The sequence below is a fragment of the Thiomicrorhabdus sp. zzn3 genome, from assembly GCF_029767755.1.
GTDB lineage: Bacteria > Pseudomonadota > Gammaproteobacteria > Thiomicrospirales > Thiomicrospiraceae > Thiomicrorhabdus.
In genome coordinates this window covers 57,672-172,279 of record NZ_JARUQS010000002.1, presented here as the reverse complement: position 1 = coordinate 172,279, position 114,608 = coordinate 57,672, and the positions used below count along the sequence as shown (strand labels likewise).

At 49.4% G+C, this 114,608-nt stretch carries 109 protein-coding genes, 3 tRNA genes and 1 pseudogene (2 of these 113 cut by a window edge); 52 read left to right on the top strand and 61 right to left on the bottom strand.

The features are described 5' to 3' along the window. The 7 genes from yidC to QCB44_RS08440 all read left to right on the top strand — a co-directional run. Window positions 1–76, top strand: partial view of a membrane protein insertase YidC gene (gene yidC, locus QCB44_RS08470; protein WP_279409421.1) — the 3' portion only. The gene continues 1,583 nt to the left of window position 1, outside the view; the window shows 76 of its 1,659 coding nt (coding positions 1,584–1,659); its start codon lies beyond the left edge, outside the window; it ends in the stop codon at window positions 74–76. 68 nt (window positions 77–144) lie between these two features. Continuing rightward, on the top strand, window positions 145–480 hold the full coding sequence (locus QCB44_RS08465; protein ID WP_279409420.1) for a hypothetical protein: 336 nt from the start codon (window positions 145–147) through the stop codon (window positions 478–480). 106 nt (window positions 481–586) lie between these two features. Then, window positions 587–1,942 (top strand): tRNA uridine-5-carboxymethylaminomethyl(34) synthesis GTPase MnmE, encoded by a 1,356-nt coding sequence (mnmE, locus tag QCB44_RS08460; protein ID WP_279409418.1) that lies wholly within the window; start codon window positions 587–589, stop codon window positions 1,940–1,942. A gap of 37 nt (window positions 1,943–1,979) precedes the next feature. Beyond that, window positions 1,980–2,957: a cation diffusion facilitator family transporter gene (locus tag QCB44_RS08455; RefSeq protein ID WP_279409416.1), complete on the top strand. Its 978-nt coding sequence runs from the start codon at window positions 1,980–1,982 to the stop codon at window positions 2,955–2,957. Window positions 2,958–2,968: 11 nt separating this feature from the next. After that, a complete protein-coding gene (locus tag QCB44_RS08450; RefSeq protein WP_279409415.1) occupies window positions 2,969–3,562 on the top strand; it encodes a YigZ family protein in 594 nt (197 codons plus the stop codon). A gap of 129 nt (window positions 3,563–3,691) precedes the next feature. Next, complete coding sequence (locus tag QCB44_RS08445; RefSeq protein ID WP_279409413.1) at window positions 3,692–4,609, top strand: CHAD domain-containing protein; 918 nt, start codon at window positions 3,692–3,694, stop codon at window positions 4,607–4,609. A gap of 184 nt (window positions 4,610–4,793) precedes the next feature. After that, a complete protein-coding gene (locus QCB44_RS08440; protein ID WP_279409411.1) occupies window positions 4,794–5,150 on the top strand; it encodes a hypothetical protein in 357 nt (118 codons plus the stop codon). 68 nt (window positions 5,151–5,218) lie between these two features. On the opposite strand, the gene QCB44_RS08435 is transcribed toward QCB44_RS08440, so the two are convergent. The 4 genes from QCB44_RS08435 to QCB44_RS08420 form a co-directional block, all read right to left on the bottom strand. Then, the gene (locus tag QCB44_RS08435; protein WP_279409409.1) at window positions 5,219–6,598 is read right to left on the bottom strand and encodes a 4Fe-4S binding protein; all 1,380 of its coding nucleotides are present in this window, start codon (window positions 6,596–6,598) and stop codon (window positions 5,219–5,221) included. Window positions 6,599–6,609: 11 nt separating this feature from the next. After that, window positions 6,610–8,709, bottom strand: coding sequence for a TonB-dependent receptor (locus QCB44_RS08430; RefSeq protein ID WP_279409408.1), 2,100 nt, complete (start codon window positions 8,707–8,709; stop codon window positions 6,610–6,612). Between the two features lie 149 nt (window positions 8,710–8,858). After that, entirely contained in the window at window positions 8,859–9,059 is a 201-nt protein-coding gene (locus QCB44_RS08425; protein ID WP_279409407.1) for a hypothetical protein, read from the bottom strand. A gap of 99 nt (window positions 9,060–9,158) precedes the next feature. Then, window positions 9,159–10,757: a Na/Pi symporter gene (locus QCB44_RS08420; RefSeq protein ID WP_279409406.1), complete on the bottom strand. Its 1,599-nt coding sequence runs from the start codon at window positions 10,755–10,757 to the stop codon at window positions 9,159–9,161. Window positions 10,758–10,973: 216 nt separating this feature from the next. Between QCB44_RS08420 and QCB44_RS08415 the strand changes: the two genes are divergently transcribed. Genes QCB44_RS08415 through QCB44_RS08390 form a run of 6 tightly spaced genes read left to right on the top strand, consistent with a single transcriptional unit; the run spans window position 10,974 to window position 13,819 of the window. Then, entirely contained in the window at window positions 10,974–11,516 is a 543-nt protein-coding gene (locus QCB44_RS08415) for a hypothetical protein (protein ID WP_279409405.1), read from the top strand. Between the two features lie 25 nt (window positions 11,517–11,541). Then, entirely contained in the window at window positions 11,542–11,943 is a 402-nt protein-coding gene (locus QCB44_RS08410) for a hypothetical protein (protein WP_279409404.1), read from the top strand. Between the two features lie 17 nt (window positions 11,944–11,960). Beyond that, the gene (gene queF / locus QCB44_RS08405; protein ID WP_279409402.1) at window positions 11,961–12,803 is read left to right on the top strand and encodes an NADPH-dependent 7-cyano-7-deazaguanine reductase QueF; all 843 of its coding nucleotides are present in this window, start codon (window positions 11,961–11,963) and stop codon (window positions 12,801–12,803) included. Between the two features lie 14 nt (window positions 12,804–12,817). After that, complete coding sequence (locus QCB44_RS08400) at window positions 12,818–13,009, top strand: hypothetical protein (RefSeq protein ID WP_279409401.1); 192 nt, start codon at window positions 12,818–12,820, stop codon at window positions 13,007–13,009. Window positions 13,010–13,042: 33 nt separating this feature from the next. Next, the gene (locus QCB44_RS08395; protein ID WP_279409400.1) at window positions 13,043–13,345 is read left to right on the top strand and encodes a hypothetical protein; all 303 of its coding nucleotides are present in this window, start codon (window positions 13,043–13,045) and stop codon (window positions 13,343–13,345) included. A gap of 21 nt (window positions 13,346–13,366) precedes the next feature. Further along, window positions 13,367–13,819: a group II truncated hemoglobin gene (locus QCB44_RS08390; protein WP_279409398.1), complete on the top strand. Its 453-nt coding sequence runs from the start codon at window positions 13,367–13,369 to the stop codon at window positions 13,817–13,819. A gap of 4 nt (window positions 13,820–13,823) precedes the next feature. Here the strand turns inward: QCB44_RS08390 and QCB44_RS08385 are convergent, their stop codons facing one another. Both QCB44_RS08385 and QCB44_RS08380 read right to left on the bottom strand, forming a co-directional pair. Then, entirely contained in the window at window positions 13,824–16,157 is a 2,334-nt protein-coding gene (locus QCB44_RS08385; protein ID WP_279409397.1) for a methyl-accepting chemotaxis protein, read from the bottom strand. 116 nt (window positions 16,158–16,273) lie between these two features. Beyond that, window positions 16,274–16,867: a hypothetical protein gene (locus QCB44_RS08380; RefSeq protein WP_279409396.1), complete on the bottom strand. Its 594-nt coding sequence runs from the start codon at window positions 16,865–16,867 to the stop codon at window positions 16,274–16,276. A gap of 279 nt (window positions 16,868–17,146) precedes the next feature. Between QCB44_RS08380 and mnmG the strand changes: the two genes are divergently transcribed. The 17 genes from mnmG to ubiA all read left to right on the top strand — a co-directional run bounded on the left by mnmG (window position 17,147) and on the right by ubiA (window position 31,628). Further along, the gene (gene mnmG / locus QCB44_RS08375) at window positions 17,147–19,045 is read left to right on the top strand and encodes a tRNA uridine-5-carboxymethylaminomethyl(34) synthesis enzyme MnmG (protein WP_279409394.1); all 1,899 of its coding nucleotides are present in this window, start codon (window positions 17,147–17,149) and stop codon (window positions 19,043–19,045) included. 9 nt (window positions 19,046–19,054) lie between these two features. After that, window positions 19,055–19,696 carry a 16S rRNA (guanine(527)-N(7))-methyltransferase RsmG gene (gene rsmG / locus QCB44_RS08370; protein ID WP_279409393.1) on the top strand — a complete coding sequence of 214 codons (642 nt, stop codon included), beginning with the start codon at window positions 19,055–19,057 and terminating at the stop codon, window positions 19,694–19,696. A 61-nt stretch (window positions 19,697–19,757) separates the two neighbouring features. Then, window positions 19,758–20,525 carry an AAA family ATPase gene (locus QCB44_RS08365; RefSeq protein WP_279409392.1) on the top strand — a complete coding sequence of 256 codons (768 nt, stop codon included), beginning with the start codon at window positions 19,758–19,760 and terminating at the stop codon, window positions 20,523–20,525. Window positions 20,526–20,582: 57 nt separating this feature from the next. Further along, entirely contained in the window at window positions 20,583–21,452 is an 870-nt protein-coding gene (locus QCB44_RS08360) for a ParB/RepB/Spo0J family partition protein (protein WP_279409391.1), read from the top strand. Window positions 21,453–21,688: 236 nt separating this feature from the next. Next, the gene (locus tag QCB44_RS08355; RefSeq protein WP_279409389.1) at window positions 21,689–21,973 is read left to right on the top strand and encodes an AtpZ/AtpI family protein; all 285 of its coding nucleotides are present in this window, start codon (window positions 21,689–21,691) and stop codon (window positions 21,971–21,973) included. After that, complete coding sequence (locus QCB44_RS08350) at window positions 21,957–22,319, top strand: ATP synthase subunit I (protein WP_279409388.1); 363 nt, start codon at window positions 21,957–21,959, stop codon at window positions 22,317–22,319. The genes QCB44_RS08355 and QCB44_RS08350 overlap by 17 nt, the downstream gene beginning before the upstream one ends. A gap of 11 nt (window positions 22,320–22,330) precedes the next feature. After that, the gene (atpB, locus tag QCB44_RS08345; protein WP_279409385.1) at window positions 22,331–23,146 is read left to right on the top strand and encodes a F0F1 ATP synthase subunit A; all 816 of its coding nucleotides are present in this window, start codon (window positions 22,331–22,333) and stop codon (window positions 23,144–23,146) included. Window positions 23,147–23,316: 170 nt separating this feature from the next. Beyond that, complete coding sequence (gene atpE, locus QCB44_RS08340) at window positions 23,317–23,607, top strand: F0F1 ATP synthase subunit C (protein WP_028485619.1); 291 nt, start codon at window positions 23,317–23,319, stop codon at window positions 23,605–23,607. A 58-nt stretch (window positions 23,608–23,665) separates the two neighbouring features. After that, entirely contained in the window at window positions 23,666–24,136 is a 471-nt protein-coding gene (locus QCB44_RS08335; RefSeq protein ID WP_279409382.1) for a F0F1 ATP synthase subunit B, read from the top strand. 10 nt (window positions 24,137–24,146) lie between these two features. Next, window positions 24,147–24,683, top strand: coding sequence for a F0F1 ATP synthase subunit delta (locus QCB44_RS08330; RefSeq protein ID WP_279409381.1), 537 nt, complete (start codon window positions 24,147–24,149; stop codon window positions 24,681–24,683). Between the two features lie 15 nt (window positions 24,684–24,698). Beyond that, on the top strand, window positions 24,699–26,240 hold the full coding sequence (atpA, locus tag QCB44_RS08325) for a F0F1 ATP synthase subunit alpha (RefSeq protein WP_279409380.1): 1,542 nt from the start codon (window positions 24,699–24,701) through the stop codon (window positions 26,238–26,240). A 14-nt stretch (window positions 26,241–26,254) separates the two neighbouring features. Next, window positions 26,255–27,115, top strand: a complete 861-nt coding sequence (atpG, locus tag QCB44_RS08320) for a F0F1 ATP synthase subunit gamma (RefSeq protein WP_279409379.1) — start codon at window positions 26,255–26,257, stop codon at window positions 27,113–27,115. A gap of 29 nt (window positions 27,116–27,144) precedes the next feature. Continuing rightward, window positions 27,145–28,527, top strand: coding sequence for a F0F1 ATP synthase subunit beta (atpD, locus tag QCB44_RS08315; protein WP_279409787.1), 1,383 nt, complete (start codon window positions 27,145–27,147; stop codon window positions 28,525–28,527). A 6-nt stretch (window positions 28,528–28,533) separates the two neighbouring features. Further along, complete coding sequence (locus QCB44_RS08310; protein ID WP_279409378.1) at window positions 28,534–28,968, top strand: F0F1 ATP synthase subunit epsilon; 435 nt, start codon at window positions 28,534–28,536, stop codon at window positions 28,966–28,968. Between the two features lie 129 nt (window positions 28,969–29,097). Continuing rightward, complete coding sequence (glmU, locus tag QCB44_RS08305) at window positions 29,098–30,462, top strand: bifunctional UDP-N-acetylglucosamine diphosphorylase/glucosamine-1-phosphate N-acetyltransferase GlmU (protein ID WP_279409377.1); 1,365 nt, start codon at window positions 29,098–29,100, stop codon at window positions 30,460–30,462. Window positions 30,463–30,480: 18 nt separating this feature from the next. Beyond that, the gene (locus tag QCB44_RS08300) at window positions 30,481–30,756 is read left to right on the top strand and encodes a hypothetical protein (protein ID WP_279409376.1); all 276 of its coding nucleotides are present in this window, start codon (window positions 30,481–30,483) and stop codon (window positions 30,754–30,756) included. After that, window positions 30,753–31,628: a 4-hydroxybenzoate octaprenyltransferase gene (gene ubiA, locus QCB44_RS08295; protein WP_279409375.1), complete on the top strand. Its 876-nt coding sequence runs from the start codon at window positions 30,753–30,755 to the stop codon at window positions 31,626–31,628. Before QCB44_RS08300 ends, ubiA begins: the two co-directional genes overlap by 4 nt. A gap of 27 nt (window positions 31,629–31,655) precedes the next feature. Here the strand turns inward: ubiA and QCB44_RS08290 are convergent, their stop codons facing one another. Further along, window positions 31,656–32,156: a hypothetical protein gene (locus QCB44_RS08290; RefSeq protein ID WP_279409374.1), complete on the bottom strand. Its 501-nt coding sequence runs from the start codon at window positions 32,154–32,156 to the stop codon at window positions 31,656–31,658. Window positions 32,157–32,359: 203 nt separating this feature from the next. Here QCB44_RS08290 and QCB44_RS08285 point away from each other — a divergent pair, with 203 nt between their 5' ends. Then, a complete protein-coding gene (locus QCB44_RS08285) occupies window positions 32,360–33,298 on the top strand; it encodes a hypothetical protein (RefSeq protein ID WP_279409372.1) in 939 nt (312 codons plus the stop codon). Window position 33,299: 1 nt separating this feature from the next. Here the strand turns inward: QCB44_RS08285 and QCB44_RS08280 are convergent, their stop codons facing one another. Together QCB44_RS08280 and QCB44_RS08275 are read right to left on the bottom strand one after the other, a co-directional pair. After that, on the bottom strand, window positions 33,300–33,857 hold the full coding sequence (locus tag QCB44_RS08280; RefSeq protein WP_279409371.1) for a chorismate lyase: 558 nt from the start codon (window positions 33,855–33,857) through the stop codon (window positions 33,300–33,302). A gap of 26 nt (window positions 33,858–33,883) precedes the next feature. Then, complete coding sequence (locus QCB44_RS08275) at window positions 33,884–36,163, bottom strand: ATP-dependent DNA helicase RecG (protein WP_279409370.1); 2,280 nt, start codon at window positions 36,161–36,163, stop codon at window positions 33,884–33,886. A 224-nt stretch (window positions 36,164–36,387) separates the two neighbouring features. Here QCB44_RS08275 and QCB44_RS08270 point away from each other — a divergent pair, with 224 nt between their 5' ends. Then, window positions 36,388–37,776 (top strand): sensor domain-containing diguanylate cyclase, encoded by a 1,389-nt coding sequence (locus QCB44_RS08270; protein ID WP_279409369.1) that lies wholly within the window; start codon window positions 36,388–36,390, stop codon window positions 37,774–37,776. A gap of 750 nt (window positions 37,777–38,526) precedes the next feature. Then, entirely contained in the window at window positions 38,527–39,639 is a 1,113-nt protein-coding gene (locus QCB44_RS08265) for a methyl-accepting chemotaxis protein (protein ID WP_279409368.1), read from the top strand. A 58-nt stretch (window positions 39,640–39,697) separates the two neighbouring features. Here the strand turns inward: QCB44_RS08265 and QCB44_RS08260 are convergent, their stop codons facing one another. The 12 genes and pseudogenes from QCB44_RS08260 to QCB44_RS08205 form a co-directional block, all read right to left on the bottom strand. Then, complete coding sequence (locus QCB44_RS08260) at window positions 39,698–40,084, bottom strand: RidA family protein (protein ID WP_279409367.1); 387 nt, start codon at window positions 40,082–40,084, stop codon at window positions 39,698–39,700. 88 nt (window positions 40,085–40,172) lie between these two features. Further along, a complete protein-coding gene (locus QCB44_RS08255) occupies window positions 40,173–42,314 on the bottom strand; it encodes a bifunctional (p)ppGpp synthetase/guanosine-3',5'-bis(diphosphate) 3'-pyrophosphohydrolase (RefSeq protein WP_279409366.1) in 2,142 nt (713 codons plus the stop codon). 53 nt (window positions 42,315–42,367) lie between these two features. Further along, window positions 42,368–42,556, bottom strand: a pseudogene (gene rpoZ, locus QCB44_RS08250) (DNA-directed RNA polymerase subunit omega); the annotation flags it as partial. A 128-nt stretch (window positions 42,557–42,684) separates the two neighbouring features. After that, entirely contained in the window at window positions 42,685–43,920 is a 1,236-nt protein-coding gene (locus tag QCB44_RS08245) for a 3-deoxy-D-manno-octulosonic acid transferase (protein ID WP_279409364.1), read from the bottom strand. Between the two features lie 38 nt (window positions 43,921–43,958). Continuing rightward, entirely contained in the window at window positions 43,959–44,720 is a 762-nt protein-coding gene (gene kdsB / locus QCB44_RS08240) for a 3-deoxy-manno-octulosonate cytidylyltransferase (protein WP_279409363.1), read from the bottom strand. A gap of 291 nt (window positions 44,721–45,011) precedes the next feature. After that, on the bottom strand, window positions 45,012–46,085 hold the full coding sequence (locus QCB44_RS08235; RefSeq protein ID WP_279409362.1) for an iron-containing alcohol dehydrogenase family protein: 1,074 nt from the start codon (window positions 46,083–46,085) through the stop codon (window positions 45,012–45,014). A 10-nt stretch (window positions 46,086–46,095) separates the two neighbouring features. After that, window positions 46,096–47,283 carry a DegT/DnrJ/EryC1/StrS family aminotransferase gene (locus tag QCB44_RS08230; RefSeq protein WP_279409360.1) on the bottom strand — a complete coding sequence of 396 codons (1,188 nt, stop codon included), beginning with the start codon at window positions 47,281–47,283 and terminating at the stop codon, window positions 46,096–46,098. Between the two features lie 40 nt (window positions 47,284–47,323). Then, window positions 47,324–47,941: a guanylate kinase gene (gene gmk, locus QCB44_RS08225; RefSeq protein ID WP_279409359.1), complete on the bottom strand. Its 618-nt coding sequence runs from the start codon at window positions 47,939–47,941 to the stop codon at window positions 47,324–47,326. A gap of 141 nt (window positions 47,942–48,082) precedes the next feature. Further along, a complete protein-coding gene (locus QCB44_RS08220; RefSeq protein WP_279409358.1) occupies window positions 48,083–49,441 on the bottom strand; it encodes a hypothetical protein in 1,359 nt (452 codons plus the stop codon). 17 nt (window positions 49,442–49,458) lie between these two features. After that, window positions 49,459–50,205 carry an outer membrane lipoprotein-sorting protein gene (locus QCB44_RS08215; protein ID WP_279409357.1) on the bottom strand — a complete coding sequence of 249 codons (747 nt, stop codon included), beginning with the start codon at window positions 50,203–50,205 and terminating at the stop codon, window positions 49,459–49,461. Between the two features lie 47 nt (window positions 50,206–50,252). Further along, on the bottom strand, window positions 50,253–51,506 hold the full coding sequence (locus QCB44_RS08210) for an ABC transporter permease (protein ID WP_279409356.1): 1,254 nt from the start codon (window positions 51,504–51,506) through the stop codon (window positions 50,253–50,255). Next, on the bottom strand, window positions 51,503–52,213 hold the full coding sequence (locus tag QCB44_RS08205; protein WP_279409355.1) for an ABC transporter ATP-binding protein: 711 nt from the start codon (window positions 52,211–52,213) through the stop codon (window positions 51,503–51,505). Before QCB44_RS08205 ends, QCB44_RS08210 begins: the two co-directional genes overlap by 4 nt. Before the next feature lie 203 nt (window positions 52,214–52,416). On the opposite strand from QCB44_RS08205, the gene aroK reads away from it, so the two are divergent. From aroK to QCB44_RS08190, 3 genes are all read left to right on the top strand, one after another. Beyond that, window positions 52,417–52,941: a shikimate kinase AroK gene (gene aroK / locus QCB44_RS08200; RefSeq protein ID WP_279409353.1), complete on the top strand. Its 525-nt coding sequence runs from the start codon at window positions 52,417–52,419 to the stop codon at window positions 52,939–52,941. A gap of 44 nt (window positions 52,942–52,985) precedes the next feature. Then, a complete protein-coding gene (gene aroB, locus QCB44_RS08195) occupies window positions 52,986–54,071 on the top strand; it encodes a 3-dehydroquinate synthase (RefSeq protein ID WP_279409352.1) in 1,086 nt (361 codons plus the stop codon). A gap of 125 nt (window positions 54,072–54,196) precedes the next feature. Continuing rightward, window positions 54,197–55,117, top strand: a complete 921-nt coding sequence (locus QCB44_RS08190) for a D-hexose-6-phosphate mutarotase (protein ID WP_279409351.1) — start codon at window positions 54,197–54,199, stop codon at window positions 55,115–55,117. 13 nt (window positions 55,118–55,130) lie between these two features. Here QCB44_RS08190 and QCB44_RS08185 read toward each other — a convergent pair whose 3' ends face one another. Together QCB44_RS08185 and QCB44_RS08180 are read right to left on the bottom strand one after the other, a co-directional pair. Beyond that, window positions 55,131–56,174 (bottom strand): NADP(H)-dependent aldo-keto reductase, encoded by a 1,044-nt coding sequence (locus tag QCB44_RS08185; protein ID WP_279409350.1) that lies wholly within the window; start codon window positions 56,172–56,174, stop codon window positions 55,131–55,133. A gap of 39 nt (window positions 56,175–56,213) precedes the next feature. After that, on the bottom strand, window positions 56,214–56,402 hold the full coding sequence (locus QCB44_RS08180) for a CPXCG motif-containing cysteine-rich protein (protein ID WP_279409349.1): 189 nt from the start codon (window positions 56,400–56,402) through the stop codon (window positions 56,214–56,216). A 55-nt stretch (window positions 56,403–56,457) separates the two neighbouring features. Here QCB44_RS08180 and QCB44_RS08175 point away from each other — a divergent pair, with 55 nt between their 5' ends. Together QCB44_RS08175 and QCB44_RS08170 are read left to right on the top strand one after the other, a co-directional pair. After that, entirely contained in the window at window positions 56,458–57,078 is a 621-nt protein-coding gene (locus QCB44_RS08175) for a LysE family translocator (RefSeq protein WP_279409348.1), read from the top strand. A gap of 56 nt (window positions 57,079–57,134) precedes the next feature. Then, window positions 57,135–57,209, top strand: a tRNA-Arg gene (locus QCB44_RS08170). Window positions 57,210–57,269: 60 nt separating this feature from the next. On the opposite strand, the gene QCB44_RS08165 is transcribed toward QCB44_RS08170, so the two are convergent. From QCB44_RS08165 to purT, 6 genes are all read right to left on the bottom strand, one after another. Then, window positions 57,270–58,454 (bottom strand): PatB family C-S lyase, encoded by a 1,185-nt coding sequence (locus QCB44_RS08165; RefSeq protein ID WP_279409347.1) that lies wholly within the window; start codon window positions 58,452–58,454, stop codon window positions 57,270–57,272. A gap of 30 nt (window positions 58,455–58,484) precedes the next feature. After that, the gene (ovoA, locus tag QCB44_RS08160) at window positions 58,485–60,701 is read right to left on the bottom strand and encodes a 5-histidylcysteine sulfoxide synthase (protein WP_279409346.1); all 2,217 of its coding nucleotides are present in this window, start codon (window positions 60,699–60,701) and stop codon (window positions 58,485–58,487) included. Window positions 60,702–60,821: 120 nt separating this feature from the next. Beyond that, window positions 60,822–61,574, bottom strand: coding sequence for a YoaK family protein (locus tag QCB44_RS08155; protein ID WP_279409345.1), 753 nt, complete (start codon window positions 61,572–61,574; stop codon window positions 60,822–60,824). Window positions 61,575–61,679: 105 nt separating this feature from the next. Further along, on the bottom strand, window positions 61,680–62,576 hold the full coding sequence (rpoH, locus tag QCB44_RS08150; protein ID WP_279409344.1) for an RNA polymerase sigma factor RpoH: 897 nt from the start codon (window positions 62,574–62,576) through the stop codon (window positions 61,680–61,682). 275 nt (window positions 62,577–62,851) lie between these two features. Then, window positions 62,852–63,283 carry a flagellar protein FliS gene (locus tag QCB44_RS08145; RefSeq protein ID WP_279409342.1) on the bottom strand — a complete coding sequence of 144 codons (432 nt, stop codon included), beginning with the start codon at window positions 63,281–63,283 and terminating at the stop codon, window positions 62,852–62,854. Window positions 63,284–63,577: 294 nt separating this feature from the next. After that, window positions 63,578–64,759, bottom strand: a complete 1,182-nt coding sequence (purT, locus tag QCB44_RS08140) for a formate-dependent phosphoribosylglycinamide formyltransferase (protein WP_279409341.1) — start codon at window positions 64,757–64,759, stop codon at window positions 63,578–63,580. Window positions 64,760–64,925: 166 nt separating this feature from the next. Between purT and QCB44_RS08135 the strand changes: the two genes are divergently transcribed. After that, the gene (locus QCB44_RS08135) at window positions 64,926–66,461 is read left to right on the top strand and encodes a diguanylate cyclase (RefSeq protein WP_279409340.1); all 1,536 of its coding nucleotides are present in this window, start codon (window positions 64,926–64,928) and stop codon (window positions 66,459–66,461) included. A 106-nt stretch (window positions 66,462–66,567) separates the two neighbouring features. Here QCB44_RS08135 and mtnN read toward each other — a convergent pair whose 3' ends face one another. From mtnN to QCB44_RS08095, 8 genes are all read right to left on the bottom strand, one after another. Further along, entirely contained in the window at window positions 66,568–67,272 is a 705-nt protein-coding gene (gene mtnN / locus QCB44_RS08130) for a 5'-methylthioadenosine/S-adenosylhomocysteine nucleosidase (RefSeq protein ID WP_279409339.1), read from the bottom strand. A 21-nt stretch (window positions 67,273–67,293) separates the two neighbouring features. Further along, the gene (gene luxS / locus QCB44_RS08125; RefSeq protein ID WP_279409338.1) at window positions 67,294–67,815 is read right to left on the bottom strand and encodes an S-ribosylhomocysteine lyase; all 522 of its coding nucleotides are present in this window, start codon (window positions 67,813–67,815) and stop codon (window positions 67,294–67,296) included. A 93-nt stretch (window positions 67,816–67,908) separates the two neighbouring features. After that, on the bottom strand, window positions 67,909–68,370 hold the full coding sequence (locus QCB44_RS08120; RefSeq protein WP_279409337.1) for a hypothetical protein: 462 nt from the start codon (window positions 68,368–68,370) through the stop codon (window positions 67,909–67,911). Between the two features lie 192 nt (window positions 68,371–68,562). Further along, window positions 68,563–70,398: an ammonium transporter gene (gene amt / locus QCB44_RS08115; protein ID WP_279409336.1), complete on the bottom strand. Its 1,836-nt coding sequence runs from the start codon at window positions 70,396–70,398 to the stop codon at window positions 68,563–68,565. Window positions 70,399–70,566: 168 nt separating this feature from the next. After that, window positions 70,567–73,020: a methyl-accepting chemotaxis protein gene (locus QCB44_RS08110; protein ID WP_279409335.1), complete on the bottom strand. Its 2,454-nt coding sequence runs from the start codon at window positions 73,018–73,020 to the stop codon at window positions 70,567–70,569. A 10-nt stretch (window positions 73,021–73,030) separates the two neighbouring features. Then, entirely contained in the window at window positions 73,031–73,921 is an 891-nt protein-coding gene (locus QCB44_RS08105) for a hypothetical protein (RefSeq protein WP_279409334.1), read from the bottom strand. A gap of 431 nt (window positions 73,922–74,352) precedes the next feature. Beyond that, window positions 74,353–74,436, bottom strand: a tRNA-Leu gene (locus tag QCB44_RS08100). Between the two features lie 6 nt (window positions 74,437–74,442). Continuing rightward, window positions 74,443–74,518 (bottom strand) — tRNA-Phe (locus QCB44_RS08095). 256 nt (window positions 74,519–74,774) lie between these two features. Here QCB44_RS08095 and moaA point away from each other — a divergent pair. From moaA to QCB44_RS08065, 6 genes are all read left to right on the top strand, one after another. Further along, complete coding sequence (moaA, locus tag QCB44_RS08090; protein WP_279409332.1) at window positions 74,775–75,776, top strand: GTP 3',8-cyclase MoaA; 1,002 nt, start codon at window positions 74,775–74,777, stop codon at window positions 75,774–75,776. A gap of 96 nt (window positions 75,777–75,872) precedes the next feature. After that, on the top strand, window positions 75,873–76,121 hold the full coding sequence (moaD, locus tag QCB44_RS08085) for a molybdopterin converting factor subunit 1 (protein WP_279409331.1): 249 nt from the start codon (window positions 75,873–75,875) through the stop codon (window positions 76,119–76,121). A 7-nt stretch (window positions 76,122–76,128) separates the two neighbouring features. Continuing rightward, window positions 76,129–76,614: a molybdopterin synthase catalytic subunit MoaE gene (gene moaE, locus QCB44_RS08080; RefSeq protein WP_279409330.1), complete on the top strand. Its 486-nt coding sequence runs from the start codon at window positions 76,129–76,131 to the stop codon at window positions 76,612–76,614. 164 nt (window positions 76,615–76,778) lie between these two features. Then, window positions 76,779–77,984 (top strand): gephyrin-like molybdotransferase Glp, encoded by a 1,206-nt coding sequence (glp, locus tag QCB44_RS08075; RefSeq protein WP_279409328.1) that lies wholly within the window; start codon window positions 76,779–76,781, stop codon window positions 77,982–77,984. A gap of 31 nt (window positions 77,985–78,015) precedes the next feature. After that, window positions 78,016–78,507 carry a cyclic pyranopterin monophosphate synthase MoaC gene (gene moaC / locus QCB44_RS08070; RefSeq protein ID WP_279409786.1) on the top strand — a complete coding sequence of 164 codons (492 nt, stop codon included), beginning with the start codon at window positions 78,016–78,018 and terminating at the stop codon, window positions 78,505–78,507. 154 nt (window positions 78,508–78,661) lie between these two features. Further along, the gene (locus QCB44_RS08065) at window positions 78,662–78,964 is read left to right on the top strand and encodes a GIY-YIG nuclease family protein (protein ID WP_279409327.1); all 303 of its coding nucleotides are present in this window, start codon (window positions 78,662–78,664) and stop codon (window positions 78,962–78,964) included. Window positions 78,965–78,989: 25 nt separating this feature from the next. Here the strand turns inward: QCB44_RS08065 and QCB44_RS08060 are convergent, their stop codons facing one another. The 17 genes from QCB44_RS08060 to QCB44_RS07980 form a co-directional block, all read right to left on the bottom strand. Beyond that, entirely contained in the window at window positions 78,990–79,310 is a 321-nt protein-coding gene (locus QCB44_RS08060) for a hypothetical protein (protein ID WP_279409326.1), read from the bottom strand. 88 nt (window positions 79,311–79,398) lie between these two features. Next, window positions 79,399–80,817, bottom strand: coding sequence for a type II secretion system protein (locus QCB44_RS08055; protein WP_279409325.1), 1,419 nt, complete (start codon window positions 80,815–80,817; stop codon window positions 79,399–79,401). Next, window positions 80,814–82,316 (bottom strand): prepilin-type N-terminal cleavage/methylation domain-containing protein, encoded by a 1,503-nt coding sequence (locus QCB44_RS08050; RefSeq protein ID WP_279409324.1) that lies wholly within the window; start codon window positions 82,314–82,316, stop codon window positions 80,814–80,816. Before QCB44_RS08050 ends, QCB44_RS08055 begins: the two co-directional genes overlap by 4 nt. Window positions 82,317–82,328: 12 nt before the next feature. Beyond that, a complete protein-coding gene (locus QCB44_RS08045; protein ID WP_279409323.1) occupies window positions 82,329–83,102 on the bottom strand; it encodes a type II secretion system protein in 774 nt (257 codons plus the stop codon). Window positions 83,103–83,113: 11 nt separating this feature from the next. Beyond that, window positions 83,114–84,022 (bottom strand): hypothetical protein, encoded by a 909-nt coding sequence (locus QCB44_RS08040; protein ID WP_279409322.1) that lies wholly within the window; start codon window positions 84,020–84,022, stop codon window positions 83,114–83,116. A gap of 283 nt (window positions 84,023–84,305) precedes the next feature. Continuing rightward, a complete protein-coding gene (locus QCB44_RS08035) occupies window positions 84,306–86,045 on the bottom strand; it encodes a DEAD/DEAH box helicase (protein WP_279409320.1) in 1,740 nt (579 codons plus the stop codon). A 454-nt stretch (window positions 86,046–86,499) separates the two neighbouring features. After that, window positions 86,500–87,408 carry a diguanylate cyclase gene (locus QCB44_RS08030; protein WP_279409318.1) on the bottom strand — a complete coding sequence of 303 codons (909 nt, stop codon included), beginning with the start codon at window positions 87,406–87,408 and terminating at the stop codon, window positions 86,500–86,502. 4 nt (window positions 87,409–87,412) lie between these two features. Beyond that, complete coding sequence (locus QCB44_RS08025; protein ID WP_279409316.1) at window positions 87,413–89,560, bottom strand: EAL domain-containing protein; 2,148 nt, start codon at window positions 89,558–89,560, stop codon at window positions 87,413–87,415. Window positions 89,561–89,701: 141 nt separating this feature from the next. Continuing rightward, on the bottom strand, window positions 89,702–91,846 hold the full coding sequence (locus tag QCB44_RS08020) for an EAL domain-containing protein (protein ID WP_279409315.1): 2,145 nt from the start codon (window positions 91,844–91,846) through the stop codon (window positions 89,702–89,704). Window positions 91,847–91,978: 132 nt separating this feature from the next. Next, window positions 91,979–93,346, bottom strand: a complete 1,368-nt coding sequence (locus tag QCB44_RS08015; protein WP_279409314.1) for a TRAP transporter large permease subunit — start codon at window positions 93,344–93,346, stop codon at window positions 91,979–91,981. Further along, window positions 93,346–93,906, bottom strand: coding sequence for a TRAP transporter small permease subunit (locus tag QCB44_RS08010; protein ID WP_279409312.1), 561 nt, complete (start codon window positions 93,904–93,906; stop codon window positions 93,346–93,348). The genes QCB44_RS08015 and QCB44_RS08010 overlap by 1 nt, the downstream gene beginning before the upstream one ends. A 185-nt stretch (window positions 93,907–94,091) precedes the next feature. Next, on the bottom strand, window positions 94,092–94,376 hold the full coding sequence (locus QCB44_RS08005) for a hypothetical protein (protein WP_279409311.1): 285 nt from the start codon (window positions 94,374–94,376) through the stop codon (window positions 94,092–94,094). A gap of 337 nt (window positions 94,377–94,713) precedes the next feature. Further along, entirely contained in the window at window positions 94,714–95,361 is a 648-nt protein-coding gene (gene adk / locus QCB44_RS08000) for an adenylate kinase (protein ID WP_279409310.1), read from the bottom strand. Window positions 95,362–95,688: 327 nt separating this feature from the next. Next, entirely contained in the window at window positions 95,689–96,585 is an 897-nt protein-coding gene (locus QCB44_RS07995; RefSeq protein WP_279409309.1) for a fructosamine kinase family protein, read from the bottom strand. 63 nt (window positions 96,586–96,648) lie between these two features. Then, complete coding sequence (locus QCB44_RS07990) at window positions 96,649–99,072, bottom strand: penicillin-binding protein 1A (protein WP_279409307.1); 2,424 nt, start codon at window positions 99,070–99,072, stop codon at window positions 96,649–96,651. 172 nt (window positions 99,073–99,244) lie between these two features. Continuing rightward, complete coding sequence (locus QCB44_RS07985) at window positions 99,245–99,460, bottom strand: hypothetical protein (RefSeq protein WP_279409306.1); 216 nt, start codon at window positions 99,458–99,460, stop codon at window positions 99,245–99,247. Between the two features lie 241 nt (window positions 99,461–99,701). Next, entirely contained in the window at window positions 99,702–100,559 is an 858-nt protein-coding gene (locus QCB44_RS07980; protein WP_279409785.1) for a YicC/YloC family endoribonuclease, read from the bottom strand. Between the two features lie 116 nt (window positions 100,560–100,675). On the opposite strand from QCB44_RS07980, the gene rph reads away from it, so the two are divergent. Both rph and rdgB read left to right on the top strand, forming a co-directional pair. Then, the gene (gene rph / locus QCB44_RS07975; RefSeq protein WP_279409784.1) at window positions 100,676–101,395 is read left to right on the top strand and encodes a ribonuclease PH; all 720 of its coding nucleotides are present in this window, start codon (window positions 100,676–100,678) and stop codon (window positions 101,393–101,395) included. Window positions 101,396–101,415: 20 nt separating this feature from the next. Further along, window positions 101,416–102,021 carry an RdgB/HAM1 family non-canonical purine NTP pyrophosphatase gene (gene rdgB / locus QCB44_RS07970; protein WP_279409304.1) on the top strand — a complete coding sequence of 202 codons (606 nt, stop codon included), beginning with the start codon at window positions 101,416–101,418 and terminating at the stop codon, window positions 102,019–102,021. A gap of 67 nt (window positions 102,022–102,088) precedes the next feature. Here rdgB and QCB44_RS07965 read toward each other — a convergent pair whose 3' ends face one another. Together QCB44_RS07965 and QCB44_RS07960 are read right to left on the bottom strand one after the other, a co-directional pair. Further along, a complete protein-coding gene (locus QCB44_RS07965) occupies window positions 102,089–103,501 on the bottom strand; it encodes an MBL fold metallo-hydrolase (RefSeq protein WP_279409303.1) in 1,413 nt (470 codons plus the stop codon). Window positions 103,502–103,604: 103 nt separating this feature from the next. Continuing rightward, entirely contained in the window at window positions 103,605–104,024 is a 420-nt protein-coding gene (locus QCB44_RS07960; protein ID WP_279409301.1) for a hypothetical protein, read from the bottom strand. Between the two features lie 278 nt (window positions 104,025–104,302). Here QCB44_RS07960 and hemW point away from each other — a divergent pair, with 278 nt between their 5' ends. Both hemW and QCB44_RS07950 read left to right on the top strand, forming a co-directional pair. Then, the gene (hemW, locus tag QCB44_RS07955) at window positions 104,303–105,451 is read left to right on the top strand and encodes a radical SAM family heme chaperone HemW (protein ID WP_279409300.1); all 1,149 of its coding nucleotides are present in this window, start codon (window positions 104,303–104,305) and stop codon (window positions 105,449–105,451) included. A 43-nt stretch (window positions 105,452–105,494) separates the two neighbouring features. Next, window positions 105,495–107,738, top strand: a complete 2,244-nt coding sequence (locus QCB44_RS07950) for an AsmA family protein (RefSeq protein ID WP_279409299.1) — start codon at window positions 105,495–105,497, stop codon at window positions 107,736–107,738. A gap of 57 nt (window positions 107,739–107,795) precedes the next feature. Here the strand turns inward: QCB44_RS07950 and trmB are convergent, their stop codons facing one another. Next, window positions 107,796–108,515, bottom strand: a complete 720-nt coding sequence (gene trmB / locus QCB44_RS07945) for a tRNA (guanosine(46)-N7)-methyltransferase TrmB (RefSeq protein ID WP_279409298.1) — start codon at window positions 108,513–108,515, stop codon at window positions 107,796–107,798. A 115-nt stretch (window positions 108,516–108,630) separates the two neighbouring features. Here trmB and mutY point away from each other — a divergent pair, with 115 nt between their 5' ends. The 3 genes from mutY to QCB44_RS07930 are packed head-to-tail and all read left to right on the top strand — an operon-like array spanning window position 108,631 to window position 111,176. Then, window positions 108,631–109,695, top strand: coding sequence for an A/G-specific adenine glycosylase (mutY, locus tag QCB44_RS07940; RefSeq protein WP_279409297.1), 1,065 nt, complete (start codon window positions 108,631–108,633; stop codon window positions 109,693–109,695). Further along, window positions 109,679–109,948: an oxidative damage protection protein gene (locus tag QCB44_RS07935; protein WP_279409296.1), complete on the top strand. Its 270-nt coding sequence runs from the start codon at window positions 109,679–109,681 to the stop codon at window positions 109,946–109,948. The genes mutY and QCB44_RS07935 overlap by 17 nt, the downstream gene beginning before the upstream one ends. A 22-nt stretch (window positions 109,949–109,970) precedes the next feature. Then, window positions 109,971–111,176, top strand: a complete 1,206-nt coding sequence (locus QCB44_RS07930; protein ID WP_279409294.1) for an EAL domain-containing protein — start codon at window positions 109,971–109,973, stop codon at window positions 111,174–111,176. Window positions 111,177–111,235: 59 nt separating this feature from the next. On the opposite strand, the gene hemE is transcribed toward QCB44_RS07930, so the two are convergent. From hemE to rho, 4 genes are all read right to left on the bottom strand, one after another. Beyond that, window positions 111,236–112,300, bottom strand: a complete 1,065-nt coding sequence (hemE, locus tag QCB44_RS07925) for a uroporphyrinogen decarboxylase (protein ID WP_279409293.1) — start codon at window positions 112,298–112,300, stop codon at window positions 111,236–111,238. A 172-nt stretch (window positions 112,301–112,472) separates the two neighbouring features. Beyond that, window positions 112,473–113,276 carry a thermonuclease family protein gene (locus QCB44_RS07920; RefSeq protein ID WP_279409292.1) on the bottom strand — a complete coding sequence of 268 codons (804 nt, stop codon included), beginning with the start codon at window positions 113,274–113,276 and terminating at the stop codon, window positions 112,473–112,475. A 174-nt stretch (window positions 113,277–113,450) separates the two neighbouring features. Beyond that, window positions 113,451–113,699 carry a type B 50S ribosomal protein L31 gene (locus QCB44_RS07915; RefSeq protein WP_279409290.1) on the bottom strand — a complete coding sequence of 83 codons (249 nt, stop codon included), beginning with the start codon at window positions 113,697–113,699 and terminating at the stop codon, window positions 113,451–113,453. A 165-nt stretch (window positions 113,700–113,864) separates the two neighbouring features. Next, window positions 113,865–114,608: the 3' portion of a transcription termination factor Rho gene (rho, locus tag QCB44_RS07910; RefSeq protein WP_279409289.1), read on the bottom strand. Its footprint extends 513 nt past the window's final position; the window shows 744 of its 1,257 coding nt (coding positions 514–1,257); its start codon lies off the right edge, out of view; the stop codon is at window positions 113,865–113,867.

Here is a 114,608-nt window from a genome sequence, read left to right as displayed (position 1 = left end):
GGTGGTCAATAACATTCTGTCGGTGGCGCAGCAGTGGTACATCACCAAGAAAATCGAAGCCGGTGAAGACAAATAAATGCATTTTGACGCCAATTGGCGTCAACTTAACGATAAAAGCGTAAAAAGAGATTAAAGGTAGAGAAAATGCAATTATCTTATCAAAAGCTCGGAAACGATCACCCGATGTACGGTAAGGTGGAATTTCTAGTAGCCGACGGCATGACGCCAATCTGCTATAAAACCAAAGACGGCTATATGCCGTTGGAAGAAGGTGCTTCTGCGGCTCAGGTACAAACTCAGCAGGCCTCTTCTGCCGAGGTGGAAACCAAGCCGCTGTATGTGCTGTCGTTCAAAATCAACGGTGAAGCCGAAGAGATGACCTTTACTTCCAAGAAAAAACTCGACAAAACCGTCGAGGAGTTTTCCCAAAAAGGATTCATCACCGATCTGAAAACCACGGTTTATCAAACGGTGGCGTAATGAGCAATGGCTGTTGAAGCCATAAGCTGATTGAGAAACGCCCGTGAGGGCGTTTTTTGTTTGGGATAAAGCGACCCCTTGTAACTTAAACTGCCGAGTAAGCCCTATGGAATTTGAAAATCACGATACGATTGCTGCCATTGCGACTGCGCCCGGACGCGGGGGCGTGGGAATTGTGCGTGTGTCCGGTCCCTTGGCGGGTCCGATTGCGCAACAGATGCTCGGTAAAATGCCTCAACCTCGCTATGCTCACTACGGTCCTTTTTATGGCGAGGATAATCGTGTATTGGATCACGGCATCGCGCTTTATTTTCCCGGTCCAAACTCATTTACTGGTGAAGACGTATTCGAGCTCCAGGGGCACGGTGGCCCGGTGGTGTTGCAATGGTTGCTGAACCGAGTGGTAACACTCGGCGCACGTCTGGCTGAGCCGGGAGAGTTTTCCAAACAGGCCTTTATGAATGACAAGCTCGATTTGGCCCAGGCCGAAGCGATTGCCGACCTGATTGACGCTTCATCTGATCAAGCGGCGCGATCGGCTTTGCGTTCCCTGCAGGGCGATTTTTCCGCACAGATCAACGAACTGGTCGAAGAGTTGATCCAACTGCGACTTTATGTGGAAGCGGCGATCGACTTTCCCGAAGAAGAGATTGATTTTCTTTCCGATGGCAAGGTGGCCGGTCAGCTTCAGCACATTCTGGATCGTCTGCATGGTGTATCGGCTTCGGCACAGCAAGGGGTGTTGTTGCGCGAAGGGATGTCGGTGGTGATTTTGGGGCGGCCGAATGCCGGAAAATCGAGCTTGCTCAATGCGCTATCCGGCCGGGAAAGTGCGATTGTGACCGACATTGCCGGTACCACGCGCGATATCGTTAGGGAAGAGATTAATATTGACGGCATGCCGTTGCATATTCTCGATACCGCAGGGGTGCGTGAAGCGACGGATCAGGTGGAGCGTATCGGTATCGAACGCGCCTGGCAGGCTTTGGACAGTGCCGATCGCGTGTTGGTGATGCTGCAGGCGGGGGAGGCGATTCACCCCGAAGATCAAGCCATTCTCGATAAGCTGCCCGCGCATATTCCGGTCACCCTGATTCGCAATAAGATCGATCTGATTGATCATCCACCAGGAGTGGAACAAGAGGGCGAGCGTACGGTGATTTGGCTGTCCGCTAAACAGAAACAGGGCTTGGAGCTGCTGCGCGACCACCTGAAAACCGTGATGGGGTATGAACAGACTTCGGAAGGGGTATTTATGGCACGTAAACGCCATTTGGACGCCTTGCAGACGGCTTTGCAATGGACCGAAAACGGCCTGCATCAATTGCAGGAGTTTGCCGCCGGCGAATTGCTGGCGGAAGATCTGCGTCTGGCACAAGAGGCGCTGGCGGAAATCACCGGTCGTTTCACGTCGGACGATCTATTGGGAAGAATTTTCACCTCCTTCTGTATCGGAAAATAAGAAAGAACCAGGCCTGTTGGGGATTTTAGGAAATCGCATGCAAGTTTCGTCGGACAAAGTCTTAGAGCAAAAAGTACAGACCGAAAGGAAAGCGATCAAGTGGGTCATGATTGGTGACGTACTGTTTGCCGTATTGGGGATTGGCTTTTTTTATCTGACCCATTCCCAGGCGATTTTGATGGACGGCGTTTATCCGGTCATTGACCTGTTGGCTGCGTTGGTGACCCTGCGTGTAGTTACCCTGATCACCCAGCAGGCGAGTGAGAGTCAGCCGTTCGGTTATGCGATTTTTGAACCGGTATTGAATTTCATTAAGGGGATTCTGATTCTACTGGTGATTCTGGTGGCGCTGTATGCGGCGATCGCCGCCATGCTGCATGGTGGACGAGAGATCAACGCCGACATTGCTGTATTCTATTCCATCCTCGCTTCGCTATTGGGGTTTGCGATGTCCTATGGTTTGCACCGCATGAACCGTAAGGCGCAGTCGCCACTGATTGAAGTGGATATTAAAGGCTGGCTCATTGGTTCCATTCTCAGTGTGGCGGTGGGCCTGTCATTCGGCGTCGCTATCTGGATGGAGCACGCCGGTTTTGAACGCTGGGTGCCCTACGTGGATCCAACGGTGATTCTAATCCTGATTTTGCTCATGTTGCCCATGCCGTTTCAGATTCTGAAACACAACGCGTTTCAGATTATTGGCCGCAGCGGCAATAATGAGCAGACCCAACGCCTACAGAAAGAGGTGGAAGCGGTATTTGCCACGGTGAATTACCAGGATATCAAGGTGCGTTACCTGCAAGCAGGGCGCATGATGTATGTTCAGGTTTATGTGCAGATGGATGCGGCTTCGGATTTTGGTCTTGGGAGGCAGGACCGTTACCGAGATGCGTTGTTCCAACACTTGAAGCAGCATTATGACTACCTTTCCTTGGATGTGATCTATACCACTCACCCGATCTGGGTGGCGCGCAGTGTCGGGGCAGACGTCGCTGGGCATTCGGATTCGATTTAAGGTTTCTGTCGATGTCTTATCCGATTCCTTGTGAACAGGCGGCGGCCGAAATTGAAATTAAAAAAAGCCGGTTTATCGCCTATGCACGCCATATTGCTTCACGTGAAGCAGGCATGGCGTGGCTGGAAGAGATTAAAGCGCAATATCCGGATGCACGTCACCACTGCTGGGCCTATCTGATCGGTAATCCGCACTGCGCCAGCAATGCCGGCATGGGCGACGACGGTGAACCTTCCGGCACCGCTGGCAAGCCGATTCTCAATGTGCTGCAGCATAAAGGCGTAGGGGATGTGATGATCATCGTGGTGCGCTATTTCGGCGGTATTAAGCTAGGCGCGGGCGGTTTGACGAGGGCTTACGGTCAGGCGGCTCAGGCGGTGATGGAAATTCTGCCGCTCCAGCAGCGGGTGCCCATGCAGGATGTCGCTCTGGAATGCGACTTTGCTCAGGAGCAGCAGGTTCGTCACTGGCTCCAGCAGGTAGAGGGGCAATTAATAGATGTCGGTTACCAGCAGCAAGTCAGCATGCGGGTCAGTGTTCCGCAATCGAATGTCGCCGAGTTTTGTGAAATCCTCAGCGCCCATCGCTGTCATTACCAAACCTAAGACCAGACCTGTTCAGTTCGCAACCCACGATAAAGCGCTGAAAAGGTCACAAACTTGTCAAAATTAAGCGCTCTCTAAGTTGTTAAGATTCAACCATCCGTTAACTGCATTTGCTTCGAGGGTGAGTTGATGAGCTCCTCTATTCCTAAGCCATATTTTATTCATACAGACAAGCCCGTTTTCAGTACCGTGCCTGAACAGCTGCGACTCTATATCATTGAGCAACTTGATCAGGCGTTGGCTGTGTCGCATTCCGAGCAGAGAGAGTCGATCGAATCCATTCATGACCTGCGCGTGCTGTGCAAACGGCTGCGTGCTTATTGGCGGTTGCTTCGAGAATGTGTGCCATCTGATACCTACCATGCGGCCGAAACCCGTTTGTGCCTCACCGCTAAAAAATTGGCAGGGGCAAGAGATCAGGCGGTGTTAATGGCTTCGCTGCAACAGCTAAGTTTAAAGGTGGCGCCGTCTGTTAGGTTGTTGGTTGCGGAATGGATTCAGGGGTTAAAGGAGGAAGCCAAAAAAGAACAGGAGGCATGGCCGATTGATTGGGCTTTGGTCATTGCTGAACTGGAACAGGAAAAGTCAACGTGGCGCGCATTGGATTGCGGCTCAGGTGATGAACAGAGCGGATATTCATCTCCCAACACCTCCAAAAAAGTGGCTAAGGGATTAAAGCGTACTTCCAAACGGAGCTTTAAATTAGCGCAAAAATCGTTGGATAAGAAAAAAGCGATTCGCCAGCGGCATCAATGGAGAAAGTGGGTGAAATACCAGTTTTATCAATGGAAGTGGTTATGGCAGCACCATGTGATTGACACCAAGGAGCACAAAAAAGCGGTTAAGCAGCTGGATGCTCTGGGCGAGTTGTTGGGCCAAGAACATGATTTTGAGTTACAACAAAGTTTTCTGGCGCTTAAAGAGACGGCATTTCCTCAATACCAGGATGAAATTGAGGAGCTCAAATTGGCCAATCGACAGCGGTTAAAAACGCTCAAAAAACAGATTAAACAGCAGTACCAAAAACTGCTCAAACACCTTGACTGAATCTCAAACCTGAAAACCTTGTGTCAGCAGTCATTACGGCATTATCAGTACATTTTATCTTGCTGGATCGAAAATAGAATTTTTTCATTATCTTCTCAGGTTTATAGGGCTTACGATGCCTATAAGTCGGAAGCACAGTCTCTAAGTGGCCCGAGCGGATCTATTCATTGTCAAGGAGGTCGAAATGTTAGGATCTAAGTTATTAAAAAACGGTATTTTGAGTTTAATGTTGGTTTTACCGGCTGCGGTGCTGGCCGATGAGGCTCCCCCTATTTATGGGCAGCAACTCATGACTCAGCAAGAGATTCAAGCACATCGTGACAAAATGCGTTCGGCAAAAACGCTGGAAGAGCGTGAACGCATTCGTTATGAACATCACCAGCAGATGAAAATTCGTGCCCAGCAAAAGGGGATTGCACTTCCGGATGAACCACCTGCAGAGCGTGGCCGTCTGAATCAACAATATAATCAGGGCAGTCGCCCTGGAAGTGGCATGGGCAACGGTATGGGGAATGGCATGGGCTCAGGTAAACAGCGTTAACAATCGCTCTTTCCCCTAACCGGATTCCATCCGGGGTGGGGAAAAAGATTAATGGCGGTTATTGAGACTTAATGGCCATGCGGAATCATCGCTCTGAAGACCACTAGAAGCAGGTAAAACCAGACAATTCCACCGCTGATGATCCAGATCTGTACGCGTTTCCAACCATTCAAATTCAATAGACTGAGTCGTTTATAGAGTACGAACAGGGCCCAAATTACAGCAATGTAATTGAACAATCCAAACAAGTGTATCCAGCCATCCCGAAAGGTAGCCAAAGGTGAAACGGTTATGGATGATCCGATCAGCCAATACCACGCATTCATTAAATCGGATGCATAGTGTAAGAAGAAAAAGCTTCCAATATGGCTCAAAGCGCCAATTAACATTAACGGAGCCATAAATTGGCCTACAGACTGAAAGAAATCACTAAAGGACATATTAAGCAATTTCGCACTGATGGTAAAACTGCCCCAAACGATGGCAAAGGTAGAGAGAACAGCCATAGACAAGGCCATCACCCCCACCCAATCTAAGAGGGGGACTGAAACCAGTGATTCTAGCCATTGTCCAGCCTGAACCCAAGGCAGTTGCTCTTTAATCGATGAGTGTCCGAGAGAGTGATGAAAACGCATCGTGATTGATATGACGGCCAGTAGCCAAACGTAGACCCAGACATTCATTGGCTCTTTGGCGCTGCTGGGTTTCCAGAGTTGAGTCGACGGCGAGGTCAGTTTCAACTCAACCGCATTGCACGCTTGTGAGCAATCCATACACAAGGTACAGTCGCCCATCGAATTTTTCTTCTCGAAAAAATAAGGTCTCAAATTCCATTCACATGCTTTGGTGCAGTCAAAACTGCGGCAGCTCTGGCAGTGGTTCTGATCGGTTTTAAGTTGGACAAATCCGACCTTACTGAAGGCACTGGTAACGGTTCCAATCGGGCAAATGGAACTGCAATAAGCCATGTTGCGATAGAGATAAAATAGACTCCAGGCGACTAAGGTTAATACCAAAAAGAACAAGGCACTGACCCAAGGGGTTTTTAGGACATCCGGAAAAATGTAAATAGGTATCCAGTACGCCAGCAGCAGTAACCCGAATCCAATCCAGCGGTTTTTTAACCAGGCCGGCAAGGGTTTTTTCGGTCCGATTCGATTCAGATATTTACCGACAAAGCTGTGCGGACAAACGCCACAGAATACCGTTCCCAGTGTGGCCATGCTGAGAATCAGGAAAAATGGCCAGAAAAGAGACCAGAACAGGGCGCCGGTATACGGGTTGATCTCTTCTGTCGGATAAACCAATCCAAAATAGATGGCGGTAATCAGCATGGTTAGAACCAGAAGGCGTGCGGCCATCATGAGCTTACTGTTACTGAAAAACCATCCTATCACTGGCCAGCCAAGTAAATCCGAAGCCGAGCGTGTTTTCTCAACTTGTTTCATTCGTTTGACTCCTAGTATTTGTATTGGTAACTCAGTTTAAGGGTTCTTGGCGCGCCCGGTGTGTAGTAGTAGCTGTCTGGCCCCCAGCTACTGGCGGTTTTGGATACTTCACTGGCATAACGTTGGTCGCCAATATTGTGAACGCTCAAGGCGAGCTGATGGCCATTGCGTGCGTATCCCATGGTAAGATTTGTCACCCCGGCATAGCCGCTGTATTTTTCGCTATTGGCATCATCCATGTAATATTCACCCACGCCGATCGTCTCAAGTCGAGCACGGTAAGCTCCTTTATGCCAATCAGCAAACAGGCTGTATTGGTATTCAGGTGAAAAACGCAGCAGGTTTCCCGAATAGTCACTGTCTCCACTGAGGTAATCCACATAGCGGTATTCGGTCTTAGATCCGCTGAAGCCGACTCCCCACTGCGAATTTAGTTGGTAAGCGGCAGTCAGTTCAATGCCTTTCTTGTCGGTTTCCCCGGCATTTTCATAGTAATCGGCATAGCCGTTTTCCACCTTGACGATTTCATCGTGCAGTTTGGTGAAGTAGACAGCCAAATCGGCTGACCAAGCTTTACTTCGGTGTTTAAGCCCGATTTCGAAGTTGGTGGCTGTTGACGCATTTAGGTCCACTTCTGGCGCGTTGTCACGGGTGGCCTGCATTTCGCTCTCGGTTGGCGCCTGGTTAGAAGAAGCGATCAACCCATAGACGTTTAGGCTATCGTTTAATGCGTAAGTCAAGCCGATCTTCGGAGAAAACAGGTGATAGGTTTCATCATAGCTGTAATCGCCTGACCCTGGAATGTAGCTGCCGCTGCCCCAGTTGTAGGCGAGGATTTGCGTGCCATCAATAGACATGTCTACTTGGTCATAGCGCAAGCCCATATCGATCAGTAGGTTTTCAGAAGGAGAAAAGCTGTCCTGAATATAGGCACCTAAGATCGTGCTTTGGCTGTCTTCTGTCTGTGCCAAGTCCCCTTTATCATCAGACAAGACGACTCCTGTGTCCGGATCCATATCTTCATAGGTATATTTTTTACCGTTTTCACGAATGTCGGTACGGGCCGTCAAGCCAAAAAGAAATTCAGCACTGTTGCCAAACAGAGTGTGTTTGCGGTTCCAGGCGAGATCGGTGCCAATGACCTTATTGTCTTGAGCGTCATTAATCATCCCGGTTACCGGGTGAAAGTGGCCCCATTGAGTAAAATAGACCTGAGGTTTGAAGGTATAGGCGCCTAAAGTCGTTTCATAACGGCTATTCATAAACAACATCGTGGAATAGCGACCGCTTTTCTGCCAATCCCCATTGGTATTGGTGGTTTCCCCCGAGTTTTTATAGGCCTCAAATTCATCGGCACTCAAAGACTGCGGGAGTTGCAAGTTGGCTTCGGTGTAGGCAATTTCGGTTTCCAGAACGGAATCATCTTCAAAGAAGTGTCCATGTTTTAAGCTGAATTGAGTGGTATCGAATTCATTCCAGTCTCGCCAATCGTTATTCGACTGACGGCGGGAAAGATTGATGGCAAAACTATCGTTCTCGCCGGCATTCAGGGATTTTTTGGCGTTGAAGCTGAGGCTGTTAAAGGAACCGATACCCAGTTTAATGCGGTCTTGCTGGTCATCAAATACGGATTTCGACTTGATAAATACCACACCACCGGTTGCATTGCTGGCGTAGATCGAACCGGGGCCTTTGTAGATTTCAACGCCTTCCATGTCATCAATATCAATCATATCGAACCGGGTAAAGCTGTCCGGATCGGTCATCGGAACACCGTCACGGATGACCATGATTTCCCGCACCCCATATGGAGCTTTTAAACCGGCGCCCCGGATAATGAGTCTAGAGTCGTAACCGTTGTTTTTAGAAATGGCCTGAACTCCGGGAATGGCGTCAATCACGTCGTTAATATTGATTGGGTTTTCTCGCTCAATATCGGCTTCGTCCACCACGGACACGCTTTGCGGAACCGATTTACTTTCCCGCTCTAGCTTTGTGGCGGTGATACTGATGCTGTCAAGCGTTGAAGTGTTGCTTTCTTCAGCAAACGATGAACCGGATTGGATGAAGAGTGCGACCAGAATGGCAGCCGACCGTTTTTGGCGTTGCATGGTATTCCCCTGATAAAAAATGGGGAAATTATAGGGGGCCCTGTGAGAGGGTTTATTGAGAAGGCTTTAAGAAACTATTGAGAAAGCGTTAATTGCCCAGATTGGTTTTATATGGCATAGATAAAAGTAATGGGCTGACTGGTTTTTTGTTAAATCGCCATTAAGGTAATGGTGACCACCACGCCAATGAAATAGATCAGCAGGGTCAGTTGCAGCATACGTTTATTGGCATTGCGGGTATTCAGTGCTTGGCTGAATGTCGGGCGTTTTTGTAACACCTTGAAGCCGCCCCACAAGAGCCCCAGAGCTAGAGCGGTTACAATCATTCCGTAAATCAGAGTTGTTAGCATCGTGTTTCCTACCTTTTCGGCTATTATACTTTACACAGGTCCGTTGAGCGTGACGCTTGCAAGACATTAACTTTGAGCAAACACCTTATTGACCGTGTTTTATTTGCCACTAGCAAGCAGCATTTTCTCCATATGGTAACTGATGCGATACAGGTGTTTGCTGACCCGTTGCATCCAGCGAATGGCCTCTAATGCATCCCGCCACTGTTCTGCATCCAACTTACCTTCCCCCATCTGTTGAACCAATTTATGCCGATAACCCTCTGAATCCTGTTGGAGAAAGTGATGAAGTGTCCGCGCCAATTTGACGGCTTCATGCCATTTATTTTCGCGGATAGCTTGTTGCAGGGCTTCGAGATCGCTGGTTAGGCGCAGCGTGAATTTACTCAAAATCGGAAAGCGCTTTGACGCTTCGGCACGGTCGCCTTCTTCCTCACAGCGTTCATGCAGGCGTTGCAGGTGATCCAGGGTGTGAATCATGGAAATCAAACGCTTCCATTGTTGGGTGGAGGAGTGGATGAGGTGGATATGATCGATATAGTTCCGGGTTTCATCCAATTCCTGTTGAAGCTGCGGCAATTGACGCCCGAAGGTTGGGGCGGTGGGTTGCTGCATGAGCTGACGCAGTTCTTTGAGCAATGCATTATGTAAATCCATTAAGGTGCTCTGAATCGCATTCAGTGCCAGTTCCGGTTCGGCCAGCAGGCCGGTTTCTAAACGTCGGGTATGAGCACTGCGTGTTTCCGGGATCAGTCTTTTAATCAAGCGCGCGAATTGTTCGGTAAACGGCAGAATCAGGATGACGCCAAGCAAGTTAAACAGGCTGTGGAAGCCAACCAGGGCGATTTCCGCATTGTCCGTCAGGGCCGAAGGAGACAGCGCGTTGACCGCCTGAGTATAGGGGGTGATCAGCAGCAGTGCGAATACGGCGGTGATCAGATTGTAAACGACGTGCGACAGGCCGGTTCGTCTTGCCCCGACGTTGCCGCCAATCACCGCCATGAGCGATTTGATCGTAGTGCCGACATCCATGCCAATCACCAGTGCGGCGGCTTGCTCAAATTCGATTAAGCCGTTAAACAGCGCGGTCAGCGTCAAGGCGACCCCGGCGCTGGACGACTGGGTGATGGTAGTAAACACCAGACCGATCAACATTAATTTGAGCAGGCCTGTTAGATTGTTGGCGGGCAATTGGCTGAAGTTGACCACATCGACCAATCCTGCCATTGCAGTTTGCAACGTATCGATGCCGACAAACAGCAAGCCGAATCCGGCAAGGGCCATACCGGTTTGACTCCATGGGTAGCGGGCAAACAGTTTAAGCAAAATGCCGCCAAGTACCAGCAAGGAAGCGATGGAACCGATCGAAAATTTAAATCCAAGCAGGGCCACCATCCAGCCGGTAATGGTGGTGCCGATATTGGCGCCGAAAATAATCCCCAGGGCATTGCTAAAACTCATCAAACCCGCCCCGACAAAGCCGACTGCAGCAAGCGTGGTGGCGCTGGAGGATTGCACCACGGCGGTGGCCAGGGCTCCGCTCAGCGCGCCGGTAGAGGGAGTTTTGGTAAATTCAAACAGCACGCTGCGCAAACGGTCGCCTGCTAGTTTTTTCAGACTATCGGTCATCAGCACCATGCCGAGCAGGAAAAGCCCTAAGCCTCCTGCGCCAAGCATTAGCGCGTTGAATTCGTTCATGTCGGCTTCCGTTCGATGAAATGGATAGAGTCAGTGTCGTTGTGTGATTTGATTATAGCGAATTTGCGTTTCAGGTGAATCAAGCTCGCGACGAATGATTTGCGAGCTCACCAAGATGCATCCTGTCACCGGTTTACGGTATGATGAATTTAAATAGCGTGGCGCTACGGTGTGTATTGGTCACATCGGAAGCCTAAAACTGAAGGAAAGCAGTCAATGAAAACGGCTAAGAATGTGCGCCCAGGTTGGATGGATTTCATCTTGACAGGCCTGGTCAAAAGCGGCGCTTTAATCGGTTTGATGTTGTGGTTAATGGCTGTGCCGGTGCGTGCTGAAATGCCCAGGGTGGAGAATTTTCAGGACGTCGGACAACAAGCCAAAGCGCAGAATTTACCAGTTGTGATCTATTTCAGTCGGCTGCGCTGCGGGCCCTGTCAGCGTTTTGAAGAGAACGCCCTATTGCCGCTTGTCGGTAACGATCTGACCGATGGGTTTATTCGCATTGTCGAACTCCAGGCCGACAGTAAAGAGACGGTGCTTGATTTTGAGGGTCAAAGCGTCCCGCCACAGGAAATGGCGGCACTGTATAATGTCACTACCTTTCCCAAGCTGGTTTTTGTCGACCATGAAGGCGAACCCATGGGAATTCGTATGGAAAATTCTGGTGCTTATGACTATTTTCCATATTATTTTAAACAACGTATTAATCAGGCGTTAGAACAGTTAGGCAACCCATTGCGGGTCACCAACGAATTTTAATCGCAGACGCTATCAGGAGAAAATTATGGGCTCTAATGTTTCTGTCTCTTCATCCTCCACCCTATCGACTTTGGGAAAACTGCCTTGGATGCTGTTTATTGTGCTGTTTCTGATTGCCGCAGAGTATTTTCAGCTCAATCTTGAAGGCTCGGCCGGTTATGTTTTCATCGGGGTGGCGTTTGCCATTCTGTTTATTGAGATGTTTAAGTCAGGTGATGTCAGTGCCGCGGCCTTTCTGTTGGATCAGTTCTGGGCGGTGCTGACGGTCATTTTAGCCACAGGCCTGCTCAGTTATTTGTGGTTTGTAGAAGGTCAACAGCCTAACTTTTACCATTGGATCGGTTACGCGATTATCATTGCCGATGCGTTGTTAAACCCGTTTAACGCTTTTAGAACGGCTTTGCGCAACTTTGATGTTGCGGGTTAATGGAGATGGGGGACAGCTTGAAAACCAAAACCACAGCGTCTACCGCTGAGAAAAGCCTGCTCGGACAGAGCACGCCGTACTGCGCCTCCTATGATCCGAGTATTCTGTTTCCGGTTCCACGCCAGGAAAAGCGCGATGAACTCGGTTTTGATCAGAGCAGTTTGCCGTTTCAGGGACTGGATATTTGGACCGCTTTTGAGGTTTCCTGGCTGAATGCCAAAGGCAAGCCAGTGGTGGCAATTGCCGAATTTGCCTTTCCTGCCGATTCGCCGAATTTGATCGAATCTAAATCGTTTAAGCTCTATCTGAATTCGTTTAACGGCACCCGTTTTGAATCGCAGCAACAGGTGGAAGAAACTTGGATGCGTGACCTTTCCAGGGCCTGCGGGGGCGAGGTTGCCGTAGAGTTGCGCTCATTGGATGAAGATGAAACCCTCATTGGCCGATTGCCGGGGATCAATCTGGATGATTTGGACATTGAGGTCAGTGATTATCAGGTCACTCCCGAATTATTGCGCAATGAAGAAGAAGCCGAGGTGGTGGAAGAAACCCTGAACAGCCATTTGCTGAAGTCCAACTGTTTAGTCACCGGTCAACCCGACTGGGGATCGGTGGTGATCCATTACCGGGGGCCAAAAATTGACCGTGAAGCGCTGTTGCGGTATCTGATTTCGTTCCGCGAACACAATGAATTTCACGAGCAGTGTGTTGAGCGCATCTTTACCGATTTGATGAAGCATTGCCAGACCGTTAACCTGACCGTGTATGCGCGCTATGTCCGTCGTGGTGGTTTGGACATCAACCCTTACCGCTCGAATTTCGAGGACGAATTTGATATTTCCCGCACCGTGCGCCAGTAACCGGAGCGTGATGGATGATTCGTCTACTTAATCTGGTGTTTGGTTGGTTTGGTTATGAATGGATCAGGGATGAGCAAACCAACAGGCCTGCTGAAAAGGAGAGTGACGCTTCGATAAGTAGCATGGACGAGGACGAAGGCTGGGATCATCTGTACCAGCATACCCCCAGTTACCGCTTGAGAAAGAAGCAAACCATTAGGCGTTAAGCCTAATCATAATAAGACGGAGGGTGAATCCGCATGGAACATGAAATCATCAATATTAAATATACCCTCAAGGCTCGCCAGCTTTTGGAGTGCTTTGACCGAAATTTGCAGCGTTTGCAAGACCAGGGCCCGGATCCTGATGAGAGTGAAGCGGGCACCATTGATCTGCTGTCGGAGTGCTTGGAAGAAGCGATTGAAAACGGCACCGATCCTGCCGATTTGCAGTCCAGAGCTCAGCAGCTTGCGCAATTTGCGTTTGATCGAGGTTATTCTCAGCATGAAGTGGAAGAGCTTTTGACCATGCGCCCCAACCCAAATGGTAAACGTCCGACTTAACCTCTCAGACAGGAGTTGATTGTGGCCGATCATTCAGCCGATACTTTATCCTATGGCATTGGGGATGCCACTTATCAGGCCGTAGGAGGATATGACGGTTTAGTCAGATTGGTAGACGCCTTTTATGAGGCCATGTCGATGCTTCCACAGGCCAAGCGAATTCGCGAGATGCATCCGGCGGATTTGACCCGTTCCAAAGATAAGTTGGTGCATTTTTTATCGGGCTGGATGAACGGACCGACAATTTATGCCGAAAAATATGGCTCAATCAATATACCGATGGCGCATGCACATCTTGAAATTGATGAAGCGGAGCGTGATGCTTGGCTGTTATGTATGGAATTTGCCTTACGACAATTGAATTACCCTCAGGCTCTCCAAAATTACCTTTTGCATCAACTCAGCCGTCCCGCAGAATGGATCCGTGAAATGAGTGCTTCTGGTAAGGAGCAGGGGGCGGCCGATTCGGTTTAAGATTTTAGGCCTGTGTCAGTTTTTTCGAGATGATAAAGCTATTAACCAATTGTTTTAGGTACTCCGCATCTTGTTTAAGTTCAACAGAATTATTTGCTGAATTTTCAACCATCTCGGCATTTTGTTGGGCAATGACTTCCATGCTGCTCATTGCCTGATTTACTTCTTGGATGCCTTTTGCCTGCTCGCTACTGGATATCGAAATCTCCTCGACAATTTCAACGACCTTATCGATGGATTCGGTAATGACGCCAAATGCCCTGCCTGACTGTTCGGCGAGCTCTGACCCCTTGTGAACCTTGAAGGTGACTTCTTCAATCAGGAGTTTGATGTCTTGAGCGGCTTCGGAAGATTTACTTGCCAACGACCTGACTTCACCGGCAACAACAGCAAATCCCCGCCCTTGCTCACCAGCACGGGCCGCTTCTACGGCAGCGTTTAGCGCTAAGAGGTTGGTTTGAAAAGCAATGCTGTCGATTAGGGTGACGATCTCTTCAATCTTATTGCTGGAGTCTTGAATCTCTTGCATTGACTCAATTGTTGAGTGCATTACGGTTTCGCCTTTTCTTGCTTCTTGTTTGGCGCTATTACTCAGTAGATTGGCCTGTTTTGCATTTTCGGATGCCTGAGTGACGCTACTGGTCATCTCTTCAATTGCTGCGGCCGTTTGTTCCAGAGAAGACCCTTCTTGTTGAGTGCGTTTAGATAGATCTCGGCTGGTTTTAGACACCAGAATCGCTCCTTCTTCTACAGCGATTGCCGTGGCATTTACCTTGGATATGGTTGTGGAAAGAGTGTTTAATGCATGATTAAGATCATTTTGAACCTTTTGGACGGTTCCCTGAAATTCGCCTTGGATGGCATGAGTCAGGTCATTAGAAGCAATTGAATCAGCGTACTGGCTGATCTGACTAAATGCCATATCCACTTCGTTTACAGAATGGTTAATTGTGTTTTTAAGGTCCTCAAGATCCCCTGGAAGTTCACTTTGGATACGTTTATCGAATTCCCCTTGCGAAACATGTTTCATGACCAACTGAATTTCTTCATGAGCGGATTCTAGAAATTGCATGGAGTGGTCAACCTTGGCTTTTAACGAACCTTTAACCTTTGGGTTCATGCGTACATTGAATTGACCGTTTTCCAGTGCATTCATAATTTCTTCTAGCGCATTCATCGTATGGTCAACACTGGAAACCGCCTGGTTTAAGTTGAGACAAAGTTTTTCAAAGTCTCCAGTGTATTGCTGAGTGATACGTTGCTTGAATTCACCTTGCGCAATGGCATTGATGATGTGGTTTATGTGATTCATTTCATTGGAAATCTTACCGAGTAAACCATTGTATGTATTGGCAATTTCTCCAAATTCATCTTTGAGAGTATGTTGGATTGTATGGTTAAAATCACCGGTTTCCTGAGTGTGTTTTATTCCCTTGGTTAGCAGCGATACCCCCTTCAAAACTTTAAAGGTGGTTTGCAGCAAGATTAAAATCATTGCTAAAACCGCCAAAGCAGCAATGCTCCATAATGTAAACCCAATGCTTTTATGTTGTTTTTCGAGAAAAGAGTTTATTTGCTCCTGCAAGGCTTTGAGCGGTTCGTCTGTGGCATGAATAGCGGAACGCATTTGGCCTCGCAATCCCATGGTTTCATCCAGCCCTTTTTGGTATTCGGCTTCATATAAAGCAAGGAAATCATGTTTATATTTTTCCATCGCTGCTTTTACAGCCTTTTGTTGCGGGTCGTTCAAATTGCTTTGGGCGAGGTTTTGTTCAAATTTAATATAGTTTTTAAGGAATTTGTCGCGGTATTTTTCTGCGAAACGCAGCATAAAGTCTTTTTCGTTGCGGCGTAACATGAGCATGTCTGCGGTCAGGTGAATTTGATGGCTGTCTTTTAAAAGAGCCTCCGCACGATGTACTGAATTTCGTAAGCTGCCATAAAGCCCGTCCTTAGGGGTTAACCCTATAGTTTTTTGTAAATCAGCAAGAGCGATAAAGCGTTGTTGATATTGTGCCAATGCCGAAGTCAATGACGTGACTTGGACAGTATTTTGGTTGATTGCGGTTAAACTCGCTGAGAGTTGTTCGATGCGTTTTTGTGCTTCGGCAAAGATCGCATTGAACTGATCGATGTATTTGCTTTCTTTACGGATGAGAAAATCTTTTTCCTCTTTGCGTAATTCCAGAAGGTGATTATGGATTTGCTGGGAGAGCGTTGAGGTGTTTTCGAGCTGTTGTATTTTTTCTAAAGCAGAATTGATGGCGAACATTAAGCTGCCCAAGCTTAAGACAACAACAGTTAGGACAAGGGAAAAACGGGATTTAAGCGAATGCATGCTCTCTCCTCGACAGCTGATTTTTATATCAAAATCAGTCTATTACAATTTAGAGAGAGCGTTCAGCGATTATATTTATTAATCAGTAAGAGATACTTATTTCATCTAATGCTTATCTAATTGGCACGTATATTGCCAATTCTTCCAAGAATTTGATTGATTTTCTTCCTTTGTGGTCGATAGCTTCTTGGTGCATCCATCAAGTTGCCATCACTCAATGCCCCAGCACACGTCAGGCGATAGACATTAGGTTGGCTTTCCGATTTCAGATACATATGAACCAGATCCATGGTTTCTGGACGCTGTTGGTCATAAGCTAAAACCAGTTGATTGTTTGGGTAGCTGCCATATTCATTGGCGGCTAACTGAACGCTTTGACGGTTCAGTGCGATCTCCTCTTCCCCAAGCTGCACTCGAGAAATGGCGAATTTTTGCGGTCGAATGACCGTGTCGTGTGCTTTCATTTGGTACATCTCAATGCGACAATGCGGCTCACTATGATCAAAGTGGCTGCCGCTGAGTTCACCAAATTGAATGAATTGTCGTGTCTTGCCAGTCGGAATAGTAATAGGTTGATTTAGGTAAAAATGTTCCCCCGGTTGCACATCCATCAGGTGCTTAGGCGCACTGAGTGCACAACCGCCTAACACACCCATCAAGCCGGTTAGGAGTATTGGTAAGGATTTGTTTTTTAACATAAATCGAATCATGGCGATCTCCTTGTTGATTGATATCGAAGTAGGATCTTCTCTTCGACAGGGTTGCCATTGAGGTGGTAACGGATAACTGGTTGAATCGATTTGCATTGTGCTAAAATATACCGCTATTTTAGAACCTTTTTAACGACAAAACAGCCCGATCAGGCAGAAAGAGTTTTGAGAAAGTCTGAAGGTTTGTTTGTAAGATGTGGCCAAACGCTGGACGAGTTTTCTTACAGTGCGGAATAAAGCCACCCAACCTTTTCTGAGTTTTACCCTGAGGAAGATCGCATGGATGCTCAAGTTTCAAATTATGACGTGATTGTTGTCGGTGGCGGCCATGCGGGAACCGAAGCAGCGTTAGCGTCTGCGCGTATGGGGCTGAAAACCCTGTTGTTGACACACAATATCGATAGCTTGGGGCAGATGTCTTGCAACCCTGCGATCGGCGGGATTGGAAAAGGGCATTTGGTTAAAGAGGTGGACGCGCTTGGCGGCGCTATGGCCTTGGCGATTGATGAAGCCGGAATTCAGTTTCGTACTTTGAATGCCTCCAAAGGCCCTGCAGTACGAGCTACTCGTGCACAGGCGGACCGTGTGCTTTACCGTCAGGCGATCCGTACCCGATTGGAAAACCAGGTGAATCTGTCGATTTTTCAACAACCGGTTGAAGATTTGATTCTGGAAGGCGATCAGGTGCGCGGTGTAGAAACCCGTATGGGGTTGAAGTTTTACGCCAATCAGGTGGTTTTGACGGTCGGTACCTTTTTGGCCGGACGCATTCATATCGGCTTGCAGAACTATGAGGGGGGGCGTGCCGGAGACGCCCCGGCGAACCGTCTTGCGGCCCGTTTGCGGGAGCTGGACTTGCCGGTCGGCCGTCTAAAAACCGGAACCCCGCCGCGGATTGATGCACGTACGGTGGATTTTGAGGCCATGCAAATCCAGCCGGGAGACGATCCGGCGCCGGTCTTCTCGTTTATGGGCAAGCGCAGCATGCACCCAAAACAGATTCCCTGTTACATCACCTACACTAACGCCCAGACCCACGAAGCAATTATGGCGTCACTTGATCAGTCGCCGATGTATTCCGACCAGGGAGAGATCGACAGCGTTGGGCCGCGCTACTGTCCGTCGATTGAAGACAAGGTGATGCGTTTTGCCGACAAAGACCGCCACCAAGTGTTTATCGAACCGGAAGGGCTGACCAGTAACGAACTCTATCCGAATGGTATTTCCACCAGCTTGCCGTTTGAAACCCAGATGCAGATTGTGCGCTCAATGAAAGGCTTGGAAAACGCGCAGATCATGCGTCCTGGCTATGCGATTGAATACGATTATTTTGATCCGCGCGGCTTGAAGCCGACACTGGAAACGCAACATATTCACGGCCTGTATTTTGCCGGTCAGATTAACGGCACCACCGGTTACGAAGAGGCAGCTGCACAAGGGCTGTTGGCGGGGATGAATGCCGCACGCCGGGCGCAGCTGAAAGAGCAGTGGTATCCACGCCGTGACGAGGCGTACATCGGCGTTTTGGTGGACGATCTGATCACTTTGGGCACCAATGAACCTTACCGCATGTTCACTTCGCGGGCCGAATACCGTTTGATGTTGCGTGAAGACAATGCCGATCAGCGTTTGACGCCGATCGCGCGTGAATTCGGCTTGATTGACGATGCACGTTGGCTTACCTATGAAACCAAAATGGAAGCTCTGGAAAAAGAGCTTCAGCGTTTGAAACAGACCTGGATTTACCCGGCGCATGCGGAAGCGAAAAAAGCCGAAGCGTTAATGGAATTGCCGTTGAGCAAGGAACAGAGCCTTTTTGATCTCTTGAAGCGCCCCAATGTTCGCTATAACGCTTTGGCGGAGTTGGAGGCGTTTGGTGATGGTGTGCAGGCCGAAGAGGTGGTTGATCAGATCGAAATCGAAGCCAAATATGCCGGTTACATCGAGCGTCAGAAGGTGGAAATCGACAAGCTCAAGCGTTCCGAAGCGGTGAAAATTCCGGAGGATTTGGATCTGGACGCGATTTCCGGACTTTCCAACGAAGTGAAGCAGAAACTGCGGGATCATAAGCCGGCCACGTTAGGGATGGCGAGTCGTATTTCCGGCATTACCCCGGCGGCCATTTCGATTTTGCTGATTTCCATTAAAAAACACCGCTCCGGCAATCGTGTCGCTTAAGAGGTAAAGATGGATCGAATTGCATTGCGTACCCAGCTGCAGAGCGGATTAAACCAGATTGCTTTGGATCTTTCCGAGGAGCAGGTGGATAAACTGCTGGATTATCTGGCTCTGCTGCATAAATGGAACAAGGTTTATAACCTGACGGCCATTCGTGATCCTCGGGAAATGCTGGTTAAGCATCTGCTCGACAGTTTGGCGGTAGTGCCGCACATTAGCAGCGATCGTCTCATTGATGTGGGCACTGGGGGAGGCCTGCCTGGAATTCCCCTCGCAATTTGCTATCCGGATCGCAAGATAGACCTGTTGGACAGCAACAGTAAAAAGACCCGTTTTTTGATTCAAGCGAAAGCCGAGCTTGGATTAATCCATACCGAAGTTCTGCATCAACGCGTAGAAGAGTATCAGCCGAGCACGTTGTATGATGGCGTGGTGTCGCGCGCGTTTGCTTCGATGCAAGATATGTTGCATTGGACAGAGCATCTATTAAAATCAGATGGTCACTGGTGGGCGATGAAAGCACAAAAAGAGTTTGAGGATTACTCAAACCTGCCAGGCCTGGTTAAAATCGATGAGATTATTGATCTGCAGGTGCCGGGTTTGGATGCGCAGCGCATTCTGGTCAAAGCCAGTAAAGAGACAGACTCCTAATTGAAAATTCAATTACATAACAAGCAAACAGTAACAAACAGTAAGGGCTAGGTGGCATTTCGTGGGCAGAGTGATTGCATTGGCGAATCAAAAAGGAGGCGTGGGCAAGACCACGACCAGTGTCAATTTGGCGGCCGCTCTGGCCCGCTTGGGAAAAAACGTGCTGCTGATCGATTTGGACCCTCAAGGGAATGCCACTGTCGCCATTGGCGTGGATAAAGATCAATTGGATAATTCCATTTTTGAAGTCCTGGTTGGCGAATCAAAGCCCAAAAACGCGATTCAGAATGTCGAGCAGGCCAGTTTGGACCTGTTGCCGGCCAATGGTGATCTAACTGCAGCGGAAGTGGCGCTGTTAGAAGAGGATATGGGACCAAAGCGCCTGCGCAAGGTATTGAAAAAGGTACGCACCCAGTATGATGCGGTGCTGATTGATTGCCCTCCGACACTGAATATGTTGACTCTGAATGCACTGACTGCGGCCGATGGCATCGTGGTTCCGGTGCAGTGTGAGTATTTTGCTCTGGAAGGATTGTCTGCACTGATGGACACCATTGAAACGGTCAAAGAGCAGCTCAACCCCTCCTTGCATATCGATGGTCTTTTAAGAACCATGCATGACCGCCGCAACAATCTGGCGAATGACGTTTCCAATGAATTGGTCGCCCACTTTGGGATGAAAGTGCTTCAGACCATTATTCCGCGAAACGTGCGCCTTGCGGAAGCGCCAAGTTATGGTGAATCGATTTTGGATTATGACCCGTCGTCAAATGGTGCCATTGCCTATCTGGCGTTGGCAAATGAACTGATTCGGAAAACACAAATTTAATCAAACTGGTACGAAGGGCGCCGCTCTTTGGTAATGGCTGAAAAAGGTAAATAGCTCGTGGCAAAAAAACGTTCTGGAATGGGAAATCGTGGCATCCACGCCATGATCGGTGCAAAACAGAAATCTGATAATAGCAGTACAGATTTGCGTGTTGAAAAGCTTTCGGTAACACAGCTTAAGCCGGGCAGTTATCAGCCACGTCAGCAATTTGATGAGGAGGCACTTCAGGAGTTGGCAAGTTCGATCCGTGTCCAAGGGGTGGTGCAGCCGATTGTGGTGAAACCTCTGGAAGGTGACAGCTTTGAAATTATTGCTGGAGAGCGTCGCTGGCGTGCAGCCCAGTTGGCGGGGCTGGACAAGGTGCCGGTTGTGGTGCGTCAAGCGGATAACCAGGCCACCCTGGCGATGGCGTTAATCGAGAATCTCCAGCGCGAAGATTTGAACCCGATTGAAACGGCAGTAGGGCTTAAGCGTCTAATGGAAGAGTTTGAATTGACCCAGCAAGCCGTTGCCGATGCGGTAGGGCGTTCTCGTGCTGCTGTTTCAAACTTGTTGCGCTTATTGAAACTGCCGGACAGTATTCAGCAAGCTTTGCATGATGGCGAAATTAGCATGGGGCATGCTCGAGCGATTATTTCTCTACCGGAAGAGTTGCAGTTGGAACTGGTGGAGAAAGCCGTGCAGAAAGGTTGGTCGGTCCGTGAAATGGAAGAGGCCGTGCAGCAGGTACTGGTGCCTAAAAAAATCATTAAGGCGGCCAAAGAAAAGAGATTGCCACAACTGGCTGAGATTCAGCATAAACAGCAGGCGCTAGCGGAAAAGATTTCAGCCAAAGTGAAAATCAACCACCGCCAAAATGGAAAAGGCAGACTGGAGATCAGTTATGACACCCCAGAAGAGTTAGAACGTTTATTAAATCTTTTTTAGTTGCCGAAAACTAATAGGAAATCTCAATCAAAAGCCTTTTACGGCTGGATTTAATATATCTAGTGGCTATAAAAAAAATTAATACACTATCTAGTGAGGTGGAAAAAAGCCTGAAGAAAAAACTGTAAAAAACAAACATCTAAGCTGGCTTTTAGGCGCATAAAGCTATATTATGTGCGACCGTTTAGGTTGAAGAAGTTTCAGCTAAAAAGTATCATTATAGAGTTTGTCATTAGATGACTGAGTTAGGTTCAGAGGCAAGGAAAAAGAGTGAACAAGCAAAGCCTAAGCCGGCTTTGAATTTCCTGCTGTTAAGTGCGGGTTCAATGTTCACCTCGATGATTGTAGCCGGTTTTTTGGTAGGCTACGCTTTGGACCAACTGTTTGATACGACACCGATTTTCTTGCTTGGTTGTGCCGTTTTAGGGTTTATTGGCGGCATACAGAAAGTTCACAGACTGACCAGCAGAATAGATCTACCGGCGGAAACAAAAGAAGAAAAAGATGAACAAAAATCTTAGCCAGCCGTTGGTGATTCAAGGGGCGATCGGAATTGTCGCCATTGTTGTGTTTGCTGTATTGGGACAAGGGCCTTCAGCGGCTTATGGATTCTTTGTCGGCATAATGAACGTGCTGATGTTGAGCCTGACATTTAAGAAAGCCGATAGCACGGCAAAAGAAGACCCGAAAAGGGGCATACTGGTTTTATATTTGAGTGCAGTCATCCGATTTGTTCTGTTGGCTGTGTTGTTTGTTTTAGGGCTGGCGCTCTTTAAATTTGAACCGATGGCGGTTGTATTGACGTTTGTCGTAATGCAATTGGGCCAGATGTTTAATCTTAAAGGCAAGCGTCGTTTGACTGACTAAGGAGAAGACCCTTGAGTGCTGAAAAAATGGGAACTGTCGAGTATATTCAACACCACTTGACAAATAATAGCATCGGCGAAGGTTTCTGGACTTTTAACATGGATACCATCGTCGTGAGTTTGTTGCTGGGCGCACTAATTGTGTTTGCTGCAGCCCGTCTAGGAAAACAGTTGGAGTCAGGCACTCCGGGTGGATTCCAGAACTTTGTGGAATCTATTCTGGACTTCGTTTCCACTAACGTACGTGATGCCTTCCCTGGTCATAACCCTTTGATTGCGCCATTAGCATTGACTATTTTCCTATGGGTTTGGTTGATGAACTTCATGGATTTGATTCCGGTTGATTTGCTGCCGTATCTGTATCAGTTGATTACTGGCGACTCTCACGCTTATCTGAAAGTTGTGCCAACGACTGACTTGAACACCACCCTGGCAATGGCGTTCACTGTTTTTGCACTGATTATCTTCTATAACATCAAAATTAAGGGTGTTGGCGGGTTCATTAAGATGTTCCTGTTCCATCCATTTGGTAAGTTCTTTGTACCAGTCAACATTGTGATGACTTTGATCGAAGAAGTTTCTAAACCGCTTTCTCTTGCTCTGCGTTTGTTCGGTAACATGTTCGCGGGTGAGTTGGTATTCCTGCTGATCGCTTTGATCGGTGGAACTTTGGCAGTGGGTGCCGCTGCCTTATTCTGGGCACCTCTTCAGGTTCTGTTGGATTTAGGTTGGTTGATTTTCCACTTGTTGGTGATCACCTTACAGGCCTTTATCTTTATGGTGCTTACGATTGTTTATCTAGGAATGGCTCACGACGAAGGTCACTAAGCTTTAGATAGCAATAAAAAGAATAGGAGGCCTGTTCAGTTTTGACTGGGCTTCCAAAAAGGTTTAAGCGCACCTGCTTTAAGGTTTCTCAAAAGAGATCGGAAGGTAAAAAGCTTTTTTTAACTTTTGTTTTTTTAACTTTAAACTTGTAAAACTTTAGGAGAAAGTCGATGGAAGTAACTGCTACTATGATTGCTGATATCTACTCTGCAACTGCTATTGGTGTAGGTGTAATTTTGGCTGCTGCTGGTCTGGGTTCAGCTATTGGTTGGGGTCTGATCTGTTCTAAAACTCTAGAAGGTATCGCTCGTCAGCCTGAGATGCGTCCTGCTCTTATGACTAACATGTTCATCTTCGCTGGTCTGATGGAATCTTTCCCATTCATCATCCTAGCTTTCGCTATGTGGTTCTTGTTTGCTAACCCATTCGTCGGTGCTATGACTGCTGCTCTAGGTGCTTAATCTAGACGTTTGATTAGACCGAATATTAATTTAATTAACGAATGGCGAGGTAACCACCGTGAGTATTAATGCAACGCTTCTCATCCAGATCATTGCTTTTGTGCTGTTGGTCTGGTTTGTGAACAAAGTGCTGTGGGGGCCGCTGTCTAAGCTAATGGAAGAACGTCAGAAGAAAATTGCTGACGGTCTTTCTGCTGCTGAGAAAGGTAAGCATGAGCTTGAACTAGCTGAACAAAAAGCCAAAGAAGTGCTTAAAGAAGCTAAAGCTCAAGCTCAGAACATCCTGAGTCAAGCTGAAAAGCGTAGCTCTGAAATCGTAGAAGATGCGAAAGTAAAAGCGAACGAAGAAGCTGACCGTATTAAAGCTGCTGCCCAAGCCGAAATTGAGCAAGAAGTGAGTCGTGCAAGAGAAGACCTTCGTAAAGAAGTGGCAACTCTAGTTGTATCGGGTGCTGAAAAAATTCTTCGTAAAGAAGTGGATGCATCTGCACACAATGACATGCTTGAAACCCTAGTTAAATCAATCTAAGGGTACTTCTATGGCAGAATTAATGACAATTGCTAGACCGTATGCTGAAGCGGCTTTTGCTTTCGCAAAAGATAAGAATCAGCTGACAGAGTGGTCGGATCAGCTTGCTAATCTTGCATTGATCGCTTCAGATGAAGCCATGCAAGCAATGTTGGACAACCCCGCTTATACTGAAGAAAACGTGATTACCGTTTTTGAAGGTGTGATGGGTGACAAGCTGTCTGCAGAAGGTAGAAACCTTCTAACTCTGATGGCAGAAAATAAACGTTTGGCTGCGCTACCTCAGGTTTCTCAAACTTTTGAAGTTTTGAGAGACGCTGAAGAAAAACGCGTTCGTGCCACCGTTATTTCAGCTCAAGAAGCTACGGATGAGCAGAAGACAAAATTAAGTGCTGCTTTAAATGCCAAGTTTGATGCCGAAGTAGAGGTCACATATGAAGTGGACCCTGAATTGATCGGCGGTATCAAGATCAAAGTAGGTGACTGGGCTGTTGACGGCTCAGCGGTTTCACAACTAAACAAACTTGGCGCAGCAATCGCCCAATAATGGAGAGGAACAAACATGCAATTGAATGCCTCTGAAATCAGTAGCCTAATTAAAGACCGTATCGCCGGTTTTGAAGGTGCTGCAGAGTCTGGCAGTGAAGGGACAGTCGTTAGTATTGCTGACGGTATTGCTCTGATTCACGGTTTGTCAGACGTAATGTACAGTGAGATGGTTCAATTTGATGAAAACACCTTCGGTATGGCTCTTAACCTAGAGCAAGATTCTGTAGGTGTGGTAATCCTTGGTGAGTATGAACATATCTCAGAAGGTGACAAAGTAACCTGTACTGGTAAGATTCTTGAAGTACCAGTAGGCCCAGAAATGATGGGTCGCGTTGTTGACGCTTTGGGTCGTCCAATCGATGGAAAAGGTCCAATTGATGCGAAAACAACTTCACCGATTGAGCGTATCGCTCCTGGTGTAATCGACCGTAAATCGGTTGATCAGCCAATGATGACCGGTATCAAGTCTATCGACTCTATGATTCCTGTTGGTCGTGGTCAGCGTGAGTTGATCATCGGTGACCGTCAGACGGGTAAGACTGCGATTGCAATCGATGCGATCATTTCACAAAAGAACACTGGCGTGAAATGTGTCTACGTTGCAATGGGTCAGAAAGCTTCGACTGTAAACAACGTACGTCGTAAGCTTGAAGAGTTCGGTGCAATGGAGAACACGGTTATCGTTGCAGCTAACGCTTCAGATCCAGCGGCGCTACAGTATATGGCAGCTTATGCTGGTTGTGCGATGGGTGAATACTATCGTGACCGCGGTGAAGATGCTTTGATCATCTATGATGACTTGACTAAGCAAGCACAAGCCTACCGTCAAATTTCATTGTTGCTACGTCGTCCTCCTGGACGTGAAGCTTTCCCTGGTGACGTTTTCTACCTACACTCTCGTCTTCTTGAGCGTGCCGCTCGTGTAAACGAAGATTATGTAGAGCGTTTTACTAACGGTGAAGTAAAAGGTAAGACCGGTTCTTTGACAGCACTGCCTATCATTGAAACCCAAGCAGGTGACGTATCTGCATTCGTACCAACTAACGTAATCTCGATCACAGATGGTCAGATCTTCCTTGAAACAGGTTTGTTTGCTCAAGGTATCCGTCCTGCGGTTAACGCGGGTCTGTCTGTATCTCGTGTTGGTGGTGCAGCTCAAACTAAAGCAATCAAGAAACTGGGTGGTGGTATCCGTCTAGACTTGGCTCAATACCGTGAATTGGCGGCATTCGCTCAATTCGCTTCTGATCTAGATGCGGCGACTAAAGCTCAGCTAGAACGTGGTAAGCGAGTAACTGAGTTAATGAAGCAGAAGCAGTATTCGCCTTTGACTATTGCTGAGATGGCTACGTCTCTGTACGCTGCAAACGAAGGTTACCTAGACGACGTTGAAGTTGAAAAGGTACTGGACTTTGAAGCTGCATTGCATGCTTACCTAAACTCTGAACACGCTGATCTAGCCGCTAAAATTAATGAAAAAGGCGACTGGAATGATGAAATCGTTGCAGGTGTAAAAGCTTGTATCGAAGCATTCAAATCAAACGGCGTTTACTAAGAAAGGGGTAAGCCATGGCAGGCGGTAGTAAAGAAATACGGGCAAAAATTGCTTCCGTAACAAATACCAAAAAGATCACCAAAGCCATGGAAATGGTGGCAGCTTCCAAGATGCGTAAGGCGCAAGCCCGCATGGAAGCTACCAAACCGTATGTTGAGAAAGTGAAGAGAGTGATCTCTCATGTTGCCGGCGCGCATCCTGAATATAAGCATCCTTATACTCAGGAGCGTGACAGTGTAAAACGTGTTGGATTGGTTGTGATCTCTTCAGACCGCGGTCTTTGTGGTGGTTTAAACTCAAACTTATTCCGTAAAATTCTGCCAATGCTTAAGCAATGGCAGGAAGCTAAGGTAGAGGTTGAACTTGCCCTGGTTGGTAATAAAGCAAAAAGTTTTTTCCGTAGTTATGGCGGTAACGTTGTTGCTACGGTATCTGACCTAGGTGATACACCTCATATTGAGGACCTGGTAGGGACAGTCAAAGTCCTGCTAGACAAATTTGATGCCGGCGATATTGATGAAATTTATATCGCTTCAAACGAATTTGTGAACACTATGGCGCAAACGCCAACTGTTCAAAAAATGGTTCCTCTAGAAGCTGAAGCGGAAGCTGAAACGCATTGGGATTATTTGTATGAGCCTGATGCTAAAACAGCACTGGATCTGTTAATGCGTCGATATATCGAAAGTCTGGTATTCGGTGCCGTTGTTGAAAATGCAGCCTGTGAACAGGGTGCACGAATGATGGCCATGAAGAATGCTACTGACAACGCAGGCCAGATGATTAATGACCTGAAGCTGGCGTATAACAAAGCACGTCAGGCAGCGATCACTCAGGAACTTTCTGAGATTGTTGCAGGTTCATCAGCTGTTTAAGTTTGAAGTATTTCAATAAAAGGTTAAAGATTATGAGTGGAAAAATAGTACAAGTTATCGGCCCGGTTATCGACGTCGAGTTTAAAGGTGCTGATTTACCAAAAATCTATGACGCTCTGAAAGTTGATGAACTTGGTTTAACTCTTGAAGTTCAGCAACAAGTTGGTGATAACGTCGTACGTGCAATCGCGATGGGTTCTTCCGACGGTCTTAAGCGTGGCATGGAAGTTAAGAACACAGGTGAAGCGATCTCTGTTCCGGTTGGTAAGGCAACTTTGGGTCGTATCTTCGATGTACTGGGTAATGCAATTGATAATGCAGGTCCAGTTGAAACTGAAGAACGCAACACAATTCACCGCGCAGCACCTGCGTTTGATGAACTAGCAGCGTCTCAGGAGCTTCTAGAAACTGGTGTTAAGGTCATCGACTTGATCTGTCCTTTCGCTAAGGGTGGTAAAGTTGGTCTGTTCGGTGGTGCCGGTGTTGGTAAAACCGTTAACATGATGGAGTTGATCCGTAATATCGCGATCGAGCACTCGGGTTACTCAGTATTTGCTGGTGTAGGTGAGCGTACTCGTGAAGGTAACGACTTCTACTATGAAATGGAAGAGTCCGGGGTACTTGATAAAGTTGCTCTGGTTTACGGTCAGATGAATGAGCCACCAGGTAACCGTCTGCGTGTTGCTTTGACTGGTTTGACTATGGCTGAGTACTTCCGTGACGAAGGTCGTGATATCCTGTTCTTCGTAGATAACATCTACCGTTATACTTTGGCTGGTACTGAGGTATCTGCATTGTTGGGTCGTATGCCTTCTGCGGTAGGTTATCAGCCTAACTTGGCTCAAGAAATGGGTCAGGTTCAGGAGCGTATCACTTCTACTAAAGTGGGTTCGATCACCTCTATCCAGGCCGTTTACGTTCCTGCGGATGACTTGACGGATCCAGCTCCAGCGACAACGTTTGCTCACTTGGATGCGACAGTTGTATTGAACCGTGCCATCGCGGAAACGGGTATTTACCCAGCGATCGATCCTTTGGACTCAACTTCACGTCAGCTTGACCCTCAAGTAGTTGGTCAGGAGCATTACGAAGTGGCACGTGGTGTACAGCAAACTCTACAGCGTTACAAAGAGTTGAAAGACATCATCGCGATCCTAGGTATGGATGAACTGTCTGAAGAAGACCGTGCTACGGTTGCACGTGCTCGTAAGATGCAGCGTTTCTTCTCTCAGCCATACTTCGTAGCGAAAGTGTTCACTGGTGAAGACGGTCGTTATGTGCCTTTGAAAGAAACTATTCGTGGATTTAAGATGATCCTGAATGGTGAATTGGATCACATTCCTGAGCAAGCATTCATGTACGCTGGGGATGTTGACGAAGTTCTGGAAAAAGCGAAAAAATACGAAGGTTAATGAATTATGGCAGTCTCAATGCAAGTAGATATTGTTAGTGCAGAGGGGTCTTTGTTTTCTGGTAAGGCAGAGATGTTGTTTGCACAGGCTGCCGACGGTGAGGTTGGTATTATGCCTCACCACACCCAGTTCATCAGTAGTTTAAAGCCTGGACAAGTTCGTGTGGTAAGTGGTGACGAAGAAGATTTCTTCTACGTTAACAGTGGTATTATTGAAGTACAACCTAGTGTTGTGACTATACTAGCTGATACTGCAATCCGTGCGGAGGATCTTGATCAAGCGGCTGCTGAGGAAGCTAAACGTCGTGCTGAGGAAGCTATGGACCAAGCAAAATCGGATACTGATATTGCTCGCGCTCAAGTGGAATTAGCGGAAGCCGTTGCGCAAATTCAAACTATCACCAAGTTGCGTGATCGTTTACATAAAACTGGGTTGGCGTAATCGTTAATCTAAGTCATAAAAGCGCCTTTTAGGCGCTTTTTTTTTCTGAAAAAAACACTAAAAGAAAGTTTAATCTAATGACTAAGCTTTCTTTTAAAGTTATTTTTTGAGTGGTTCGGAGTATCCAACGTGTCTTTAAGCGTTCTCATTCTGGCAGCGGGTAAAGGTACCCGCATGAAATCCAATCTTCCCAAGGTATTGCAGCCTTTAGGCGGCAAGCCACTATTAGCCCATGTTATCCATACGGCACAGTCTCTTTATTGTGATCAAATTGTGACGGTTGTCGGACATCAGGCTGATCTGGTCAAGCAGTGTTTTGCATCAGAAGAAATCGAATGGGTTGAACAAACTGAACAGCTCGGAACGGGCCATGCCGTTGCGGTTGCGGATCAGCTAATTAAAGAGGATCATACGGTACTGATTTTATATGGTGATGTGCCATTGATTGCTCCGGCGACACTCAAAGATTTGATCGGTTTGGTTGATGAATACCATCCTTTAGCGCTGTTAACGCTCAATTTGGATGATTCGACGGGCTATGGCCGTATCGTCCGCGACCATCACCATGAAGTGACTGCGATTGTCGAACAGAAAGACGCTACGACGGAACAGTTGGCGATCAATGAAGTGAACACAGGCATTATGGCGGTCAGCGGAAAACACCTTAAACGCTGGTTAGGTCAGTTAGATAATAACAATGCGCAGGGCGAGTATTATTTGACGGATATTATTGCCATGTGTGTCGCCGATGGGTTTACTGTGCAAACCTCTCAGCCTGCTGATGAGGTGGAAGTGCTAGGGGTTAACGATAAGCTTCAGCTGCAGAATTTAGAGCGTCGCTATCAACGCTTGTTAGCCGATCAACTGATGTGCGATGGCGTGACACTTGCAGACGCCAATCGTATTGATATTCGTGGTCCGATAGACGCTGGCCGTGATGTCTTTATTGATGCGAATGTACTGTTTGAAGGACATAACCGTATTGCCGATGAGGTGACGATCGGGGCGAACTGCTATCTGAAGAATGTCACTATTGAGGCTGGTTGTGTGATCCACCCATTCAGTCATCTTGAAGAGTGCCATATCGGCCGCGATTGTAATATTGGCCCCTACGCCCGCTTAAGACCGGGGAGCGAACTGGCGGATGAGGTGCGCATTGGTAATTTCGTTGAAACCAAAAAAGCCCGAATTGGCAAAGGTTCGAAAGTGAATCACTTGAGTTATATCGGTGACACGGTCATGGGCAGAGACGTAAATATTGGTGCCGGTACGATTACCTGCAATTACGACGGCGTCAACAAACATCTGACTGAGATCGGTGACCGTGTGTTTGTCGGTTCTGATACCCAACTGGTGGCTCCCGTCAAAGTGAATGACGATGCGACGATCGGTGCCGGCTCGACCATTACCAAAGAGGCTCCTCAGGGTGAATTGACTCTAAGCCGGAGCAAGCAGGTCACCATTAAAGGGTGGACAAAGCCGGCCAAAAACTGATCAGGCCTGTTGAATTTTATGCGTTATCTTCCTGTCAATCCCAAATTGATTGAGGCTCTTAAGACTCAGCTACAGCTCAAAGGTTGGCTATTGAAAGGTCAGGATGCCGGGCAGGCGCATCTCGTGGGCTGGGGCTATGTTCTGAAATGGCAGAAAGCGATCGATAACGAATCTACAAGTTCACTGTGGCTACACTATAAAGAAGTCCAAGGTAAAGCTGAAGCGCAGTTGGAAATGACCCCCGAAGCCTACACAGAAATCAGCGAAATGGTTAACCGTCTGGAAGAGCAATGATGAGTAAATGGCAGGCTTATATTGCCTTAACCCGTATCAATCGGCCGGTAGGTATTTATCTCGTGTTATGGCCTGCTTTATGGGCCTTATGGCTGGCGGCCGGAGGTATGCCGCCACTGTGGGTTCTAGTCGTTTTTATTCTTGGAGCGGTTTTAATGCGTTCTGCCGGCTGTGTCATTAACGATTATGCCGATCGAAACTTTGACGGTAATGTCCGTCGTACCTGTCAACGTCCTCTCGCCACAGGAGCGATATCAGTCAAAGAAGCGTTAGGGTTCTTTGTCGTGCTCTGTGTGATCGCTTTTCTTCTCGTTTTAACACTGAATACCCTCACCATCCTGCTTTCATTCGGCGCCGTGGTGTTGGCGGCAGTCTATCCGTTTATGAAACGTCATACCTATTGGCCTCAGGCGTTTCTTGGCGCGGCCTTTGCCTGGGCTATTCCAATGGCGTTTGCCGCCGTTCAAGATCGTGTTCCTTGGCAGGCCTGGCCTCTTTTTGTTGCCACCCTGGTCTGGTCATTGATTTACGATACGGCTTATGCCGTGGCCGATAAAGAAGATGATTTAAAAGTCGGCATCAAATCCACGGCCATTTTATTTGATAAGAACTTGGTTCCAATGATCGCGTTCTTTCAAATGATTATGCTTGGTTTGCTGATTTGGACAGGCCTGCTGTTTTCACTCGGTCTTTTCTATTATCTGGGTTTATTCATCGTAGCCGGTTTGTTCTTTTGGCACTCATGGCGTTTACTTACGAATGACCCGCATATTGCCTTTCAAGTCTTCTTACAGAATCACTGGATTGGCGTCATTATCCTGCTGGGATTGATCGCCGATTCGATTTGGTTGATTCCTTTAGGCGACAGATAGACACAGAAAGATTTCAAATGTGTTTGCCTATTGCAATCGTGTTTGAGGCGGCAGTTGGAGAATAGGTTCTAACTCTAACTGCCAGTCGGCAGCCTGAAGAGCATGACTGAAAATTTTTAATAAAATCGACAAGATTTGTGGCTGTAAGGGCAAGCCGATTCCAGGCCCGCTTTCAGGTTCTAAATTAAGTTGAGGGAAGTCGCTGCCCAAGCCTTTGAAAGTGATTTTGCTGAGTAGGATGGGTTCTTTGCCTAGCGGATAGTCAGCCTGTTCCGATTCTTGGTAGTTCTGTCCAAAATCGCTGTCTAATGGTGTTTCTTGAGTGGGCGTTTCTGTGGTTTGTTCATTTGAAAATAGGGTTTCACCGGTTTGCGGATGCTGCCCTTGCAGTGCTGGAATTAACAGCGTCAGGTAGCGGCGGGTAATCCAGGCAGAATATACCTGTTCATTGTGTGTTTTTATTTTTAAGAGTATTCTATCTTCAATGGTCTGGTAAGAAGCTTGTATTTGTGAGATGACATCAGACATGGTTTTAAATCAGTTTCAAGAGACTGGATCCGTTTTAATAAGGCGTTGAGGGCGTTCCATTGCAGATTGGAATACGGAACACTATTATAAACTCCTTAGTCCTGCTCGGGCTAATATTCTCGTTCGGCCAGGTGTATGCCGAAGAAACGGAACCAGCCTTAAAGCCATCCCCGCCAGCCTCCTCCTCTGATTCTGTTGAAGTCATGGATAAGACCGCTCCATCGGCTAAAGAATATCTGTTGCAAGATCTCGATTCCGGCCTCATTTATGAAGGCTTGCAAAAAATGGAAAACTTTCAAGTCTGGTTGGGAGGGCATGTTCAGGAAACCAGTGAGCTCATTGATGACTATTTTGGCACTCAGGAGTCGTTTGAATATGCGCGAGGTAGCCGGTTAGATGTCATGACACCGGTCATTTTTCATGATTCTGGCCAAGTGGAAATGTCCTTGAGAATGAGAGCAAAACTGGCTTTTCCCAAGATAGCGAAACGTTGGCACTTGTTGATCACCTCCGAAGACACCAGTGTTAAAGGACAGGTCAACAGTGACTTGGCACGGGATGTAACCGAAGAAGAAGGTACAGCGTCCTTGGGGTTTCAGGTCATGCTCGAGGAGTATGACAAACTGGCCACCCTGTTGGATTTTGGTTTGAACTTCCAAAACATTATTGATCCCGACCCTTATGTGCGCCTGAAAAAGCGCTATGAGTGGCAGCTTAAAAATGATTGGACAAGTCGCATGAGTCAAAATCTATTTTGGGAGCGAGTCGCTGGACCAGGATTGGAATCCAAGCTGGTATTTGACCATGAATTGGACGAGGTCTATCTGTTTCGTAGCCAAACAGATGGCGTTTGGTGGCATGATGATGGGTATTACGATTTAATTGAACGGTTTCTACTGTATCAAAGAGTCAATCCGCACCGTTTGCTGACCTATCAGCTCCGGTTTGATTGGGACACGCAAGGCCCGGGGTTTCACAATACAGATTATGGCGTGGCCGTCAATTGGCGAGAAAAGGCCTATAAAAACTGGCTGTATTTCGAGATCGAACCCGGTGTGCGTTTTACGGAAGAAAATGACTTTGCCCAGGCGGATTTAACGTTGATGTTGATGTTGGAGATGCGTTTCTATAGCCGTATTTAAATTACGAGTCTTTGCTTGCGTGGTTGAGGATGAGATCGGGTAGAAACACTTCAGTTAGGAGTAAAGGCGAATATTGGCGAGTGAATAAGGAGCGTCGCGCATAACTGGTTTCTGTGAATGCCAGCGGCATGGATTTTGTCAGGGCCTGCTCTATCAGTGGCCAAGCTTGCAAAGGGTTGCGCGACCATTCAAACGGCGATCTTTGCAAGTTTTTTAGTTCAAACAGCACTTCCCCCAAAGGTTGACTGCCCAATTTTTGCAGTGAAAACCAAGGGCTTCCAGGCCGCATATCAGGTATCACGGTGCGGGCATAAACCCAACTCTGTTGTTGACATTTAAGAAGGACGCAACGGATCCAGGCTTTTCGGCAATCGGGAAGTCCAAGGCGTTGTGCTTCGCTGGCCAGTGGAATTTGCCATCCTTCAGAGAGGATTTGAACCTGCATTTCCGGGCAGGCCTGTCGAATTCGTTGCGTCAGCGAGCCCGGAGTACTCATCCAGGAGTTGATTTCCGGAGAAGCACCGAGGCGTTTAAGTAAGTGAGTGGGTTTCCAGTGCATTGATACCTGTTTAAATCTAGCCATGATCAGGCGTGTTGGTATTCGATGTTATCGCCAATCCAGCGCGCCTGAAGCTTTTCAACCTGCTGCGGGTAAGTTGTAACCAATTCGGCCGAACATTGCTGTGCTGCCGGAATCCATTCGGCGTCGCGGCGCAGATCAGCGATTCTAAATTGTAACCCGCCCGTTTGCCGGGTACCTAAAATTTCTCCTGGTCCGCGGATTTTTAAATCCTCTTCTGCGATACGGAAGCCGTCATTGGTTTCGCGCATAATTTGTAAACGTGCTTTTCCTGTTTCTGAAAGCGGAGGCTGATAAAGCAAAACGCAGTGGCTTTTCAAGCTGCCGCGCCCCACGCGTCCTCGGAGCTGGTGCAGTTGCGCCAAGCCAAGGCGTTCGGCATTTTCAATAATCATCAGACTGGCATTGGGGACATTGACGCCCACTTCGATCACGGTGGTCGCCACCAGCAGATCGAGTTCGTGGTTTTTGAATGCGCGCATGACCAAGGTTTTTTGTTCGCCTTTTAAACGCCCGTGAATTAAACCTACACGCAGCTCAGGCCAGCGCTCGCTAAACTGGTTGGCGGTGACTTCAGCGGCTTGGGCATGCAGCAATTCAGATTCTTCAATTAACGGGCAAACCCAGTAGGCCTGTATGCCTTGATGGCATTTTTCAGCGAGATGACTCATGACCTCTGTACGCTTTTCATTGCTGATCACCGCGGTATCAATCGTTTGCCGGCCGGGTGGAAGTTCGTCAATCACAGACAGGTCGAGATCGCCGTAGGCTGTCATGGCCAGCGTCCTAGGAATCGGCGTGGCGGTCATAATCAATTGATGGGGATGCACCTGCGTGGGTCTAATTTGTCGTAGCTCTTTGTTAGCTGAGGTGCTGCGCTGCTCATGTACACTCTGAGTACACTCCGCTAATCGCGTCTCGGCGGCCGCGATCTTCGACCAATTATCTCCCTCTGATACTGGGTTATCTTCGTGCTTCCGATGCTCATTGGTACTGTGAGCTAACTGCGCTACGCTTTCCTCATCACCGCCTTCCAGGACGATCTTTTGGCCTTTCTGTTGTAGTGACAGACGTTGATGGACGCCAAAACGGTGCTGCTCATCGATAATCACCAAGCCTAGTTGGTCGAAATTAACCGCCTCCTGAAACAGGGCGTGAGTGCCAATCACCACTTTAGCGATTCCGGATTCAATCTGTTGGAGGACATAGCGTTTTTCCGCCGCTTTCATTTTTCCGCTGAGCCAGGCAACTTCAATACCGAGCGGCTGCAGCCATTCGTCAAAGGCGTTGCGATGCTGTTCGGCAAGAATCTCTGTCGGAGCCATAATGGCCACCTGAAACCCGGCTTCAGCGGCCTGAATCGCGGCTAAGGCGGCGACGATCGTTTTACCGGAGCCGACATCCCCTTGCACCAGACGTTGCATTGGATGTTCTTTGCTCAGGTCTTTTTGAATTTCTTGCAATACGCGTTGCTGAGCGCTTGTCAGCGTAAAGGGCAGTGAGGCGATGAGTTCATTAGCCATTTGGCTTGCCGGCAAGGGAGGGGATTGGCGCTGTTTTTCAAGCTGACGCAGTTGTTGCAAACCAACTTGGTGACTGGTGAGTTCTTCTAGAATCAAGCGTTGTTGCGCTGGATGCGTAAAACGTTTCATCGCCGCCAAGTCATCTTCTGGCTGTGGTTGATGCAGGGTGCGGATCGCGTGATTTAAGTCAGGCAGCTGATAGGTTTTAAGCAGGCCTGCTGGCAGCAGCTCTTCAAGAGGGTGCTGTTGTAAAAGCACCAGTGCCTGTTTAATCAATTTTAGAATGCTCGCCTGCCCAAAACCTTCGGTTGTCGGGTAGGTTGGCGTTAACGTTCGTTCAAGAGGAGGGGGATCGTTGATGTCGATAAATTGATACAGTGGGTGAACCATTTCCAATCCATTTGGACCGACTCGAACGTCACCGAAAGCTCTTAATGTTTTACCGCGGACAAACTGCTGTGCCTGGCGAAAATGAAAATGAAAGAAACGCAGGGTTAAGAAGCCTCCGCCAGGCGACTGGATTTTAACCAGCAAACTATTACGACGTCCCCGGGTCAGGTGTTGCGAGAAAATTTCGCCCTCTACCAGCGCTTCTTGTCCGACAAATAGGTTTTCTATGGCGGTAAGGCGGGTTTTATCCTGATAACGTAAGGGCAGATGAAACAACAGATCTTGGACCGTATGCAGGCCTAGACGGTGCAGTTTTTCCTGCTGTTTCGGACCGACGCCTTTTAGATTGGTAATAGGATAATTGGATAGCATGGGTTGTGAACAAGATAAGTGCTTTGCGAAAATTTTAACAGATATTAGGGATGGTTAATGGTTAACCGATTGTATAGGTAACCAGGTAAAATAGTAAGAAATGGCTAGGGAAGGTGTTTTTAAGCATTTCAATAGCCTATTCCTCATTTCCTGCGGATGACGTTGAAGTGAAGTTCGCTTTCAAGGTCATATGATGCCGGGTGGCAGAAGAGGGGGGATCAAGCATGCGCCGTTCAAAAGCAATTTTTTTGATGATGATGGCGTCGTTATTTGTATTGGTAACGTCGCTTATGTGGTGGCGTGTGGATTCCGAGCTCCGGCAGTTTAGCCGGTATCAACAAGAGTTGATGACAAAGCAGGCTCACCTCTCGGCTAACAGCATTAATAGCGTTATCTCTTCCCTGCGTAAACGCATGATAGCGGTTTCCCTCGACGAATTTTGGCTTAAGGATCTGGAACACTATAAAACCGTCGATAAAATGCAGGATGCGCTGAAAGCGCGCTTTAAACTCTATTTTCCAGAAATGTATGCGTTTACGATTGCAAATGAATTAGGTGAACCCCTGTGGGGGGATTTGGACCTGTTTGTTAGCGAAGCGTGCCGGGAAGATATCGAAAAAACCGCTGGGATGATTGGACGCAACACACCTTATTTTGACTATCAGCCTCAAATCCATGCCAAGCCGGATGCCTATCATTTCGATATGATGTTTCCGGTTTTTTGGAATCAGCAAAAACTGGTGTTCTTCATGAGCTTTAAAACCGATTCTTTGGTGGAGGCGCTCAAAGAAAATCAGCTATCCAATCACACCACTTACCTGCTTCGTGTCGACAAACCGGGACTCATTGAAGCGACCGCACAAGGCAGTCGTGACAAGTTGTCGAGAGAGTTCTTTCTGCAACCTCAAGAGCTTCAGCGTATCGGTGCACGCGAACGTGTTGCACATACTTTGTGGGAAGCGGTTGTCGTTGAAAATCCTGAGGTAAAGAGCGCTTTTGTGGCCAAGGTGGCAAAAATAGCCACGCTCTCTTTGGCGCTGTTCTTTTTATTATGGGTGAGCTTATTATGGTTTGGTGTTCATTATGAACGTAAACGGGGGTATCTGTTTAATAAGCTCAATCATCTGTCTCTTCATGATGAACTGACGGGGTTGGCAAATCGTCGCAAGCTTCTGAAGTTCTTAGGTGACGTGATTGAAGAGGCTCAAAAGCATGGCGACTATTCGGGGTTGCTTTATATGGATTTGGATGGTTTTAAAATGGTGAATGATCACTACGGCCACGATGTGGGTGATGCCTTACTGGTTGCTTTCGGTGATCGTCTTCAAGCGTCGGTGCGTAAAGAAGACTTGGCGGCGCGGATGGGCGGCGATGAGTTTGTTGTTTTGTTGAATAAGATCGGACAGAATCCGGAAGAGGCCAGCCGAACATTGGAGGAGACCAAAGAGCGTTTTTATGAGTCGTTGTCAGAACCTTACCTTATTCTCGGACATCGAATCATTACGCCGCCGAGTATTGGTGCGGTGTTAATCGACCTGCAACCGCATAGTGTCGAATTTCTGCTTAAACAAGCGGACGCCGCGATGTATCGGCATAAAATGCAGAGGCGCTAACGGTTTATCTCGCTGCCAAACAGCCTCCTTCTTCATGTTTTGGTCCGAGTCTTTTTGGCATGTACCTAGAGTGTATTTAATCCTGGTTTTTTGAATTTTGACTGGCAAAGTGTACGGTTTTTAACGCGCTGTTTGGGCAGGCCTGTCCATTTTCACACTGTATCGCGTGAAGGAAATCTTCTTCAAGGGCTTGATATTGCTTTATCAAGCGCTGAATTTCTTTTTGAGCATTAATTAATTCCTTTCTCAGGTAGTGATTTTCTTGAATCAGTAAAAAATGCGTTTGTCCGAACGAGGAACAGTGGGTAAAGGGAGGCTGAAATGGCATGTTTTGCATAATTAAGCGTCCTTTGAGATGTCACATATCTTGGTAATGGCGGTTAAAAAGGCGGTATAAAGCCGCCTAAAAATAGAAAACTCAGGGGAACTGAGTGTGTTGTATCAAGACTTCAAGGAGGAAGAATACGAACAAGCCCTCTGAAGAGGGCTTAAAAGTATATTTTTAATATTAATGCAAATAAAAACAATTATCAAATAGTTTTTTGTAAAAAATCATGATATCCGAAGCGAACCCTTTCTTTTACGGCAAAATTTGCTTTAATAAGCGCTTGGTTTTATCTACGTGATTATGATTATTTTATGTTGAATTGTGGCATGCATGATGCTTTAAAGATTCAGGTGTCATGAAAAGGTTTTATTTAAATGTTTAACTGGAACAAAACAAAAAAATTGCAAACAGAGGTTGAGCGTTTGACTCAACAAGTTGAATCTCTGCTGGAAGAAAAGCAGGAGTATCAACTACAAATTGAACAGCTACGAAGTGAGTTGGATAATCATTTGCAGATGAATATGGAGTCCACGACAGAGGGCATACCACCTTCATTGCAACGTCTATTTGAGTCCTTAGGGGCATATGCGGATGGTGTCAAGGTGTTTCAGGGGAGTATGAACACCTTGGGTGACAGTTTGGCGCATGGTCGCCAGGATGTAGTCGGCTCGCTTAAAATTTCGCAGTCAGCGCAAAATGACCTGTCTAAAATCACCTCCGGCATCATGCAACTCAATGAGGTGGCGATGGATACCTCTAAGTCGGTCACTTCGCTTGAGGAGCGTGCGCAAGAAATTGGCGGTATTGTCTCATTGATCGAAGACATCTCTGAACAGACCAATCTGCTGGCGTTAAACGCCGCGATTGAAGCCGCGCGTGCCGGAGAAGCAGGACGTGGTTTTGCTGTGGTAGCCGATGAGGTGCGTGTACTGAGTTCGAAAACGGCCAAAGCAACGTCGGAAATTGCCGGTTTGGTGGGGCTGATTCAGAATGAGGTGAAAAAATCTCAGAATCAGATTATGGATCTTTCCTCGCAAACGACGCAATTGAGTTCTAAAGGAGAGAGCGCGAATCAAAGCATTTCTGAGCTCATTGCGTCTAACCGAAGTATGGAAGGAATCATTTCGGCAGGGGCATTACGTAGTTTCGTGAGTGCGGCTAAGGTAGACCATAATGTCTTTAAAATGGAAATTTACAAAGTGTTTATGGGTCTGTCGAATCTGAAGTCTGATGAGCTTGTCGATCATAATAATTGTCGACTAGGCGAGTGGTATTACCGAGGTGAAGGCGTGAATTGTTACTCGCAATTGCCGGGGTATCCGGATTTAGAGCGACCTCACATTGAGGTGCATACCCTAGGTCAGAAGGCTTTGGAGGCTTATGAGCTCGGCGATATGGATGTCGCGTATGACTATTTAGAGAAAATGGAGCAGGCGAGTCATCTGGTTTCGGAGGCTTTGGAGGCCATCGCCGCGGCAGGTGAAAGGGATAACCGTTTACTTTGTACGGACGAAGAGTTGCTGCAGAGCGCTTAACATCAAAATGGGAGCGCAAGGCTCCCAGTTAGCTCAGTGCAAAACTTTATGGTCAAGCTTAGTAGCTCGATAACGCCATGACGCCATCCATTTCCACATCCGTGCCTTTAGGCAGTTCTTTGACAGCAACCGCAGCACGCGCTGGGTAAGGTTGCTGGAAATACTGCGCCATAATGTCATTAACCGTTGCGAAATGGCTCATATCGGTCAGGAAGATATTCAGTTTAACGATATCCTGAAGGGAACCTCCCGCGGCCTCACAGACGGCCGATAAGTTTTTAAAAACCTGGTGGATACGCACATCAATGTCTCCTTCAGCCAATTCCATGGTTTCCGGAATAAGGCCGATCTGTCCAGAAAGGTAGACAGTATTACCGAAACGTACCGCTTGGGAGTAGGTTCCGATGGCCTGAGGTGCCTTTTCGGTTGCAATCACTTCGCGCATGGTTTTTCCTTTTCTAAATCGTGATGTCAAAAATAGGGTTGTCAAATTGAACAGGCCTGGTCAAACCTGGCCCATTACATTGCATAAACTAGATGCGTTGAATTTTTTCGACGATCGGAATCCGCTTTAGAAAGCGCATGACTTGAGCCAGATGGACGCGGTCGCGTACCGCAATCACAAAGTTCATTTGGCTGTAGGTCTCATCCTTGTCTTCCGAGCGTACGCGTTCGATATCGGTTTTATTTTTGGCAATTTCATTCGCAATAGTGGCTAAGGCACCGCGTTGATTTTGCACTTCAAGCTGAATTTCCGCCAGATAAGTGGCGTTCTGCTCTTTTTCCCAGTTCACATCCAGCAGTTTTTCGGTTTGCGATTTCACTTTTTTAACGTTGTGACAGTCCGAACGGTGAATGACTAAGCCTTTCTCGGTACTCATAAAGCCAACGATTTCGTCGCCAGGAATCGGGTGACAGCAGTTGGCAAAATGAATCACCATCCCTTCTGTACCGGAGATCGCCAAAGGGGCATCCGGGTTGACGTTTTTCGCTGGGAGATGGTCTTCGGTTCCCAGTAATAGATCATGAATCTGCTTGGCAACCAGGCCGGCCATACGGTTGCCTAGGCCGATTTCACTGAGCAGATCTTCCCAGTTCTCCAGTTTCAGTGCACTGGCGATTTCCCGGCGAATCAGTTCGGTCAGACCTTCATACGCCATATTGTGGTTACGCAGCGCTTTGCTCAGTAGTTTTTGTCCTAAGCTGATCGAGGCCCCGGAAGTTTGATTTTTCAGGAAGTGGCGGATCTGTGAACGCGCTTTGGCCGTAGTGACAAAGTTAAGCCATGCCGGGTTAGGCTGGGCGTCTTTCCCTTTGATGATGTGAATGGTTTTCCCGCTTTCCAAGGGCGTTCTCAGCGGAACCAGTTGTTTATCGATGCGGCAAGCCACTGTTGAGTGGCCGATATTGGTGTGTACTGCATAGGCAAAATCGACCGGTGTCGCCCCTTTAGGCAGAGTGATAATATCGCCTTTGGGGGTAAATACATAGATCACGTCGGGGAACAGGTCAATTTTGACGTTTTCCAGGAAGTCGAGCGAGTTACCGGCACTTTGTTGAATTTCCAGAAGATTTTTTACCCACTCTTGTGCACGCACCTCAACGGCACTGAGTGCGTGTTCCGGATTTTCTTCCCCATCCTTATACTGCCAATGGGCGGCAATACCGTGCTCCGACACTTCATGCATGGTTTCGGTACGAATTTGTACTTCCAAATGCACGCCGTAGGGTCCAAACAGGGTGGTGTGCAAAGATTGATAACCATTGGACTTTGGAATGGCAATGTAATCTTTGAAGCGGTTGGGCAGGGGTTTGTAGAGCGAATGCACGGCTCCGAGCGTCCGGTAGCATTCATCCGCGGTCTGTACGATGATGCGGAAGGCAAAAATATCCAGAATATCGCTAAAGCTTTGACGCTTATTTTTCATCTTTTTGTACAGACTGTACAAGTGTTTTTCACGCCCCAGGACGCGTGCCGGAATGCCTTCCTGTTCCAAGCGGTTTTGCAGCGTTTCGGTGATATGCTCGATGACTTCGTTACGGTTGCCGCGCGCTTTTTTGACGGCGCTTTCCAGTACTGCAAATCTCAGAGGGTGCATTGCTTTGAAGCCAAGATCCTCGAGCTCGATCCGGATGGCGTTAATACCCAAACGGGCGGCGATCGGTGCAAAAATGTCCAGAGTCTCGCGGGCAATGCGGCGCTGTTTCTCCGGACGCATTACGCCTAGGGTGCGCATGTTGTGCAGACGATCGGCCAGTTTAATGAGGATGACGCGAATATCGCGTGCCATGGCCAGAATCATTTTGCGGAAGTTTTCTGCTTGGGCTTCTTGAGGATTTTCAAACTGGAGCTTACCCAGCTTGGTGACGCCGTCGACAATTTCGGCGACGTTTTCACCAAAACGCTCAATAATGTCTTGCTTGGTATAGGGGGTGTCTTCAACGACATCGTGGAGAATGGCAGCGATCAGGCTTTCCTGATCAAGCTGCATTTCCGCTAGGATTTCAGCAACCGCAACCGGGTGCCAAATGTAATCACCGCCCGCTTTGCGGGTCTGTCCCTGATGGGCCAGTGCGCCAAATTCAAAGGCGTCTTTGATTTTGTCCACGCTCTCGTCGCTTAGATAAAGCGACGCTTTTTCAACTAGACGATCCAGAGAGTTGGGTGTCGGCATAGAGCGCTAAAATGGGATTAGCTGAAGTAAGGAGGTGTATCAGGATCTGACATAACAACATCACGGTTAACGGTATTTTCTGCTAATTCACGCAGAGCCATGACGGTTGGTTTATCATTGTCCCATTCCAAAGTCGGTTCTGCCCCGTTTGACAATTGACGAGCGCGCTTGGCACCCACAATGACCAATTCAAAACGGTTTTCAACCTGAGTTAAGCAATCTTCAACGGTTACGCGAGCCATAATATCAATCCATATAATTTTTACAGTAAAGGATTATTTTACCTTAAATTACAGGGATTTTAAGTGGATTTTGAAAGCTAATTTGATTTGCAGTGACGGAAGACCAAAAGGATCAGGCCTGTTTGCTTTCAAATGAACGGAGAGTGTTTTAGATGGGTTAAATAAGTTTCGATGATGCCGGTTTGATTTTCGATCACACGACGGGCATTTTCACCTATCTGCTGGCGTTTAACTGGATCTTCCAACAATTCGGTGAGGGCGGTAGCCAGTTGGTCGGTCGATTCGATTTGTATAATGGCATCGTGAGCTTTGAGCAGCGCCATCTCGTCCAAAAAATCCGACATATCTGCTCCGGTAATCACCGCTTTGCCATAGGCGGCCGGTTCCAGAATATTGTGGCCGCCTCTTGGGGTGAAGGCGCCGCCCATGATCACCACTTCAGCATGCTGAAAATAGGCCATGAGGACGCCAAACCGGTCGTCCACATAAATTCGGGTTTTGTCATCAGACGTTTCGCCGAGACTGCGCACGGCAATGCAGTCGCGATACTTGGCAAGCGCACTTAAAATCTCGTCGCGTCGTTGCGGATGGCGCGGGACAATCACCAGCAGTTCCGAACGGTTCAAGCTTAACCAGGCTTCCGTCACCGGCAGTTCTTCGCGATCTCGGCTGGAGGCAAACAGCACATAGGGGCGTGACAGCGGCTTGGGCGAATCCGCTAACGCCTTTAAATTGGCAAATTTGAGATTGCCGATTACCTTGATTTTCTCTGACGGGGCTCCCAATGTATGATAGCGGTCGGCATCGAGTTGCGAACGCGCCAGAATTTGTTGAACATGGCCCAGTGCTTTACGGAAAGCCGCTTTTAGCCACTTAGGCGCTTTAAGACTTTTTTCGGTTAAACGGCCATTTACAATCGTCAGGATTAAGCCTTTTCGGTCGGCAATATGATACAAATTGGGCCACAGTTCTGTCTCCATAATCCACAGGGATGAAGGGCCGTGGCGGCGGATAAAGTGGCGAATTGCATAGGGCCAGTCCAACGGCAGGTAGCGGTAAGTCACCCTGTCCGCAAATAACTGCTGGGCCAATTGTTGTCCGCTCGGTGTGCTGGTGGTGATCAGAATTGAAACCGGGCTGTTCTTCGCAAGCACCGCTCTGATCAGCGCTTCGGCGGCACGCACTTCGCCGACCGACGCGCAGTGAATCCAAATCGGCGAGTCGCATTGCGGACAGGCTGGGTAATATAAGCCAAGGCGTTGCAGAATAAACGACCAACCGCCCTGGCGCTTGATCGCATCCACGATGATCATTGCGACAATCAAGGGGCTCAGTAAACGAATCAGCAGTTGATAAATCAGCATGGGTCGTGTCGTATCCGCGAAAAACCGAGCAGGCCTGCTCAGTTAGGCTGGGCCAGACTTTCAGCCGTGAGCAGGGCTTCCATGACCGCAATATCACCCGGCAGATCCACTTCCGGCGAATCCCACTGGCTTTCCACTACCTTGATTTTGTGGCCGTACTCCAGCGCGCGCAGCTGCTCGAGCTTTTCAATGTCTTCCAGGCGGCCCATCGGCAGCGCATTAAAGCTGTCCACAAAGCGTTTGGTGTAGGCATACACGCCCAAGTGTTTGAAACTGTCGTGATCCCAGTAGTCGCGGCCGTGTGGAATGGTGGCGCGCGAGAAGTAAAGCGCAAAACCGTTGACGTCGGTCACCAGTTTGACGTCTTTCGGGTTGGTGATTTCCGCCTCGTTGACGATTTTGAACGACAGGGTGCTCATTTCAAAAGAACCGTCGTAATCGTCGGCAAAAAAAGGCGCGATCACATCTTCAATCGATTCGTGATGGACCAGCGGCTGGTCGCCCTGTACATTGACGATCAGGTCATCGTCTTTGAGACCGACGGCATTCGCCGCGGCGGCAATACGGTCGGTGCCGGACGCCGCTTCCGCCGGGGTCATCACCACCTTGCCGCCAAAGCCTTCGACGACTTCGCGAATACGCTCGTCATCGGTTGCCACGTACACGCCCGCCAATCCTTTGGCCTTGGCAATGCGCTCATAGACGTGCTGAATCATCGGCTTGCCGTTGATCAGTTTCAGAGGTTTTCCTGGTAAACGGGAAGAGCCGTAACGGGCGGGGATAAAGACATAAGTATTCATGATTGGTGTTTACTCTTAAAAGAGGTTAAGCAGCATTAATGCGATTCGCAGTGATAAGAACCTGGGTGTTTCCAGCTGTGTTCTTGTTACTTTTTTGCGTGGCCAAAAAAGTAACCAAAAAAGGCCACCCTGCTAAAAAGTTCTATGACGCTAGGCTTGTGAGCGGAAGGTTGCGAACTCGCTTTGCTCAAACAACGCAACATTTTCCCACTCCCTGCGCTAAACGTCAGAACGAACTTTTTTGAAAGGGAGTGAATTCAACCCGGCTGTCATCCGAATTGACTGGCCAAATTACATTTTATTGTATAAAGAACGAAGCAGCTCAGGTGTTACGTGTGTCTGCCAATCCGGACCGTACACGTTCTCCCACAGGGGAGCCAAACCGGACGCGACTTTGATCATCTTATCCATGTCTGCCTCAGACATGTCTTTGGTAATCCCTTTAGGCAGAGTGATATTGTGTTTGGCCATCATCTCACGGAAGATTTTGACGCCTTCCGGATAGAAGTCGTCCAGCACGTCAAAGGCGATACAGTTGCCGATACCGTGGTGGTAACCCAATACATAAGATAAACCGTAAGACAATGCATGGCACGCGCCAACCTGGCTGTAGGCAATCGATTGGCCCCCCATGTAGGAAGCCATCATCAGTTTTTCGTCTGCTTCTGGATGATCGTTAAGGAACACTTCGTAGCACAGATCCAATGATTTTTCGCCAAATGCGCGGGCAAATTCGTTGATGTAAGTACCGTTCAAAGCTTCGATATTATGAATATAGCAATCCATGCCGGTATAGAACCACTGTTCTTTTGGCACGCCGGCAATCAGGTCCGGATCCATAATGATCTGGTCGAAGACGGTGTAATCGGAGTTCATGCCCAATTTTTTGTCGGGACCGGTCAATACGGTAGTGCGCGACGCTTCGGCACCGGTACCCGAAAGTGTCGGAATCCCTACATGGTGTACCGCAGGGTTTTTAATCAGATCCCAACCCTGGTATTTGGCAGAGCCCCCTTCATTGGTCAGCATCAACGAGATCGCCTTGGCCATGTCCAGGGTCGAACCGCCGCCCAGGCCAACCACACTCACCGGGTTTTTGCCTTTGCCGAAGGCTTTGACTTCTTCCGTTAACTGGTCCACATAGGTGGTTTTCGGTTCATCGGTGGTGTCCACCCAGATGATCATATCCTGAGGCTGCGCGGGAATGCGCTCTTTCAGTGGCAGGTTTTGGTGGACGTGGTCTACGGCAAACACCACGAAATCGTCAGCCTGTTTACGTTCTGCGGCCAAGACATCGTCAAGTTGGTCGAAGGAACCGCGACCGAAAATCATTTTAGGGACGGTTTTAAAGTTACGGAATTTCATTGGATAAACCTTATTTTTTAAATACTTTTGCAAAGGCGTCGATACGCTGCTGAATGTCCGCTTCGGTCCAGCTGAGTTGAATCAGCATAGACAGGGTTCGGCTCATAATTGCATCCGATTTCGGAGTGTGAACCTGGGTGTAGTCAGGGCGGTCCGCAATCAGCTCAATCGGCAATTTGGCCGGACCTTGCATGGCCTGAATGTGTTTCCAGTTTTTGAAATAGTGCCAGTTATTGGCGTACCAGTAAAACACGGCGGGCACCTGCTGTTCCGCCAGGGCCGAGACCACTTCACGCGCACGCTCTTCGCTTGGCAGGAAGAAACTCAAGAAGCCGGCATTGTCGCCGGATTCATCGGGAATTTCGCGGAAAGACACTTCCGGATACTGCGCCAATGCCTCTTTCAGCGCTTTTTTATTGCGGCGCTGAATCTCCAGAATACGATCGAGCTTTTTCCACTGGGCGACACCGACCGCGGCATTCATTTCTGAGATACGGTAGTTGGTCCCCATGATCGGGTGACCTTCTGCACCCCGGTCCATACCAATGTGATCGTGACCGTGGTCGGAATACATGTGCGCGTTATTATAAATGGCTTCGTCATTGGTCAAGACGGCGCCGCCTTCTCCGCAGGAAATGGTTTTGACCGAGTCAAATGAGAGGGTACCGACCTGGCCGATGGTGCCCAGGGCTTGACCTTTATAGGTTCCCCCCGTGGCCTGACAGGCGTCTTCCAGCAGAATCAGTCCGTGCTGATCACAGATCGCTTTGATTTCGTCCATTTTTCCCATGGAACCGCACATATGCACGAAGTTGACCGCTTTGGTACGTGGCGTAATCGCCGCCGCAATGCCTTCCGGCGACAGTGTCAGCGTCTCGTCGATTTCTGCGAAGACCGGAATCGCTCCGGCAAGCACAATCGCTTCCACGCTGGCGACAAAGGTAAACGGCGGCACAATCACTTCATCGCCGGCACCGATACCTGCCGAGGCTAAGGCGGTAGACAGGGCCGCCGTTCCGCTGGAGACCAGATGAGCATGTTTTACCTTCAGGGTGTCGCAGATCATGCCTTCCAGTTCGCGTGCTTTCCAGACGTCATTGCGCATGCCGTCGAAGTTGTAGCGGAAGGTGAAGCCTTGTTCCATGACTTCGTTGATTTGCTGTTTTTCGGATTCGTCAAAAATCTCAAAACCGGGCATGCGGTGACTCCTTGGTCAAAATAAAACGCGTTTCTAAAAATTAGTGGTTCATAATCAGGCCATCAATCAGGTTTTTATGCTGAGCGATCTGTTTGGCCTTGGTCAGACGGCCTGCGCTGAAAATGCTGTGCAACTGTTTCAGTGCGGTATCAAAATGGTTATTGATGACGATATAGTCAAACTCGTCGTAGTGAGACATCTCATTGACGGCATCCCGCATGCGGCGAGCAATCACCTCTTCGCTGTCGGTGCCGCGGCCATTCAGGCGGCGCTGCAATTCGTCCAGCGAAGGCGGCAGAATAAAAATTGAAATGGCTTCCGGGATCAGTTTACGTACCTGTTGTGCGCCCTGCCAGTCAATTTCCAGAATCACGTCTTTACCCGCGTTCAACTGGGCTTCGACGCTACTTTTGGAGGTACCGTAAAAGTTGTCAAACACTTGGGCGTGTTCCAGAAAATCATCCTGTTTGATTTTTTCCTGGAACTCATCAACCGTCAAAAAGTGGTAGTTGACGCCGTTTTCCTCACCGGGGCGCATTGGACGGGTGGTGGAGGAGATGGAGACGGTAATATGACTGTCCATCTCTATGAGTTTACTTACCAGCGAGGTTTTGCCTGCACCGGAAGGGGCTGAAATAATGTAAAGCGATCCGCTCATAAAGTCTCCAATTCAAACTGGCACGGCGCCAATGATTTTGCGCACAATTTCGTTCGTAGTCGGCTATTTTAACAGAGAAATCGGGGCAGATGGAATTTCGCCGGACTCTGTTAAAAACAGCTGAGAATGGATTGCCGTTTATCAGAAAAACAGGCGTGCGCGCAACTCGGTTTTGAAGCCACTGAGTTTTTCACCCCATTCCGAGTTCTGCGCCCCTTGCAACCAGCTGCTACGCAGGCGCAGCTCGAGATTTTTATAGCCGCTATAGCTCAGTTCCGGCGTCAGCGAATAGCTGTGATCCAGCGGGTTGTAGAATCCGGTCAAGGCGGCATTGAGATAGACCTGATCCCAGAAGTCCTTCTGGCTGATGCGCAGATAGAGAGCGTGTTCTCCGGGTGGAGTTTGGCTGTAGGCGCTCTTGGCCAGTTGGGCAAGCTGGAATTCAGGCGTATTCGGTTCGGCTTTGGCGAATTGATAAAAGGTGTTCAGTTCGGTTTCACTCGGATTTTGCGGGCTATAGAGCCATTCGGCAATCCAGGTGGTGTCGTTAGGGCTGAGATAACGCAGGCCGATCAGACCCTGAAAGCGCCCCCTTTGTTCACTTTCAAGCGTGCCGGAATCCGCATCTATGGTCAGCCTGTTGCGTGGATCGAGCCAGGCGAAGTCACCGTGAATTTCCAGGTTACTCGCCAGATTGCTGGCAAAACTCAAACCGGTATCGCGGATGCCGTCACTGCTCTGATGCAGATAAAATTCGAGGTCGGTCTGACCGACCAGCGCATAGAGTTTTGCGGTCCATTGCAGCGCATTGTCAATATCCTGCTGTGAGAGGGCGAGTTCTTCGTTCAGATTCTCGTTGACCGGCAGTACATACAAGGAGGCGGAAACGGTTTTGAGCAGGCCTGTTGAGTTTTCAGTCGCTTGGCTTGGAGCGGAAAAACTGCGGGTATAGGTGGTGCCGGCAAGGACAAAGCCTTCGCGGTTCTGTTCCGGCTCATCGGGGTTTTTGGGGCGTTCGACAAAACCGACCGGATTCCACGCATAGCCTTTGCCCCATTTGACCGCGCGCTTGCCGAGCTCGAACTGCCAGCGCTCGCTGGCTTGCGTATGCCAGTAGGCTTCCTGCAAGGTATGTTCCGTGGTTTGCTTAAAGACGTCATCCTGCCATTGCGACAGAGTGCGGGCGTGCACTGAGCTTTGCTCCCAGCGATAGAGTCCTTCCAGTTCCAATTCGCCGTTATAACGGATAAAGTCTTCAGCGGAATCCCCTTTAAAGGCGAGATGGCTGTAGGCCGAACCGCCATTGACCTGAATCTGAGTGGCCATGAGATCCATGCGTCCGTTCAGTTCATAGGGCTTTTTCTGGTAGGCGCTGAGATCAAAACTGAAATTTTCCTCGGCTGCGGCATTCAAAGCCATGCAGAAACCGAGCAGGCCTGTCCAAAACCAAGGTTTAGGGCGTGAATGATGGCGGTGTTTACGGAATACGAAAAAAAGCATGGATTCCAAACCCGCGGTTAGTCGCGCAGTTCGCCGATACGGCTCATATAGTCTAGGGTAAAGACTTCGTCGGCAAACTGGCGCGGACGAATGCCGTCAAACAGCATCACCGACTGATACCCTTTATAGAGCGGGCTGTCGGTGGTCAGCATCGCCGGGCGCACATAGCCGTTGCCGAACTCTTTGATTTTGCTGTAAGTGAGGGTCTTGATCAGCATGCCGCTGGCGGAGTAGGCTTCGATTTTCAGCGGGATGGTGTGCTCGGGATCAACCCACATGATCAAGCGGTCATAGGCGACGCTGCGGTTTTTGGCCTTGAGAGACAGTTTGTACAGATTGTTGTCTTTTTCAATGGTTTCGGCCTGGTATTCGGTGCTGTAATCGAGTTGCAGAATGTCGGAGTTATTGAACACCCCGCCGACCACCGACTGCAGGCTGGTGATCCGCAACGGTTTGCCGACATTGGGAATGTACAGCCACATATTGTCGCCCACGCGCAGACTGCTGCGGCCGCGTTCGCTGGCCGGATCGAGAAACAGCGCCACCACCTTTTCTTTGCCTTTTTTGGCGGTGTAGAGCACAAACTCCTTACGATCCCCATCCGGCTCGATATTGATCAGTTTGCGGTACATTTCGTAGGATTCGGGCTGCAGATTGCGGTCCACCTGGGTCAGTAAGGCATCCGCATCGGGAAGCGGGCTTTGCTGAGCCCAGACGGAAAAGGTCAATAATGAACTTAAAAACAAAAGCGTGATGCGTCTCATAAGGTTTCCTCGATCGGTTGCCGGTTCTTAAAAGTGAGCAGGCCTGTTCAAACCTGGCGCAAGGCGTCGACCGGATTGAGGCGCGACGCCTTCCAGGCCGGTTGCAAACTCGCCAGTACCGCGGCACTGATCACCATCAGCGAGGCCCACATCAGGTCGGACAGTGTCAGCTCGGGATGCAGAATCAAGCCGCTCTGGCGGCCGAAATCGAAACTGATCTGTGCCTGCTGCAGAACCAGAACAGTGGCGATGCTCAACAGAATGCCGAGCAGGGCACCGACCAGGCCGAGCAGCAGACCCTCGGTGACAAAGAGTTTGAGAATGGTATTGGGCTGCGTGCCCATGGCCGCCAGCGTGCCGATCTCGCGCACACGTTCGTAGACCGCCATAATCATGACGTTCATGACGCTGATCAACACGATCGCCACCAGCATGACATTGATAAACAGGGTCATCAGGTCGATCATTTTGGCGATATTGGCAAACGGCGAAAGTTTGTCCCAGCCGTGGATTTCAAACGCCGGTTTGCCCTGCTGGTTGGTCAGGCTGCCCAAGGTTTTTTGCAAGGTTTGCATGGCGACCGGCTGTTGTTCCGGCGATTTGAGACGCACGGCGATTTCACTGATTTCGTTGTCTTCCAGGCGCAGCAGTTCGCGGGCGTCGTCAATATGCAGGTAACCGTCGCGTCCGCCTGGGCCGGAGAGGCCTTCGAGAATGCCACTGACCACAAAGTTAATACCGTTGACCGAACCGTCGCGGTTGGTAGCGACCAGTACCACCGGGTCACCGACGTTGACCTTCAAGCCTTTGGCGATCAGTTCGGGAATGATCAATTGGCCGCGCTCTAAAAACGGGGCGCCGGCCTTGGAATCGAGTTGGCTCAACAATCGATTCGGCAGTTCCGGACAGGCCTGGATTTCGCGCTGCGGATCGACGCCGTTGACCCGGATGCTGGTGGTTTCGGCAAAGTTGCTGAACATGGCGCCGAATTTGACGCGTTCTGACCAAGCCTCCACCTGCGGCATCTGCGCAAGCTGTTCTGCGGCTTTTTCCACCATTTTCGGTTTCATATTCATCGTCAGCGGCAGGCTGTCGATCGAGGAGACATAACCTTTTTTGTGGATTTGCAGATGGCCCATCATCGAATCGGTGATCTGCCCGACCATCATCGCCTTGAAGGAACCGGAGGTGCTGACAAACAGCAGCATGGCCATTACGCCGAGGGTAATCAGCAGCGTGGTCAGCAGGGTGCGGCGGCGATAGCGCAGCAGATTGCGTGCGGCAATACGCAGGATTTTCATGACTGGCCCTCCTTGGCGGTAGCCGGGTTGGGTTGAGCCGTCAAGCAGCCGTCTTCGAGTGTATAAAGACATTCCGCCGCATCCATGATTTTTGGATCGTGGGTGGAGAAGATAAAGGTGGTATCAAACTCGTCGCGCATCTGTTTCATCAAATCGATGATGCGCAGAGCGGTCTGGTGATCCAGGTTGGCGGTGGGCTCGTCGGCGAGAATCAATTTGGCTTTGGAAGCCAAGGCACGCGCCACCGCGACGCGTTGCTTCTGCCCACCGGAGAGCTGGTGGGGAAATTTGTGTGCCTGTTCGCTGATGCCGACCGCCTCCATCAAGGTGTTTACGCGTTCTTTACGTGTCTGCACGGACCAGTTTTGCACCATCAGCAGCGGGTATTCGATGTTTTCCGCGACGGTCAGCACCGGAATCAGATTGAAGTCCTGAAAAATAAAGCCGATGGTGTCGCCACGGAATTGCGCGGCCTGTTTACGGTCCAACGCCGCTATGTCGATGCCGTCCACTTTAAGTTGCCCGGCGGAGGGTTTGTCCAGGCCTCCGATCATATTCAGCAGGGTGCTTTTGCCGCTGCCGGAGGGGCCGACAAAGGCGACAAAGGCGCCGGTGTCGATGGAAAAATCAATGGGATGAATCGCTTCGACATGGATGTCGCCGCTGCGATAGGTTTTGCTGATCTGACGCGCTTCGACAATCGGCATAATTGTGGCTCCCGTTTAACCAAGGTGAAGGGGGAATTAAGGGTCTCAAACGGGTTGAGTAATCCTACTTAATTCTGTTGGTTAGTGTAATGCTTACTATCGTTTCTAACAATAGGAAAACAGGCGATTTTTGGGTTAAGTTTTTAGCTTGTAAGACGCATCTTTGAATGGAGCTCCCCCCCTAAATCCATTACAATGCCTCTATGCATAAAGAAAGTATTTTTTTAATCGGCCCAATGGGGGCGGGAAAATCGACGGTAGGCCGCGCTTTAGCGGAAAGGCTGCAGTATGAGTTCGTTGACAGCGACCACGAGATTGAAGCGCGCACCGGTGCCACGATTCCGATGATTTTCGACATTGAAGGCGAATCCGGTTTTCGTGACCGTGAAGAGACGGTGATCGATGAATTGTCGCAACGACCTCAGATTATTCTCGCCACCGGCGGCGGTGTGGTCGAACGGGAAGAAAACCGCAAGCATTTGCGCAGTCGCGGCTTTGTCGTCTATTTGAAATCACCGGTGGAAGCATTGATTCAGCGCACCCGTCACGATCGTAACCGTCCGCTGTTACAGCAGGCGAATCCGGAAAAAGTATTGCGCGATCTGATGGTCAAGCGCGAACCCTGGTATCTGGAAATGGCGGATCTGGTGATTGAAACCCAGCAGGTACCGGTGCATCGCGTGGTCAAAACCATTTTGGATAAGCTGAGCGATGAAAACGTCGTTTAAATTTGAGACCTGAACTAATCAAAAAGCAAGCAAGAGAGACACGAGTGAAAACATTAACGGTGGAATTAGGGGATAGAAGTTATCCGATTTTTATTGGCGAAAATTTGCTGGGCCAAGCCGAACTGGTGAAGCCTTATGTAAAAGGCACCCAGGTGCTGATTGTGACCAATACCACCGTGGCGCCGCTGTATCTGGAGCAATGCAAGCAGGCATTCGCCGATTTCGAAGTGGAAGCGGTGGTGCTGCCGGATGGCGAACAGTACAAGAATCTGGAAGTGTTGAACCAGGTGTTTGATGCGTTGATCGGCAAACGTTTTGACCGCAAATGCACACTGGTGGCACTCGGCGGCGGCGTTATCGGCGATATGACCGGCTTTGCCGCGGCGGCCTTCCAGCGCGGAGTCAACTTCATTCAGATTCCGACCACCTTGCTGGCGCAGGTGGATTCCTCCGTGGGCGGGAAAACCGGCGTGAACCATCCGCAGGGCAAGAATATGATCGGCGCCTTCCATCAGCCGCAGTGCGTCATCATCGACACCAAAACACTGGACACCTTGGAAGATCGCGAACTGTCGGCGGGGATGGCCGAGGTGATCAAATACGGTCTGATCGGCGATTATCCGTTTTTCGAGTGGCTGGAAGCTCATTTGGAAAAGCTGCTGGCACGCGATCCGCAAGCCCTGGCGGAAGCGATCGAGCGTTCCTGCGCCAACAAGGCGCGGATTGTCGCCTTGGATGAAAAAGAGTCCGGTATGCGCGCATTGTTCAATTTGGGGCATACCTTCGGCCATGCGATTGAAGCGGGCATGGGCTATGGGGTATGGCTGCACGGCGAAGGGGTCAGTGCCGGTACCATGCAGGCGGTCTATATGTCCAAGTTGATGGGCAATATTAACCAAGCCGATTTTGATCGTATTCAAGCGATTTTTGAACGTGCCAAATTGCCGGTGTGTCCGCCGAATCAGCAGGAGATGTCCAACCAAACATATCTGGACTTGATGGCCGGTGATAAAAAGGTGCAGGCAGGCACCATTCGCCTGGTATTGCTGAAATCCATTGGCGAGGCCTATGTCACCGGCGACTATGATAAGGCTTTGTTGGAGCGAACGCTGACGGAGTACCGTTGTTAGTAGCTGAGACTGCTTCTGCGTGTACAAAAGGCAGAAACCAAACTGAGCAGGCCTGATCTCTTCTCAGTTGGCGGGGTGATCCAGGCCTGACCGGTTTTTGATTGTGTTGAGAGTAAGGAGTGCCTATGCAGCGTCTCTATGAGCAAGCGGTCCAGCAGTTTCACACTGAAGGCGTGCGTTTTTCCATGCGCGACCATCTGATGCTGATTGAGGTGGACAATGAATTTGCCAAGGCGGTGATTACTCCGCATGGAGCCTGTGTGTTGAGCTTTACGCCCAAATCCGTTTCACGTGAAACACCGTCACAGGATCTGCTGTGGGTCAGTCCGACGGCTCGATATGACGGGCAGAAGGCGGTGCGTGGCGGTATTCCGGTGTGTTGGCCATGGTTTGGCAAAGCCTCTGAATCCGGGCTTCCGGCACACGGCTTTGTGCGCAATCGTGTGTGGCAGCTCGATCGCGTGGTCAAGCTGGATAACGGCATTACCGAAGTGATTCTGAGCTGCGAAGCCGATGAGCAATCATTGTCGCTGTGGCCGCATCATTTTTCTCTCAAACTGACGATTGAGATCGGCGAAACGTTGGCGCTGTCACTGACTACGATCAACTCTAACGATTACGATCTGTCGATTACCGAAGCTTTGCATACCTATTTCAATGTATCCCAGGCGCCAGGCTTGCGTATTTCCGGGCTGCAAGGCAGTACCCATCTGGATAAGCTGGATGAGACCCGGCCTGCCGAGATTCAAAATGACATTCTGTCACTGCAGCCACCGCGCGATTCGGTGTATCTCAATCAGAATGGCCCGGTTGAGATCGATGATGCAGGTTATCAGCGTAAAATTCGCATTGAAAAGCACCATTCCGAGTCGAGCGTGGTGTGGAATCCCGGCCCGGAAATCGTCAAAGGCTTTGACGACATTCCCGAAGAGGCCTGGCCGGACTTTGCCTGTGTGGAGAGCGGTAACGTGCTGGATAATGCAGTGACCATTCCAAGTGGCGAGAAGCACACCCTAACCGTCATCTATTCGCTGGAATCGCGCTAAGCATTGCCAGACGTTACGGCGCCGGAATCGTGTATTGGGTGTGAATCCGTTCAATCTCCTGCAGCACCTCTTCGCTGAGCGTTACCTCAATCGATTCGATGTTCTCTTTGAGCTGTTCCAGCGTGGTGGCGCCAATGATATTGGCGGCGACAAACGGGCGGTTGTTGATAAAGGCTAAAGCCAACTGCGCCGGGCTTAAACCGTGATCTTTCGCCAAGTCGGCATAGGCTTGAGTGGCCTTGACCGCGTTTTCACCCAGATAGCGGTCATAGTGCGGATACAAGGTAATTCGCGCCTTGTCGGGACGTTGGCCGTTAAGGTACTTGCCGGATAGGACGCCGAACCCGAGCGGCGAGTAGGCGAGCAGTTGCACGCCTTCTTGATAGGCAATCTCCGCCATGCCGACTTCGTAACTGCGATTTAACAGATTGTAAGGGTTTTGCACCGTGACGATTTTTTGCAGTCCTTTAGTCTCGGCAATCTGCAGGTATTTCATGGTCGCCCACGGGGTTTCGTTGGAGAGGCCGATCTGGCGGATTTTTCCCGCTTTGACCAGTTCGCTGAGCACTTCCAGCGTCTCTTCAAAATCGGTGGTGTCTTCGGGCTGTGACGGCGGGACAAAGCCGAGTTTGCCGAAGTAATTGGTGCTGCGTTCCGGCCAGTGCAGCTGATAGAGATCCAGGTAGTCGGTTTGCAGACGTTTGAGAGACCCCTCCAGCGCTTGCTGAATCTGTTCACGGTTAAAGCGCCCTTCACCGCCGCGGATATGGCGTACAAACTCCCCGGGTCCGGCGATTTTGGAGGCGAGGACGATGTCCGCACGGCGTCCGCTTTTAGCGAGCCAATTGCCGATGATGGTTTCGGTGGCGCCATAGGTTTCGGCGCGCGGCGGCACCGCATAGAGTTCGGCGGTATCCCAAAAATTGACCCCGTAATCGAGCGCCATATCCATCTGCGCAAACGCTTCCTGCTGGCTGTTCTGTTCGCCCCAGGTCATGGTGCCGAGGCAGATGCGGCTGACTTCAATATCGGAATGTCCCAAGCGGTTGTAGATCATTACGCTTCCTTAGTCTCTGTTTTAAAATTGCAGGCTAACTCACACCTCGTCTTCATGCAACGCTTCAATGGTGGTTTCGCCGTTTTCGCTGACATGAATACGCAAATGAATCGGACGGCAGCAGACGCTGCAGTCTTCAATAGTGTCTTGTTCCGTTTCACTGGCATCGACAAGAATCTCGATGCTCTCCCAGCAATAAGGGCATTGTACGCGGTGATCTTGGAGCATAGACCGATTTCCTTTTCTGATAAACTGATGCACGCCATGCACAGAGGATGAATGCGTGATCTCGATTGAAGTGTTAATGGCCTTTATGCTAGCGACGGCGGTCATCTGCCTCGTTCCAGGGCCTGATAATCTCTATGTATTAAACCAGTCTGCGCAACACGGTGCATCAGCTGGGATCTATGTGACTTTGGGCTTATGCACGGGCTTGGTTGGACATACGGCGGCCGTGACCTTAGGGATCGCCACACTGTTGCAAACTTCTGTCTGGGGCTTTACCGTGTTGAAAATACTCGGAGCGGCTTATCTCCTCTATTTGGCTTGGCAGCTGTTTCACGCCGCTCAATTGAAGGTTTCTCGCGAGGTTGAGGTGTTAGCGCCAAGAACACTTTACCTTAGAGGGGTGTGGATGAACTTGACTAACCCTAAAGTGACGCTGTTTTTCCTCGCGTTTTTACCGCAGTTCATTTCAAGTAGTCAACAAGCGGTCTGGTCACAGACGATGTTGTTGGGTTTTTTGGTGATTGTGACCACCCTGGTTGTTTTTTCTACGATTGCGTTGCTTGCATCCTGGCTGGGCAAGTGGCTGTGTTCGGAAGTTGCGCAAAAGCGTTTAAACAGACTGACAAGCGGACTGTTTGTCATTTTGGCGTTGAACCTGTTGGTCGCGACGCCTTAACTCCGCTGCAAAAACTGTTAAAATGGGCGCGCTTGGGTTTGCAACCTATCCTCTGCGCGGCTATAGTTAAAGGGATATAACGGCCCCCTCCTAAGGGGCAGTTCCAGGTTCGAGTCCTGGTGGCCGCGCCATTTCATTTTCTCACCAGGCCTGTTGAGTTTCATATCCGTTTTGGATTTGTATTTCTGGCCTTAAAGCGCCTGTTTGATCTGTTGCAGCGCCGTTTCCAGAGAGTCTTCCGAAACCGCCAGATTGATGCGCATAAAACCGTCGCCGACTTGGCTTTCTCCGCCAAAGGTTTGTCCGTCACTGAGTCCCAGTTTGGCATGATCGATAAGCCACTCTTTGAGGCGGGCATGATCGCTAAAGCGCTGGCGGAAATCGAGCCAGACCAGATAAGAGGCCTCCGGGCGCATGACTTTAACGTCAGGCAGGTGTTCGTAAAAAAATGTTTGCAGACGGTCAATATTGTTGGAGAAATGTTTTAAAAGACGATCGCGCCATGCTTTTCCCTGTTCGCTGTAGGCCGCCCGTAAGGCGTGCATGGCAAACAGGTTGAGTTCGTGGATGGAGACCGCATTGCACACTTTGAGATAAGCGGCTTTGAGTTCGGGGTTGGCGATCAGCGCGTAACCGATCTGCAGCCCGCCGAGATTGAAGGTTTTGCCCGGCGAACTCAGGGTGACGGTGGCCTGTGCAATAGCTGTGGATAAACTCGCCAACGGTGTGTGTCGGTGTCCGGAATAGACGAGATCGGAATGAATTTCGTCGGAGACCATAATGACTTCGTGGCGCAGGCAGATCTCCGCAAGCCGTTGCAGTTCGTCACGCTGCCATACCCGGCCGGAAGGGTTCTGCGGATTGCACAACAGGAACAGCTTGACCGAATGATCGACAATGGCGCGTTCAAAGGCGGCAAAGTCGATCTGATAGCGGTTGTTGATCAGCACCAAGGGCGCTTCCACGACCTTGCGAACGTTCAGCGGCGGAGCGCTTAAAAAGGGCGGATACACCGGCGGCTGAACCAGCACCGCGTCGCTCGGATGGGTAAAGGCGGACACCGCCATAAAGAAACCGTTGGCGACATTGTGGGTAAAGACGATCTGCGATTTCTCCACTTTGTAGCCGTGCTGCGCCTGCCAGTCAATGATCGCCTGATAGACGGAGTCCGGCGTGACCGTATACCCCAAAATCGGGTGCTCCAGCCGCTGTTTGAGGGCGTCGAGAATGAAGTCGGGGGTGGGCAGATCCATATCCGCCACCCACATCGGCAAGACGTCATCGCGTCCGAACAGGGTTTTGCGCAGTTCGTATTTCTCTGCGTTAGTGCCCTGGCGTGATAAGGCTTGGCTAAAAACACTTGAACTGTCGGGCATGACGACCCCCTTACTTAGTGTGACGGGAAGTTATCCACGCTTTTTCCACACCGTGACTTCGGCCACGCTGTGCTGGAATTTGCGTGCGGTTTCGCGAATCACAAACGGCAGGTCCATTGGTTGGCCAACCGATTCGAATTCAGCATCGAGCAAGGCATGCAAGCCCTCCAACGTGGTGACGTTTTCTCCGCTGTGCGCATCCTTGTAGCCACCCAGCCAGCGCGACGGTTCGGTAAAGGCGCTGTCCCAGCTATTGGGGGAGGTCAGAATCAGCAGGCCTCCCTGGTTAAGGCGTTCGTGGATCATGCCTAGAAATTTGCCCGGATCGTAGAGGCGGTCAATGACATTGGCGGCAATAATCAGGTCGTAGCCGGTAAAATGCGGCTTGAGGTTGGTGGCATCCTGTTGCATAAATTGGCACTTTTCGGCTACGGTTCCCAGTCCGAGTTTGTCGAGTGATTGCGCTTTAAACGCCATAATCTCGCCTTCCTGCGGAATGGTGTAACGAATTGATCCCTGTTGTTTCATACGCTCGGCAATCTGAATAAAGCGTGCCGAAAAGTCGAGCCCGGTCACAGCTGCGAAATGGCGGGCCAGCTCAAAGCAGCCACGACCGACCGAGCAGCCGATTTCCAATGCTTTGAGGTCGCTGCGTCCGCTGAAGGTCGGATCGGAGTGCATCTGCTCAATGGCGAGGTTGGCATAGGCCTGTGGAAAGTTGTCCACATCAAAATAGCGCTCGCCGTAATGGAATTCGCAGTATTGCGCGGCCGCTTCATCGGTTTCATAGGTCGAGAATTCGGTTTGTACCGGTGCGGCCGATTCAATGTAGCGGAAACCGGCGTGCTGGAAGAAGTGACGGCGGAACGCATAACGCGAATGACCGTTTATTTCGTTTCCGGTCGAGATCCAGCAGCCGCCCTTGAAAATATTGTGTTTATTGTCAAAGGTCGGCATGGTGAAGTCGTCATACAGAGGGTGCACTTTAAATCCGTCAAACGGATAGATCGGCGTTTGCGTCCATTGCCAGACATTGCCGACCACATCAAAGAAGTCACCGTGCGGATGCTGATCCACCGGCGTGGAAGAGGCATATTCCTGCAGATTGATATTCGCCTGATCCTGTAACGCCAGCGCATGGGTGTGATCGCGCAGACGCAGGTATTCGTCTTCGCTCGGAAGGCGAATCGCTTGGCCGCTGAGCTTGGCTTTCCATTTGCAGAAGGCTTCGGCTTCGAGGAAATTGACTTCCACCGGCCAGTTCCACGGCATCGGAATCTCTTGAGTCATGCAGCGCAGCCACCACTCTGGCTCGCCATTCAAATCGGTTTTTTGTACCCAGAAAGTGGGGTGTTTATCGGGGGTGAATTCGCGCCAGCGGTTGCCCTCTTCACTCCAGAATGCATCGGTTTGATAACCACCGGCTTCGACAAAGGCCAGATACTCTTTATTCGAAACCAGGTATTGTGCGGCCTTAAAAGAGGCGATCTCAGCGTGGTGTTCACCGTATTCGTTATCCCAGCCATAAGTTTCAGCCGGGTCTTGGTGGTTGATATCGACTGCTCCGGCTGGCACATCGATAAGGCGGTTTTCTGGCGCTTTGCCTGAGTGTGGGCAAATTGGAAACAGCGGATGCGGCTGCACTGAACTCAATGGCAGTTGGCGGATAAGCACCGAGGAGGTTTCCAAATGGATGCGCTCGTGTTCGATGCCCATCATCACTGGCCAAATCGGACTGTTCCAGTCGATCGGCAAGGTGAATTTCATACTGTCGATCAGATCGTTAACCGCTGCTCGGACATGACGACGGTAAATGCGAACTTCATCGACACTGGGCCAATCGTAGTGGGCATCATTGAGGTCATCCCAGGACATTTCATCAACCCCGATGGCGCACAGGGATTCGATTTTTGGGTTAATGCGTTTGGGCAGCAGTTTAGCCAGCACTAGCTTATTGGTGAAAAAAGTGGCGGTATGGCCAAAGTAAAAAATCAGCGGGTGGCGCAGGGAGCAGGGCCGTTCGTAGAAAGCGGAATCGGTTTTTAGGGTATCGAACAGCGCTTCATAGGCGTCGTAAGTCAGATTAAAGTAGCGTTTGATTTCGGCACGCTTAGTTTCGACATCGCCGTCGTTGAGAATTGGGGACTGGGTAATCAGATCGTCTCGGCTCAGACGCTTGGATGCTTCTGAAGCGTGAGGTGGCAAGGAGGTGGGCGTTGATGCAACGTCCGTGGCATGATCCTGCATGAGAGGCTCCCGATAATCAAAAAACGCTTGCTACGATCATACTAATAAAATCGTCGGCAAACAACGACCTATCCGCTAGGCTAGTGTTGTTCGTTAAAACGACAACTCTTGTCGAGTTGTTTAAGCTTGTTTACCGGAGCGATAGAAATAATGCAGGTAAAGCAAACCGAGCAGGCCTGATAAGACGGCGGGTAACAGCAGAGACCAGTTTGGAAAAGCGCGATAGGCAAAGATCCCGAAAATGCCACCGAGAATAAAGCTGACCAAGAGCACCACCAACAGACTGGCTTGCCAAGGCCAAGGTTCGCGACTTTGCAGGCGATGAGCCAGGTGCACGCCGAGATCGGTGACAATGCCGGTCATGTGGGTGGTGCGCATTTGCAGGCCGCGATAGCTGGCCACCAGGGCATTTTGCAACCCGCAGGCGATGGCGCTGAGCAGTAATGAAAGTTCCGACTGCAGAAAGCTCAGTGCGGTTGCGCTGGCGAGAATGGCGCTGTTTAACAGAAGGGCGTGCCCGTAGCTGGCGGTGGTTTGGTAGTGGGCTCTGCCGATCATGAAGCCGGACATAAATGCACCGAAGATAAAGCCGCCGAGAATCATTAATGGTATCAGCAGTTCGGAAGCGTCGAGGTGTGCCAGCACGTCACTGAGTTGCGAGGCGACCCCGGTCATTTGGCTGACGGGCAGGCCGAACTCGATGAGCATGGCGCTGTTAATGTAGCCGGCCATAGAGGCCATGAGTATTGCGATCACAAAGGTTTCGCGCACTGTGAAACGCAAGTCCTTGCTACGGTTTGAAGCCGGTTGTGCTATCGCTGAATCCGGATGAGTGATACGTTCCTCTAGAGGTTCTCTGGAAGGGTAGGGCATGGTTTGAGTCCATGATCGCGTAAATAAAAAAGCCTGTTCAAATTCTAACGAATCTGAACAGGCCTGTTGAGTTTAAGAAGGCAGAAAAGCCATAAAATTTGTGTATTAAGCGACTAACAAGTTTTTCAGTTTGTTCAAGGCTTGTTTTTCAACCTGACGAATACGCTCCATTGAAACGCCATATTCTGCCGAAAGTTCTTTCAACCCGACTTTTTTATCGCTTAACCAGCGTTTTTGCAAGATATCACGGCTACGCGCATCCAGTGTTTGCAGCGCCGCTTGCATGCGTGCCATTTCATATTCCGCCTGGTTTTCTTGCACCAGGGCGGTTTCCGGATCGGCATTTTCGCTGATCAGTACCGGGAAGGTCGTGTGATCGTCCTCATCCGCAGGTTGATCTACGGAAATGTCTTTGCCGTACAGTCGGCTTTCCATTTCCAGTACGTCCTGGCGAGTCACGCCGAGTTCTTGGGCGACCGCGTCGGCATCTTTGTCGCCAAACCACTCCAGTGACTTTTTGGTACTGCGCAGTTTAAAGAACAGTTTACGTTGCGCTTTCGTGGTCGCGGTTTTAACGATACGCCAGTTTTTGATGACGTATTCGTTGATCTCGGCGCGAATCCAGTGAACTGCAAAGGTCATCAGGCGCACGTTTTCTTCCGGATTAAAGCGTTTTACCGCTTTCATCAGGCCAATGTTACCTTCCTGAATGATGTCACCCAGTGGCAGGCCGTAACCGCTGTATGAGCGGGCAACCGGCACGACATAGCGCAGTGAAGACAGAATCAGCTGACGAGCCGCATCCAAGTCTTTGTGGTAGTACAATTTTTCAGCTAACTCGCGTTCCTCTTCGGCACTGAGCTTGTCAATGCTTTGAATGGTACGCAAATAACTGTCCAGGTTTTGTCCTGGTGTTAATTCATGCGAAAAAGCACCTGCTGCCGGTAAATGGGCTGCCACTGCACGTGGTTGAGTTTGTGAGTTTGAAACCAGAGCGTTCATCTTTGATTTCCTCCATAAACGTCATTTCGATAACTGCAATATAACAAATTTTTAGCACTCTATGCAAGTGAGTGCTAAAAATATTAATTATTTCTTAATGATTTTATTAACCTATTGATATTGAAAGGGTTTGTGTCTTTGTTTAAGGCGGCGTAAAGGGCTGTAACGAGGCCTGATGGCTTTGAGTGAAGCGCTCAAAGCAAGTTAGCGGAAAGTGTAAATAAAAAAGCCGGTTGCATAGGCAACCGGCTAAATCAAAAAGGAGAGATAAAAAGTTAAGCCTGTTCCGGAAGCTGTCCGGTTTGCTGCATCATTTGCATCCAAGCATCACGCAGTTCCGTCAAAATTTCAACCGCGCTTTCCAAGTAAAATGTCTCTTTTTCAAATACCGCTTCTTGAATGCATTGGTCTGCATAACGGTAAAGCTCCTCCAGGTCATAAGCCAGAGGCGTGTCCTGGGTGAATTTCAGGCGGTCACGCAGGGCATCTAGAATGGTGGTCATGCGCCCCAAATGAAACCCTTTTTCCACTAAGGCATTGCTTTGGTGGCAGATTTTTGCCAGATTGCCCTTGTCTACCGCGCCTTGAAGCAGCAGCAGTACCGTTTTGCGAGGATTTTCGGCCAGGTGCTGCTCCATTTCCTGATTGCGTTGATATTCTTGCAGCAGCGGAGCTTGCGCTTTCGATTCATAGTTATTTGTCGTCATGATGCGTTCCCTTGTGTGTTTTTTAATGCAATCGGCAAAAAATGCCTATTTAACGTTAAAGTTATGTCGTTTCTTGCCGTACAGCAGAGAGCGTGCCAAGAAGTAGGATGAATCTTGGGTTGTCAGGGAAGGAAAAAGAGGGGGGTGCTTAATTAATTGATTTTGTGGGAGTTTATGTTTGTTAATGAGACAGGATGCTCGACAGGAGAGAGGCGGGAACTCAGTCCATGCAGGCGTTTCTCATGTCAATATTTTGATATGGCGAAGCCGTCACGGCTTCGCCATACTCATCACTTAGAAGGTGACAACCACGGCATTAGCCACTTTTTTCGCTTTTTCAATCGCATCTTCAATGGTTGCCGCGCGCGCAATTGCCACGCCCATGCGGCGGCGGCCATCTATGTCGGGCTTTCCAAACAAGCGAATTTGCGTGTCGGGCTCGGCCAAAGCGTTTTCAAGGTTGGAGAAGGCCGTTTGGGTAGAGGTACCGGTTGGCAAAATCACGCTGGAGGCTGAAGGACCGTGTTGTTGAATGTTAGGAATCGGCAAGCCAAGGATGGCACGAGCGTGCAATGCAAACTCCGAGAGATCCTGTGACATCAAGGTAACCAGGCCGGTATCATGCGGACGAGGAGAGACTTCGCTGAAGTAGACTTCGTCCCCTTTAATAAAGAGTTCGACGCCGAATAATCCGAAACCGCCCAGAGCGTCGGTGATTTTTTGTGCAATGTCCTGAGATTTTTGCAGCGCCACCGGTGTCATCGGGTGTGGTTGCCAGGATTGGCGGTAATCGCCGTCTTCCTGATAGTGCCCAATCGGTTCGCAGAAACTGGTGCCATGAATATGTCGTACCGTTAGCAGGGTGATTTCGTAATCGAAATCGACAAAACCTTCGACAATCACGCGCCCCTTGCCGGCACGGCCACCTTCCTGTGCATAAGACCAGGCCTGCTCAATATCGTCTGCCGATTTTATGACACTCTGTCCTTTGCCAGAGGAGCTCATAATCGGTTTGACGACACAGGGCATGCCGACTTCTGTGATGGCTTGTTCAAACTCCGCCTGGCTATCGGCAAAACGGTAAGGAGAGGTCGGCAGCCCCAGTTCTTCAGCCGCTAAGCGGCGAATGCCTTCGCGGTTCATGGTCAACTGGGTCGCGCGTGCGGTGGGAATGACGGTCACCCCTTCCTGTTCCATCTCGGCTAATGTGTCGGTGGCGATGGCTTCAATTTCCGGTACCACATAATGGGGTTTTTCGGCTTCAATCACGTCACGCAAGGCTTTGCCATCCAGCATGTCAATCACGTGAGAGCGGTCCGCAACCTGCATAGCCGGGGCGTTGGCATATCGATCAACCGCAATGACTTCTACGCCATAACGCTGTAGTTCGATGGCGACTTCTTTACCGAGTTCACCCGCACCGCACAGCAAGACGCGAGTGGCAGTAGGGGAAAATGGCGTACCGATGCTAGACATGGCATCTCCTTTGCTTATAGAACTTTAAATGAATAAATTTTGACGGCTAACTGACTGAAAAATCTCTCTTTAGTAAGCTCTGTCGTGTCTCTAATCGAATAAATTAACAAAATTATACGGCAAATAGAGCAAAGAGTCTTCGCAGTCGGTCCGCAAGGGGAAAACCATGTTAGATCTTCATAAATCTGAGCGCGCGCAGACAGATAGTGCGGTTGGTTTGTTGCTTGAGGGCGAACGCAAGCGCAATAAGAAAATGGCTCAGCGCCGGGCCGCGGAGAACCGGACGCGAGTCAAAACGGTGTTGGACGGTTTTCAGAAACGTTTTTCGCAAAGCGTTGATATGCCAAACGACATCGAAGAAATGGTTGAAGCACAGGTTCAGCAGCGTACGCGTGACCTGTTTCGTCAAGCCAACTTTGATCCGTTGACGCATCTGCCTAATCGCGCCTATTTCAGCGAAACCTTAGAAACGGTATTGGAAAACGCGCAGAAAAACAGCGGTGTGTTCAGTCTGCTGTTTTTGGATCTGGACGGCTTTAAAGCGGTCAATGACAGCCTGGGCCATCAGGCGGGAGATGAGTTGCTGCAGAATGTAGGCGCGCGTCTGGTTTCATCTGTCCGGGAAGGGGATATTGTCAGCCGGCGCGGCGGAGATGAATTCGTCATTTTGTTGACGGATTTAGATAGTCGCGAGGATATCGCCAATATCTGCCAGCGCATTATTGATGAAGTCAGTCGTCCCTATTGGATTGGTCAGAGCGAAGCTCGGGTTTCAACCAGTATTGGTGTGGCGCGTTATCCTCAGGAAGGCAAAACCGCGTCGGAATTGATGGAGCATTCCGATTCTGCGCTTTATGTTTCCAAGTCTAACGGTCGTCGTACTTTCCGTTTTTATAATGAAATTGAATTCGATGTTGCAGTTCCTTCGTCTCGACTTCAAGAGCAGTTGGCCAAAGCCATTGAATCTGGAGAGATTGAAGCCTGTTTTGAGCCGCAAATTGAGCTTAAATCCGGGAAAATTGTCGGTGCCAGTTTAAGCGCGCGCTGGTTGCATGAAGCGTTGGAAAACCCGTATCTGGAAAGTTGGCAGGATATTCTGGTGAAAAGTGGCCAAGCCCCGTCGTTTGCAATTTGGTTAATTGACACGGCGTTGTATTATTTAAAACAGTGGCAAACCACAGATCAGGAGTGGGTCGTTTCAGTCCCGGTGTTGGACAGCTTGTGGTTGCACCAGGATTTGCCGGCGTTTTTGGAGCAGCGTTTGCGTCAATATCAGGTGTGTCGTGAACAGTTGCAGTTAGAGTTTTCTATGGCTTCAATGCAGAATGTGGATGGTAAGCTCAAGCAGACACTGATTGCGTTGGGTGACGCGGGTTATCAACTGACTTTGACCGATGTCGGCGCCTATCCGCTGGATTTGGCCCTGCTGTCAACGTTGAAGTTGAATGAAGTTAAGCTGGATCGTCACTGGATGCTGGAGTCGATGCAAAGCAAAAGTGGGCAGGCCTGGTTGCAGGGGCTGATTCACATGGCCAAAAGTTTGGATCTGTGCGTGATTGCCAGCGGGGTACAAAATGCCGATCAGATTCAACAATTGCATGGCTGGGGGTGTTTAATGGGCCAAGGTGAAGTTTGGTCAAAACCGCAATCGGCAGAGCGCTTTAACCAGCATTTGATGGTGCGCCATCGCCTGGGCGCTTAAATGCGTGTTTAATGACGAAATAAAGCGCTGACAAAGCGTCTACGATCAATAAAAAAGCCCCGCTGATAAACGGGGCTTTTGTGTCGTGGCACGGCCGTAATGGGTTTTAATCCATTTTTTGCAGTTGGCGGAGCATTTCCAAAATGACCTTGGCAGAGTGGGTAGCGGCCTGCTCCAGATACTTTTCAAACGTCACCGCATTTTCCTTGCCGGCAATATCCGACAGTGAGCGGATAATGACAAACGGCGTGTCAAACGTGTGGCAGACTTGAGCAATGGAGGCCGCTTCCATTTCGCAGGCGATCATCTCAGGGAAGTTGTTACGTGTATTGGCCACATCTTCCGGCTGGTGCATAAAACGATCGCCAGTGGCAATCAAACCATGCATATGTACCACCTCATCCAAGGCTTCAATGCTGTGCTGTGCCGCTTCAACCAGCGTTTCGTCCGGAAGAAAACAAGCTGGCATGCCCGGGACTTGTCCCAAATCATAGCCGAAAGGGGTGACATCAACGTCATGATGGCAAACCGAGCTGCTAATGACGATGTCGCCGACATTCAGATCGGTATGAAACCCACCGGCTGAGCCAGTGTTGATCACATAATCCGGCTGGTAGACTTGCAGCAGCAGGGTGCTGCTGATCGCGGCGTTGACTTTGCCGATCCCGGAACGCAGGAGTACCACGTCCGTGCCTTCGATTTGACCCACATAGTATTCAAAGCCTGCGTGAACCTGGGTTTGCAGGTTGTCGAGCCGATCGCGTAACAGGGAAACCTCTTCCTCCATTGCGCCGATAATAGCAATTTTCATCGTTTGCTTCGTCCTAGGGCGTTAGATTGTATTGCCTAATGCGCGTAAGGCTTCTTCGCTCATGGCCAGATCTTCATTTTTGTTGACGCCGATGCCGTGGTCAATAATGCCTTGGGCAATCTCTTTGGCCTCTTCGAGTGAGTGCATCACATAAGTGCCGCACTGATATTCGTTCAGCTCCGGAATGTCTTCCATGCGTTTGACCTTGAGAACGTCCTGCATCGATTCTAACCAGGCCTGTGCCACGCGTTCTTCGCTTGGCGCGCCCAGTAGGCTCATATAGAAACCGGTACGGCAGCCCATTGGTGAGATATCAATAATCTCGACATCGTCGCTGTTTAGATGGTCGCGCATAAAACCGGCAAACAGGTGCTCCAAAGTGTGAATGCCTTTTTCGCCCATCATGGATTCGTTGGGTTTGTTAAATCGTAAATCAAATACGGTGATCGTGTCACCAGAAGGCGATTGCATGGTTTTGGCCACGCGGACGGCTGGCGCGTTCATGATAGTGTGGTCAACAGTAAAGCTGTCTAGTAAAGGCATAATCTCATTCCTTTATGTTTTTTTGGTGTTAAAGCGATGAAGAGCGGCAGCTTGGGATGCTGTTGTTATGGCAGCCTGCAGCACGGCACACCGCTAAAGTGTTTCAGAAAGATCGTTTTCGGTTAACTCTTTTTTCAGTAGCCAACCATTATCGGTTTTTATAAACAGATAGTTGCGTTTAAATTCCAATTGATCCCCAACTTCAAATTCAGGCAGAGTCATCTTTAATAGCGTGAGGTTCATGCCGTGGGCCATCTTTTCAAAGGGATTTAGGCTTGGGTCTTTGAGCAGCTGTTCGGAGTATTCCGCCAAGCTACGGTCGGCACGTGCAATGACACGCATTTCTGCAACATAGTGGGTGTCATTCTGCTTGTAGCCGTTTTCTTTATTGGCGCTGAGCACGGTGAACAGACCGGCATATTGTTGATTAAAGTGCTGGGTGACTCCGTTTTCGACCATCTCTTCGGTCGGTTGGGTAATGCCCAGACATCCTGCCAAGAAGATGACATTGAGTAGGGAGAGGGGGGTGATGGTACGGCGAAGAAATGAGCGCATATTCTGTTCCATTCAAAGCAATTGGTCTTCCTGTGGCAGATTGATGGCTGTCTGCCGTTAGAAAGACCAAAGCATACCATACTCTGGGCAATAGCGCCGAAACAGGGTGCGATAACAGGCCGTTGTTGGTTGTTTGAAGGGAGGCAAGTGGCGTGAGAGGGCCTGATCTGACACCTAAATATAGTTATTTGGTTAAGCGACGACCCATTGACCTTTGCCTCTGCGCTTGGCTTCATACATTGCTTTGTCTGCCTGGTTGAGGATATTGTCAATCGACAGGGTGGTGGACTGATCAAAAATTTTCAGACCAATAGAGGCATTGACCGAGCACTCGATGTTTTGCGGCAGCATGACCGGTTGACGGATGATGTTGATGAGTTTATCCGCGACTTCGGCCGCATAGGTTTCGGTTTGAATGTTGTCGAGCAGGATGACAAATTCATCGCCACCAAATCGTGAGGCCAAATCGGTTTTTCGAGTCACCGATTGAATCCGTGCGGCAATCTCTTTCAATAAGAAATCACCCGCGTCGTGCCCATATTGGTCATTGACGGGTTTGAATCCGTCCAAGTCAAGAAACAGAATGGCGTTGGTTTGATGTTGCCGGTGAAGGCGATCGATGGATCGTGACAGTTCACTGACAAGCAGGCGGCGTTTAGCCAGTCCGGTGAGCTGGTCATAATTGGCAATATAGATGCTTTCCTCAATCAGAGCTTCTTTTTCCGCACTGAGTTGATTAAAAGCCTCGGTGACGTGGTTGTAGTAGGTTGCGATCAAAGAGGCATCCGAATAGGGGTCCACCAGAATTTTTTTGGAAAAGTCCTGATCTTGGGCCTGTTTGTTCATGGCTTTGGCCAAATCAAACATGGCGGTTGAGGCTTTATGCTCGCTCATATTCAAGCCGAGAATCTCTCCGGTTTCGGAAACACGCAGAGAATAAAATCGGTTGATGATTTTGAGCAAAATATAGGTGGTGATAAAAGAGAGCAGTCCGACGGCGGCGATGCCGATGATCTGTACTTTAAGCTGTTCATAAAAATCCCCTTCGGCAATTAACCAGGGGACGGCCAGAGTGCCGGCAATTCCGGCGAACAGGTGGACAGGAACGGCTTCAAGTGCATCGTCAATGCGCCAGCGCACTAATAGTTTTTTACCAAAAAAATAGGCGAAATAACCGAGTATGCCAATAAAAATAGCTGAAATGGGGCTGGCTAGGTGCGCGGAGGCGGTAATGGCGACCAGGCCTGCTAGGATGCCGTTAATAATGTCTATGACTTGGTAGTAGCCGGTGTATAAACGGCTGAATATCAACCCGGTAATGCCTGCAATAGAACCAGCCAGTAAGGTGTTTAACACCACCAGTAGTGTCTGCTGATTAAGCGCGAGCACGCTGCCGCCATTAAAACCGATCCAGCCAATCCAGATGAGGAAAACCCCGAGTGCACTGTAAGCCAGGTTAGAGTGGTCAAAACCATCGCCGTTGGTTTCAAAGCGGCCCAGGCGGGGGCCGATGATAAGAATGGCCGCTAAAGCCGCCCATCCGCCTACAGAGTGCACCACGGTTGAACCTGCAAAATCAATAAAGCCCAGTTGCGCGAGCCAGCCGTCACTGTTCCATATCCAGTGCGCTTGAACCGGATAGATAAAGATGGAAACAATGACAGCAATAATGAGGTAAGAAGTGTATTTGGTTCTTTCGGCAATGGCTCCGGAAATGATGGTTACCGCTGTAGAGGCAAACATGGCGTGGAACAGGGTCAAAGTAAGATCTGAGAAACTGTTTTCATAGAAAAAAAGCGGACTCCAGCCGAAAAAGCCGCTCAGAGTAGATCCGAGCATAATGCTGGCACCAAATGAAACAAAGATGGTAAACGCGATTAAAAAATCACTGACATTTTTAATGGCGGTGGAAATGGAGTTTTTGGTTCGGGTCGCGCCTGCTTCAAGCGCTGTGAATCCTGGCTGCATCATGGCAACCAGTACGGCACTGATTAAAACCCATAAAATATCAACCGCTTGATCGCTCATTTTTGAACCTACATAAAGGAATAATTAATTTATAAAGCAATAATTATTCCTTTAATTATTAAATATTTTTTATTAATTACATAGTTAAATATTGAATTTCTTTATGATTTTAATTTTATTTTTAAAGGTGCTTGTTGCACCAATTTTATGAATTTGGCATGAAGCGCTCTAGGTTAACTTTTTAGTGCTGGATACCTTGAAGAAGGTCATGGCCTCTTTCATGGTGGTGGACTCGTTCAGCATTTGGGTGGATGCCGAGGAGGTTTCTTCAGCAAGTGCGGCATTTTGCTGGGTAATTTCATCAATGCTGGTAACCGCCATGTTGACCTGTTCAATGCCCTGCTGTTGTTCCATGGAGCCTTTGGCAATCTGTTCGATCATGTTGGCTACCTCATAAATAGCCTGGTTGATTTCCTCAAGAGATTGGCTGGTTTCTTCTACTTGTTTTTCACCCGCTTCAACTTGAATCACACTGTTTTCAATCAGCGTTTTGATGGTGCTGGCGGCCTGAGCCGATTTCTGTGCCAAATTACGAACTTCACCGGCTACGACGGCAAAGCCTCGGCCATGTTCTCCCGCTCTTGCAGCTTCCACTGCTGCGTTAAGCGCCAGCAGGTTGGTTTGGAAAGCGATGCTGTCAATCAGGGAGGTGATTTCCGAGATTTCATGGCTGGACTGAGTGATTTGCGCCATAGAGTCCCTAGCACGCTGGACCACCTCAATGCTTTTCTGAGATTTTTCTCTCGCGGCGTGAGACATCTGATTGGCATCTTGGGCCGCTTCCGTATTGGAGCGAATGGTTGCGGTGATCTCTTCCAGTGCGCTGGCGGTTTCTTCCAGGCTGGCCGCCTGCTGTTGGGTTCGGCCGGACAAGCTGTCGCTGCCTTCGTTAACCTGGGTAATCATTAAAGACACCGTGTTGGTCGATTCTTGGATGTATCCAACGGTTTTGGAAAGGCCTGTTATCGAGCGGTTTACGTTTTCGGTCAGTTCGGCGAAACGGCCTTGGTAGTTGCCGTTAATGCGCACCGTTAAGTCGCCTTCTGCCTGTGCTTGAGTGACTCGGCTGATGTCATCAATGGAAGCGGCGATGGTATCAATAGTGGTATTGATCGCTTGTTTCATCTCGTCCAGCTGTCCAGGTAAATCGACGCAAATGCGATTATTTAGTTCGCCTTGGCTTACCGCTTGCATGACGCCATTGGTTTCGCTGACAAATTCATTGAGCAGTTTGACGGTGCGGTTTACGGAGTCTGCTGCCCGAGCAAACTCGCCCTGCAGTTCAAGTTGAATCTGTTGGGAAAAATTACCGGCAGACAGTGAGTGATTGACGTGATTTAACTCCTTAAAAATAGCATTGATCTGATTGACGGTGCGATTGATATTGCTCTTCATGTCATCAAAATCGCCCACCAAGTCGGTTGTGACTTGGTGGTCAAATTCACCGTTGGCCAAATGGCCCATAACGGATTTGATCTCTTCAATTGCTTGGTGCTGTACACTGATCATATCGTCAAATGCGCTGGCCATTTGGCCGATTTCATCGGTTGATGCAATATTGGTTCTTTGCGAAAAGTCCCCTTTTTGGTGGACATCCATAATGGTGTTTTTGAGATGCTCAATCGGTGCTTTGACCTTTCTGGCGATGTAGAGCACGATGAGGATCGAGAACAGCAGGCTTGCCAGGGTAGCGGCAGAGGTGCTTTGGATCAGCATGTCGGCACTGCTTTGAATCTGCTGTGCATCGCGGCGAGTTCCGCTCCATACGGTATCTTGTAATCGTTGTGACGCGTCGATTAACTGAGCCGTGATCTCTACCAGAGTCTCTTCGGTCATGGATCTTAGGGTGTTTAGATCCATTTTGAGTCTAAATAGTGCGCGGTTAATTTTGTTGGTAGCGACAAACACTTCTTTGATTAGGCTTATCTCTCCGTCCTGCAGAACTTCATTGCCTTGCATGAATTTAAGGGCCTCTTTTAGGTCGCTGATTTCCAGGCTGATGCGATCAAAATCCTTTTCATCACCAGAGCTGAAATAGCGCAGCGTGTACTGCTGGACGGTGTTTAAGGCCTGGATGGCAAAGGTGGTCTGTTCGCCTAAGGTTTCATCCGTATTGGTTTGACTGATGAGTTCCAGTGTCGTCATGGCGTTAGGGGCCAAATCTTTGGTGATTTCGTTAAGTTTTTCCAGAGAGTTGGTGGCTTTAGGAAGAATTTTGTTAATAGCCAGTCCAAAGTAGGCCTGGTTGGTTTCTTTGATAGTGGTTAGCAACTCCGATTCTTGTTTGCCCAAAGGGTAGAGTTTGAGTTCGTCTTGCAGCCATTCCGCACGCTCTTTCAAGAGTCGCAGTTCTTTAGCATATTGTTCGTCATGACTCAAAAGGTAGCGGTTGATCAGTATCTGGGCTTGCTGGGTGTTTTTAACCAGGTCGGTGGAAAGATTGGCGACCGGTATGGAGGTTTCCTTAACGGTGTTAGAGGCATCAGAAATGTTGCTTGCATTGAAATAGGTGATTCCACCGATAACGAGCATTAAGGCGATGATAATAAACGGCCCAATAGACAGTTTGGTGGACATTTTAAGATTGGAGATGGCGCCGGAGAATTTCTTGGTTTCAGACATGGTAAATTCCTTATTCTGCTAAGGCATCGATTTTGCGACCAACTTTGATCATCAGCTGGTTAACTTCATAGGGTTTCTTGCCCTTGAGGAGTTCAGGAGAAGGCGCGGGCTCGGTAATGCCGAGTTTGACTTTGATGCGTACCAGCTCTGCAAGAATATTGTTGGTCATATCATAAACCTGGGACGGTGTGATTTTTTCGATAGGAAAATCGGCCACGCGGACCGCAGGCATTCCTAGCTTGCGCTGTAGTTTGGCAAGACGATACAGATTCATAAATCCTTCTATCGTTGAATCAAAGGGGGTGGCTGTTTTATCTAGAGGCACTGTTCGATCAATGAATTCAATGTTCATGGCTTTGGCAATCAAGTCGATTTCGCCATCAATGATTTGGCTGTTACGAAACACCTGATTGGGATCAATGGGATCAATCAGGCCGTCCATTGCCATAGAGACCGCCATCAATTTCTCGTAAGAGTTGGATGGTGTTTTATTGGTCGCTGTTGGAGCCGGAGTGTACTCCAGGCCATTGGCTTGGGTGACTTTGGATATCTCCTGGTTTAGCTCTTTAACCAGATTAAAAACCTCAAGAGGGGTAATGGCTCTTACCGGAATGGTTTTGGGTGCAGCCCCTGTGATTCCGTATTTGCTTTGAAGTCGAATGATTTTCTCGTTTAATTCAATCGCCTTGGCGTAGACATGGACAGGTCTCTTATTGGTTTGCAGTGACGGAGACTTTGGCGCTGACTCGAGTTTTTCATGCTGGCGCACAGCCATAATCTGGTTATACATGTCATCCACTTGCTGATAGACGTCATTTGGCGTTGGGTTGGCTGAACCCAGGCTTGGAAGCAGGCAGCTAACAACCAATAACCCTATCGAAAGGCGTGAGCTTAGATTCATATTGAAACCTTTTGTATAGAAATGATGCAAATGCCGATTAAAAGCATTTATAGTGCCATGTTTGGATCGTGTTTTTGGATTATGGGGGTATGGGCAAGGCGGTTAAGGCTAAGTTATTTTTTGTTATCTATATGTTTTATATGATTAATCTAGATTGATGTTTGAAGGGTTGATGACGTATTAATTTTTTTAAAATTCGTAATAATAATGTTTTGTTAATGTTTTATTTTAGATGGAAAGTTACGGATTTGTGCCATAGGTTTGTGCATCTGCACTATTTAATAACAGGTGCTATTTGCGAATCTAAGGTGCATGAAGCGTAGGCAGGAAAAGTGGTTAAAAGGACTGGCTGGGCAAATTTTAGATATAAAAAAACCGGCATAAAGCCGGTTTTGGGGGGCAATGTGAGGGGGGTGGTCCTCACATAAAAATGGTGCGAGCGGAGAGACTCGAACTCTCACACCAAAGGCACCAGAACCTAAATCTGGCGTGTCTACCAATTCCACCACGCTCGCAATATATGGTGGCCTGACCTGGAATCGAACCAGGGACACAGGGATTTTCAATCCCTTGCTCTACCGACTGAGCTATCAGGCCTGAATCAGATTCGGCGTATTATAGGGATCAGATAGGACTCTGTCAAATCTATTTTAAAATCTATTTAAATTTTTTTGAAAATGATCTTGGCCGAGGACTTTGTTGAGTGTTTTGGGGCTTCCTAATCAAAAAATCGCTAGGCTGTGACAATGAAAATTAAATGGCGGAGATTGTATTCTTCACTTTTTTGTGTAAAATTCGTTATTCCCGTTCGGACATAACGTTTCGAACAGAAAAAACAACGATTTGAAGCTTTATGAAAAAAGAACTGATTGATCCGTTTAACCGTAAGATTGAGTATGTGCGCGTTTCGGTAACAGACCGCTGTAATTATCGCTGTGGGTATTGCATGCCGGAGCAAGGCGTGCACCCTGAAGGGCATCATGCCGAATATCTTTCTTACGATGAGCTGGCGCGTATTATTAAGGCGTTTGTCAATCTGGGCGTGGCTAAGGTGCGCCTGACCGGCGGTGAACCTTTGGTGCGTAAAGACCTGGCTTCTTTGGTTGGCCAGATCAGTCAGTATGAAGGCCTGGAAGATATTGCCTTGTCTACTAACGCCCACCATTTGGCGCGCGAGGCCGAAGCTTTGAAAGCGGCTGGAGTAAGCCGGGTCAATATTTCCATCGACTCTTTAAGACCGCAGCGCTTTAACAAAATCACCCGCGGCGGGGATTTGGAAAAAGTTTTGGCAGGGGTGGATAAAGCGCTGGAAGTGGGTCTGAATCCGGTTAAATTCAACATGGTGGTGATGAAAGGCACCAACGACGATGAAATTGAAGCCATGGTCGATTATGGTTTGGAAAAAGGCGTTGAAGTACGCTTTATCGAAACCATGCCGATCGGCCCAGCGGGCGTGAGCATGATGGATCAGCATTATGCAGCGGAAAAGATTTTAAAACGTGTTCGTCATCATGTGGGTGCGGATCTGATCCCTTCTTCCGGTAAGACACACGACGGACCGTCGCGAAACTTTGTCATTGCCGGTACGCAGACACGAATCGGGGTGATTTCCGCGGTGTCTCAGCACTTCTGTGAGACTTGTAATCGTGTGCGTTTGACCGCCCGTGGGGTATTGGCGCTGTGTTTGGGGCAGGAAGATTCGGTGGACTTAAGAACGCCGTTGCGTGACGGCATCAGTGATGCGGAATTGGAGCAGCTGATTGTCGATGCCATGTTGAAAAAGCCGGAACGTCACTTCTTTAATGAGAACGTGCACAACATCGAATTTAGACAAATGGTGCAGTTGGGCGGTTAAACGCCGAACGTAACGCTGAACAGGCCTGTTCAGTTTTTAAATGAACAAAGCAAAAAATTAATCATTGCTCTAAAAATGGAGTTTGAGGAACATAAGATGGTTAACGTACTTTATTTTGCCAGTTTTCGTGAAATGTTAGGCAAGGCCAGTGAACAGCTTCCGGCATCGCATACCACGGTTGAATCCTTGATTGCTGAATTGGCGGAGCGTGGCGAAAACTGGAAGCAGGCCTTGTTGGATAATCAGAATTTGCAGATTGCCGTCAACCACGACGTCGCCAATCGTCAAACCGAGATTAAAGCCGGAGATGAAGTGGCGTTCTTTCCGCCGGTGACCGGAGGTTAAGTTTTTTATGGCGCCAGAAACTCAACAGAGCCTGAAGTACCCGAATATAAGAGTTCAGGAAGAAGATTTTGATCTGTCGACCGAAGTCGCCAAACTGCGTGAAGGTCATACCGATGTCGGTGCGGTGGTCTCGTTTGTCGGTACGGTGCGCGATATTAACGAGGGCGATGATGTGGCGGTTCTGGAGCTGGAGCATTATCCGGGGATGACCGAAAAGGCGTTGGAAAATATCCGCCAGGAAGCCCATCAGCGTTGGGAATTGGAATCGAGCGTGATCATTCACCGCATCGGCAAAATGTATCCGACTGATCAAATTGTCCTGGTGGCGGTGAGCAGCCGCCATCGTGAAAACGCCTTTTACGCGGCACACTTTATTATGGATTACCTGAAAACTAATGCGCCGTTCTGGAAAAAAGAGACTTTTCCAAATGGTGAAGAGCGTTGGGTCGATGCGCGTCTTAGCGATCAGGAAGCCGAAAAACGCTGGAAATAACCCAGTATAGAGTTTTGCATTTAAACCTTCTTTCTACTATTTTTGTAACTGAATCTGTCATTTCCCCGCCCTTAGCGGGGATTTTTTTGTTTTGTAGAAAGCAAACAATAAAACGCGATAACATTAAACATCTGTATAACCAAACATGACTGTCGAGGATGGGAATGAAAACCTTTGATGAAGCTGTCTCCTATTTGGTCTCCAAGGCTAAAATCACCCATAAAACGGAAACCGTGCCTGTGGCTGAAGCGCTGGGCAGAGTTTTGGCCGAGCCGATTGTGTCTTCGGTCAATGTGCCGCCGCATGATAACAGTCAAATGGATGGCTACGCGCTGCATCTTTACGATCTGACTCATGAAGATACTTTTGCCGTCAGTCAGCGCATTCCGGCAGGCAGTCATCCGCAACCATTGGCGTGCGGAACGGTTGCGCGCATTTTTACCGGGGCACCGATTCCTGAAAATGCCAATGCGGTGGTGATGCAGGAAGAAACCGAAATGGTCGGTGACAAGGTGAAAATCAATGCCACAGAGCCTAAAGCGGGTCAGAATATCCGCAGAACCGGTGATGATATCCGTGTTGGAGAAACCATTCTTGAGGCGGGTCATCGTTTACGTGCTCAAGATCTCGGATTGATTACCTCGATTGGTATTGGCGAAGTGACGGTATTTCAGCGTCTTAAGATCGCCACCTTTACCACCGGGGATGAACTTTTGGAACCAGGCGAAGCGCCGCAGCCGGGTAAAATCTTTAATGCCAACCGTTATGTTTTGGCGGGTGCCGTGCCGCAACTGGGTTTTGAGTTGATTGATCTGGGCCACGTTGAAGACACCTTGGAAGCCACCGTCGAGGCGATGAAGCAAGCCGCTTCGGTTGCGGACGTGGTGATGACCACCGGCGGTGTTTCCGTGGGTGAAGAAGACCACATCAAACCGGCGATTGATCAGTTAGGTTCTCTGGATATGTGGAAGGTCAAAATGAAGCCGGGCAAACCGTTGGCTTACGGCGATATTCAGGGGACGCCGTTTATCGGTCTGCCGGGCAACCCGGTGTCGGCTTTCGCCACTTTTAGCTTGTTTGCGCGTCCGTATCTGCTGCGTATGCAAGGGGTGGAGAACATCTGTCTTAAACCGATCTGGGCGCAGGCCGATTTTGACTGGCTTAAACCCGGCTTCCGTCGTGAATTTGCACGGGCGCGTCTGATTTCGGACAAAGAGTCGGCGCAAATGAAATTGGAGCTGTATCACAACCAAAGCTCCGGGGTACTGAACTCGACCGTTTGGGCGGACGGTTTTGCGGTGATTCCGGAAGACAGCACCATTCAAAAAGGCGATTTGGTGGCCTTTTACTCCTTTAATGACATGATTTAATTGCATGAACAGAGAGAAAGTGAGCAATTCGATGAGTGAAAACAGCTTAACCCATTTGGACGAAAAAGGTCAGGCGCGCATGGTCGACGTCAGTGAAAAAGCGCATACCGAACGTGAAGCGCGTGCTATGGCGGTGATCCGCATGAAACCAGAAACCCTGCGGATGATTGTCGAAGGCAAGCATAAGAAGGGGGATGTCATGGCGACTGCGCGTATTGCCGGCATCATGGCCGCCAAAAAGACCCCGGACATTATTCCCATGTGCCACCCGTTGATGCTGACCTCGGTGAAGGTGGAACTGACGCCAAATATGGAAAACAGCCATGTCGAGATCGTTGCGATCTGCAAATTGGTCGGGCAGACCGGCGTGGAGATGGAGGCGTTAACCGCCGCCAGCGCCGCCGCCTTGACCTTGTACGATATGTGTAAAGCGGTTGATAAAGGCATGATTATCGATCAGGTACAGCTGCTGGAAAAGAAAGGTGGAAAATCCGGCCATTGGGTTAGAGCAACGGCGGATTAAATCATGCACGTATATCTTGCGCTTCTCATTGCCAACTTCGGTGTTATGCTTCTTCGCAATCGGCTTCTATTGCGTGCGAAGCGTGTCTTGAACTTGTCAAAAGATAAGCGGCAACCTAACATGCACTACACGTGCTGATGTAACCGACGTTACTATGGCGACCAAGTCTGATTGCCAGGCGGCTGAAAAAACGGAACAGGCCTGGTGGGTTTACCTGCTGCGCTGTTCAGATCAATCCCTTTATTGCGGCATCACCACTCAATTGGATAAGCGATTACGTCAACACAACGGCGAAATCACAGGAGGTGCCCGTTACACCCAATCCCGCCGCCCGTGTCAATTGGTTTATCAAGAGCGGGCTGAAAACCGCCAAGCGGCACTTAAGCGCGAATATCATCTGAAACAGCTCCCAAAAGCGGCAAAAGAGAGGTTGGTCTCAATAAATAACTCGCTTTAGAGGAATGGCACAAAAGCGAAGCCGCTTAGTTTTGGCGTCGTTCGCGTAACATTTCTTCACGATGTTTCTGCAACTCTCGAGTTTGTTCTTCTCGGTAGCGCTGACTTTCTCGTTCGCGTTCACGTTCCAGTTGGGTTTTGTCTCGATTGCCCTCGATTTCCTGGCGTTCTTTTTTCATATCTCGTTGTTTGTGCGCTTCTTCACTGCGAATCTGACCGTAATTCGGAGTTGGTTGCTTTTGGGCTTTCCGTTCCGCTTTATTAGGCGGCTCGGCAACAGAAGCAGAGGCGTAAAAAATAAACGGAGAGCTGAATAGTAGGGTTAAAGCAAGAGCGGAGCGTTTCATGATGTCACCTCATCGTTGAAATAATAAAGGGTAATCCCCTCTTTTTGATAATAGAGCAACCGGCTTGTGTTGGCAAATCAGAGTAGAGCTATCGTTCAATATACTCTCGAACGCCGGATTCATCCGCTTTGAAAATAACCAGTTCAAAATTATCCACCCGGTTTTGCAGGCTGATACTGCTGTCCCATTCGCTTTTAGTGGTGTTTTCGAGCACCAAAATGTCGTAGCCCGAGCCGCCGTCGATATCATCATTGATTTGACCGCTTGAGCTGTCGGCGCTATCGCCGAGCCATACAACATCATCGTCTTTGTTCATGTTCAGATTGGAGCCGGAAAGCACGTTGCCTTGTATCCACACTTTGTCGTTGCCCCAACCGGCATCAAGATTTGCCTGTAAGTCAGTGCCGAGTACAAAGCGGTCATCCCCGCGGCTTAAATCGATGTTGCCACGTGCTTCGGCAACAATATACAGTTGATCATTACCGTATCCGGTATCGATGTCGGCGCCGGTTTCCAAATCATGGCCAATCGCTAAGTAATCGTCTCCGCCTCCCAAGTTGAGGTCGGTTTCGACATTGCGATTAACCAGGATCACATCCGGAGATGCCTCCTCATTGGAGACGGGAACGGTGTCATCGGCGGTAATGTCAAAGTCCTCATAGGTTGGCGTCAGTCCGGAAGAGGTACTGGAGGAAGAGAAGCTGTCCCAGGTGAGCATTTGCGACAAAATATAAGATTTAATTTCATAACCGCTGATGGGAATGATGATGTCGTCAAAAAACTGGTCGCCCTGATTGGACGCGACGGCGCGATGATAATATAGGTCGATGTCGCAATTTTCTTGCGATGCCGCGTTTTGGCTGGCACAGTTGTTCAGGGCTGCGAAGCCGTCTTGGTTATAAGCGACCAGCACGACACTTGCGGTATTGAGCTCAATATTGGCACTGTTGGCGACGGTTGCCGCATTACAGGTCGTGGTATTGGCGTTGCAGATATAGTAATTGCCGCTGCCTCGGTCGGCCGCGGTGGGGGGCGTATCGGTCAAGGTGAACCACGGGGTGATATTGGCGCCCTGATCACAGAAAAAACTGGCAGAACTGCGCTTGTCGCAAATTAAGCTGCTGTCGGTCGCGTCGGTATTGATAGCGTAACGAAAAGGGTTTCCCCATTCATCTAAACTCTCTTCTCGCTGGATGCCTAAATCCAGATAAGGTACGGTCCCGACACTGACAGAGCATTGGCCGACACGGTTTTCGCGACCGTCATGATCACTATCCGGGCAGGGCAAAAACTTGTGAACCCGGCCGTAACTGAGCAGCTCTTGTTTGATTTTGTTCAGTGAGGTTTCTGTTTCTTTGATTTTTTGTACGTGTCGAACCGTGCCGGTATTGGTTAACAAGCCAACCAGGGCAATCCCGACAATCAGCATGACAATGGTTAACTCAACCAGAGTAAAACCGGATTCTTGGGTTGATGAGCGTGGTCGCCGTTTTGTTGTGCGCATCATTCTAATCCTTGTGTTTGCTCAATGCCGTCAATGGGGTGAACACTTGGAAAGCTCGGTATGAGAGGTGGTGTATCGTAAATGACCAACTGAATGTTGGTGAAGTCCACCTGTTCATCGGTTCCGGTGGTGGCAACGGCAAATTGGAGATTGGCATCACCGCTTTCATCCAGCTGAAACACAACTTCATGGGAGTCGTCCCAATACTTTTCAGTCCGGTTCGGGACGCCTTCTTCACCCGCTCGTGCCGGATCGTAGTAGCTATAGTAACCGTCCTGATCGTTTTGGGTGGCATCGTACGTCAGGGTTTCTAAGATGTCACCATTGGCCGAAATAAAGGCCTTGTCGCTGGTTAGGTTAGGATCCCACCTGGAAGGCTGATCCCAGGTGCCATAGGCTTTGGTGTCCAAATTCATGACGACGGTCTTGCCGGCGTACTCTGCACCAAAGCTTACGGTCTGGTCAAAGACCGCTGTTTGTACATTGTTACTATAGGGGTTGTTATCCCCGATATTGCCGATGCTTTTATCGGCCCCGCCACCGGTGACGTTTTCCCCGCTTTTCATCGGATTAGTGGTGGTGGTTGACGAGGTGTTGACAACTTCGTAGGTTTCCATGCCGTTTGGCAGTTTCAGTTCGTAAGCCCCAATGCCCAGTACGGAATCATCGTAATAGGGAGACTTGGCGTAACGGGTGACGACGAAGTTGCGGTCGCCATCAATGTTCTCATTTTCGTCGGCCTCTAAGCCGTTATTGCTGTGACCGTTCTGGTTTCTGGCGACCAGGATCACTACCTGGCCGTCTGCCACGACGTCAGAACAGGCCGAACTGGAACAGATGCGCAGGTTGTTGCTTCCTAGCAGGGATTCCGTAGGCAGCGTGGAGGCATCAAATGCCGGTAGGGCACTGCCAGGGTAGACGCGATTGGCTGGCAGCGCCGGAATCGGGTCGCGATTGAAAAAGCAGGATGTCTGTTGCGGACAATCCAGCATCAAATCAGGATCGGTGACTCCCTGATCCACCGCATAGACGATTAAATTCCCCCAGCTGTCTTCCACCGATGCGCGGCTCAAGCCGATGGTTTCATAGGGAACGGTACCGGTATCCGCAGTACAGGTATTCACCGGAATGTTGGGAATCGCCGGTTGTGCGGGCACGGCCGGAATGGCTGGAATGGTCGGTCGGCTGGCGGTGCCTGGGACTGCAGGAATAGCGGGAGTGGCTGGAACGGCGGGGATTCGCCCTCTGGTGGCCGTTCTGGATTCAAACCCGTCCTGATTGGCATCTGGGCAGGGCACAAATTTATTTTTTTGGGTAAATTTAATGATCGCCTTCTTAACCACGGCCAATTTACCCTGGCTTTCTTGCCATTTGGCATGATCGTGAAATTCCGAATAAACGACCATGGAACCGGTGCCGATAATGCTTGCGATGGCGAGCACAATGACTAATTCTAAAAGAGAGAAGCCGTTTGAATAAAAATTTGAGTTAACTGGTTTCATTGCGCGTGTCCTTTAATGCAGGCCTCTTTCCGACTTCATTAATGCGTATTTACTTTCATAGCCCGTGATCCAGGCTAGAGAGTCATCTGCTTGATCCATGGAGGACTGCCAAAAATAGGCATCGTCATCGGCATTTTCTGTCTCGACACTGTTGAGTGCGTTGAGGCTGCCGGAATGGATATATCCCCAGGTCTGAGCGCTGTTTTTACCAAAGCTGACAATGACGGCAATGGCCGCACTTTCCAATAGATGGTCACTCGAGGTGGCGCCGCTACAGCTTGTCGTGGCTGATTCGGAACAGACTGTAAGATTGCCTGAGCCTCCGGTTACGCCGGTTGGCGGTGTGGCAAAGGTAAACACCGGTGCGGAGTCAGAGGCAAAGTAGCTGGCGGAAAAGTTGGCACTGCTGATATTTGCAGAGGTGGTTTCTGTATTGACCTTGTAAAAAAGGCTTTCATTCCATGCATCCTGTCGTGAGACTCCCAACATCAAATGTGGCAGTTTTCCGGAATCGGCGCTGCATTGATCGCCAGAGCGATTCTCCCAGCCGTCGTTATCGGTGTCTGGACAGGGCAGATAACCATTGGTCTGTAAAAAGCTTAATAGCAGCGTCTTGGCGACGCTGACATGTGCGCTGTTTTCCCGGAGGTTTTGGTAGTCTCTGGAGAGGGCGTTGGTTCTGACCAGCTCTGTCGTTAAAATGCCCAGAATGACCAAAGCGATCATCATTTCCAATAATGAGAAGCCGGACTCTTTTCGATGAATAATGTGACCTAAGCGTTTCATAATATTCTCATTTATGGGCAGACCAGAGTCCGCCAGCCCTGGCCGGCAAGGTTGTCAAAGGTCGTACCATCGCAGGTAAATACCGGTCTGCTTACAGGGTTGATGTAGGAACAGTCATTGAACCAGTGTTCAATGCCATCTGTCACCGAATTGCATAAATCGGGAGTGCCGTCCTGGGGCGAAACATCCTGGCTGATTCGAGACAAAAGGGCGGCTTCCCATTCGCCACGGGTGATGGTGATCACATAATCATTAAAGACGTCGTTGTTGGCGCCGACCGACTGAAAGTTAATGTTATAGCCGTTGTTGATGGCAGGTTGTTCCAAATAATCGGTGATGCTGTTGCTCGTACGTGACTGTCCGCTAAGTGGAGGGCCTGCATAAAACAGGGCCATGACGATTTCGTCTTTGCCGTCAACGAGCAGCGGCGCGACATCATTGTTACTTTGGTCTTTGACTTCGGTATCCAAATTGGTGTTGACCGGCGCGAAGCGTTTAGCCGTGGTGAACTGGAAGAAACCATGATCGTTCACCAGTCGGCTGTCGACCGCCATCCAATACAGTGATGGATCCAGGTCGGAATCAATAAATGAAAAAAAGTGGTTGGAGATACGTTCCGGAACCCGGCCGATGACGAAAAGCTGGTTGATGCCAGAGGTGTAGCCGCAAGGGCCGTCGGATAGGCCGTCCCCGTTAATATCCGGGCAAGGGAAATAACCGACGCCGGGGGTGATGGATTCATCAGAGTAGATTTCCGGATGGAGTATCGCATAGGCAAGCATGCGGTCTTTAATCGATTGCAACTCCATCAGGTTGCGATCTTCGCTCTCGATTTTCATGGAGTTGGCGCGAATTTGTCCCAAGGATCCGAACCATGCAGCGGTTCCTAGTGCCAACATCATTAAGATCATAAGCACCATAAAGCCCTCTTGTCTACGAAGGGGGAGGGGGTGATTGCTGTGAAGGGTCTTCATTTTTCGCTAGCACACGCTCATTTAGGAAGATCGGTCATTGCGCTTGATACATTAAATGATTATATATGATTGTTTTTTAAACATTATTAAAAATAAATTGAAAGCGTATTGACCCTTTTAATATTGATCGCTGGTAGTGGCCTTTTTAGGCGGGCAGAAACTGAACAGGCCTGGTCAAAAAAGACTTCTGACCAGGCCTGTTCGGTTTTGAAATGGCGTTTGTTAAGCGTTATCGGGTCATGCGACGCGGTTTGCCTTTGTCTTTGGAGGAAGCCGATTTTTTACGGCTTAAAGGCTTGCGGCCAGGTTTGCCGATGGTTTTAACACGCGAGATATTCAGCTGTTGGCCACATACCCAAGACTTTTTCAGGTCGTTGAAGATGTCCTTAGGCATATCGGCCGGCAGGTCAACCATGCTGTATGTGTCTTCAATACTCAGTTGGCGAATGAACTCACTTTCAATTCCCGCTTCGTTAGCGATACAGCCGACAATATTGCCCGGTTTAACTCCGTGCTGGCGTCCCACTTCAATACGGTAGCGCTCCATGCCTTCATCCGGCGTGCGTTGCTGACGGCGTGGACGTTCAGAACGCTCTGAGCGCTGGCGGGGTTCGCCGTCACGGAACTTATCTTGACGGGCCTGTTTAATGGGTTTTTCATCAAGGAAAAATGGCACATCACCTTGCAGTAATCGCGCCAGACCGGCCGCCAATTCTATGGCCGGAATGTTTTTCTCGTTTTCGATCTGCGCGATCATCTCTTCATAGAACTGGATATCGTCTTGCTGGGCCGCTTCGATCAGACGCTCTTTAAAGCGAGTGACGCGTGATTCGTTAATGTCTTTGGCCGAAGGCAGTTCCATCATCGGGATCTGCTTATTGGTAGAACGCTCAATGGAACGCAGTAAACGGCGCTCGCGAGGTGCCACGAATAGAATCGCGGTACCGCTGCGCCCGGCACGCCCGGTACGCCCGATACGGTGTACATAAGATTCGTTGTCGGTCGGAATGTCGTAGTTTACAACGTGGCTGATACGCGGTACGTCCAAACCACGTGCAACAACGTCCGTCGCGACCAGAATGTCGAGCTTACCTTCTTTTAGATGATCCACAATACGCTCACGGTGGTTTTGCGCAATGTCTCCATTGAGTGCCGCCGCCGCGTATCCGCGTGCTTCAAGTTTTTCGGCCAGTTCCACTGTGGAATTTTTGGTGCGCACAAAAATAATCACCGCATCGGTCGGTTCGTGCTCCAAAATGCGTGTCAGGGCATCCAGTTTATGCAGTCCGCTGACCAGCCAGTATTTCTGGTCGATGGTGGTCGCGGTGTTGCTTTTTTGCTTGATGATGACTTCAGTCGGATCTTGCAGGTAGTCCGTGGCAATACGGTGTACTTCTTTAGGCATCGTTGCCGAGAACAGCGCGATTTGACGGGTTTCAGGCGTATGTTTCAATACCCACTCAACATCGTCAATGAAGCCCATGCGCAGCATCTCGTCCGCTTCATCCAATACCAAGGTTTTAAGCTCGTTGAGTTGCAAGGTCCCTTTACGGATATGATCCATCACGCGCCCAGGTGTGCCGACAACGACATGCACGCCGCGTTTCAATGCACGGATCTGTGGGCCGTAATCGGAACCGCCGTAAATCGGCAGAACGTGGAAGCCTTTAAGGTGGTGTGCAAAACTTTGAAACGCTTCAGCAACCTGAATGGCCAGTTCGCGTGTCGGTGCCAATACCAAGACTTGTGGGTTTTTTTGTTTGAGATCGATGCGGCTCAAGATTGGCAGGGCAAACGCTGCGGTTTTACCGGTACCGGTTTGCGCCATCCCCAGAATATCGCCGCCTTCTAAAAGCGTCGGGATGGCTTTGGCCTGGATCGGGGAGGGAGTTTCATAACCGATTTCGGTAATCGCCTGGACGATTTCCGGTCTAAGGTTCAGTTGGTTAAATGTCAGTTCAGTGCTCATGCAAGTTCCTTAATTTTGTGGGATCCGGGTCTGCTTTTGCATATTCGGATAGCTTTGCCCTGGAATACAAAATACAAGGAAGACAGGAGTTCGCAGTCTGAATCAGACGGCGTCATCATCACTAGGATGCCGCGCAGCAGGTTGGCGCGTGCTTAAGCCTGAAATTTCAGGCGTCTCTCGAGTTATTCTGGGGCAAAATGTCATTAAATAGTGAGCGCTTTTGCGGCAGAAAACAGTCAGGTCGAGTCGTAGATACGGAGCTCGAAAGGCGTGAATTAACGCGAATTACAATGCGGGCAAATGGCTCATGGTGTTCGCTTTGGTTGAACAGGCCTGTTTATTTTTTTGGCACTGCTGATGAAGCGAAGCGCGGATTATACTAAATAATTAAATTTATTGCAAAAATTAATAAAATTTATGGGTGTCGAAGGAGTGCGGGCTTGGCAAGCGCGTTTTAACGTTGGATGCTTTGGTTCCGGCCGTTGCGCTTGGCTTGGTAAAGTGCGTGGTCAGCACGTTGCATTAACTGTTCGTAGTGGCTGTCTTCTGGCTTGAGTTCGCTGATACCCAAGCTGACAGTAATGCTCTTTTTAGCTCCCAAGCGACGAGCAACTTCGTGTTCGAGAGTCGTACGAATCCGCTCGGCGGTCATGTAAGCTTGGTCGGCCGGTGTGCTAGGAAGCAGAATAACAAACTCTTCCCCGCCAAAGCGGGCTAAAAGATCACTTTGTCGCAGCAGTTCCTGGGTTACCTCACACAAACAGCATAAAATTTCATCGCCGGTTAAGTGGCCGAGTTGATCATTGATCTGTTTAAAATGGTCAATATCGAAGAGGATAAATGACAAAGGGTGGCCGTAGCGCTTAAATTGGACAAAATGTTGTTCCATGACCTCGATGAGTTTTCGCCGGTTGTATGCGCCGGTTAAAGGGTCAATTTGGCTGGCATGGAGAAGCTCTTCAGCTAAGTGTTTGCGTTCGGTGATATTGCGTGCAACCCAAATCACGGCGCGTTTGCCGTTGATGCGTTCTGGAAAAGGTTGAATATGGCCTTCGAACCAAAGCATCCCTTCGGGCCCAACCTGATCTTCCAGTCCTTTAACCTGTTCGGCTGAAAGAGGGTACTCCACTTTAATGAGCCGTTGTTGCTCGAGAGATAAGGCTACCTGCTGCATAATCCACTCGGCTACTTCAGTGGGCAGCACATCATATAACGAACGGCCTACCAGTTGATGTCCGTCGTGATAGTAGGCTGGATCGGAATGACCATAAAGTCCGGCGTAATAGCCATCTTCCGTGAGTACAAAAACCGGATCGGGCAAGGCGTTCAGCACCATAATCAATTGGTCGGTTGACAGGCCCATCAGTCTAGTAATCTGCCGGTTTTAAAAACTGCTCTTCAAACTCGGCGGCCGGGACGGGGCGGCTGTATAGATAGCCTTGAATGCAAACGTCCTGCGACAGTTCGCGTAAGAAATCGGCTTGTTGCTGGGTTTCGACGCCTTCCGCAACCACATTGAGACGTTTGGTTTGCGCCAGCTTGATAATCGATTCGACAATGGCGACATCATCCGGGTTCTCGGGTACATGGCGGATAAAGGCCTGGTCAATTTTCAGTTCGTGTAACGGCAAACGCTGGAGATAGCTGAGCGAAGAATAGCCTGTACCGAAGTCGTCGATGGAGATTTGGAAACCGAGACTCACCAAATGCTGAATTTTTTGCAGCGCCAGTTGGGTATTGCGGATCAAGACACTCTCTGTCAGCTCCAAGGTAATGGTGTTTGGATCCACTTGGGTAAATTTGACCAGACCGATTACCAGTTCCACAAAGCTCTGTTCGTGAAATTGGATGGGACTGATATTGATGGAAACACGTACCGGTGTTTCGCCGCCATACTGTTTGTTCCATGCCTTGGCTTGAATAAAGGCTTTATGCATCACCCATAGGCCAATTTTAATGATTTGGCGGCCCTCTTCCGCAATAGGGATAAAGTCGTTGGGAGGCACCATCCCCAGCGTTGGATGATGCCAGCGCAACAATGTTTCTGCGGACACCGCGCGGCCGGTTGAATCGATTTGAGCCTGGAAGTTAAGTTGGAATTCATCATCCAGTTCGGAGTGATTCAAGGCCTGAACCATTTCCAGACGTTGCTTGGCCACTTCACACAGGCGCTGTTCAAACAGGCAAACCTGGTTGCCTCCCAGGGCTTTGGCTTCATGCATCGCCAGGTTGGCATAGCCGATGATCTGGTCGGATTCACTGCATTCGCACTCTTTGGAGAATAGATAGACGCCGATGCTGGCGGAACAGTGCAGTGAACGGTTACGAATTTGATAGCGATCATCCAGAATTTCTTGAATGTGGTAAGCGCTGGCCAGTGCCCGTTCCAAAGCCTCTTGACTGTCTTGGCTGAGCTCTTTCATCAGCAGGGCAAAATCGTCGCCGTCCAAACGGGCCGCCAGGTCGTTAGGTGCTTTGATCTGGTTAAGCTTTTGTGAGACACGGATAAGTAGCTGGTCGCCAATGTTTTGTCCTAGGGTGTCATTGAGAATTTTAAAGCCGTCCAGGTCAATCAAAATCAAAGCGGAATAATTTTGACTGTAAGGGGCATTTTCCAGAGTGGCTTCGATGTGATTGGTCAAAAGTGTCCGGTTGGCCAAGCCGGTTAAACGGTCATAATAAGCGAGACGTTCAATTTGGGAACGCGCTTCCTGAATGTCGGTAATGTCTTGAATGACCCCGATAAAGTGTTCAATATTGCGGTTTTCATCGGTGAGCATCGACAAGCTGAGTACCGCATGGAACTGTGCATCCGAAGAGGCGCTGATTTCCACTTCGCCGCTCCAGAAACCGTCATCCAGCAAGGCCTGCATGACGCTGCCGAAAGGCACTCGCAGTCCGACCTGCTGTTTGAGCCAGTCGATATAGGTCATGGAGGCGAGAACTTCAGGCTTGAGCCCGGTGTAGGCACAAAAGGCGTAGTTGGGTTGTGTGATCTGCCCTTGAGCATTGGTAATGAATTGCCCGGCATAACTGGCTTCCATAAGACGCAGTTGAGCTTGAGCTTGGATTTCCAGGGTTAAATCTTTTATGTGCAGTAAAAGGTTTTCGATCTCGTTGCCGGCGGTGACAATGGGATAAGCCTTGATCTGGACCGGCGTCAATTTGCTAGGGGGGTCGTCTGTTGCAGAGCCTTTTAACCAAAGTACCTGCTCACAGGTGCGTACAGTTGGTGACAGTAAGCTGCTTTCAAGCCAAGTTTTGAGGTCAAATGATCGTGTGTCGCGCTTGTGAGTATAGAGTGTGATGCGATTGAACAGACAGGCCTGTTCATTTTGATCATTGCACAGAAAATCTTGCATTCGCTGGTTGATCAGCCGCGCTTGAAGGTCGGTTGAAAACAGAGCGACGCCTTCTTGAAACGCGTCAGCGATTTGCTGACGCTGCAGGCTGTGTGCTTCATTTAACTGAGCAATGAGGGTGGTAATCTCTGTATTATGCTGGGGCGTTTTCATTACGAATGCTATGGGTGAAATTTTGCCAATGACGAGTAACTGCTAAGTGCATGATAAACCAAGTTGGAGCGACGGTTATTGGAATTTCATCACCATTTCTTATTCCTAAATTAAATTATTTAAGCGCATTGCCTATGCGACTTAGGCCGTCTCTTTGCTTCGTAGATGCTGTTCTTCAAATTGCTCTGCACTGCACGGTTGGCCAAACAGATAACCTTGAATCAAAATGTCGGTTGATTGGCGGTGTAAAAAGTCGGCTTGTTCCTGCTTTTCCACACCTTCGGCAACAATCAGCAGGCCTTTGGTTCGCGCCAGGCTGATGATCGACTCGACGATGGCAATGTCATCACTGCTTTGCGGGACATTGGCGATAAAGCTTTTATCAATCTTCAGCTCATGAATCGGCAGCTTCTGCAAATAACTTAGTGACGAATAGCCCGTACCGAAATCGTCAATCGAGGTGCGGAAGCCCAAGCGCGAAAGTTTCTCGATGGTTTTGAGAGCATATTGAATATCCGAAATCAATACCCCTTCGGTCAGCTCCAAGGTGATGTTTCTTGGGTTGACACCGGTGTCGCGCATGATTTGCAGCGTTTGCTGAATGAAGTCCGCTTCGTAAAACTGAATCGGACTGATATTGATCGACAGGTTGAATTGCGGATTGATTGCGGCCCACTGCTTCGCTTGTGCAAAAGCCTTTTGCAAAGTCCAGTGCCCCAAGCGCAGAATTTGCCGTCCCTCTTCGGCAATGGGAATGAATTTGTCAGGGGGAATAAAGCCGAGCTCGGGGTGGTGCCAGCGTAATAGCGTTTCGGCCCCGATTGTGTGGTTGGGATAACCGACTTGAGGCTGATAATAGAGATGGAATTCCTGGTCAAGATCCGCGGTAGTCAGGGCATGTTCCAAAGTGCGACGTTCGATCACCACTTCGGACAGCGAGGGCTCGTAGAAGTAGATTTTTTGATTGCTGCGGCGTTTGGCTGCCGACATGGCCAGGTCGGCATACATCATCAGATCTTCGGCGGTATCGTTTTCTTGAAACGGGAAGATGGTGATGCCGATGCAGACGCGGTTGCTCAGTGTGGTTTCGTGAATGTGGAAGTTGCGGTTGAGATGTTTGGAGATTTTATTGGCCAGATGGTAGGCGTTTTGGGTGGCTTGGTTGTGAGATGTGGCTTTGTCTTGAGTCAGTATCAGAAATTCATCTCCACCGACCCGAGCAACCGTATCCTCCGCTCGAAGCATCTGTTTAAGCGTGCCGGCGACTTGTTTCAGCAGGGCATCTCCGGTACTGCGGCCAAAGGCATCGTTAATGCTTTTGAAGCGATCCAGGTTGATGAAGAACAGTGCGGCATAGGTCCGATGACGCTTGTGGTGCTTCAGGGCCAGGTCGAGATGCTCAAAAGCCAGGCGGCGATTCGCCAAACCGGTGAGGTCATCGTAGTAAGCCATTTGCTCAATGGCCAATTGTGCTTCATGAATGTCGGTGATGTTCTGGATGGTAACGACATAATGCTCGATGTTGAAATGCTCATCGGCGAGCATCGAGATACTTAACACCGCATAAAAAGTGGTGTTGGGCATGGGATGCAGTTCAACCTCGCCACTCCAGTGACGGGTCTGTAGCAACGTTTGTAAGACCTCGTTAGTCGTGGTTTTTAACGTGACCTGCTGGTCGAGCCAACTCGTCAGTGTCATGCTTTTTAAGCGCTCGACCTCCAATCCGGTTAAGGCACAGAAGGCGGCGTTGGGGTGTGTGATGTAACCTTTCTCGTTGGTAATGAACTGACCGTCATAGCTATTAAATGCGGCTTCCATTAGGCGCTTGTGTTCGTCGGCCTGCGCATGGATTGAGCGGTCATAGATTACCAGCAGTACGTTTTTGAGCAGTCCCTTTTCCGTCCACAAGGCTTTGGCAGAGAGTTGTAGCGGCGTGGTTTTCAGCGTCATCGGGTCGCGAATCCACACCAAATATTCTTGGGGATCAGAAGCTGGCGTGACCGGGATGCTCGGAGTGATCTGATCATTCAACCACTGTTTAAGGTCGAATTTAATGGTCGCTTTTTTATTGCGAAAGAACAGTGGCTGTTCAATCAGGTCGGAATCTTGGGGGTAGTGCTTTAACAGTTCTTTCGCTTGCTGGTTGATGATTTGCGGCGTCAGGTCAGGCTTGAAAACGATCACTGCTTCATGGAATGCGCAGATGATTTCGAGTTTGCTCTCCTTCTCTTCGCGCAGCTGAGTGACAGAGGCTTCAAGTTGTGAATGGAGTCGAGCTGAATTCATCCATTGGCCGCCAAAAAATGCTATTTCTTCGATTCTAACTAAGATCGGCCGCGTTGCCAATCGCTATCTCGCTAAAAACGCCTTATTTAGCGGCTTTTTCGCACAAATTCTGTTGATCTGCCTATTTAAGGACTAATAAACCATTTTGGGTAGCCACGTCACGATCTCTGGCCAAATGGCAATTAAAACCAAAACAAACAGTTGAATGGCAATAAATGGAATGGTTCCACGATACAGGTCTGCAGTACTTAATTGCGGGGGGGCGACGCCGCGGAGGTAGAACAGTGCAAAGCCAAAAGGCGGCGTCAAAAAGGCTGTCTGTAGGTTAATGGCAATCATGATCCCAAGCCAGATCGGATCGACCCCCATCATCAACAGGACGGGGGCAACAACCGGCACCACAACATAGGTAATTTCGATAAAGTCGAGGAAGAAGCCGAGAATAAACATGATGACCATTACGATCAACATGGCGGTAAAAACGCCGCCAGGCAGGTCGGATAACAGTTCATGCATCAAGTCATCCCCGCCGAGGCCGCGGAACACCAGCGAGAAAAAGGCGGCACCGATAAAGATCATGAAAATCATGCTGGTGACTTGCAGGGTGTTGCGCATTACCGTGTTGAGCGTATCCAGGGTGAGTTTGTTTTTCAACGCGGCAAGCAGTGTTGCGCCCAAAGCCCCCAGGGAAGCGGCCTCGGTTGGGGTGGCAAAGCCGCCGAGAATCGAACCCAGTACCAGCACAATTAATAGTAAAGGCGGTAGCAGACTGTTCAGAACACGCTTGGCTAACCCCGGTTCAAGTGGTTTGCCGGTATGGTTGGGCACACTGTCCGGTTGGGTGACGGCCTTAAATAGAATATAGAGCATGTACAGCACAACCAACAGCATCCCGGGGAAGAGTGCACCGATAAACAGATCACCAACAGACAGCGTTTCCGGAGAGAAAATCCCCTGTTGCAGTTGAGCTTGCTGGTAAGAAGAAGAGAGCACATCGCCTAACAGAATGAGGATGATGGACGGAGGAATAATCTGTCCAAGGGTTCCAGAGGCGCAGATGGTGCCGCTGGCCAATTTCGGGCAATAACCCTGTTTGAGCATGGTTGGCAGTGCCAGCAGCCCCATGGTAACGACGGTGGCGCCGACAATTCCCGTGCTTGCCGCAAGCAGCATCCCGACCAGAATCACAGCAATGCCCAGGCCGCCTTTGACACCGCGCATGACCTCGTCCATGGTGCCCAACAACTGTTCGGCAATTTTGGACTGCTCGAGCATGATTCCCATATAGACAAATAGGGGCACTGCGAGCAGGGTGGTGTTGTTCATAATGCCGAATATGCGGTTGGGCAAACTTTGCAGAAAGGCCATATCAAAGGCCCCAAACGCGTTGGCAACCAGTGCAAACAATAGAGAGACCCCGGCAAGGGTGAAGGCGACCGGAAAACCGGCGAGGAGAGCGATGAAAATAATCGCAAAGAGCAATAGAGAGAGCCATTCCATCAGAGTTTGCCCTCCGTCTCAGAAGCCGGTTCCAGTGGAGTGTCGTCCGGATGAAAAATAATCAGCCAAGAACGCGCTGCGATTGCCAGTGCTTGCAGAATTACCAAGCTTGCCATCACCAGAATCAAGGTCTTAATCAGGTAGAGGTAACCTAAGCCTCCGGCTTCTGCGGAACCTTCATAAATCGCCCAGCTGGCAGACACGTAGTCCCAGCCGCTCCACAGAATAAAGCCCATGCTCGGCAATACCAGAAGCAAAGTGCCGATGAGGTTAATCCAGGCTTTGCGTTGCGGGGAGGCCTTTGCATAGAACACATCGACGCGCACATGCTGATCTTGCTGATAGGTGTAGGCGATTCCGAGCATGAACAGAATGGCGTGGTTATAGAGCGCCGTTTCTTGTAGAGCAATGGAGCCGATATTGAAAACGTAGCGTAATACGACGATCAGTGCCATGAGTAGCACGAGACTAAGACTGCCCCAGGCGATCCAATGACCGAGTTTGGTTTGCAGGCGATCCTGCAAACGAATAAATTGGTTTAAAGGTTTGGCAAATTGCATAGATAGCACGTAATTTCTTGAATTTGCCTTTATTTTACGGTGTTGTGTGGGTTTTTGCAGAACTTCCGTTTTTTTAGCCTCTTTTTGTGGCCATTCAGCACGGATCAGGCAATGGATGAATAAAACGGAACAGGCCTGTTGGTTTTCAATTCGCCTAGGCCTGTTGAGGATGGAAGCTTGTTAAATTAACGAATGCCCCACAGGACATCGTAAATAATCCGGGTACGGGTATTCATGATTGCGATGTCATCACCGATGATCACGCGGACATAGCCCGAAGGCAATGGGCTTAGGTGGCGGTCTAGTTCTCTTGGAAGCGGGCGCGGGTAAAGTCCTGGAGGCAGGGGTTTGTGGCGCTGAAAGCGTTTATAGTGTCCGGGAGGCAAGGGTTTACGCCCTCGATGGGGATAGCCATAGTAATGAAAGATGCGTGAGCGGTCGTAGTCGTTGAACGCTAAGCTGAGACGCACATTATCCGTCTGTGTGTATACACGAGCACTGGAGCCGGCTGGATAGACCGTGCAGCCATGTAAAAATAACACTGCCAGCAGCGTACTTAACACGATGGTAAGGGGGTTTAATCGTTGCTTAAACATCTCGTCCTCCACATTGAATGGGTCAGAATGGACAGTTTCATCATACCCTTTTTGCTGTAATGGTTGTCAAATAAACGCTGACTAAAGCCTTAAATCACTCTGAAGCGCCATTCCAGGGTATGGAGGGCAAAAAACAAAACCGTAACAATAAAAAAGCCCGGAGACCATAATCGATCGCCGGGCTTTTGTTTGACCGCGGTTTGAGAAGCACTTATTTCAATGCGCTCAAAATCTCTTTTTCAACGTCCGCAATACTTTGCGTGCCGTCCACTTTGATGTATTTCAATGCATCATTGTCGGCCGCCTCTTGCGTATAGTAGTCGATCAACGGTGCCGTTTGATCGTGATAGACTTTCAAACGATCTTTCACCACTTCCGGCTTGTCGTCGTCACGTTGCACCAGGTCTTCACCGGTTTCATCGTCTTTGCCTTCCACTTTAGGTGGATTGTAGACGATGTGGTAGGTGCGGCCTGAAGGTAGGTGCGCACGGCGGCCTGACATACGCTTAACGATCTCTTCGTCAGGCACGTCGATTTCCACCACGGCGTCGATGGCTACGCCGGCCGCTTTTAGGGCGTCGGCTTGTGGAACCGTCCGAGGGAAACCGTCCAATAGAAAACCGTTGGCGCAGTCGGATTGAGCAATGCGCTCTTTAACCAGTCCAATGATGATCTCATCAGTCACCAGTTTTCCGGCATCCATAAACTCTTTGGCTTTTTTGCCAAGTTCAGTACCCTCTTTGATCGCCGCGCGCAGCATGTCTCCGGTTGAAATTTGCGGAATATTAAATTCTTTGGTCAGAAACTGAGCTTGAGTCCCTTTACCCGCTCCCGGTGCACCTAGAAGAATGAATTTCATAGTTGTGTCCTGTTTGTGACGTTGGAGTCTGCCCTCTGTGGCAGAGGCTCAAACGCATTGAAAATAAAACGGTTTCGCTTGGCGCCCGCGGCGCCCGATGGAATGGGCGCTATTATACGGCATCTGCTGAATCATAAAAACAGGCAATAGAAGCTATGTGAAAACTATTACGAACCCCAAACTCTTTGTTAAAAATCGGCTCAAAATGCTCATTTACTTTAGGTAAACCCCGCTTTTTCACCAATTTTTGCCTCGATTTTGGCGTTCACATTACGTTTTCACACACCTTCAGAATTACCGTCTTTTTTCTGCTTTGGGGCGCAGTCGTTAATTGCGACTGGCCAGTAGGCGGTCGATGATCTGTGCGGCTTGCTGGGCATAATGGCCGCCAAACAGATTGAAATGATTGAGGATATGGTAGAGGTTGTAGAGTGGTTTGCGTGATACGTAACCGCGATCCAGTGGAAACACCTCATTGTAGCCGCGGTAAAAATCGTTGGAAAAACCACCGAACAGTTCGGTCATCGCCAGATCGGTTTCGCGGTCACCATAGTAGCAGGCGGGATCAAAAATCACCGCATCGCCGTCGGCGGTAAAGGCGCTGTTGCCCCCCCACAGGTCACCATGCAGCAAGGAAGCTTCCGGTTGATAGTCCTCAAACCAAAACGGCAGGGCTTCGATGAGCTGCTGCCCGCGATCGAATAGAGCTCGGCTCGCCCCGCGAAGTTGTGCCAGTTCCAGTTGCGGGCGCAGACGTTCTTCGCCGTAAAATCCGATCCAATCGCTGTGCCAACGGTTTTTCTGCAGAGTATGGCCGATATAGTTATCCTCAAACCAGCCAAAAGGTTGGGTTTGTTGCTGCGGATCACGGTTGATTTGATGATGCATCAAGGCCAGGTCGCGACCGCGTTGAAAGTCATCCCCTTTTGAACTCAGTTGCAGGTGTTCCATCAGCAACCAGGCCTGTCCATGATGCAATCCGAACCCGATCGGTTTCGGGCAGAGAATGGTTTGGGAGTCGGCAATGGCCTGCAAATTATGCGCTTCGGTTTCAAATAGCGGCAGGCTATCCGCACGGTTGACCTTGAGAAAAAAGTTACCGGCTGCGGTGTGCAGTTGAAAAGCCTGATGGATATCGCCACCGCCCACGGCATGCGCGGATTCAATATGCAGGAGCTGACCGGTAGTCGTTGATAGTGTCTCTGACCATGCATTCCAATCCATGCTATTCTCCTTGGGCTCGTTTACAGAAACGGTTTGACCAGGCCTGTTGAGTGCTTAGCCGTTTTATTCAAACAGCTCTTCGGTAATTTTGTGTATTTGCGTGGTGGTGACATCCGGCACTTCAGGTGCATTGCCCTCTTTAAACACTTCAAAGAAGGCGTCTGGCGTATCGGCCGGCACGGCTTCCCCGGTTTCCGGGTTAATCGGAACGTTGACCAGCCCATCTGGACGGGCAAACGGCGCATTTGGATAAGGCGCCAAGGCTTCGCGCATATAGTCGATCCAGATCGGCAGGGCGGCACGTCCACCTACTTCGCTGCGTCCCAAGGTAGATGGCGTGTCGAAGCCGACCCAAACGGTAGTGACTACGTCTGGGTTAAAGCCAGAGAACCAGGCGTCTTTTTGATCATTGGTGGTCCCGGTTTTACCGGCAATGTCTTCTCGCTTAAGCACATTAGCCCGTCTTCCGGAGCCATAACGAATGACATCTTGCATTAAAGAAGTGGTGATATAGGCGGTCTGTTGACTGAGCACGCGCGGGGCACTGCTTGGATCGTTCTCAAGACATTGTGCCTGACAGGCAATTTTCGGTTCTGCCCGATAAATGGTATCGCCATTAAAATCACGTACTTCCTTAATCAGGTAAGGGGTAATGCGGTAACCGGTATTGGCGAAGGTGGCATAACCGCGAGCGACTTCCCAAGGGGTAAGCTGCACACTTCCCAGCGCCAGGGAAAGGTCGCGGTGTTTGTTCAGTTCTTCGGCCGGTAAGCCAAAGCGTTGTACATAGTCGACCGTATAGCGGATCCCAATCTGTTGTAGCAGGCGGATCGAGACCAGGTTACGCGAGTAGGCTAACGCTTTTCTCAGTCGGGTTGGGCCATAAAAACGGCCGGAATAGTTCTCCGGACGCCATACATCTTCAAGGGCGCGATCGTGGAATACCACCGGAGCGTCGTTGATGGTAGTGGCGGCTGTCAGCCCTTTATCCAATGCGGCTGAATACAAAAAAGGCTTAAAGTTAGAACCCGGTTGACGACGTGCTTGCACGACGCGGTTGAATTTACTGCGGAAAAAATCAAACCCTCCGACCAGAGCGCGTACTTGGCCGTCTTTAGGATCGAGTGAGATTAAAGCCGCTTCCGTTAACGGATCTTGAGCTAATTGCCACTGGCCTTGCAGGTGTTGCAGATAGATGATGTCACCGACTTTGAGTACGTCTTGTGGCGCCTTCGGATCGGCGCCTTTACGGTTAACGTCGATATAAGGTGCGGCCCATTCCATGGTGGCAAACGGCAGTTCAACGTGTTCACCCTCTAAGGTCATGACTTGGGTGACTGATCCTTTAAAAGCCGTTACCACTCCCGTTTTTAAGTGGCCGAATTTCGGGGTGTCATTGAGAATGTTCAGAACGGCTTCATTGTCCGTCATTTCCGCAGGGCTGAGATGGCGGATCGGACCACGGTAACCGTGTCGGCGTTCGTATTCCTGTAAACCATCACGTACGGCCAAGTTCGCCACGTTCTGCAAGTGGCTGTTCACGGTTGTGACGATGGTTAACCCTTGTTTGAGGGCATCTTCCCCGAATCTTTCCACGGCAAATGCTCTAGCCATTTCGGCAACGTAGCCGGCTTCGATATCGATACGCGCGCCCACCAGTTGAGCATGTACTTCGACATTCAGGGCGTCTTGCAGTTCTTCATCCGTAATAAAGCCGAGTTCATGCATGCGGCGCAGAACATAGTTGCGGCGAATCTTGGCGCGTTCCGGGTTGGCAATTGGGTTATAAGCGGAAGGCGCTTTAGGCAGCCCGGCGATCATGGCGTATTCATCCAGTGACAACTCGTTGATCGGTTTGCCATAATAGGTTTGCGCAGCCGCCGCGACCCCGTAGGAACGGTGGCCGAGGAAAATTTTATTCAAGTAAAGGGCGAGAATCTCTTGCTTGCTCAGTTCATGTTCTATTTTGTAGGCGAGAATGATCTCATTAAATTTGCGCAGATAAGTTTTTTCTTTGCTTAAGAAGAAGTTACGTGCCACCTGCATGGTAATGGTTGAGCCCCCGGACTGCTTGCTGCCGGTGGTCACCAGTTCAAATACCGCACGGGCCAGCCCTTTATAGTCGACGCCGCCGTGTTCAAAGAAGCTTTCATCTTCAGCCGAAATAATCGCTTGGGTCATGCGCTCCGGAATTTCGGTATAGTCGAGTGGGATGCGCTTTTTGGTACCAATTTCACTGATCAGTTTGCCGTCTTCAGTGACAATTCTCAATGGGACTTGGTAGGTGACATCTTTAAGCGAAGCCGCGTTGGGTAAGGTCGGGTAGATCGTGAACACATAGAACAGCATCACCGTTAGCGGGGTGATAAACAGGCCTGCGAACGCACTGAGCCAGACCAAGCGTTTCAAATGACGCGCTTTTTTTGAACTCGTTGGAGAGGAGTGCGGTGCAGAAGGCTTAGTGTCGTGCTCGTTGATTTCGCTCATTGGATTTCATCAAGAAGGAGTTGAATGGGATCGTCGCTATTTTCTTTATTAGAAAATGGTTATTTGTAGCCTATTATACGGATTTCATTGAGTTTCTCTGTAAAAATCCGGTTGCTAGAAACACAAAAACCCAGGCGAAGCTGGGTTTTTGAAAGCTTAAGCGAGGGATGGCTTAAGAGTTTTTGCTGTAGCGACCGGTTTTGATGTCACTCCACATCAAATATAGGTTACCGATAACGATGAACCCGATTGCTGAAATTACGCCGATAATGCCGACAGCAACTTGCAGTGATTGTGGCAGGATGTCAGCCCAGATACCCAGCAATACAGCCAATGGGATCACAACTGAAATAACCAGAACACCTAGCATTTTCATTAAGTTATTCATAATTTTGCGCCTCAGATAACAATGATTTTGGAACCGTGAAAGTCTATGCTTTCTGTTATTTTTCTGACTGGGTCAGAGGTTCTTCTGTTTTATACAGTGCAAACTATACTTTTGTCAGCCGCTTATTTCAAATAAAAATGCTTGATTTCAATCAAGAAACGTTTGCGATGATGCAAACCGTCACCTTATCCCCCTCTGAATTTTATTTAATCAGGCCTGATCAAGATATCTATTGCGAAAGTTATTCGATGTTTTGTACTTGTTCGCGCATTTGTTCGATCAGAACTTTTAACTCCACACTGATTTGCGAAGTGCGGCTATCCGCGGATTTTGATCCCAGGGTATTTGCTTCGCGGTTGAGTTCCTGCATTAAAAAATCCAGGCGTCGACCCACCGCGCCCTTGGAGGTTAAAACATGGCGTACTTCATCCAGATGAGTGCGCAAACGATCGAGCTCTTCCTGAACATCGAGTTTTTGTGCCAGGATGGCGATCTCTTGATGGACGCGCATTTCGTCGAGTTCTTCGACCAAGGTAGCGATACGTTGACGCACCTTTTCCGTTTGCGTGGCGATGATTTCCGGCAGTAACTGTTGAGCCAGCCCCACCTGTTTTTCGATGGCTTCACAACGCCGTAAAATCACCTCAGCCAGCGCCTGACCCTCTCGTTCCCGGTGAGCATTGAGCGCAGCCAGGGTTGACGGCAGAGCCTCCATGAGTTCTGCTTCACGTTGTTGGAGGTTTTCCTCATTTTCATTTTGCCCTAGCACTCCGGGCCAGTTGAGGACTTCCAGCGGGTTAACCTGGGTGGCTTCGATTAAGGTGTGTTGTACCTGGCTGACCGCTTGCGCCAGAGGCTGAAGGATGGCTTGATTGACTTCAAAGGTTTGATTGGATTGGGTTTCATTGACCTTTAGGGAGACTTCGACTTTGCCGCGATGCAGGGACGCTTTAATTTGATCGCGGATTTTCATTTCCAGATGGCGGAAATTGTCCGGCAGTTTAAAGTGCATTTCCAAAAAGCGCTGGTTAACCGAGCGGATCTCCCAACTGAAACTGCCCCATTCGGTTGTGAACTGGCTACGCGCAAAGGCGGTCATGCTTTTCACCGGATTCCCTCCATGCTGCAAGTCGCGATGTTTTATAATGCGCTCATTCTACTCGGTTTTAGCGAAATTAAGCAAAGTTAAGCAAAAAGGATACAGGTATGAGTTCGATTCGACCCAGCGGCCGTCAAGCCGATCAAATGCGTGAGGTGAAGATCACCAAAAACATTACCAAGCATGCCGAAGGATCGGTATTGGTGGCGTTTGGCGATACTCAGGTCATTTGCACCGCGTCGGTGGAGGAGAGCGTCCCGCCTTTTTTACGTGGGGCTAATCAGGGCTGGGTGACTGCAGAATATGGCATGTTGCCGCGTTCGACCGGTACGCGTATGCGCCGTGAAGCCTCTGCCGGCAAACAGAGCGGGCGTACTCAGGAGATTCAGCGTTTGATCGGGCGTTCACTGCGTGCCGCAGTGGATTTGAAAAAACTGGGCGAACGCAGCATTTTTATTGATTGTGATGTGATTCAGGCCGATGGCGGAACCCGTACCGCGTCGATTACCGGAGCGTTTGTCGCGTTGGTGATGGCGATTGAAGGGCTGGTTGAGCAAGGTTTGTTGCAAGAGAATCCGATTTTGCACTATGTTGCTTCGGTGTCGGTCGGTATTTATGAAGGCCTGCCGGTTTTGGATCTGGATTATGCCGAAGACTCGACCGCGCACACGGATATGAATCTGGTCATGACGGAAGACGGCCGTTTCATCGAGGTGCAGGGCACGGCTGAAGGGGAGCCTTACTCGATGCAAGAGATGCAAGCGATGTTGGCGCTCGGACAAAAAGGCATTCAGGAGCTGATTGCGGTTCAGAAAGCGGCGATTGCGAGCGCGTAATTCGGACGGGAGGCTGAGTCATGAAAACTTTGGTTCTGGCGACGGGCAATCCGGGCAAGCTAAAAGAGATGGGCGAGATTCTTCAGCCTCTGGGCTGGAATGTCCGTCCGCAAAAAGAGTTTTTTTCAAGCGAGGCCGACGAAACCGGACTCTCCTTTGTGGAAAACGCCATTCTCAAGGCACGTTATGCTTGCGAGCAGACCGGTTTGCCGGCGATTGCCGATGATTCCGGCATCGAGGTCAATGCCTTGCACGGCCGTCCGGGAATTTATTCGGCGCGTTATGCGGCGCTGGACGGAGGCGGCAATGCGAGCGACGAAGCCAATTTGCAGAAGCTGCTGCAAGACATGGATGACGTGCCTTCCTGCATGCGTCAGGCAAGTTATTACTGTGCGATGGCGTTTTGCCGGTTCGCCGAAGATCCGACGCCATTGATTGGTTTGGGGCGCTGGCAAGGGGAGATCGGTTATGAGCCGAAAGGCGACGGCGGCTTTGGTTATGATCCGATCTTTAATTTGCCAGAGTTAGGCAAAACTGCGGCGGAACTGTCTAAAGAAGAAAAAAACCATATCAGTCACCGTGCTCAAGCGTTGCAGGCGTTGGTCCAACAGATTAAAGCGCTTTGAAAAAAAGGGGGTTGAACAGGCCTGGTCAAAAGGCCTGTTCAGATTCGTAGCAGATGGATTCGAGGTGCTAGACCCACACCTCTTCGCCATGTTCAACAATATGCACGGTTTTGTGCAGGCGTTGCTCAATACTTTGCTTAAAGATTTCCTGTTTGTCGCGTTCGCCGTGGATCAAAAACACTTTTTCCAAGTGGTCAAACTGACTCATCCAGTTGAGCATCTCTTCCTGGTCGGCGTGGGCGGAAAAGCCGTTGATCATGCAGACCTGGGCGCGGACTTTGATCTGTTCCCGATAGATGTGAATTTCATCGGCCCCGTCCACCAGCTTTCTACCCAAAGTGCCTTCGGCCTGATAGCCGACAAAAACGACACAGTTGCGTTGATTCCATAAGCGGTGCTTAAAGTGATGCAGGATCCGCCCGCCGCTGCACATGCCGCTGCCGGCAATGATAATGCAGCCGCTGTCTTCGTCGTTGATGCGCATCGAATCGGACGCTTTGTGGCTGTAGTGCAAGTAAGGGAAGTCAAATACCGAACCGTCACGTTGCAGCATGGCTTGAGCGCTTGGATTCAAATCTTCGGCATACTGGTTGTAGATGTTGGTCGCACGGATCGCCATCGGTGAATCCACATAGACTTTACAGGGCGGCAGGGTGTTGTCGTAGTACATCTGTTTGAGCAGTACCAGGATTTCCTGGGTGCGTTCAATGGCAAACGACGGAATCATGACGTTGCCCTGATTGAGCAAAGTGTGCGTGATCACTTCACGGAATTCATCCATGCTGGCTTCGAGTGAGCGGTGATTGCGGTCACCATAGGTGGATTCGATATAGAGCGCATCGGCTTTGGCAACTGGTTGTGGAGAGGGCATCACCAAGTCTTTACGGTTGCCCAGGTCGCCACTGAAGACCACGGTTTTCTCTTCCTCGTTTTCGCGGAAGTCGATCTGAATGGTGGCGGAGCCTAAAATGTGGCCGGCGTTGCGGAAGGTGACCTGAACGTCCGGCGTCAAGCGGATCGGTTTGTTGTATTCGGCATACTGGATGTTGAGATCAAACACCGCATGCACGTCGTCAAGCGTATAAAGCGGTTCTTTCACTTGATCTTCTTCACCGCGGCGTTGCGCTTTTTTCAGATCAGTAGCGTAATCTTCTTCGGCAATTTTGGCGCTGTCGAGCAAGACCACTTCAGCCAGGTCCATTGTCGAGCGCAGGGTGATGATACGCCCATCAAATCCCTCTTTAACCAGTTTTGGCAGGCGGCCGACATGGTCGAGGTGGGCATGAGTCAGGAGAACGATGTCGACTTCTTTGGGGTCGAAGCCGAAAGCATCATAGTTGTGTTTTTGCATGCGCCCTTGAAACAGGCCGCAATCCACCAGAATGTTTGGGCCACGATTGGGGCCTTTGCGGAGCTGAAAGAGGTGGCACGAACCGGTTACCGTTTCCGCACCACCGAAAGATTGAATCGGAGTCATCATGTTAAACTACCTCGTTTAATAGAAGGTCACTTTAACACTTTGACCAAGTGAACTGCTTGAGCAAAATCAAGCTTGTGAGTGAGTTTTAGAGTAACGTTGGTCATTATTCATAAGCTAGGGTTACGGTGACGCCTTTATTGGAAATCAAATAAGAGCGTCCCATGCCGCTATTCGCCATGGTGCCTTTTATGTTGTGTTGACCGCGGACAACCTGCCCAACCGTGACGGTTTGGCCGTTTTTAACACAATTCACCGGCTTAAGTTTGTATTCATAACGTTTGCGTTGATTGTTCAGGTAAGCGTTGCCATACGCGAGGCAGCCTTTTGCCTGGCCCTGGATGATTTCAAAGCGAACGGGTTGCGGTGAAGCCGGGGTTGGCTGGCCTACAACCGGGGTGAGTAAAATGGCTCTTACGGGTGAGCCGCTGAGTGTTTCTTCTCCAGCATGCGCATTGATGGGCAGAATGATAACCGCAAGGTGAATGCTCAGCAGTTGGAGAAAGCGAGTAAGTAAACCAAGCATAATATCCCTCCTTAAGAGTAGTGGGTGGGTGGGGTTATAATGTGGCAATGGTTAAAATGCTTGCGCTCGCCGTTGAAAGTAAGCCCTTTTATTAATAGCTTAAGCAATTTCTAATATCAATATAAATCGTTATTTAACTTTATGATATTTAAATAGATTTAAGTTATGAGAGAGTGGTGTTGTGCAAGGTCTCACGCCTAAGCGGCGTTAGCTTGTGTTGTTTTATTGGGCCCAAAAATTGAGCAGGCCTGGTCCGTTTAAGTAGCAAAGAGGCGAATGTGAATTTCACCCAACCGATCCCTTTAACTCTTTATGTGCACTATCCATGGTGTGTGCAGAAATGTCCCTATTGTGATTTCAATTCACACACCCTCAAACAGACAGTGGATGAGGCGGCCTATATCGAGGCGATGATCAAGCAGTTGGAACAGACCTTGCCACTCATCTGGGGGCGCCCGATTAAATCGATCTTTTTTGGCGGCGGTACCCCCAGCCTGATTTCGCAAAGCGGATTAAACCGTTTTTTATCGCAAGCTCGTGCGCTGTTGGGGTTCGGTCCCGAGATCGAAATTACCCTGGAAGCCAATCCCGGGACGGTGGATGTTGAAAAATTCGCCGCTTTTTTTGACGCGGGGATTAACCGGCTCTCCATCGGTATCCAAAGTTTTGCCGACGAAAAGCTCAAAGCACTCGGCCGGATTCACAGTTCCGATGAGGCGTATCGGGCGGTGGAAGCGGCGAAAGGTGCCGGATTCAAGAATTTTAATCTGGACCTGATGTTTGCCCTGCCCAAGCAGACGTTGGCACAGGCGGTAGCCGATATTGACAGCGCCATTGAGTTGCGGCCGACGCATGTATCGCACTACCAATTGACCCTGGAGCCCAATACTCCTTTCTATAAACAGCCGCCGCCGCTGCCGGACGATGATTTGGCTTGGGAGATGCAGCAGGCCTGCCAGCTACGTTTGGCGGAGGCCGGCTATCAGCATTATGAGGTCTCTGCCTATGCTCAGCCGGGCAGGAGTTGTTACCATAATTTAAATTACTGGGAATTCGGTGATTACATCGGTTTGGGCGCCGGAGCCCACGGCAAGATCACCTCTCCGCCGCAAGGCCAGGTTTGGCGAACGCAAATGCCGGCCTCACCGGGGGCGTACATTAATGAAATGCAACGGCCGGAACCCGGGCGCACAACCTTAGTCAGTGATGAGGATGCGCGCTTTGAGTTTATGCTCAATGCACTGCGCCTGCAGAACGGTTTTGACCTTTCGCTATTTACGTTGCGCACGGGATTGCCGTTGGATGTGATTGAAGCGGAATTGGACACCATGCAAACCCGGCAATGGGTTACGATAAGCGACAACCATTTGCAGCTAACCGAGTTGGGAAAACAGTATCTCAACGATGTGATCGGACTCTTTTTATAAAGCGTTTTCCTGTATTCAATCATTAATAGACGGTCCATAGAAGATGACACAACAACAGACACCGAAAAAAGCGCCGGAAACCCTTCCTGAGACAACCTCCGTTGCGGAAACAGAGACAAAAGAGTCCGCGCTGGGCACGGAGTCTGTTGCGCGCTCGTCTTCTTCCATTTGGCGATGGAGTAAGCGCCTTTTGATGGTTGGGATGATTCTTCCACTGTTACTGTTTTTGGGCTTTGCGGCCGCGATCAGTCTCATTGATTTTAATCAGTATAAGCCGCAGATTGAGCAGGAGGTCACGGAACGCACCGGTCATCAATTCGATATTGAAGGGGCGATAGAGGTCTCGGTGTTTCCGTTTACCTTTAGCCTTGAAAAGGTCTCTTTGAAAAACCGTGAGGATTTTGCCGAGGCGTTTGGCCAGAACGACATGCTCAGCGTCAAACGAATTCAGGTGGAAGTGTCGATGTGGGATCTGTTTATTCATAAACGTCTTTCGGTTAAAGGCCTGGAGTTGATTGAGCCCAATCTGGTTCTGTTGAGAAACGCGCATGGGGATAACTGGCAGAGACTGGCAACTACGGTGTTTCCAAGTATTCACACTTCGGATTTGCGCAAACAGGTAAAGAGTCTAGAGGCTCAAGAGCGTTGGGAGCATTATCTGGTTAAAGCCGCACTGGCTCCAGAGGTTGCCAATGCGGAGAAAATACCACTACCCAGCGCTGAAGATTTATCTGTTCCGTCGGACAACTCCACGCTTTCTCCACCATCCGCTTCCCTGGATTCATCTGCGCCTGCCTGGCAGTTTGACAGTGTCGTCATTCAAAACGGTCGTTTTGAATTGCAGGACTCGGTGGTTAACCATCAAGCGGTGGTTTCGGAACTGAACTTGTTGGCGTTTCACGTCAAACTGGGCGAGCCGTTTAAGATCCGTACTGATTTTGCCTATCACAATACTTTGCAAGCGCGACACTACGGATTTGATGTGGCGGCGATGCTCGACATCAGCCAGGGCTTAAAACGTTGGCAGGTCAATGATTGGCAGGGCGTTATGAAGCTTAAGTTGCCTGAAGAGCAGAAGGTTCCGGAAATGCGTTTGGTCACAGAAGGGGAGAGCTTCAATTTGAATCTGCAAGAGGATCGCATCCAGGTGGTTAAGGCGCGTTTAAATGCCCTTGGATCGCAGATGACGGCCTCTTTTTCCGGTAGCTATGGGGCCCAAGCCAATCTGTATGGCGATCTGCTGGTTAATGGATTCAATGTGCAGAACTGGGCGCGGCACTTGGGGTTGCAGGTGCCCGAATTTGTCAATAAAAAGGCCTTAACCGAAGTCAAAGGGCAGATCAGTTGGGAGCTCAAAAACCAGCGACTTAATTTCGATGACATTCAGTTGAGTTGGGATCGCTCCACGCTGACCGGAAACATGCGACGAGAGCGAATCGGAACGGACAGCCGTTACCACTTCGACTTGGCGATCGATCAACTGAACCTGGAGGATTATCGTGCTTTGCGCACTGACAGCTCAGGTTCGGTTTCGGACACACCGGGAGACAATTCCTATCTGCCTCTGGCGGTGCCGATTTCGACTTTAAGGGCGTTGAATGCCGAAGGTGTTGTTAAAGTGGCTGCGTTACGGGCTTGGGGTGTGGATACCCAGGATGTGGTCATGCAGCTCCAGGCGGAGCAGGGCACCTTGACCTTAGCACCGTTCAATGCCCAGCTGTATCAGGGTAAGCTGGAATCCAGTCTGATCTTGAACGTGAATGGCGAGACGCCATCCTATCACTGGCAAGGCAAAATTCAGCAAGTGGACTTTGGAGCTTTGTCGACGGCTGCGTGGCAGGCGTCACCGCTGGACGGTCTCTATGACGCAAAATTCGATCTGAAGACCCTGGGGACGAACGGTAGGGTGTTAAGACAAAACCTTCAAGGCAGCCTGTTGGTCGATATGCGGAACGGCCACTTTTACGGATTCGATCTTGATCGGGCCTTAAGCGGGCAAGGGATGCAGTTTACCGATAAGTGGCCTTATCAAAGGCTGATTCTGGAGGGTAAATGGACGAATGGCATCTATCTGGCCAAGAAAGTTCAAGTCAAAGCGCAAGGCTTGCAGGCCAAAGGCCAAGCCAAAGTGGATTTGAACCGCTTGCAGGTAGAGGCACCGCTCAGTTTGACCTTGACGAAACCGCCTAGGTCGTTTGCCTTTTTGAAGGGGGTGATTCTGCCGTTATTGTATCAGGGAGCGCTGGATCAGCCGCATTGGACGGTCGATTTAAGCCGTCTTAAATAAGGCGTCCTATTATTGAATAGCGCCTCGCCATGACAAGGCTGTTCTGACCAGGCCTGGTCAGATTTTTTCGAAAATCAGATCCCAGACACCATGCCCCAGGCGCTGTCCGCGCTGCTCGAATTTGGTCAGTGGACGGTAATCCGGACGCGGAGTGTATTCGCCTTGCGCTTGGGTATTACGGAAGTCCGGCGCGGCGCTCATCACTTCCATCATGTGTTCGGCATAATTTTCCCAGTCGGTCGCCATATGAAAGTGTCCGCCCGGTTTTAGGTGGCTGGCAATGGTTTTGGCAAACGCCGGCTGGACAATGCGGCGTTTGTGATGACGTTTCTTGTGCCATGGGTCCGGAAAAAACAGATAGACCCCATCCAAACTGTTTTTGGGAATGCACTGTTCCAGTACCTCAATCGCATCATGATTAAAGATACGGATGTTGGTCAGGCCTTTTTCTTCGATCAGTTTCAGCAGGGCGCCAACACCAGGGCGGTGTACTTCAATGCCGATATAATTCTGTTGCGGATTGGCTTCGGCCATTTCTGCCAGACTTTTCCCCATGCCAAAGCCGATCTCGACAATGGTCGGGGCTTCGCGGCCAAACACTTCAGCAAAGTTGAGTCGTCCATGTTCGATGGTCAGGCCGTATTTAGGCCAGTTTTCATCGATGGCACGTTGCTGTGACGCGGAAAGGCGCCCCTGTCGCAGGACAAAGCTTTTGATCCGACGCTTTTCGCTTTCTTGATGGAGTTCTTGGGTAGGAGTATCGCTAGGCTGATTCATCTGCAGAGAAGTAAAAAATGTATTGGAAAGGTTAATATTATACTTAATCTTATTTAGCGATTCCTTGGATATTCTTAAGCTTCGCGCGCGTAGCTGATCAGTTAAAATAGGCGGCATGAACGCATTTTCAGAGAAACTTCTCCACTGGTTCGACCAATTTGGTCGTCACGACCTTCCTTGGCAGCAGCAGATTACGCCTTACCGAGTCTGGGTTTCAGAGATTATGTTGCAACAGACCCAAGTGCAAACGGTCATTCCCTACTACCAGCGGTTTATGCAGCGTTTTCCGACCTTATTGGAGCTGGCCGAGGCCTCTCAAGATGAGGTGTTGGCGCACTGGTCCGGATTGGGCTACTACGCCCGTGGCCGAAATCTGCATAAAGCGGCACGGCTGATTATGCAGGAGCATGACGGTGAGTTTCCTAAGTCGTTTGATGAAGTGGTGGCTTTGCCCGGTATTGGGCGTTCGACGGCCGGGGCGATTCTCTCCATTGCCTTGCAGCAGCGTTTTCCAATTTTGGATGGCAATGTCAAGCGGGTGTTGTCACGTTATTTTGCCGTTGAAGGCTGGCCGGGGGAGAAAACGGTTGAAAATCACCTGTGGAAGGTCGCGGATCAGTTGACGCCTCAGCAGCGCTTTGCGGACTATACACAGGCGATTATGGATTTGGGGGCGACCCTATGTACCCGCAGCCGTCCTGATTGCGCTCGCTGTCCAGTAGCCTCTGGTTGCCAGGCCTTGCAGCAAGAACGGGTTGGTGAATTCCCTTTTTCCAAACCCAAAAAGGAGAAGCCGGTGCGTCAAGCGGCGATGCTGATTATGCTCAATCAGCAACAGCAGGTATGGTTGGAACAGCGCCCTCAGAAAGGTATTTGGGGCGGCCTATGGAGTCTGCCGCAGTACGACTCACAGAAAGCGCTAATAGAGGCCTTAAAATCGTCAATATCAACTGCGCTGGATGCCGGTTCGCAGAGTTTGGTAGAATGGGACAAATTCCGCCACACCTTCAGCCATTATCACTTGGACATTGAACCTTTGAAGCTGGAGCGCGTTTGTGAGGCGCCGGCTGAATGGCAGGGGGCGTGGCATCATCTTGAGCAGGCTGATCAATTAGGGTTGCCTGCCCCGGTCAAAAAAATACTGGGACAACTGGAGAAAGAATATGGCAAGAATGGTTAAGTGCGTAAAAATGGGCGAAGAGTTGGAGGGGTTGGATTTCCCACCGTTTCCAGGAGAATTGGGGCAAAAAGTGTTTGAAAACGTCTCAAAAGAGGCTTGGAAGCAGTGGTTAGCCCAACAGACGATTCTGATCAATGAGTATCGCCTTTCCAGTTTGGATCCGAAAGCGCGGAGTTTTCTACAGGAAGAGATGCAAAAGTTTCTGTTTAATGACGAAGACATTGATATGCCGGAAGAGTTCAAAGCCATCTGATGGCGCTTTAGGATAAATTGTTATGTCCGGCTTGGTGGATGTGTTTATCGGGCGACAACCGATTCTTGATCGCGAGATGAATCTGTTTGCCTACGAACTTTTGTTTCGTGGTAGTCGTGAGCAAAATCAAGCCGTCATACTGGGGGGCGATAGCGCTTCAGCGCAAGTGATGCTGAATGCGTTTGGCGACATTGGGCTGACAGATGTTGTTGGTGATCGGAAAGCGTTTATTAACTTTACCGAGAGTCTGTTGAGCCCGGAGTATGAGTCATTCTTTCCGCGAAAGCAGATGGTCATTGAGGTGTTGGAAGACGTTAAAGTCACACCCCACCTGTTAAAGAGTATTGAAGCGCTGCGTGAAATGGGCTTTGTCATTGCGCTGGACGATTATGTCTTTAATCCCGAACTTGAACCGTTGGAAGCGCTGGCAGATATCATTAAAGTCGATATTATGCAGGTCGGCCCCAAGCCATTGATTGAGCACTCCGCCAAACTCAAAGACAAAGGAATTCAGCTGTTGGCGGAGAAGGTCGAGAGCAATGATCAGTACGAATTCTGTAAGCGTCTTGGGTTTGACTATTTTCAGGGGTATTTCTTTGCCAAGCCGAAGATTATTGAAGGCAAACGGTTACCGACTAATAAATTAGGGGTTTTGCAGCTTCTTGCCAGTGTTTACGATCCCGATGTCGATATGCGCAAGCTCTCTGATCTCATCAGTCGCGATGTGGCTTTGAGTCATAAATTGCTCAAGTTCGCCTCTTCCTGTGCAAAGTTCGATCAGGAAATCAGCTCCATTCATCACGCCGTGATGCAGTTTGGTTTGGAGCGCCTGAAAAGCTGGACCAGTATGCTGGTCATTTCCGGTGTGGACGACAAGCCATTGGAGCTGTTTAAAACGGCGTTTATACGCGCGAAGTTTTGTGAGCTGGTCGGTTCTCGGATTCGGGATTTTTCACCGGATACCTATTTTACCGTGGGCCTGTTTTCAAGCTTAGAAGCGGTGCTGGATACGGAGATGGCCATTTTGTTGGAGCAAATGAAGTTATCTCAACATGTTAAGGCCGCGTTATTGGGGCAAGAAGGCAATCTTGGCATGGCGTTGCAAACGGTGTGTGCGATCGAAAGAGGTCGAACCGATTTTAAACGCCCAGCAGGGCTGAGCGGTATCGAACTTTCCACGCTTTATCTTGAGGCTATGCGTATTGCGGAACAGGTAGAACTGGGATAAGGTGCCAGGTGAACAGGCAATAAAAAACCGGCTTTTGCCGGTTTTTTATTATTGGTTGATTACTGGTGGTATTGAGGGCTGAGTTCCACTACGGCTTTAATGAAGGCTTCGGCATGTTCCGGCTTTACTTCCGGATGAATGCCGTGGCCCAGGTTGAAGACGTGCCCTGAGCCTTTACCGAATTTTTCAAGGATATAAGCCACTTCCTGACGAATACGCTCCGGTGATGCATACAGCATGGATGGGTCCATATTGCCCTGAATAGCGACCTTATCGCCCACGCGCGCGCGCGCTTCGTCAATGTCGGTGGTCCAGTCCAGTCCCAATGCGTCGCATCCGGTTGCGGCCATGCTTTCCAGCCACTGCCCGCCCCCCTTGGTGAAGAGAATGACCGGAACTTTGCGGCCTTCATTTTCGCGTTTTAGACCGTCGACGATTTTTTGCATGTAACGCAATGAGAACTCTTGGTAATCACGTGGCGTCAATACGCCACCCCAGGTGTCAAATACTTGAACCGCTTGGGCACCGGCTTCAATCTGGGCATTCAGGTAGGCGATAACCGAGTCGGCCAATACATCCAGAATATGGTGTAGAGTTTTCGGCTCATCGTACATCATAGCCTTGATTTTAGAGAAAGTTTTGCTGGAGCCGCCTTCGACCATATAGGTGGCCAGGGTCCATGGACTGCCGGAGAAACCAATCAGTGGCACACGACCGTTCAAGGCTTTACGAATGGTGCTCACCGCATCCATGACATAACCCAAGTCCGATCCCATATCCGGCACATAGAGTTTTTTGGCATCGGCGAGCGTGCGAACCGGTTTGTCAAAAACCGGACCTTCACCGGTTTCAAAACGCAGCCCCAGGCCCATCGCATCCGGAATGGTCAGAATGTCGGAGAACAAAATGGCTGCATCCAGCGGAAAACGTTCCAATGGCTGTAGTGTGACTTCACAGGCCAGTTCCGCATTACGGCACAGATCCATGAAAGAGCCGGCCTGGGCGCGTGTCGCACGGTATTCTGGCAGATAGCGTCCCGCCTGGCGCATCATCCAAACTGGAGTGCGATCTACAGGTTCTTTAAGAAGGGCGCGTAAAAAGCGGTCGTTTTGAAGTTCTGCCATGAATGTTCCTTTGTTTCTGACGCCGCCGCGGCCCCGTTTTCGATGCTTGTCGCGACTCTGCGGCTTTTCTTGCAATATGAATCAGTTAAAGCGGTTATTTTAACGGAAAGCGTCCGTATCGGAAACCTAAAACACCAGGCGCGTTGGCTTTTGCCAGTATTTGAAATCTGGATTAACGGTTGAGAGGGTTTAGACGATCGATGGCATTCGGGTGTTCAATGATCATATACATGGCTCCCTTATAGTAGTAGGCTAGGCCGCGTACCTCGATGATTTTCCCCTGAAGGCCTTTTAGCTGGGCCAAGTCGAAGCGTTGCCAATAGTGTTTGGGAATGCGAATGCCGGTGGTATCGAGGTTGATGACATAATGATTCCCCAGCTGTTCGACGCGTTCTACCTGGCCGCGAATAATGCGAAAACCGTCATCCTGTTTGCGCAGTTCGCTGCTGTTGACCAGGGGGTAATGCAGTTGCGGTTTTTTTTGCGCCAGATCCCAAAGTTGGTAGCGGTTTTGGCGGGCCTGCTGCTCGGCCTCAAAATAACAGCGTGCATGCAGGGAATTCTGGTTATCGGTAAAGGCGATGGCGTAGCCGTTTTTCAGAATTTCTTGCTGGACGTTGGTCCCGTCTTTCAAAAACAGGTGAACCAACTGGCGGTTAAACCGGTCTACTTGAGTGGTGTCGTATTCAACGCCCACTTCAAGGTCATTGTTAGCCAGTAATTTATTTAAAAAGGTTTGCGCTTCCTTGGCCAGCGGTTGTCCGGGAGTGTTGAATTTGTGGATTCTTGGGATTTGCGGTGCGTGAATCCCATTCAGGCGTACCCGTTGGTCTTGAATGACTAAGGTATCTCCGCTCAAAGCATATTGCGCCTTCACCCACGTCAGTTCATGTTTAGGCGCGCAATCGTCTGACCAGGCCTGTTGAGAAAACAGCAGGCCGGTTAAAAGCAGTAAGGTGAATCTTAGCGTCGTCATAAATCCAATTGTACCGAGGTTTGCAACTCAAAAAAACGGGTTTCAGGCGGTGTTAGCCGTGAAAATAGGAAAGCAAGGAAAGGGCCATGGGTGATTTGAATAAGATTTGGGCATAAAAAAAGCGCTGTTCCTTTTGGAGACAGCGCTTTCTTAAAAGTAAGCGGTAAATGTCGCTTATCGACGAGCGTACTTTTGCTTGAACTTCTCAACACGACCTTCTGTATCGACAAGTGTTTGCTTACCAGTATAGAAAGGGTGAGAAGCACTTGAAACTTCTACACGGATCAACGGATATTCTTTACCGTCTAGAGTAATTGTGTCGCCAGAAGTTTTTTCAATGGTCGAACGAGTCAGAAACGTTTCACCAGTAGAGATGTCCTGGAAAACGACTTCATTATATTCTGGATGAATGTCTGCTTGCATGATGACGGTCCATTAAGTTTAATTTTCAAAGAAAGTGAATTATAGTGATTAAAAAACAAAATGCAAATTTCTTTTTTATTTAATTTGCGGCTTCTGTTTGAAATCGTTGCAAAAATAGCCGCGGCGATGCTCTGCGTTTACAAACAACGTCGCCGCAGGAGCCGTTTAACGCTTCATGGCGTCAAACAGGTCTGCATTGGTTTTTGTCACCTTCATCTGGTCAATCAGGGTTTCAATCGCTTCAACCTCATTCATGGATTGTAGGAAACGACGTAGAATCCAGATGTTTTGTAGCTCTTCAGGTGAAGTGAGCAGTTCTTCCTTACGGGTACCGGACTTCTCTAGGTTGATGGCTGGGAACACACGTTTTTCTGCAATATTGCGTGACAGGTGAAGTTCCATGTTACCGGTTCCTTTGAACTCTTCGAAGATGACTTCGTCCATTTTCGATCCGGTATCTACCAGCGCGGTGGCAATAATGGTGAGTGAGCCACCTTCTTCGATATTACGTGCCGCACCGAAGAAACGTTTTGGGCGGTGCAACGCATTGGCATCCACACCACCGGAAAGAATTTTACCGGAAGCCGGGGTCACGGTATTGTACGCACGGGCCAGACGGGTGATGGAATCCAGCAGGATAATGACATCGGTTTTGTGCTCGACCAGACGTTTGGCTTTTTCGATAACCATTTCGGCTACCTGTACGTGGCGCGCCGCCGGTTCGTCAAAGGTGGATGAAATGACTTCGCCGCGGACGGTACGTTCCATTTCCGTTACCTCTTCCGGACGTTCGTCGATCAGCAGTACGATCAGATAGGAATCCGGATAGTTTTCGGCAATCGACTGCGCCATCTGTTGCAGGATAACGGTTTTACCGGATTTTGGCGGAGCCACGATCAAACCACGCTG

Bases quoted from the DNA above. Each gene is read 5' to 3' on its own strand.
- aroK (WP_279409353.1), top strand. From the start codon at position 52,417: ATGCATAAAGAAAGTATTTTTTTAATCGGCCCAATGGGGGCGGGAAAA.
- QCB44_RS08185 (WP_279409350.1), bottom strand. From the start codon at position 56,174: ATGATCTACAACCGCTTGGGACATTCCGATATTGAAGTCAGCCGCATC.
- QCB44_RS08290 (WP_279409374.1), bottom strand. From the start codon at position 32,156: ATGTCTGATGTCATCTCACAAATACAAGCTTCTTACCAGACCATTGAA.
- QCB44_RS08110 (WP_279409335.1), bottom strand. From the start codon at position 73,020: ATGTCTGAAACCAAGAAATTCTCCGGCGCCATCTCCAATCTTAAAATG.
- QCB44_RS08055 (WP_279409325.1), bottom strand. From the start codon at position 80,817: ATGATGCGCACAACAAAACGGCGACCACGCTCATCAACCCAAGAATCC.
- QCB44_RS08455 (WP_279409416.1), top strand. From the start codon at position 1,980: ATGCAAGTTTCGTCGGACAAAGTCTTAGAGCAAAAAGTACAGACCGAA.
- QCB44_RS08310 (WP_279409378.1), top strand. From the start codon at position 28,534: ATGGCAGTCTCAATGCAAGTAGATATTGTTAGTGCAGAGGGGTCTTTG.
- hemE (WP_279409293.1), bottom strand. From the start codon at position 112,300: ATGGCAGAACTTCAAAACGACCGCTTTTTACGCGCCCTTCTTAAAGAA.
- QCB44_RS07950 (WP_279409299.1), top strand. From the start codon at position 105,495: ATGACACAACAACAGACACCGAAAAAAGCGCCGGAAACCCTTCCTGAG.
- QCB44_RS08440 (WP_279409411.1), top strand. From the start codon at position 4,794: ATGTTAGGATCTAAGTTATTAAAAAACGGTATTTTGAGTTTAATGTTG.
- trmB (WP_279409298.1), bottom strand. From the start codon at position 108,515: ATGAATCAGCCTAGCGATACTCCTACCCAAGAACTCCATCAAGAAAGC.
- QCB44_RS08280 (WP_279409371.1), bottom strand. From the start codon at position 33,857: ATGCACTGGAAACCCACTCACTTACTTAAACGCCTCGGTGCTTCTCCG.
- amt (WP_279409336.1), bottom strand. From the start codon at position 70,398: ATGAGCGATCAAGCGGTTGATATTTTATGGGTTTTAATCAGTGCCGTA.
- QCB44_RS07935 (WP_279409296.1), top strand. From the start codon at position 109,679: ATGGCAAGAATGGTTAAGTGCGTAAAAATGGGCGAAGAGTTGGAGGGG.
- QCB44_RS08220 (WP_279409358.1), bottom strand. From the start codon at position 49,441: ATGCTTTTTTTCGTATTCCGTAAACACCGCCATCATTCACGCCCTAAA.
- QCB44_RS08065 (WP_279409327.1), top strand. From the start codon at position 78,662: ATGGCGACCAAGTCTGATTGCCAGGCGGCTGAAAAAACGGAACAGGCC.
- QCB44_RS08230 (WP_279409360.1), bottom strand. From the start codon at position 47,283: ATGCCCGGTTTTGAGATTTTTGACGAATCCGAAAAACAGCAAATCAAC.
- QCB44_RS07920 (WP_279409292.1), bottom strand. From the start codon at position 113,276: ATGACGACGCTAAGATTCACCTTACTGCTTTTAACCGGCCTGCTGTTT.
- QCB44_RS07995 (WP_279409309.1), bottom strand. From the start codon at position 96,585: ATGGATTGGAATGCATGGTCAGAGACACTATCAACGACTACCGGTCAG.
- QCB44_RS07915 (WP_279409290.1), bottom strand. From the start codon at position 113,699: ATGCAAGCAGACATTCATCCAGAATATAATGAAGTCGTTTTCCAGGAC.
- QCB44_RS08415 (WP_279409405.1), top strand. From the start codon at position 10,974: ATGAAAACGGCTAAGAATGTGCGCCCAGGTTGGATGGATTTCATCTTG.
- QCB44_RS08395 (WP_279409400.1), top strand. From the start codon at position 13,043: ATGGAACATGAAATCATCAATATTAAATATACCCTCAAGGCTCGCCAG.
- luxS (WP_279409338.1), bottom strand. From the start codon at position 67,815: ATGCCTTTACTAGACAGCTTTACTGTTGACCACACTATCATGAACGCG.
- ubiA (WP_279409375.1), top strand. From the start codon at position 30,753: ATGATGAGTAAATGGCAGGCTTATATTGCCTTAACCCGTATCAATCGG.
- QCB44_RS08165 (WP_279409347.1), bottom strand. From the start codon at position 58,454: ATGCCCGACAGTTCAAGTGTTTTTAGCCAAGCCTTATCACGCCAGGGC.
- QCB44_RS08010 (WP_279409312.1), bottom strand. From the start codon at position 93,906: ATGCAATTTGCCAAACCTTTAAACCAATTTATTCGTTTGCAGGATCGC.
- QCB44_RS08145 (WP_279409342.1), bottom strand. From the start codon at position 63,283: ATGACGACAAATAACTATGAATCGAAAGCGCAAGCTCCGCTGCTGCAA.
- QCB44_RS08190 (WP_279409351.1), top strand. From the start codon at position 54,197: ATGCAGCGTCTCTATGAGCAAGCGGTCCAGCAGTTTCACACTGAAGGC.
- QCB44_RS08020 (WP_279409315.1), bottom strand. From the start codon at position 91,846: ATGAATTCAGCTCGACTCCATTCACAACTTGAAGCCTCTGTCACTCAG.
- QCB44_RS08380 (WP_279409396.1), bottom strand. From the start codon at position 16,867: ATGATTCGATTTATGTTAAAAAACAAATCCTTACCAATACTCCTAACC.
- adk (WP_279409310.1), bottom strand. From the start codon at position 95,361: ATGAAATTCATTCTTCTAGGTGCACCGGGAGCGGGTAAAGGGACTCAA.
- QCB44_RS07930 (WP_279409294.1), top strand. From the start codon at position 109,971: ATGTCCGGCTTGGTGGATGTGTTTATCGGGCGACAACCGATTCTTGAT.
- atpG (WP_279409379.1), top strand. From the start codon at position 26,255: ATGGCAGGCGGTAGTAAAGAAATACGGGCAAAAATTGCTTCCGTAACA.
- QCB44_RS08425 (WP_279409407.1), bottom strand. From the start codon at position 9,059: ATGCTAACAACTCTGATTTACGGAATGATTGTAACCGCTCTAGCTCTG.
- rdgB (WP_279409304.1), top strand. From the start codon at position 101,416: ATGAAAACTTTGGTTCTGGCGACGGGCAATCCGGGCAAGCTAAAAGAG.
- QCB44_RS07985 (WP_279409306.1), bottom strand. From the start codon at position 99,460: ATGAATAACTTAATGAAAATGCTAGGTGTTCTGGTTATTTCAGTTGTG.
- mnmG (WP_279409394.1), top strand. From the start codon at position 17,147: ATGGATGCTCAAGTTTCAAATTATGACGTGATTGTTGTCGGTGGCGGC.
- moaC (WP_279409786.1), top strand. From the start codon at position 78,016: ATGAGTGAAAACAGCTTAACCCATTTGGACGAAAAAGGTCAGGCGCGC.
- QCB44_RS08060 (WP_279409326.1), bottom strand. From the start codon at position 79,310: ATGAAACGCTCCGCTCTTGCTTTAACCCTACTATTCAGCTCTCCGTTT.
- QCB44_RS08255 (WP_279409366.1), bottom strand. From the start codon at position 42,314: ATGCCGACACCCAACTCTCTGGATCGTCTAGTTGAAAAAGCGTCGCTT.
- QCB44_RS07990 (WP_279409307.1), bottom strand. From the start codon at position 99,072: ATGAGCGAAATCAACGAGCACGACACTAAGCCTTCTGCACCGCACTCC.
- QCB44_RS08045 (WP_279409323.1), bottom strand. From the start codon at position 83,102: ATGAAACGCTTAGGTCACATTATTCATCGAAAAGAGTCCGGCTTCTCA.
- rpoH (WP_279409344.1), bottom strand. From the start codon at position 62,576: ATGAACGCTCTGGTTTCAAACTCACAAACTCAACCACGTGCAGTGGCA.
- QCB44_RS08235 (WP_279409362.1), bottom strand. From the start codon at position 46,085: ATGAAATTCCGTAACTTTAAAACCGTCCCTAAAATGATTTTCGGTCGC.
- QCB44_RS08040 (WP_279409322.1), bottom strand. From the start codon at position 84,022: ATGGTGCTTATGATCTTAATGATGTTGGCACTAGGAACCGCTGCATGG.
- QCB44_RS08275 (WP_279409370.1), bottom strand. From the start codon at position 36,163: ATGCTATCCAATTATCCTATTACCAATCTAAAAGGCGTCGGTCCGAAA.
- QCB44_RS08435 (WP_279409409.1), bottom strand. From the start codon at position 6,598: ATGAAACAAGTTGAGAAAACACGCTCGGCTTCGGATTTACTTGGCTGG.
- QCB44_RS08355 (WP_279409389.1), top strand. From the start codon at position 21,689: ATGACTGAGTTAGGTTCAGAGGCAAGGAAAAAGAGTGAACAAGCAAAG.
- QCB44_RS08035 (WP_279409320.1), bottom strand. From the start codon at position 86,045: ATGAGCACTGAACTGACATTTAACCAACTGAACCTTAGACCGGAAATC.
- QCB44_RS08420 (WP_279409406.1), bottom strand. From the start codon at position 10,757: ATGAACGAATTCAACGCGCTAATGCTTGGCGCAGGAGGCTTAGGGCTT.
- QCB44_RS08135 (WP_279409340.1), top strand. From the start codon at position 64,926: ATGTTAGATCTTCATAAATCTGAGCGCGCGCAGACAGATAGTGCGGTT.
- moaD (WP_279409331.1), top strand. From the start codon at position 75,873: ATGGTTAACGTACTTTATTTTGCCAGTTTTCGTGAAATGTTAGGCAAG.
- QCB44_RS08050 (WP_279409324.1), bottom strand. From the start codon at position 82,316: ATGAAACCAGTTAACTCAAATTTTTATTCAAACGGCTTCTCTCTTTTA.
- QCB44_RS08215 (WP_279409357.1), bottom strand. From the start codon at position 50,205: ATGAGACGCATCACGCTTTTGTTTTTAAGTTCATTATTGACCTTTTCC.
- QCB44_RS08205 (WP_279409355.1), bottom strand. From the start codon at position 52,213: ATGCCGATTGTCGAAGCGCGTCAGATCAGCAAAACCTATCGCAGCGGC.
- glp (WP_279409328.1), top strand. From the start codon at position 76,779: ATGAAAACCTTTGATGAAGCTGTCTCCTATTTGGTCTCCAAGGCTAAA.
- mtnN (WP_279409339.1), bottom strand. From the start codon at position 67,272: ATGAAAATTGCTATTATCGGCGCAATGGAGGAAGAGGTTTCCCTGTTA.
- QCB44_RS07980 (WP_279409785.1), bottom strand. From the start codon at position 100,559: ATGACCGCCTTTGCGCGTAGCCAGTTCACAACCGAATGGGGCAGTTTC.
- QCB44_RS08330 (WP_279409381.1), top strand. From the start codon at position 24,147: ATGGCAGAATTAATGACAATTGCTAGACCGTATGCTGAAGCGGCTTTT.
- QCB44_RS08430 (WP_279409408.1), bottom strand. From the start codon at position 8,709: ATGCAACGCCAAAAACGGTCGGCTGCCATTCTGGTCGCACTCTTCATC.
- ovoA (WP_279409346.1), bottom strand. From the start codon at position 60,701: ATGCAGGATCATGCCACGGACGTTGCATCAACGCCCACCTCCTTGCCA.
- QCB44_RS08030 (WP_279409318.1), bottom strand. From the start codon at position 87,408: ATGGGCCTGTCAACCGACCAATTGATTATGGTGCTGAACGCCTTGCCC.
- kdsB (WP_279409363.1), bottom strand. From the start codon at position 44,720: ATGAATACTTATGTCTTTATCCCCGCCCGTTACGGCTCTTCCCGTTTA.
- QCB44_RS08180 (WP_279409349.1), bottom strand. From the start codon at position 56,402: ATGCTCCAAGATCACCGCGTACAATGCCCTTATTGCTGGGAGAGCATC.
- mutY (WP_279409297.1), top strand. From the start codon at position 108,631: ATGAACGCATTTTCAGAGAAACTTCTCCACTGGTTCGACCAATTTGGT.
- mnmE (WP_279409418.1), top strand. From the start codon at position 587: ATGGAATTTGAAAATCACGATACGATTGCTGCCATTGCGACTGCGCCC.
- QCB44_RS08385 (WP_279409397.1), bottom strand. From the start codon at position 16,157: ATGCATTCGCTTAAATCCCGTTTTTCCCTTGTCCTAACTGTTGTTGTC.
- QCB44_RS08210 (WP_279409356.1), bottom strand. From the start codon at position 51,506: ATGAAAATCCTGCGTATTGCCGCACGCAATCTGCTGCGCTATCGCCGC.
- QCB44_RS08015 (WP_279409314.1), bottom strand. From the start codon at position 93,346: ATGGAATGGCTCTCTCTATTGCTCTTTGCGATTATTTTCATCGCTCTC.
- QCB44_RS08465 (WP_279409420.1), top strand. From the start codon at position 145: ATGCAATTATCTTATCAAAAGCTCGGAAACGATCACCCGATGTACGGT.
- QCB44_RS07965 (WP_279409303.1), bottom strand. From the start codon at position 103,501: ATGATGACTCCGATTCAATCTTTCGGTGGTGCGGAAACGGTAACCGGT.
- QCB44_RS08445 (WP_279409413.1), top strand. From the start codon at position 3,692: ATGAGCTCCTCTATTCCTAAGCCATATTTTATTCATACAGACAAGCCC.
- QCB44_RS08025 (WP_279409316.1), bottom strand. From the start codon at position 89,560: ATGAAAACGCCCCAGCATAATACAGAGATTACCACCCTCATTGCTCAG.
- purT (WP_279409341.1), bottom strand. From the start codon at position 64,759: ATGTCTAGCATCGGTACGCCATTTTCCCCTACTGCCACTCGCGTCTTG.
- QCB44_RS08285 (WP_279409372.1), top strand. From the start codon at position 32,360: ATGGATAAGACCGCTCCATCGGCTAAAGAATATCTGTTGCAAGATCTC.
- atpE (WP_028485619.1), top strand. From the start codon at position 23,317: ATGGAAGTAACTGCTACTATGATTGCTGATATCTACTCTGCAACTGCT.
- QCB44_RS08105 (WP_279409334.1), bottom strand. From the start codon at position 73,921: ATGAATCTAAGCTCACGCCTTTCGATAGGGTTATTGGTTGTTAGCTGC.
- QCB44_RS08270 (WP_279409369.1), top strand. From the start codon at position 36,388: ATGCGCCGTTCAAAAGCAATTTTTTTGATGATGATGGCGTCGTTATTT.
- QCB44_RS08410 (WP_279409404.1), top strand. From the start codon at position 11,542: ATGGGCTCTAATGTTTCTGTCTCTTCATCCTCCACCCTATCGACTTTG.
- QCB44_RS08120 (WP_279409337.1), bottom strand. From the start codon at position 68,370: ATGCGCTCATTTCTTCGCCGTACCATCACCCCCCTCTCCCTACTCAAT.
- moaA (WP_279409332.1), top strand. From the start codon at position 74,775: ATGAAAAAAGAACTGATTGATCCGTTTAACCGTAAGATTGAGTATGTG.
- gmk (WP_279409359.1), bottom strand. From the start codon at position 47,941: ATGAGCGGATCGCTTTACATTATTTCAGCCCCTTCCGGTGCAGGCAAA.
- QCB44_RS08450 (WP_279409415.1), top strand. From the start codon at position 2,969: ATGTCTTATCCGATTCCTTGTGAACAGGCGGCGGCCGAAATTGAAATT.
- QCB44_RS08350 (WP_279409388.1), top strand. From the start codon at position 21,957: ATGAACAAAAATCTTAGCCAGCCGTTGGTGATTCAAGGGGCGATCGGA.
- moaE (WP_279409330.1), top strand. From the start codon at position 76,129: ATGGCGCCAGAAACTCAACAGAGCCTGAAGTACCCGAATATAAGAGTT.
- atpA (WP_279409380.1), top strand. From the start codon at position 24,699: ATGCAATTGAATGCCTCTGAAATCAGTAGCCTAATTAAAGACCGTATC.
- QCB44_RS07960 (WP_279409301.1), bottom strand. From the start codon at position 104,024: ATGCTTGGTTTACTTACTCGCTTTCTCCAACTGCTGAGCATTCACCTT.
- QCB44_RS08245 (WP_279409364.1), bottom strand. From the start codon at position 43,920: ATGCTGATTTATCAACTGCTGATTCGTTTACTGAGCCCCTTGATTGTC.
- rsmG (WP_279409393.1), top strand. From the start codon at position 19,055: ATGGATCGAATTGCATTGCGTACCCAGCTGCAGAGCGGATTAAACCAG.
- QCB44_RS08300 (WP_279409376.1), top strand. From the start codon at position 30,481: ATGCGTTATCTTCCTGTCAATCCCAAATTGATTGAGGCTCTTAAGACT.
- QCB44_RS08400 (WP_279409401.1), top strand. From the start codon at position 12,818: ATGATTCGTCTACTTAATCTGGTGTTTGGTTGGTTTGGTTATGAATGG.
- QCB44_RS08155 (WP_279409345.1), bottom strand. From the start codon at position 61,574: ATGCCCTACCCTTCCAGAGAACCTCTAGAGGAACGTATCACTCATCCG.
- QCB44_RS08260 (WP_279409367.1), bottom strand. From the start codon at position 40,084: ATGCGCGAAGTGATTGCAACCGAAAAGGCACCTCAGGCCATCGGAACC.